Raw genomic sequence first — 84,243 nt, 5'->3', positions numbered from 1 at the left:
AAGTTCACCCTCCAGCGCCATTCGGCAGCGCCCGCATCTGACAGGGCGATGCATGATCGTATGATCGACCCGTTCGGACCGCTTCAAGTGTTTGCCTGCATGGCCGGGCTGGCCGCCGGGCTTCTTCAACCCTCGCTCACGCAGGCTCTGTGTCCGGCGAGAAGCCTGGCCCGGTCCATCGCTCGAAGGCGGCTTGCTGCTATTGGAGCTATCCAGACCAAGCCGACGCTCCAGATCGGCCACACGCACCGTCAGCAATGCGTTCTGCTGCTCCAACATCAGGTTGCGCTCCTGCAACTCCCCAATCAGGGCCAGCAGGGCATCCACAGACAATGAGGAATTTGGCGGCGTCACCCATACCTTGACTCACAAACACATGTGGTCAGTCAAGAGAATACAAACGGCCACCTGGGCAGTTACGATTTTCGTAGCTCCATCCGGCTACAAAACCCTCAATCGATCTTGCGCGCCTCTTCCGGCAGCATGATCGGGATGCCGTCGCGGATTGGATAAGCGAGCTTGGCGCTGCGCGAGATCAGCTCCTGCTTTGCAGAATCGAACTCCAGCGGGCCCTTGGTCAGCGGGCAGACCAGGATCTCCAGCAATTTGGGATCGACGCTGGGTTCGGGGCGTTCGGTGGGCGCGTTCATTTTTGTCTCCGACGATCGGTTGCCTCTAGCACAGAAAACCGCGGCCGCCCATTGCGGTCCGCTAGGCCGATACCATCCGCAGGATCTCGTCGAGCAGGCCCTGGAGTCGTGCCGCCGGCACCGGCGTGCCCGACAAGGCAAAACCGAGAAACGTCCAGTACAGAACCTGCGCCCGCGCCTGCGCTATCGCGGGCGCAAGCCCCCGCTTCGAGAGCAGCGTCTCGATATAGTCCAGTCTGCGCCGGTCGATTGCACGCACCGCCGATTGTGCCGCCGCATCGAAGGCCGCCCAGTTCCGCACCGCGCGCTCGAGGTCGAGCCGCGCGCCAAAAGTCCTGCGCAGCAGCGCTTTCAGCGGCTCGTCACTGGCGGCTTCGACATCGGCGATGATCTGCTCGGCCGCGATCTCGCGCCAGCGCTTCAGCACAGTGGCGTGGAACGCGCCGAGATCGGCGAAATGCCAGTAGAAGCTGCCGCGCGAGACGCCCATGGCCTTGGCAAGCGGATCTGCCTTCAGGGCCGTGAAGCCGCTTTTAGCCAGCGCCTTCAGTCCCTCCTTGATCCAGTCGTCGGCAGAGAGCTGTTCGGTCATGTCGAGTTCTCGGATTCCAACCATACACTAGTGTATTGACAGGCAGCAAGCCAGCACTTATCTATCCATACATAGATGTATGGATGAAGCCTTAGGGAGCCCTGACCATGCGTGACCTCTTGCTCCAGTGCGCCGGCGTCCTGACCATTGTCGTCGCGCTCATCCATGGCATCCTCGGCGAGGCCAGGGTCTTTGCCCGCGCCCGCATCGAGCCGGAACGGCTCCGCACCCTGATCCGCCTGGTCTGGCAGGCCTCGACCGTCGCCTGGATCGGCGGTGGTGTGCTCCTGATCGCGGCGCCCTGGATGGAATCGGAGCCGGCGCGCCATTGGATCGTCATCACCATGGCCGGTGTGTTCGGCTTCTCTGCCTTCGCCAACGCATGGGCCACGCGCGGCCGGCATTTCGGCTGGATGGCGCTTAGTGCCGTCGTCGTCATGGCGGTTGCCGGCTACTGAGTATCAAAACGAGAAGTCACGCGTTACAGCGGAGAGCGGCGCCATGGAAAATCGTGTTCGCCTGACCATTGACGACGGTGTGGCTCATGTCCGGCTGAATCGTCCGGACAAAATGAACGCGCTCGATCCGGCGATGTTCGAGGCGATCATCGAGGCAGGTAGCAAACTTGCAAAACGCAGCGACGTCCACGCTGTCGTCCTCTCCGGCGAAGGCCGCGCCTTCTGCGCGGGGCTCGATCTGGACCGGCTTCTGGTCACGACGACCGGCGAGTCGTTGATCCCCTCGGTCGATCTGACGCGCCGAACCCACGGTCTGGCGAACTATGCCCAGCACCTCGTGTGGCTCTGGCGCGAGCTGCCCGTGCCTGTGCTGGCCGCAGTCCACGGCGTTGCCTTCGGCGGCGGCTTCCAACTCGCGCTCGGCGCCGATCTCCGCTATCTCGCGCCCGACACGAAGCTCGCAATCATCGAGGCGAAATGGGGGTTGGTGCCGGATATGGGCGGCACGCAACTCATGCGCCGTCTCGCGCGCGAGGATGTCGTGCGCGAATTGACCTACACCGGCCGGGTGTTCTCGGCGCAGGATGCGCTTGCCTATGGCTTTGCCACGAAGCTCGCCGACGATCCCGTGAGGGCTGCGCTGGCAATCGCGCACGAGATTGCGGGCCGGAGCCCGGATGCGGTGCGCGCCGCCAAGCGGCTGCTCAATCTGGCCGCGACCTGCGACGTGGCCACGGGTCTCGCTGCCGAAACGGCCGAGCAGGCGGCACTGCTCGGTTCCGCCAATCACGTCGAGGCGGTCAGAAGCAATCTCGAAAACCGCACGCCGCGATGGTGTCACCCATGAGCGCAACACGAACGAACTTTGAAGCATGGCCCTGACACTCGTCACCGGCGGAACCGGCCATCTTGGCCGGGATATCGTCGATCGCCTCGTTCGGGACGGACATCGGATCCGGGTTTTCGCGCGATCGCCTGCCGTGCGATCGGACGTCGAATGGGCAACCGGCGATCTCGCCACCGGCGCCGGACTGCGGGAAGCACTGCATGGTGTCGATACGGTCATCAACGCGGCGACCTGCTCGCCGATCGCGCGGCGCGCCGGTGTGCGGCCCGTGGACTTCTTCAGATCGCCCTCCGCCGTGGATGTCGAGGGAACGGAGCGGTTGCTGTCGCTATGCCGGGAGGCGTCGGTGCGGCACTTCCTGCACGTCTCGATCGTCGGCCTCGAAGAGGCGACCCTGCCCTACGCGCGAGTCAAGCTGGCCGGCGAGCGGCTGGTGCGTGCGTCGGCCCTGTCCTGGTCCGTGGTTCGCGCAATGCCGTTCTACTATTTGCTCGACAAGTTCCTCTCGGGCCTCGCCTGGCTTCCGCTCTGGCCGGTGCCGACCACGACGTTCGATCCCGTCGACGCTTCCGATGTGGCCGCTCATGTCGTGACTTGCGCGTTCGACGGACTGCGCGGCGAGCGTACGGAGATCGGCGGCCCCGAAGCGCTCGATCTCGTTACCTTCGCCCGCCAATATCAGGATGCGAGGAAACTGCATCGAAGGATCCTGCCGATCGGCCTTTCGGATGCGAAGGCCCGGGGCATGGGTTTTGTCGTCAGCCGCGGCGTGCGTGGACGTCTCTCGTGGTCGGATTGGCTGCGCGCAAACCGTGAGACGTAAGGCCGCAGTAGTCCGGCAAATGCGTGCTGCATACGGAGAGAACTGATCTTTTTCGGATCGTTAGAATAACTCTAAAGCCTGCCGGCGCTGAACCGGATTGACTTCATCATGTGCTTTGCTTCCTTCGGTCCCGCTTCGCGGCTTCGCGCAGCGCCCACGACAGAAGAGGAGACGTTCGTGAAGGTCATTCGTGTTGTTGCCATTGCATTGACGATCGGGATTGGCGCGGGATCGGCGGCCATGGCTGACGGTTTCAAGGACTGCACCAAGCTCGACAAGGCGTCGTGGAAGCCGGCGAGCGAAGCCGAAGCCAAGGCCAAGGCGCTCGGCTACGAGGTGCGGCGCTCCAAGATCGAAGGCTCCTGCTACGAGGTCTACGGCGTCAAGGAAGGCAAGCTTTACGAACTGTTCTACAGCCCCGAAGATCTCAGCCTCAAGCACACGATTGCGAAGTAGACCGCGCGAGATAGTCTGCGCGAATGGTCTGCGCAAAGTTACGCCTGAGGGTGGCCGTCGCTTGATTGAAGAACCGGGACCGGAAGCGCGCGGGGGGTCCAACCGGACCCCCGCGGATCGAACCGCTTCGCGGACAGTCACGATCTGGGACCTCCCGCTGCGCCTCTGGCATTGGGCGCTCGCGGCTTGCGTTCTGGCCGCCTGGTTCACGCCCACCGTCTATGACGGACTTCACCGCATCGTCGGCTATGCGGTGCTCGGGCTTCTCGCCTTCCGTCTGGTCTGGGGTTTTTGGGGAAGCCGCTATTCGCGCTTCCGCATGGTCGGCGTCAGGCTTCGGGCCGCGCCGCGCTATCTCTGGAATCTGCGCCGCGGCATCACCGGCCGTTATATCGGGCTCAATCCCGCCGGCACGTTGATGCTGGTGGCGCTGCTGGCTTCACTCGCGGTCTCGACGATATCAGGCGCGATGTCGGTGACCGTGACCTTCTTCGGCGTCTGGTGGGTCGAGGACACCCATCATTATTCATCGGACGCGGTCATCGTCCTGGTCGTGCTGCACGTCTTGGGCGTGCTGCTGATGGGCCTTCTTCAGCGCGAGAACCTGATCCGCGCGATGATCACGGGACGCAAGCGCATCCGCGGTCACCTCTAAATGTCCGTTGCGGATCTCGGCACAGGTTGTTCGCGGTCTGATGGCGCTACATCCTCCGCGCAAATGCTCGGCAAATCGAATTGCATAGATAGCGTTAACCTGCCGCTAAGCATGCAATCCGGAGTTGCACCAAATTAACGCGAAGAACGTTTAGCCCATCCACCATCGGCGATATCGGACGACGGAGGCGATTTCGATGTTCCGCGTTTTTACCTGCCTCACGGCAGAGCATGATTGGCGCCTTGTCATGCTCGCCGGTCTGGTTTGCTTCGCCGCAAGTATTGTAGCCGTCAGCATTTTTCATCGGGCGATCGCGTCGCGAGCTTGGACCCGGCTGATGTGGATTGCGATCGCCGGCGCCGCCATCGGTTATGGAATCTGGGCAACGCATTTTGTTGCAATGCTCGCCTACGAGCCCGGAGTCTCAACCGGTTACGGCATCGCTCTGACAGCTCTGTCGCTCGCCGCGGCGATGATCCTGACGTCATGCGGTTTTGGCGTTGCCGTCAGCAATTCCGGCCCGTGGCGCGCGGCTGCCGGCGGCGGAATTATCGGCGCCGGTATTGCGAGCATGCACTATCTCGGCATGTGGGCCCTCGAAGTGCCTGGTCGCGTGAGCTGGTCGCCGGAGCTGGTGCTCGTCTCCATCGCTCTCGGCATGGTCCTGGGCTACGCCGCCCTTGCGGTTGCGCTGGGCAGCAAGAACAAGTGGGGGACCTTAGTCGCGGCGCTGCTGCTGACTCTCGCCATCGTGTCGCATCATTTCACGGCTATGGGGGCCGTGCAGATCATCCCAGACCCGACGCTGGCAAGCGATACCTTGTCGCTTTCTCCCGGCTTCCTCGCCGTGGCAATTGCGGGTGTGGCTCTGTCAGTACTCGGGATGAGCTTTATCGGCGTGCTGGCGGATCGCCGCCTTGCGACCAGAACCAGCAGATTCGAGGAAATCATCAGTGAGCTTTCGCTCGCCAGGCAACAGGTAGAAGATTCGCAAAAGCAAATCCAGGACCAGAAAATCAGGCTGGACACGGCCATCAACAACATGGTCGAGGGCCTTTGCATGTTCGATGCGGAGAAGCGGCTTGTCGTCTGCAACGAGCGTTATGCCCTGCTCTATCGGCTGCCGCCGGAGCTACTGAGGGCGGGGACATCGCACACCGACATCATCAGGCATCGCATCGTGAAGGGAGTCCTCAAGGGCGACCCCAGCGAGGACGCTGCCGAGCAATTCATCTCGAAGCTGGCCGCGTTGCCTTTCGATGCTGTCTCGAGCAGAATCGACGAGTTTGCGGATGGTCGGCTGATCTGCGTGACGCGACAGCCAATGGCCGGTGGCGGATGGGTGGCTACGCATCTCGACGTCACCGAGCAACGCCGGTCCGAGGCGAAGATCACTCATATGGCGCAACACGATGCGCTGACCGATCTGCCAAATCGCGTGCTGCTCAGAGAGCGGATGGAGCATGCCATTGCGGTTACGCGCAACGGCGGCGTCGATCTAGCCGTGCTCATACTTGACCTCGATCGCTTCAAGGAAGTCAACGACACCCTTGGACATCCGACGGGCGATTCCCTGCTGCGCGCCGTTGCTGCGCGTCTACGCGAATGCACCACGGAAACCGCGTTGATCGCTCGACTGGGCGGCGACGAGTTCGCGGTGATCGACTACGTGACCAGCCCAGCCGTGGAAGCCGCCGCCCTCGCCGAGAACATCAGAAAAGCGCTTTGCGAACCGTTCGATCTCGGCGATCACCGGGTCACGGTGGGCACCAGCATCGGCATTGCTATCGCGCCGCGTGATGGCAACGATTCCGACGTGATCATGAAGAGTGCGGATCTCGCTCTCTACTCCGCCAAGAGTGGCGGACGTGGTGCATTCCGCTTCTTCGAGCCGGAACTCGACGAGCTCATGCATGCGCGCCGCAACCTGGAGCGCGACATGCGGGCTGCGATTGCCGGCCATCAATTCGAGCTCCACTACCAGCCGTTCGTCAGCGCCGCGACCGGCAAAATCAGCGGCTTCGAGGCCTTGCTACGCTGGCATCACCCACAGCACGGTCTGGTCATGCCGAACGAATTCATCCCGCTTGCGGAGGAGACCGGCTTGATCGTGCCGCTGGGAGAATGGGTCCTGAGAACCGCCTGTGCGGAAGCGGCCAAATGGCCTGCGCATGTCAGGATCGGGATCAATCTGTCTCCCGCTCAATTCAGGAGCAAGGAGCTTGTTCCGGTCGTTATCGGCGCGCTGGCGAGTTCGGGAGTCGCGTCGCACCGACTCGAGCTCGAGGTCACCGAGACGGCGATCATGCATGACAGCGAAGCTGTTTTTGCAGTGCTCGGCCAATTGCGCGAACTCGGCGTGCGGATCGCCCTGGACGATTTCGGCACCGGCTATTCATCACTGAGCTTTCTGCAAAGATTCCCGTTCGACAAGATCAAGATCGACCGCAGTTTCGTCAACGAACTATCCAGCGCGAGGGCAGAGGCGCACCATCTCGCGCGAGCAGTGGTTCGTTTCGCAATCAGCCTCGGTAAGGTGACGACCGCCGAGGGCGTCGAAACGAAGGAGCAGCTGGATATCCTCCGTGAGGAGGGGTGCGTCGAGACGCAAGGCTACTATTTCAGTCGGCCGATGCCTGCATCCGACATCGCCAGAATGCTGCGAGGTGCCGGAGCGGCCGTCCGCGCTGCCTGAGCGTCCAGGCCCTCACTGCAGCGGCGGATCGCCGCTGGTGCGCTTCTTGGCGAGATCCATCTCGGTGACGGCGATCAGGATTTCGGCGCGGGTCTTCAAGTCAGGCGCTTCCAGCATCGCTTGCTTCTCGGCCACGCCATAGGGCGACATCATCGCCAGCGCGTTGACGAGCGCCTCATTGGGAGCGGTCTCGACGCCCTCCCAATCGACCTTGAGGTTGTTGGCCTTCAAAAAGTCCGCCAGCACCGTCAGCAGCGCCTCGCGATCGACCTCGTCCTCGCCCATGCGCGGCGTGAAATCGTCGACGAAGGCGAAGAAGTCGACCTTGCACTGCCGGTAGGCGGTAAGCACTTCGAGCTCCTCGAGCACCCTGAAGCGCGAGACGCCGGTCAGCTCGAGAATGTAGCGGCCGTCGCCGGATTCGGCGAGCTGGGTGATGCGGCCGACACAGCCGACGCTGAACAGCGCCGGCCTGTCGGAGTTCTTCCGCGAGTGCGCGATGTCGGGCTGGATCATCCCGATCAGGCGATGGCCGTCGCGGAAGGCATCGTCGATCATCGCGAGGTAGCGCGGCTCGAAGATGTTGAGCGGCATCTGCCCGCGCGGCAGCAGCAGCGCGCCCGGCAGCGGAAACACCGGAAGGATCTCCGGAAGGTCGGCGGGCCCGCGATATTCGATATTGATCGGCATCTGCCCGGTCCCCTGGCCTTGCCTGCTCGCCTTAGGAAAACAGGATGATCGACAAGCGCTTGCGTCCCTCGACGGTTGCATCATCCGTGCCGCCCCAGGCCTCGAAGAACTGCACCAGCTGCTTGCGGGCGCCGTCGTCGTTCCATTTGCGGTCGCGCTTGATGATCGCGAGTAGTTGCTCGGTGGCGGCGGCGCGGTTGCCTTGCGCGTTGAGCGCGGTCGCGAGGTCGAATCGCGCCTGATGATCGAGCGGGTTTGCGGCGACTTTCTGTTCCAGCTCGGCGACCGGCCCGAGCGATTGCGCCTGCTCGGCGAGATCGATCGCGGCCTGCACGGCTTTCACCGCGGGGTCGTTGCGCTTGGATTCCGGCACCATGGCCAGCGTCTGCTTGGCCTGCTCCATCGCGCCGGAGGTGGCGTAGCATTTCGCGAGTCCGGCAAGGGCCGCGATATTGGTCGATTCGTGCTCCAGCACTTCCGCGTAGATCTGGGCGGCCGCAGCGGCATCGCCCTCGGCGAGCACGGCCTCGGCCTCTTGGAGGATTTCCGCGACATTCGGCTCACCCGGGGCGGTCACGCCCTTGGTCAGCTTCTCGATGAAGGCGTTGAGCTGGCTCTCCGGCACCGCGCCCATGAAGCCGTCGGCCGGCTGGCCGTTGACGAAGGCGATCACCGCCGGAATCGACTGGATGCCCATCTGGCCCGGGATCGCCGGATGCTGGTCGATGTTCATCTTGACCAGCTTGACCTTGCCCTTGGCGGCCTTGACGGCCTTTTCCAGCAAGGGCGTGAGCTGCTTGCAGGGGCCGCACCATTCCGCCCAGAAGTCGATCAGCACCGGCTGGTGCTTCGATTCCTCGATGACGTCCTTCACGAAGGTCTGGGTGGTCGTGTCCTTGATCAGATCGGTCGCAGCCGGGCCCGCCGCTCCGTTACCCTGTTCGATGATCGTCACGGGATCCCCTCGTCTGTATCTGGAATGGCGGGTCTTTAGCACGCCGCCAATTCATATGCTTCGCTGTCCGCCCTAAAATTGGGCCGGGGCGGCCGAATTTCAATCCGTGCGCGACGATTCGGCGGTTGCGGGGCGTTTTTGGCCGATTTGGCCGGGTTTGGGTCCATATGGGCCGTCCAATGCGAATCTATGCCGCGCGTAGCTGTTGCATTCGGCGTCCGGTTTTGGCATACGACAGCCGTTGCCGGGCGCGTCACGCGGCCGACACAGGATGCGGGTGTAGCTCAGTGGTAGAGCACGACCTTGCCAAGGTCGGGGTCGAGGGTTCGAGCCCCTTCGCCCGCTCCAATTTTTCCCAGAGCATCCAGCCGAGCCGGACGGGTACGTGGTTTCCCACGCCGCTGGCGGCTGTATTGGGCCTCGAATGACAGTTCTGGTCACAGGCAGCGCCGGCCATCTCGGGGAGGCCCTTCTCCGCACGCTCCGCGGGCGCGGTTCAACTGTGCTTGGGATCGATTTGAAGGCATCGCCCTTCACCGACGCCGTCGGCTCGATCGTCGATTCTGATTTCGTGCGAGGCCAGATGGCCGGCGTTACCGCCGTGATCCACACCGCGACGCTGCACAAGCCGCATGTGGCAACCCACAGCAAGCAGGATTTCATCGACACCAACGTCACTGGCACGCTCAATCTGCTCGAAGCGGCGGTGTCCGCCGGCGTGCGCAGCTTCGTCTTCACCAGCACAACCAGCGCGTTCGGCTCGCAGCTTCGGCCCGACGCCGGCCAAGCCGCGGTGTGGGTCACCGAGGACCTGCCGGCGGCGCCCAAGAACATCTACGGCACGACCAAGCTGATGGCCGAAACTCTCTGCGAGCTGTTCTGTCGCGAGCGCGGCCTGCCGGTTGTGGTCTTGAGGACCTCGCGCTTCTTCCCCGAAGACGATGACGATCCTGCAATGCGATCAGCTTACGCGCCGGAGAACGCGCAGGCCAACGAGCTGCTCTATCGCCGGCTGGATATCGCGGACGCGGCGCACGCCCATCTGCTCGCCGCCGAGCGGGCGCCGAAGATCGGGTTTGCCCGCTACATCGTGTCGGCCACGAGCCCGTTCGAGCAGCGCCATCTGGCAGCACTTGCCCGCGATGCGGCCACTGTCGTGCGCGAGCTCTATCCGGATTGTGCGGAGCTCTATGCGGCGCGCGGCTGGCGGCTGTTCCCCGCGATCGACCGGGTCTATGTCAACGACCGTGCGCGGCGCGAGCTGGGCTGGCGGCCCGAATTCGACTTCGCCCATGTCCTGAACTGCCTTCGCGATGGCCGCGATTTTCGCAGCACGCTGGCGCGCGATGTGGGGTCGAAAGGCTATCACGAGACGATTTTCGGCGATGGTCCCTACCCCGCCGCCCCGTAGTCGCCGCTTTTGCCAATTTGCCCGATGCATCAAATGCCTGTCCGGAGTCACCGGGAGCAAAATGGCCTCCGCCGTTCTACTGTGCATGGGGTTGTTTTCGCGTTTTTTGTTCCCGACGGTCGTGCTGCCTGCAAATTGGCCATGCGCTGCCTCGATTCCGCGTTGCAGCGAGACCGTTGCCGCTGTCGTGCTCGGGCCGAGAACATCCGTCTCAATTTTTATCGAGGGCAATTGCGGCGCATGCGGCGCGCTTCTCACTGCTCGCAGATGTGCTAACCTTTTTGCGTCTGTCCTCTCGACAGACTCAAAACTTCGCCTCTCGACTAGCCATAATAAAATAACGTGCAGCCCTGACGGCTGCCTTAGGGAGTGACGCGATGACATCGATGTTCCATCGATCCGTGTTGGCGCTTGCGGCCGTGGCCCTTCTTGCGGGGACCAGCGCTGGCTACGCGCAGGACAAGAACAAGCCGCTGAAGAAATACGAATCCGGCACCAAGGAGTTCTGGACCCATCCGCCGGATGACTGGTTCCTCGGCGACGAGACCGAGGCGCAGAAGGGCCTGGCGCCGCCGTCGGGTCCGCCGACCGGCGCGTCGGAGGCCGAGCTCGCCAATATCGTCAAGAAGGTCAAGCTGCCGGCGGGCTTCAAGATGGAGGTCTACGCGTCCGGTGTGCTGGCCGCGCGGCAGATGGCCTGGGGTGACAAGGGCACGCTGTTCGTCGGCTCGTTCGGCCTCGGCAACGTCTATGCGATCAAGGACAACAACGGCAAGAAGGAGGTCAAGACCATCCTGAAGGGGCTGAACATGCCCACTGGTCTGGCCTTCAAGGACGGCGCGCTTTACGTCATCGCGGTCGACAAGCTGATCCGCTACGACGATGCCGAAGCCAAGATGGATAATCTCGGCGAGGGCAAGGTCGTCTATGACGATATGCCGTCCTATGCCGCGCACGGCTGGAAATACATCGCGGTCGACAAGGAAGGCTGGTTCTACATTCCGTTCGGACCGCCCTTCAACATCGGCGTGCCCCCAACCAGCGTCGCGCAAATCCGCCGCGTCGATCCCAAGACCGGCAATGCCGAAGTCTATGCGCTCGGCGTCCGCAACTCGGTCGGCGGCGACGTCGATCCGCGTACCGGCAAGTACTGGTTCACCGAGAACGCGCGTGACTGGGTCAGCGATGATCTACCCAGCGACAAGCTGAACATGATCTCGAAGATGGGCGAGCACTTTGGCTATCCCTATTGCCATCAGGGTGACCTGCCCGATCCGAAGTTCGCGATGGGCCACAAATGCTCCGAGTTCACGCCGCCGGTGCTGAACCTCGGCGCTCACGTCGCTCCGCTCGGCATGAAGTTCTATACCGGCGATCAATTTCCGCCTGAGTACAAGAACAACATCCTCATCGCCGAGCACGGCTCCTGGAATCGTCACAAGTACCAGGGCGGCCGCATCATGCGCGTGATCGTCGGACCCGACGGCAAGAATGCCAAGCAGGAGGTGTTTGCTTCCGGCTGGATCGAGGGCGACCAGGGCTATCTCGGCCGTCCCGACGACATCATCCTCGCCAAGGACGGCTCGATCCTCGTCGCCGACGATTGGGCCGGCGCGATCTACCGCATCAGCTACAGCAAGAAGTAGCGTACAAGGACGCGAGGCTGCGGGGCCGAGGGGCACCGCAGCCTTTCTCGTTTTCAATTTCGCACGCTGTGGTTCCGAATCTGCGCGCTGCCTGCGTACAAGTCTGGAACCCAAAACCACGAACGAGGGTTATCGAGTCCGGGTTCGTCCTCAGGCGCGCTCCGGGAATGACGAACTCGTCAAAGCGGAATCTTCAATCATGCGCCGGCAGGTCATCTCGCTCGCTATCAACGCGCTCGCGCTCACAGCGCTCGCATTCGTCCCGGCCCAGGCCGCCGACAACGCCGCGATCAAGGAGAAGGCCGCCGTCTGCTCCGGCTGTCACGGCGAGAACGGCATCTCGCAGACCGAGAATATCCCCTCGCTCGCCGGCCAGCCCGATCAATTTCTGCAATGGCAGCTCGTGTTCTTCCGCGCTGGTTCGCGCAAGAACGACCAGATGCAGCCCATCGCGGAGGAAATCACCAACGAGGACGTCCGCAATTTCGGTGCTTATTTCTCGCAATTGACGCCGCCAAAGGGCGAGGAAGACAAAGACCCGGACCTGTCGAAAAAGGGCGCGCAAGTTGCCGTCGGCCGCCGCTGCGCCTCATGCCATACCGATAGCTTTGCCGGCACCAAGGCCGTCGCGCGACTCGCGGGTCAGCGCGAGGAATATCTGGTCAAGGCGCTGCGCGACTACAAGACCAACCAGCGCGTCGGCGGCGGCGGTGCCGCGATGGCCGATGTCGCCTATCACATGAGCGACGAGGAGATCACGGCCGTCTCGCACTATCTCGCGTATTTCAAGTAGCGCGAGGCTGCTGCCTACCCCGCCCGCTGCTTCTCATACGCCTTCAAATGCGTGTACGCGATGCGCAGCTTCGGCACCGGCACCTTGGCGGCATCGGCGCGCGCGATGAGATCGCCGATGACGTGATCGGCCTCGACCGGAAGGCCGGCCTTGACGTCCCGGAACATCGACGCCGTCATCGGCGAACCCTCGGTGGTGAGGTTACCCTTCACGCGCTCGAAGAACGGACCGCCCGGCGCGTAGCCTGAGGCGGTGGCGATCGCGCTGGTCTCGTCCAGCATGCCGAGCAAAAAGTCCCTGCCGCCGGGGGCGGCGAGGATGTTGCCGACGGAGGTGCGCATCAGGCTGGTGGACGCCGCCAGCGAGGAGAGGAACACCCACTTCTCCCACATGTCCTGCATGATGTTCTGGCTGGCCGTGGCACCATTGATGCCGCCCTTGAAGGCCTCGTCGATCGCCTTGACGCGATCCGACAGCTTTCCGTCGCGCTCGCCGTAATTGATCGACTGCATCGGCTGGAGCTGCACCACCTCGCGCTTCTCGTTGAGCGTCGCGGCGATGGCGCAGAGGCCGCCGAGCACGCGCTCCTTGCCGAACTTGCCGTCGAGGATATCGAGATGCTTCATGCCGTTGAGCATCGGAATGATCGCCGTGTCGGGCCCGACCGCCGCCGCGAACGACTTGATGGCGTCGTCGAGATCGAACGCCTTGCAGCTCAACAGCACCACGTCGAACTTGTCCTTGAGCTTGTCGGCCTCGACCCGCGGCGGGTCCTTCAGCGTCACGTCGCCATTCGGGCTCTTGATGACGAGGCCGGCGCTCGCGAGCTCGCTGGCGCGCCGCGGCCGGACCAGGAAGGTGACGTCGCGGCCAGCCTGCAACAGCCTGCCACCAAAATAGCCGCCGATGGCGCCGGCACCGACCACGAGGATACGCATGGGATTGTCCTTGTTGTTGCTCTTGCTGTTGTGCTTGCAATAGTTCTTGCAGTTGTTCTTGGCGATCTATTTATAGTCGTGATTGCGAGCGAAGCGAAGCAATCCAGAATGCTGCCGCGATCACATTCTGTCGCTGGAGAATGAGCGGGCTACTTTCCCGACACCATCTCCTCGACCTCGCGCAGCTGCTCCTTGCCGAAGAACATCTCGTCGCCGACGAAGAAGGTCGGCGAGCCGAACGCGCCGCGTGCGACGGCCTCCTCGGTGTTCTTGATCAGCCTGCCCTTCACTTCGGGCTCTTGCGCGCGGGCGAACAGCTTTTGGGCGTCGAGGCCGGAAGACGCCAGCGCCTTCGCCGCGATTTCAGGATCGTCCATTTTCTTCGGCTCGCGCCACATGTGATGGAAGGCGGCCGCGACATAGGTCTCGAACACGCCTTCGAGCTGCGCCGCGATCGCTGCGCGCATCAGGTTCAACGTGTTGACGGGGAAGAAGGGATTCATGACATAGGGTTGAACCTGGAAGCGCTTGACGAAGCGCTCGGTCTCGACCGTGTGGAATTCGCGCTTGTTCTTGATGCCGGCGAGCGTCTCGGCCGGCGACTTGTTGTTGGTCGACTTGAAGATGCCGCCGAGCAGGATCGGCACGTACTCGAACTTGACACCGATGCGCTGCTCGATCGCCGGAATCGCGAGATGACTGAGATAGGCGTTCGGACTGCCGAAATCGAACAGGAATTGCGGGGCTGTGCGGGTCAAAATCGTTCTCCCTGACGTCGGTTTTTCACATTGTGGCGCAGCGCGCGCCACGGGTCCACCGTTTAATGACGGTCATAATCTCTTGATGATGTCGTCAGATCAGACGCCGGATCGTTCGCTTGCGCCACACCAGAAGGTAATAGCCCATCTGCAAAAGGAACATGGCGCAAAACACGATCGGATAGGCGGCCCACACACCCTGTAGGCCGATCGTGCGGCTCAGGATCACCGCAGATGGCAGCTCGATTGCGACGATGGCGACGATCGAGAGCAGCATCGGCGTCAGCGCCACGCCGGCAGCGCGCATCGCGCCTGAAAACACCGTCGCAAGGCCAAACGGCACCGAGCTCCACAACGCAATCTGGAGCAAGCTCTTCGCGAGATCGAGCACGATGTCGTCAGTGATGAAGACACCGAGCACGGCGCGCGGCGCGAGATAGATCAGCGCCACCAGCCCGCCCGTCAGGACGATGTTGAACATGAGGCCGGTGCGTACGATGCCATCGAGCCGCGTTCTGTCGCCGCGGCCAACCGCCTGCGCGCCGAGGATCGAGACCGCGATCGAAATCGATATCGCCGTGAACTGCGTATAGCCCATCACCTGGTTGACCGCGCCATAGGCGGCGGTGGCGTCGGACCCATAGGTGTTGACGAGGCCGAGCAGCACCAGCTCGGCGATCGCCATCACCACCATGCCGATCGCGCTCGGCAGTCCGATGCCGAGGATTTGTCCCAGCACCACACGATTGAGCCGGAGATGACGCAGCAGTGCAGCGTCCGGTGCCAACGCATGTTTCCTCCGCAGCAAATAGGCGGCCAGCGCGATCAGCGTCAGCGCGTTGGCGATCGCCGCCGCCCAGGCCGGGCTGGTGATTCCGACCGCCGGCAATCCGAGCGACCCGTGGATCAGCATCGGCGTCAGGATCAAGCCGATCGCGGTCGACAACGCCAGCGCCAGCAGCGGCGTCAGCGCATCGCCGACGCCGCGGATCATCGCTGTCATCAGCAGGGAGACGAAGCCGAGCGGCATGGTGAACAGCATGACACGGGCATACGCGCTGGCCTGGTCGAGAATGTCCGCGGGGGTCGCAAGCATCATCATCAATTGCCGGCTGAAGATCCCGCCGATCAGCGCAATCGAAATCGACAGCAACAGGCCGACCGCGAGCGTCGTGCCCACGACAATCTTGATCCGACCCTGCTCGCTCGCGCCATAGGCCTGGCCGATCAGGACCGTGGCGCCGGTGCTCAGCCCCATGATGAAACCGAACAGGAAGAATATCACGGGAAGAACACCGACACCGCCGCCAGCGCGTCAACGCCGATCATCTGGCCGAGATAGACGTTGCTGACGGTACCGAACAGCGATTGCATCGCATTGCTCAGCATCAACGGTGCGAGGAAGCGGAGGAACGTCGTCCAGAGCGGCTTGGAGGCGGACATGGATGTGTCTTTCATCAGGGCATGCGAAGCCGTTGCCGCGCAATGCGCGGCCCGACCGTCGATGGGTTGTGAGTTAAGGCGCGCTTAGGCGCGGTCGCTATAGGCGAGCTTGACGATGTGATCGCGGATGTCAGTGGGCCAGTCTGCGATCAGTCCGGTGAAGCGTCGCCGGTCGTCCGCGAACAGCGCGCGCGAGGCTTCCTCGAACTGCGGCAGATTGCCGGCCATGGTCGACATGAAGTGATAGGCCGCATCGCGCGCCTGACGCTCGCGGTCCTTGTCGCCGCTCGCGCGGCGCGCTTCGTCGACGAGCTTTCGCAGCGCGACCGAGGCGCCGCCGGCTTGCGCGTTGAGCCACTCCCAGTGCCGCGGCAGCAACGTGATCTCCCGCGCGACCACGCCGAGCTTCGGCCGGCCGCGGCCACGCGGTTCGCTCGACGGTATCGTCTCCTCAACTGGAGGCGGGACCAGCTTTGTCAGCCGCGCCAACACCTCGCGATCCCCGCCGCGCAGATCGAAGTCGATTGATCGGCCCGTGTCGTCCTCGAAGATGATGATAGGCTCGTCCGGCAATGGGGCGATCCGCTTGACGACCAGCGCGACCTCTCCTGCCGGTCCCGACGCCAGTCGGCGCGGGCCTTGGAATGCGGTGAAGGTCCTCTGCATCGAGATCACTGCCAAATTGACGACGTTGAACAGTTTAATACCCGGGTAAATTCTCGGCGTCAATATACCCGGGTGAAAATATCCGGCCGGATGGCTCGACATTGCGTTCCCGGGCTGGCACGAACGCGCGGCCGATCGACCACGCCTAGCCCGGGGACCACGCGATGCTGACCGTTCACCACCTCAACAATTCCCGTTCGCAGCGGGTGCTGTGGCTGCTCGAGGAGTTGGGCGTGCCTTACGAGATCGTGCGCTATCAGCGCCAGCCGGATATGCGCGCGCCGAAGGAGCTGCGCGCCATCCACCCGCTCGGCAAGTCACCCGTCATCACCGACAACGGCAACACCGTCGCCGAATCAGGCGCGATCATCGAATATCTCATCGCCACCTACGGTAACGGCCGGCTGGTCCCGCCGCCGAACACGCCCGAGCGGCTGCGCTTCACGTATTGGCTGCATTATGCGGAAGGCTCGGCGATGCAACCGCTGCTGCTCAAGCTGTTGTTCACGCTGATGCCGAAGCGCGCGCCGGCGTTGCTGCGCCCCCTGGTGCGCAAGGTCTCGAACCAGGCGCTCACGGCGCTCGTCAATCCGCAGCTCAAGCAGCACATGGATTACTGGGAAGGCGAGCTCGGCAAGGGCGAGTGGTTCGCCGGCAGCGAGTTCACCGCGGCCGACATCCAGATGAGCTTTCCGCTCGAGGCAGCCCAGGCGCGTGGCGGGCTCGAGCTCGGCCATCCCAAGGCGATGGCGTTTCTGGAGCGCATTCACGCGCGGCCGGCGTACAACCGTGCGCTTGAGAAGGGCGGGCCGTATCAGGTGGGGCGGTAAGTTTCCTCGCCGCCCCGGGACGACCGTGCCCGTTAGTCCGCGTGCAATATCCGCCCGCGGGTCTCCGGCAGCGCGAAGGCGGCGATGAAGAACAGCGCGTAGGCCACCACTGCAAACATCGCGATCGCGTTCGCGAGTGACGTGGTCGCCGAGAGCGAGCCGACAAGGAACGGAAACAGCGCGCCGATGCCGCGGCCGAAATTGTAGCAAAAACCCTGGCCCGAGCCGCGCAGCCGCGTTGGATAAAGTTCGGTCAGGAACGCGCCGATCCCCGAGAAATAGCCCGAGGCGAAGAAGCCGAGCGGGAAGCCGAGCACCCACAGGATTTCATTGGTCAGCGGCAGCTGCGTATAGAGCAGCACCACAGCCATCGCGCCGATCGAGAAGATCAGGAACAGATTGCGCCGTCCGATCCGGTCGGCGAGCCAGGCGCCAACGAGATAGCCGATGAAGGATCCGATGATCAGCGTCGATAGGTAGCCGGTCGAGCCGACGATCGAGAGGTGCCGCTCCTTGGTCAGGAATTGCGGCACCCAGAACGTAACGGCGTAATAGCCGCCCTGGCAGCCCGTCGCCATCAGCGACGCCAGGATCGTGGTTTTCAGGATCGGGCCGGAGAAGATTTCCCAGAGCGCCGGACGATTGCCACTCGCGGCCTGTTTGGCGCGGGCTTCGGCCGCGACCTCGGGCTCGGTGACGGAGCGGCGGATGTAGAACACCAGCAGCGCCGGCAGCGCGCCGATCACGAACATCCAGCGCCATGCCGTCTCCGGCGGCAAAGCCGAGAACAGGATCGCCTGCGACAGCACCGCGAGGCCCCAGCCGACCGCCCAGCCCGATTGCACCGAGCCGACCGCGCGCCCGCGATATTGCGGCCGGATCGCTTCACCCATCAGCACGGCGCCCGCCGCCCACTCGCCGCCGAAGCCGAGGCCCAGCACCGCGCGCGCGATCAGGAGCTGTTCGAAATTCTGCACGACCGCGCAGACCAGCGAGAACACCGAGAACCAGATGATAGTGATCTGGAGCGTCCTGACCCGGCCGATATGGTCGGAGAGATAACCGCCGAGCCAGCCGCCGATCGCGGACGCCAGCAGCGTCACGGTGCCGGCAAGGCCGGCCGATCCCGCATCGACCTTCCACAGCGCGATGATGGTGCCGATCACGAGCGGGTAGATCATGAAGTCCATGCCGTCCAGCGCCCAGCCTGCCGCGCAAGCCCAGAATGTCCGGCGCTCCGGTGCGTTCATGTCGCGATAGAAGGCAAGAAGGCTGGTGTCTTCGATCTCGGCGCGTTCGATGCGCCCGGTCGGATCGGTCATGGTCATGAGCGTTTCCCCGGCAGTTCCCTTATGCGGGCGGTGGTAGCACGCGCGGTGGCTTGCGCAAGCACGAGCAGGCCTTCGCGCTATGCCGGGACAGAGCTACTGCCCCGCGGCTTCCGCGCCTCGCGTGCGGGGATCGGGCGCGCCGAGCGGCCCGTTGGCGGTCACCGCAATGGAATTCGCCGACGTCTGTCCCATCGGCTCGACGATGAGGTGATCCATCGCCTTCAGCTCGAGCAGGACATTGTCGGGAAAGCCGCTCTCGATCCGAACCTCGTCTGGCAGCCATTGGTGATGCAGCCGCGGTGCGGCCACGGCAGCCGCAACGTCCATCTTGTAATCGAGGACGTTGACGATCACCTGGAGCACGGTCGAGATGATGCGGCTGCCACCGGGCGAGCCCGTCACCAGCACCGGCTTGCCGTCCTTCAGAACGATAGTCGGCGACATCGACGACAGCGGCCGCTTGCCGGGCCCGGGCAAATTGGCCTCGAAGCCGACGAGGCCGTAGGCATTGGAAGCGCCGACAGCTGCGGTGAAATCGTCGAGCTCGTTGTTGAGCAGCACGCCCGTGCCGTCGGCGACGAGGCCAAGGCCGTAGCTGAAGTTCAGCGTATAGGTGTTGCTGACGGCGTTGCCGCTGCCGTCGACGACGGAAAAATGCGTGGTGTTGCTGCCCTCGTGCGGCGAGGTGGCGGTGGAAACGAGCTGCTTCGACGGCGTGGCGCGATCGGCGGAGATGGTTGCCCGCAGCTTGGCGGCGTAGTCCTTGGCGATGAGCGTCCCGATCGGTGCGTTGACGAAGGCGGGATCGCCCAGGTAGCGCGCACGGTCCGCATAAGCGCGCTTCATGGCCTCGATCAGCAGATGCAGCGAGGCCGGAGATCCTTGCTTCAAATCGGCGAGCTGGAAGCCTTCGAGGATGTTGAGCGTCTCCACCAGCACCACGCCGCCGGACGACGGCAACGGCATCGACACGATGTCATAGCCGCGATAGGTGCCGCGCACCGGTGCGCGGATCACCGCCTGATAGGATTTCAAATCGGCCGGCGTCATGATGCCGCCCGCGTCGCTCACGGCCTTGGCGAGTTTTTCCGCGACCGGACCTTCATAGAAACCGCGCGGACCCTGTGCGGCGACGGCCGACAGGGTTTCGGCGAGATCGCTCTGCACCAGCCTGTCGCCTTCGCCGAGTGGCGTGCCATCAGGCCGCGAGAAGATTTTGGCTGACGTGGGCCAGCGCGCCAGGCGCCGGTGCCAGCCCGGCAGTGTGTCGGCAATGTCGTCGCTGACGACGAAGCCGTCGCGGGCGATCGCGATCGCGGGCTCGAGCAATTGCGCCAGCGTGAACTGGCCCGAGCCATATTTTTCCAGGGCCAGCGCAAGTCCCGCGACGGTGCCGGGCACGCCGACGCCGAGCGCGGAATCCCGCGACTTCGCCGCATCGGGCTTGCCGTCGGCGCCGAGGAAGATCTGCGGCGTGGTCGCAGCCGGTGCAGTCTCTCGATAGTCGATGGTGATGTCTTCGTTGCGCTCGGCGGAGTGAATCACCATGAAGCCGCCGCCGCCGATATTGCCGGCGCGCGGATAGGTCACCGCCATGGCAAACCCGGTCGCGACCGCGGCATCGACGGCATTGCCGCCGCGCCGCAGGATGTCCGCGCCGACCTGCGCCGAGATTTTCTCCTGCGCCACCACCATCCCATGCTCGGCGGGAACGGCGTGCACCGTGTCGAGCGCGGGCGGCACATAAGCTCGCCGCGCATCCTGCGCGGTCGCGGTTGGAAGGCTGAACGCCAGAGTGGCAATGAAGGCGAAAAATGCTCGCCGTGTCGAAAAAGACGACATCATCAAATTTCCGCCGCGGCCTTCGGCCAGTTCACACGCGCCGCCGCAATGCTATACGGTTTGACCCAAGAGAAGCAAAACTGTTCGTGATGAGGTCTGGACGATGACGACGATTACCTCGGATGCGCGCGTCAAGGCGGAGCGGACCTTTCCGCCGCGCGCCGCCGTCGTCAGCTGGATCTTCTTCGATTGGGCCGCGCAGCCTTATTTCACGCTGATCACGACTTTCGTGTTCGCACCCTATTTTGCCACCGCCATTGCGCCGAATCCCGCTACCGGCCAATCGCTGTGGGGCTTTGCGATGGCTGCCGCGGGCCTCGCGATCGCGCTGATGTCGCCGCTGCTAGGCGCCATTGCCGATGCTTCGGGCCGCAGGAAGCCATGGATCGCTGGCTTCGGCACAGTGCTGGTGCTGGCATCCTGCACGCTGTGGATCGGAAAGCCCGGCGATCCCTCCATCATTCCGCCGCTGCTCACCGCGGTCGCGCTCGCCAGCGTCGGCGCGGAATTCGCCACCCTCTTCAACAACGCGATGATGCCAACCCTGGTGCCGCCGGAGCGGATCGGCCGGCTCTCCGGCACCGGCTGGGCGACAGGTTATATCGGCGGCATCGTCAGCCTGATCATCGTGCTCGGTTTGCTCGCCGCCAATCCCGAGACCGGCCGCACGCTGCTCGGGCTCACGCCTTTGTTCGGGCTCGATCCCGCCAGCCATCAGGGCGACCGCGCCGCCGGACCGTTGACCGGACTTTGGTTCATCATTTTCGTGACGCCGATGTTCCTGTTCACGCCGGACTATCCGGCGAAGCGCCCGGTGCGCGAGGCGCTGCACGAAGGCCTGTCGGAGCTGAAGCAATCGATCAAGGGACTGCCGCAGCGGAAATCGCTCGCGGCGTTTCTGCTCGCCAACATGATCTACACCGACGGTCTGGTGTCGCTGTTTGCCTTCGGCGGCATTTATGCCGCGGGCACGTTCGGCTGGCACACGATCCAGATCGGCACCTTCGGCATCATGCTCGCGATCGCCGGCGCGTTTGGCGCATGGCTTGGCGGCAAGCTGGACGATCGCATCGGGCCGAAGCGTGTGATCGCCGGCAGCATGCTGGTCCTGCTGCTGGCGGTGGCGGCGATCCTGCTGGTCGACAAGGATTCGATCTTCTTCATCGAGGTCGCGCCGCCCGCGCCTGGCGGTGCAATGTTCGCCGCGGCGGCCGAACGCGCTTATCTGGTGCTGGGCTGCCTGATTGGCGCAGCCGGTGGTCCGCTGCAAGCCGCCTCACGCACGCTCCTGATCCGTCTCGCGCCGAAGGACCGCATCGCGCAGTATTTCGGTCTGTTCGCACTGACGGGGAAAGTGACGTCCTTCATCGGCCCGCTCCTGATCGGCGTGATCACCGCGGTGACGGCGAGCCAGAAGGCCGGCATGGCCGTGCTGGTGGTGTTCTTCGTCGCGGGGCTGGGACTGTTGATGCGGGTGCGGGAGTAGCCGCACTACCGCAATTCCATCCCGTCATTGCGAGGAGCGAAGCGACGAAGCAATCCAGACTTTCTCTGCGGAAAGATTCTGGATTGCTTCGCTGCGCTCGCAATGACGAAGTCGGTGGAGTCGTCGCAACTCTTGCAGCCCGCACGCCAGTCAATCAGTGCCTGAAGTGCCGTGTCCCCGTGAACACCATGGCGATGCCGTGCTCGTCGGCGGCCTTGATCACTTCGTCGTCGCGCATGGAGCCGCCGGGCTGCACCACGGCGGTGGCGCCGGCCTCGATGCAGGCGAGCATGCCGTCCGCGAACGGGAAGAACGCATCCGACGCCACCACCGAGCCCTTGGTGAGCGGCTCGGCGAGCTTCAGCTCGGCCGCCGCATCCTGGGCCTTGCGCGCCGCGATCCGCGCTGAATCCACGCGGCTCATCTGGCCGGCGCCGATGCCGACGGTGGCGAGATCCTTGGCGTAGATGATGGTGTTGGACTTGACGTGCTTTGCCACCCGAAACGCGAACTTCAGGTCGCGCATCTCCGCATCATCAGGCGCTCGCTTGGTCACGACCTTGAAAACCATGTCGTCGACCACCGCATTGTCGCGGCTCTGCACGAGAAGGCCGCCTGCCACCGTCTTGGCGGTGAGGCCGGGCGCGCGCGGATCGGGCAGGCTGCCGGCGAGCAGAAGGCGAAGGTTCTTGCGCGCGCCGATGATGGCGATCGCCTCCTCGCTGGCGTCAGGCGCGATGATCACCTCGGTGAAGATTTTGGTGATCTCGCGCGCGGTGTCGGCGTCGAGTGCGCGGTTCATCGCGATGATGCCGCCGAAGGCCGAGGTGGAGTCGCAAGCCAGCGCCTTGCGATAGGCGCTGACGAGATCGAAGCCCTCAGCAACGCCGCAGGGGTTGGCATGCTTGACGATGACGCAGGCCGCGGTGCGCCTGGCGTCGAACTCGCCGATGCATTCATAAGCCGCATCGGTGTCGTTGATGTTGTTGTAGGAGAGCTCCTTGCCCTGGAGCTGCCGCGCGGTCGAGACTCCCGGCCGCTTGTCGGGCGTCGCATAGAACGCCGCGGTCTGGTGCGGGTTCTCGCCATAGCGCAGCGACTGGATCAGCTTTCCGCCGAAGGCGCGGAAATCGGGTGCGTCGATTTCGAGCTGACGTGCGAACCAATTCGAGATAGCGGCATCATAGGCGGCAGTGCGCGCGTAAGCCTTTGCAGCAAGACGCCGGCGCAACTTCAGCGTGGTTGCGCCTTTGTTGGCGGCGAGCTCGTCGAGCACGGCGTTGTAGTCCTCCGCCTCGACCAAGACGGCGACGTCGTCATGGTTCTTCGCGGCGGCGCGGATCATCGCGGGGCCGCCGATATCAATGTTCTCGATGCAATCCTCGAAGCCCGCGCCTTTGTCGACGGTCGCCTCGAACGGATAGAGATTGACGACCAGGAGATCGATCGGCGCGATGCCGTGCGCCTTCATCGCTTCCGCGTGGTCCTTGTTGTCGCGGATCGCGAGCAGGCCGCCATGCACCTTCGGATGCAGCGTCTTGACGCGGCCATCCATCATTTCGGGGAAACCGGTCAGCTCGGAGACGTCTTTCACCTTGAGGCCGGCCGCGGCGATCGCCTTGGCGGTGCCGCCGGTCGAGACCAGCTCGACATCATGCGCGGCAAGCGCCTTTGCGAAGTCGATCAGGCCGGTCTTGTCGGAAACGGAAAGAAGTGCGCGGGTAACGCGGCGGGGCTGGTCAGTCATGAGCAAGATCCTCTGTCTGAAGGAGTAATGCCCAGGCGCGCGGCAGCTATGTCCCACGCTTCCCGATGGTGCTCCATCCAAGGTCGCCAGTCGCGCGAGCGAGGGCTCGATAGCAGTTTTCGGCCGCTTTCACAACGATCAGATGGGGCCGGATCGCGGGCGTTTACAGCGGAAGTTCCGGCTCCCGCCGCGCATTTCTGCGGGCATTGGTGATCGCCGGCGAGGCGGTGGAGCGGACAAAACTCCAGCGGATCGAGGGCGCCTGCCGCGCATCCTGGCGGATCACGATCTGCGAGGTGCGGCGCGGGCCGTCATTGCCGGCCAGGAACACGCTGTCCTCGAGATCGACCTTGTCGTCCAATGCCTCGAAGGTCCAGACGTCGCGGTTCGGCAGCACCAGCATGACGCCGCGGGCATCGGACAGCCGGCTCGCCTTCACCGCCGCGTGCAGATGGAAGCGCAGCGCGAAATCGGCATCCGCGCCCTTGAAGCGTCCGCCCTGCGGCGGCGATAGCGTGTCCTCGCCGTCGATGCGCGCGCCGTCATTGGCGATCATCAGCACGCGGCGGTGGATCGCGCCGAACTTGGCGAGATAGCCATCATGCGACGTCGTCAGCAGCGTGCCGTTCTGCACGATTTCGCGATAGCTCTCGACCTCGACGGGGCCGCTGGTGACGGGCGCGCCATGCAAGAGCCGCTTCATCGCCGACATCTCCACGAACTGGCATGACGAGGTGTCGTGATAGGTTAGCGTCGAATGCGCTGCCGTGCCGCGTGCGAACGGCCGCCAATTGTCGCGGCCCGTGGTCGGCATGCCGCAATTGGTGACGATGCGGCTGATGCCGGAGGACAGTTCGAACGACAGGCAGCCGGCATGGGCGTCATGGCTGACGCCGGCCTGCGGCGGCGGGCCGGTGTCGATGATCACGGTGGTCTGGCCGGCATCGAGGCGCTGGAAACCGGTATGCGGCATGTTCGCCATCGGCGCGCCGTGGGTGTCGTCATAGGCAAGCAGCGTCGCGAGCAGGTCCGAGGGTGTCGCGCTCATGCCGTTGAACAGTGCGAAATTGCCGTCGCCGTGGCGGAAGAAGCGCAGCATCGGCATCATTCGGTCGATCGCGTTGAGCAGCGCCGGCGGCGGCGCGATGTTGCGTGCGGCAAAGGTCTGCCGCAGCGGCAACAGGTCGATCAAGAGCTCGATCAGCGCGCCCGGGTTGCGCGAGATATGTCCGCCGTCGGGCAGGATCTGCCGCTGCAATTCATCCGAGAGCTTCTTCGAGACGCTGCGGATGTGACTTGCCTGGTTGGCGAGGCACAGCGCCGCATAGCACAGCGCGATCAGCACCTGGAGTTTTGGCACCCCGTCGGGGATGTTGACCATGGTGTAGCGCAGGAAGCGGATCTCGCGCGCCAGCGCGCGCAAATAGCGGCGGTAGAATTTGTTGTCGGTGTCGTTGAGCACCAGCGGCGCCTGCGACAGCAGCGAGATCACGCGTCGCGCCAGCACGTCCGCGCGTCGCGCGACGGCACGGCGCTTGCCGCCGGGGTTGGCGATCCAGTCCTCGATCAGCGCGCGCGCATTCGCGCGTGTCAACGCGGTGTCGGCGGCGCGCAAATGGCGCAACCAGCCGAAGCCGAGCAGCGCGACCTCCCAATCCTCCGACGGCGGCTCGAGATCGAAGATCGAGCGGCCGTGGCAATTGACGATCTTGCCGGCGAAGACGAAGCGGCCGGCATAGATCTCGGCGGCGCGGGTCGCATCCGCGGTGCGCAGATCATGCGGCGCGATGATCAGCCGGTCGGAGCGGCCGGGCCAGACCCGCGACAGGGCGACGGAACCACCGCTCGCGCGCGCGAGCACATTCCGCGCGAAGCGGTTCATCACCAGCGTCGAGATACGTCTGCGTTGAGCGACCGACACACCTTGCCTTGATGGGGAGAGGATTCCGACGAATCCTTCTTAATCCCAAAATCCGGCGGCCGACACCACCTTGAACGACGCGAATCAGCGCCGTGGTCGCAAAATCCACTGCAAAATCAGGATTTAACGAGCCGAGCCGCAAAAAATCCGTCGAGCCCGCCGAGCTTGGGATCGGCGTTCGGCAGATGGCTGGGCAGGGTGCGCAAGTCGCCCTCGGCGGTGATGATCTCGTCGAGCCCCGACACCTCGGACGCATCGACCGGGACGCGGCGAATCGCAGGCTCTGCGGCCAGTAGCGTGGCGATCGCATGCTCGCCCTCTTCGGGTTCCAGCGAGCAGGTGCAGTAGACCAGCGTTCCGCCGGGCTTGAGCAGTGAGACCGTTTTTTGCAGCAGCCGCTGCTGGAGCGTGGTCATCGCGGCGATGTCGGATTCCTGCCGGAGCCAGGATACGTCGGGGTGGCGGCGGATCGTGCCGGTCGAGGTGCAGGGCGCATCGATGAGGATGCCGTCGAAGCCATCGGCTGGGCCGGCCCATTCCACGGCGTCAGCGACGACGGTTTCGGCCTGGAGCGACAACCGCGTCAGATTCTCGCGCAGCCGCGCCACCCGGGCGGGCGAGCGGTCGATGGCCGTGACATGCGCGCCGGCCTGCGCCAGCTGCGCGGTCTTGCCGCCGGGAGCGGCGCAGAGATCGGCGATGGATTTGCCGGCAATGTCGCCGAACAGCCGGGCCGGCAGCGCGGCGGCGGCGTCCTGCACCCACCATTGTCCTTCGGCGAAGCCGGGAAGCATGGTCACCGCGCCGTGCAGCACCGTACGCACCGATCCGGTCGGCAGAACCTCACCATGTAGCCGGCTCGCCCATTGCGCGGCGTCCGACTTCACGGTCAGATCCAGCGAAGGGTCGTGGCTGAGCGCGAGCGCCATGTCCCTTGCGACCGTCTCGCCGTAATGCGCGCTCCAGCGCGCGAGCATCCAGGGCGGCAAATCCAGCGACTGCGCGGCAACCTCTTCCACCAGCGCCTTGCCCTCGCGGGCGCAACGGCGCAGCACGGCGTTGACGAGGCCGGCATAGCGGGCGGCCCGGCGGTCGGACTGCACGAGGCGAACGGAGAGATCGACGGCGGCGTGATCGGGCACGTCCATCCAGAGGATCTGGGCGGCGCCGATCAGCAGCGCGCTCTGCGCGCGCGGCGCATCGGAGGGGATGCCCTTGTCGAGCAGGCGGGACATCACGTGGCCGAGCGTGCCGAGCCGGCGCAGCACGGTGGCGACCAGGCGCCGCATCAGTGCACGGTCGCGGTCGGGAAGCGTCTTCAGTCCGGGATGGGCGCCGCTGCCGTCGAGCTGCTCGTCAAGTGTGCGGTGCTTCTGCAGCACGCCGTCGACGATGTCGGCAGCAATCCGCCGCGCGGCAAGACCAGGCACTTCGGATGGAGGGGCAAAACGTTGAGATGGCATGCGGAAGCAAGGTTCTCAGCAAGCGGCAGTTCCGCCGCAATGGGCGCATGCCTTGAGGACGCGATCTCTGGCACGCGAATATGCCAAATGTAAGAATCGCTTCCGGGTTTTTCAGCCCTTTCGGAGCAATTTCAGGAATGCGTTATTGGGCATCGCGCCGCGGGCCGTCCTGCGCTAGAAATTCGACGATGAGTGACCGGCCTCACGTTTCCGACCGCAAGCCGCTATCGCCGGCCGCCCAGCGTGCGCTGGCCGAAGCCGAAGCGCGCCGGCAGGCTGCGGCGATGGCGCATGCCGAAGCTGCGCCGAAAGAGGTGCAGGGGCCAAAGGGACCCGAGCCCACCCGGTACGGTGATTGGGAACGCAAAGGCATCGCCTCGGACTTTTGAGGCGCCGGGTTTACGCACACTTGCCGGTGCAGCCGACTCAGCCCTAGCGTGCGCGAATGCCGCGCTTCGATCCCAGCCATCAGTATCGACCCTCATTCCGCGGCTCGCCGTTCGGCCGTCGTTTCTCCGGATTGTTGCCGTGGATGTTCGTGGTCGGCGTCGCGCTGGCGGCTGTGCTCATCTTCAGGCACGGGACGAACTGGACGGTCCCGCACCCGGATGGCGGCGGCACGCGGGACGCCGAGATCGTGCTCCAGCAGGGCGGCCATCCCGATCGTCGCGAATCGGTCGACGTCGTTCGCACCATTGACGGTGACACCTTTCTCGCGCGCGTTCGTCAGCGCGACGGCCGCGATCTCGTTGTGCGCGTTCGCTTGCGCGGCATCGACGCACCCGAGATGAAAGCATCCTGCCAGGAGGAACTGGACAAGGCCGAAGCCGCGGCCCGCGCATTGCGCGATCTGCTCGGCCAGGGCGGCGTGACGATCACCAATCTTGGCCCTGACAAATATGGTCGGGTTCTCGCCGACGTCGCGACCAGGCGAACCGCCAACGTTTCGGCGGTGTTGCTCGCCGGCGGTTACGCACGGAGCTACAATGGCGGCCATCGCGACGGCTGGTGCGCGCACGGTTGGCGCTTCTGGTAACAAGAAAGCCGCGTCAACGGACGCGGCTCTTGTTGTCGGGATCTCGTCCCGGGGATCAGCGCGTCACGACCACCGTGGTGCCGACCGAGACGCGGCTGTAGAGATCGGTGATGTCGTCGTTGAGCATGCGGATGCAGCCATAGGAGACGAAGCCGCCGACCGAGCCCGGCACGTTGGTGCCGTGGATCGCGTATTCCCCGCCGGACAGCGTCATCGCCGCGACGCCCATCGGATTGCGCGGCGAGCCGCCCGGAATGACGTCAGGGATGCTCGGCTTGTCGCGCTGCACCTCGGCAGGCGGCGACCAGGCCGGATTGCGGTACTTGCCGTCGATGCGGGTGGTGCCGGCCCACTGCTTGCCGGACTTGCCGACGCCCACCGGATAGCGCACGGCGTGGCCGTTATCGAGGACGAGATAGAGCCGACGCTCGTTGGTTTTGACCACGATGGTGCCCGGCGAATAGTCGGCCAGGTGCGTCCCCACCATTTCCGGCCGGGCCTGCGCCGCGGTCGACATCACGAACACCGCTCCGATGGTGGCAGCCAGCGCCACTGCAATCCTGATCGACATCGATTTTCCCCTTGACCCGAACCAATCGTCCAAAATGACGCACAACCGGCAATCGCCGACCCGCCAAGTCCTCGGGGGGCATTCTTAACCGCGCCTGTTAACCGGATGGTTTCCACGCACGGCCGCCAAGGGCCAGCCAGCAGGGGGAACAAAGGAAATGTTCGAAACAAAGTAAATGACCTGGAAACAACACTCAGCGGGAAAGATGCGGGCGCGCGGGCACGCGCCCTGACGAATGCGTGAGCGTGTGAACGGCTGTCGTTTGGGTGGCGCTAACGCGGAGATGCGGTCTCGTGTCCCGGACGCGGCGCGAAGCGGTGCGACGCAGAGCCGGGACCCAGAAAGCCACAGAGTCTGCTGTTGCATGGGCCCCGGCTCTGCAGCGCACCTCTGACTGGACGATGCTTCGCATCGCCAGGGCAGCGCCGCGTCCGGGGCACGAGACTGCTTTACGCCGACTTCTTGTTCTGCCGGTTCTTGACGAGATCGTCGACCACCGCGGGATCGGCCAAGGTCGAGGTGTCGCCGAGGCTGCCGGGCTCGTCCTCGGCGATCTTGCGCAGGATGCGGCGCATGATCTTGCCGGAGCGGGTCTTGGGCAGGCCGGGCGCGAACTGGATCTGGTCGGGCGAGGCGATCGGGCCGATCTCCTTGCGCACCCAGGTGACAAGCTCCTTGCGCAAATCCTCGGTCGGCTCGACGCCGGCCATCAGGGTCACATAGGCGTAGATGCCCTGGCCCTTGATGTCGTGCGGGAAGCCGACGACGGCGGCCTCCGACACCATCTCATGCGCGACCAGCGCGCTCTCGACTTCGGCCGTGCCCATGCGATGGCCGGAGACGTTGATGACGTCATCGACGCGGCCGGTGATCCAGTAATAACCGTCAGCATCGCGTCGGCAGCCGTCGCCGGTGAAGTACTTGCCCTTGTAGGTCGAGAAATAGGTCTGCTCGAAGCGGGCGTGGTCGCCATAGACCGTGCGCATCTGGCCCGGCCATGATCGCGTCAGGCACAGATTGCCTGATGTCTCGCCGTCCAGCACTTTGCCGTCGGCGTCGACGATCTCAGGCACCACGCCGAAGAACGGCTGCGTCGCCGAGCCCGGCTTCAGCTTGGTCGCGCCCGGCAGCGGTGTGATCAAAATGCCGCCGGTCTCGGTCTGCCACCAGGTGTCGACGATCGGGCAGCGGTCGTCACCGACGACGCGGTGATACCACTCCCAGGCTTCCGGATTGATTGGCTCACCGACCGAGCCCAGCAGGCGCAAGCTGGCGCGCGAGGTCTTGGTCACCGGCTCGTCGCCGAACTGCATCAGCGCGCGGATCGCGGTCGGGGCGGTGTAGAAGATGTTGACCTTGTGCTTGTCGATGACGTTCCAGAATCGCGAATTATCCGGGTAATTCGGCACGCCTTCGAACATCAGCGTGGTCGCGCCGTTGGCGAGCGGTCCGTACAGAATGTAGCTGTGGCCGGTGACCCAGCCCACGTCGGCGGTGCACCAGTAGATGTCGCCGTCGTGATAGTCGAAGACGTATTGATGCGTCATCGCGGCGAACAGGAGATAGCCGGCGGAGGTGTGCAGCACGCCCTTCGGCTGGCCGGTCGAGCCTGAGGTGTAGAGGATGAACAGCGGATCTTCGGCGTGCATGTGCTCGACCCGGCATTCCGTCGTCACCATCGCGGCAGCCTCGTGATACCAGAGGTCGCGCGTCGGGTTCATGTCGACCTTGCCGCCGGTGCGCTTGACCACGACGACCCAGTCGACGCCGTCTGCCTTGGCGAGCGCCGCGTCCACATTGGCCTTCAGCGGCACCCTCTTGCCGCCGCGCAGGCCTTCGTCCGCGGTGATGATCACCTTGGACTGGCAGTCGTTGATGCGCTGGGCGAGGCTGTCGGGCGAGAAGCCGGCGAACACCACGGAGTGAACCGCGCCGATCCGCGCGCAGGCCAGCATCGCGTAGGCCGCTTCCGGAATCATCGGCAGGTAGATGGTGACGCGATCGCCCTTCATGACGTTGCGGGTGCGCAGGATGTTGGCCATCCGGCAGACCTCGTCGTGCAGCTCCTTGTAGGTGATGTGCTTGGACTGCGAGGGATCGTCGCCTTCCCAGATGATCGCGGTCTGGTTGGCGCGGGTGTGGAGATGCCGGTCGATGCAGTTATGGGCGACGTTGAGGACGCCGTCCTCGAACCATTTGATCGAGATGTTGCCGGGCGCGAAGGAGACGTTCTCGATCTTCGTCGGCGCGTGCATCCAGTCGACGCGCTTGGCCTGCTCGGCCCAGAAGGCGTTCGGGTCCGAGATCGAGCGGGCGTACATGTCCTTGTACTTGGCCTGGTCGATCCAGGCGCGCTTCGCCCATTCCGCGGGGACGTCGTAGATCTTCTCGGACATGTTTCGCTCCCTCCACATACGGCAAGCCGAGCACGGGCCACTGGCGAGCCGGCTTGATCGTTGAACTGATTATGCGTCGGGCTAACCGGACCCGACAAGGTGCACAAGCTGGACCTTCGGCGAGCGCCCGGCCCTGAGAAGGATCAAGGCCACCGGGCCGGACTGTCGCAGATCTGGAACAGGCCGGGGCCGCTTTCGGGCCTTTGCCCAAAACCCTCGGAACAGGCCGCCGCAGAGCCCCATGCATTCGCCAGAGGTATTTAGAAACCGCACCTCACTGATTCGGGACTCGCAATGCTGTTCGGAACACCCTAAGTGGCTAACCCGGGTCCAACGAAACCCTTGGAACAAAGATCAGAACAGCGGCATTGACCGATAACAGACAGGGCTAAGGCTTAAGACTATGATGGATCAGCAGAATTTCGGGACGATACGGCCCGCTTCAGCCGATCCTGCAGCCGTTGCGCTGGCCAAAGCACTCGGACAATGGCCGAAACCGGCAGGTTCCGCCCGTCTTAGCCCGAAAAAAGCGTTCGACACGGCGCCTGCTGCAACGGTCGAGGCGCTCGCCAAGGAACTGGGCCTGCGGCTCGGCGACCAGAACGAGCTGAAGATCCGGCGCATCAAGCGCGGCAAGGGCTATTCCTTCGTCCGTCCCAATGGCGCGCATATCCGCGATGCCCGCACCATCCGCCGGCTGCATTCCATGGCGGTGCCGCCGGCCTATCGCGAGGTGCGCTACTCGGCCGATCCGAGCTCGCATCTCCAGGCGGTGGGACGCGATGCCGCGGGCCGGCTGCAATATCGCTATCACGCCGATTGGGAGAAGGTCCGCGAGCAACGCAAGGCGCATCGGCTCGAGAAACTCGTCGGCGCGCTGCCAAAGATCCGGCGCAAGGTTTCGGCGTTCCTGTCGGGCGAGGAGCCGACGCGCGAGTTCGCGCTCTCGGCCGTGATCGAGCTGATTGCGCGCACCGCGATCCGCCCCGGCAACGAATCCTATGCCCGCCTCAACGGCACCCGCGGCGCCACCACACTGCTGAAGTCCAACGTCACGCTGGAAGACGATTGCTTCGTGCTGACGTTCAAGGCGAAGGGCGGCAAGGCGGTGCGGAAAGAGTGCGACGCGGCCAAGCTCGTGCGTGCCATCGGCATTTTGCAGGGCGTTCCCGGCAAGCGCATGTTCCAGTACCGCGATGCCTACGGCGTCGTGCGTGCGGTCAATACGACGCAGGTGAACGCGTTTTTGCGCGAGATCGCCGGCATCAAGATCTCGCTGAAGGATTTTCGCACGCTGATGGCCTCGGCCGTCGTCGTGGAATCGTTGTCGCGGATTACGCCGGCGACCAGCCAGCGCGGCCGCAAGAAGCAGGTGCTGGAAGCGATCCGCGCCGCCGCCGACCAGCTCTCCAATACGCCGGCGATCTGCCGCAAGAGCTATGTGCACGACACCATCGTCACCGCGTTCGAGGACGGCATCCTCGAACGCTTCGCCGCGACCATGAAGGGCCAGCGCTCGCAGGCCAGGCGCGAGCAACTTTTGCAGCAGGTGGTGGCGACCGCGGCGGTCTGACCTTCTCCCGTCGCTACGCCTTGTTGGAAACACCCCTGTCGGGACCGGGATCGCCGCCTGCGGCCGCGGTCGTGAGCCGTTCCAGATAATGCGTCCATCCCGTCGCGTGGGCGGCAGCCTGTTCCTCGGTCGGCAGTCCGCTATGGGTCATGCGCAGCAGCGTGCCGCCGTCGCGTTCGATCAGGTCGATCTCGATCAGGCTCGATCCGGGCGGTACTTCCTGGCCGCTCTCCCATCCAAAAGTGTAGGCGAGACGATGCACCGGCACGACTTCGCGGAACGCGCCGCGGGCGACGCCGCCGCGGGGGCCGATGCCTTTGAGCAGATACAGCCCGCCAGGATGCGGCTCAGTGGTCGCGTCGGAGCCCATCCAGCTCAAAATCTTCTCGGGGTCGGTCAGGTAAGCGAAAACGGTGGCGCGTGGGGCTGCGATCTGGGTCTCGCGTCGCACTATGAAGGGTTCGGTCATCGGCGATCATCCCTGGGCTGACACTGGGACATGGCGGCGCTCGCGCGGCCCGTCAAGGATTGCCCGTGACAAAGAGGGTCTGGCTTCGTCATGATCGGACCATGCACCTCTCGCCGACGCTCGCCTGGCTTGTCGATGCCGCCGCCGATAGCGCCGGGGCCGACCGCCTGCTCATGGAACTCGGCGCACATCTGGTCGCCGACGGCGTGCCGCTCGCGGCGGGCAGCCTGACGCTGGAGGTGCCACATCCGCTGATCGCGAAGCGGACCTGGTTGTGGCGCGCGGAGAGCGGCCGGGTGATCGAAGCGCTTGGCTTCGCACCTGGCGGCCTCGCGCCCGACACGCCCAACGATGCCGGCCGCCGCTGGCTGCGCGACATCGCGGACGGTGAGGTGCACGAAGACGCGGTCGGACCGCCCGATGGGCCTTTGCTCGGCTGGATCGGGCCGCGTCCGTTCACCGCGGACGAGATCGAGCAATTGCGCCAGGCTGCGCGCTTTGCTGCGACGCCCCTTGCGGTGCTTGCCGTGCGTGCAACGTTGCGCGCGACGTTGGATGCTTATCTTGGCAAGCGCAGTGCGGAGCGGGTACTGGCGGCACCCCTGCGCCGCGATCTCGGCGAGACCATACAGGCCGCGCTGCTCTATGCCGATCTGCGCAACTTCACGCTCCTGTCGGAAACCACGCCGCCTGCCGATGTCATCGCGGCGCTCGATGCCTGGTTCGATCGCATTGCCGGCGCGGTTCACGCCTTCGGCGGCGAGGTGCTGAAATTCATCGGCGACGGTGTGCTCGCGATCTTTCCGGTGGTCGAGGCGTCTCCGCGCCACGCGTGCGATGCGGCTCTGCGTGCCGCGAGCGCAGCCGAAGCCGGGATGGCGTATCTCAACGCGGAGCGCCGTGCCCAAGGTCTGCCGCCGCTCGCGTTCGGCGCGGCGCTGCATCTCGGCGGGATGCTGTGGGGCAATATCGGCGCCGCCAACCGGCTCGATTTCACGGCGATCGGTCCCTCCGTCAATCTCGCCAGCCGCCTCGAAGGATTGTGCAAGCCGCTCGGCAGGACGGTTCTGGTGTCCGGCGCGCTCGCCGCGGAGACGGACATGCCTCTGATCGCGCTCGGGCCGCATTCGCTACGCGGCATCGCTGCGCCATGCGAGGTGTTTGCGTTGCCGGAGACGCAAGCTCGGATATCGTAGCGCTGATGGAGCAAAGCGAATCCCGGATCGGACTACACACCTGCAATTGCAGCAACTACATCCCACCCATCTTGCAGACGAGCTTCCATTCCTCGGGCGTCACCGGCTGCACCGAGAGGCGCGAATACTTCACCAGGGCCATGTCGGCGAGTTTCTTCTCGGCCTTGATCGTGGCCATCGTTACCGGCGTCTTCAAGGGTTTGTCGGCCTTGATGTCGACGCAGACGAATTTTGCGGTCTTGTCGGTCGGATCGGGATAGGCTTCCTTGATGATCTCCGCGATGCCGACGATCTCCTTGCCCTCGTTGGAATGATAGAAGAACGCCTTGTCGCCCTTCTTCATGTTCACGAGGTTTATGCGCGCGGTGTAATTGCGCACGCCGGTCCAGGCTTCGCCCTTGGCGCCCTTCGCCACCTGCTGGTCCCAGGACCACACCGACGGTTCGGATTTCACCAGCCAGTAGTTCATCGCAAACTCACCTCATTGTTGTTGGACCGGGATCCCTGCGGTTCGCCCCAGCGCGCGCAGGCCGTTAAGTGCAACCTGCGACGCGGTAGAGGCCGCCGTCATTCCTCAGCCTTGAACGGCCTTGTCAGCAGCCCTTCGATCGCGGCGTCAATCGTCAACCGGCCATCCAGGATGGCAGCCACTGCCTGGGAGACCGGCATGTCGACGTGCCGCGCGGCCGCGAGCTCGACCAGCACGGGCGCAGTGAATGCACCTTCCGCAAGCTTGCCCGCCGGCGCCGCCTCTCCGCGACCGAGCGCTATCCCGAGCGCGAAATTGCGCGATTGCGCGGTCGAACAGCTCAGGAGCAGGTCGCCGAGACCGGAGAGGCCGGAGAGCGTTTCCGTGCGCGCGCCACAGGCGCGGCCGAGCCGCGCCAACTCGCTGAAGCCGCGCGTGGTCAGTGCGGCGAGTGCGGAGGCGCCGAGCTTGCGGCCGACCACGATGCCGGCGGCAATCGCCAGCACGTTCTTGGCCGCGCCGCCGATCTCGACGCCGCGGACATCCGTCGTGTGATAGGGCCGGAAGGTCGCCGAGCCCAGCGCCTGCACGAGGTGGCTGGCCAGCGCTTCTTCCACCGCCGCCAGCGTTACCGCAGTCGGCAGGCCGCGCGCGACGTCGTCGGCAAAGCTTGGGCCCGACAGGATCGCCGGCTGCGCGTGAGGCGCGGCCTCCGCGATCACGTCGGTCATGAATTTGTGCGTGCCGTGCTCGATGCCCTTGGCGCAGGCGACGATCGGCACCGGCTTTGCGAGGTGCGAAGCCAGCATGTTGACCGCGCCGCGCAGATGCTGCGCCGGCGTCGCGATCAGCAGCATGTCCGCGCGCGCCGCCATGGTGAGATCGCTCGTGACGATGATCTCCGGCGCGATCCGTACGCCGGGCAGCCGCGGATTGTCGCGGCTCGATGCGATTCGTATTGCGTGCTCGGCATTGCGAGCCCAGAGCGTCACGTTTCGTCCGGCTCGCGCAGCCACAGTCGCGAGCGCCGTGCCCCAGGCGCCTGCACCGATCACCGCGACGGATCGGAACGCTGTCATTGCTTAGTATCCCGCCCGCGTTTTGCCGTACCCGGCCGGTGCCGTCGCGTTCGCATCGAGCGACCAGCGCGCGCGGGGCTGCGCTTCCATAGTGTCGGTCATGCCGAGCGCGAGACGTTCGGCGCCGGCCCAGGCGATCATCGCGCCGTTGTCGGTGCAGAGTGCGGGCGGTGGCATGATCAGTTGCGTTCCGGCTTTCCTCGCAACGTCATGCAGGGCGCCGCGGATAGCCTGGTTGGCGGCGACACCGCCGGCCGCCACCAGCGCACGCGGCGCGCCGAACTGCTCGCGGAAAAGTTTGAGACCGACGCTCAACCGGTCCGCGGTGGAGTCGAGCACGGCAGCCTGAAAACTCGCGCAGAGATCGCTGACGTCCTGCGGCGTGATCTCAGTTAGCCGGCTCGCTTCGTTGCGCACCGCCGTCTTCAATCCCGACAACGAGAAATTGGCGTCGGGGCGTCCTTGCATCGGCCGCGGAAACGCAAATCGCCCCGGATCGCCGCTTGTTGCCGCGCGTTCGACCTGCGGGCCGCCCGGATAGGGCAGGCCCAGCATCTTCGCGACCTTGTCGAAGGCCTCGCCGATCGCGTCATCCACGGTGGTGCCGAGCCGCACATACTCGCCGACGCCGGTGACCGCAACGATCTGGGTATGGCCGCCCGAGGCGAGAAACAGGCAATAGGGAAATTCGAGTGCATCGGTGAGGCGCGGCGTCAGCGCATGCGCTTCGAGGTGGTTCACCGCCACCAGCGGCGTGGCGTGGACCATCGCGATCGCCTTCGCGGTGGTGAGACCGACGATGACGCCGCCGATCAATCCGGGGCCCGCGGCGGCCGCGACACCGTTGAGCTGGGCGAAGTCGATGCCGGCCTCGTGCATGGCGCGGTCGATGATGCCGTCGAGCAGGTCGACATGGGCGCGTGCGGCGATCTCCGGCACGACGCCGCCGAAACGGGCATGCTCCTCGACCTGCGACCGCACGATATTGGACAGGATCTTGCCGCTGCCGTCAGGCGTGCGCTCGATCACGGCCGCGGCGGTCTCGTCGCAGGTGGTTTCTATGCCCAGTACCAGCATTGGCGAATTGGTATCCAATCTGCGCCCTTCTCACCCCTTGCGCTCATCCGCAAAGCAGAGTTCTGGTACGTCCGGTAGCATTCCGGGGTCGGCTTGCGCAATCGCCACGCGCAGCTCTCCTCGTGAATACGTCACCGCCACGTGCCCGGAACCAAGCGATGTCCATTCTTGTCACACGGCCGCATCCCGACAATGTGGCGACAGCGGAAAATCTGCGCGCGCGGGGTCATGTGGTGCTGCTTGCCCCGGTGCTCAAGTTCGAGCCGGTCGTCTTCCATGACGAGAGTGAGACGGGCTACAGCGCCGTCATCGTCACGTCGGCCAATGCGATCCGTGCCGTCGCACCGCAATTGCCGGACCTTGGCCTCCTGCCGCTGCCGCTGTTTGCGGTCGGCGAGCACACCGCTGCCGCGGCGCGCGATGCAGGCTTTGCCGAGGTGGTGGTCGCCGGCGGCGATGCCGCGGCTTTGCGCGACAAGGTGATGGAGAGCGCGCGCAACAAGCGGCTGAAGAAAAAGAGCACGCTGCTTTATCTCGCGGGCGCGGATCTGTCGCGCGACCTCAGCGATGATCTGGGCGCCGAAGGATTTAGCATCGTCACGCAGACGACCTATCGCATGGTCCCGGTCAAGCTGTTGCCGCGCGATGTCTGTGAGGGCTTTGCCGCCCATGGGATCGAGGCGGTGCTGCATTACTCCCGGCGCAGCGCGCGGGCTTTCCTGGAGGCCGCGCGGGGTGAAGGTGTCGAAATCTCGGCTCTGGCGATCCCGCAATGCTGCCTGTCCGAGACGGTCGCAGGCATATTGCGCGAGGCCGGTGCCTCGCAGGTTCTGGTGGCCGCGACGCCGGACGAAAATGCCTTATTTGACTCCTTGGAGCGTGCTTTGCGCACCCGTTTGGCGTAAGAGGTCGGGCCGAATCCCACGCAATCGGGTTCGTTTAGGGCATGTAAGTGTGAGGAACCGTCACGATGGCCGACGACAAGCCTGAAGACGCAGGATTGGCTCCCGAGTCCAGCCGTGCCAAGCGCACCCCGCCCACCATCGACCTCGAGGCAACCGAAGTCTCCACCCAGCCGCAGGAGGTGGCGGGCCAGCCGCAGGCTGCGGCGACCGAACAGGCCGCGCAGGAGCAGGCCAAGTCTGAAGAGGTCAAGCCCGAAGAGGCCAAGTCCGAAGAGGCCAAGTCCGAAGCCGCCAAGTTCGACGAAGCTAATGCCGAGCCGCAGCCCGAACCTGCCGAGGAGCGGTCTTCCGTTGCGTCCGCGTCCGTATCGCCATCGATTTCACCTTGGATTATCGCTCCGTTCTCGGGCGCGGTCGCAGCCGCAATTGTGATCGCCGTCGGCTGGATGCTGGGCTGGCCTGCGGTGCAGGCACCGCCGGCCGCTCCGCAAGTGACGGGCGCAACGGTCGATGCGCTGAGCGGGCGCGTTGCCGCGGTCGAAGCCAAGGCGGGCAAGCCTGCCGCCGATCCGGCCATGCTGGCGCGGATCGATGCGCTGGAGAAATCCGCAACCGGCCTGCGCAGCGACATCGCCAATCTGCGCGCGCAGTCTGACAAGACCGCGGGCGCCCTGAACGACGCGAAATCGGCGCCGCCCGCTGTCGCGCCCGATCTTGCCGCTCTCAACGACCGCCTCGCGCAGCTCGAGCGTGCCACCAAGACCGAACGTGCCGAACTCGCGCAGCAGGGCGAGAAGATTGCCGATGCGAGGACGATGGACGACAAGCCGCTGCGCCATGTGGTGGCGGCGGCCCTGCTCGACGTCGCCGTTCGCCATGGCGACGCTTACGAATCGCAGCTCGCCGCGGCGCGGTCGCTTGCGGCAAAGCCCGATATGCTGAAGCCGCTCGACACCTTTGCATCGTCCGGTATTCCGACGCCGGTCGCGCTGAGCCGCGAGCTCCTCAACATCGTGCCAAAACTGTCGCCGCCGCCGGAAACCCCGGCCAGCAGCGCAGGCATCGTCGAGCGCCTTCAGGCGGGGGCGTCAAAACTCGTTCGCATCGAACGTACCGACGGGATCGGCAGCGATCGCGGCGCTATCGTCTCGAGGGTGACGGCCGCAGCGCTTCGCAACGATTTCGTGGAAGCTCGGCGCGAGGTGAAGACGCTGCCGGAGGCCGACCGCGCACCGGCGCAGGCCTGGCTCGACAAGGCCGATGCCCGCGACGCCGCGCTCGCGGCGTCCCGCAAACTCGCCGACGATGCCATGGCGGATCTCGTCAAGCCTGGTCAATAAAGGTTCGCGCAATAATCGGCGCGTATAGGGATCGTCATGCTTCGCATCGTCCTCTTCCTTGTCCTGATCGCGCTGGCGGCGGCCGGCGCGGCCTGGGTCGCCGACCAGCCCGGCGATCTCGTCCTGACCGCAGGCGCTTTCCGCGCCACAACGACGTTGCCCAGGTTCGTGTTCTTGCTCGGCCTCTTTGCCGCGGCAGCCGTGCTGGTCTGGAGTCTCCTGACGATGATCTGGCGCGCGCCGGGGCGTCTGCGCCGCCGTCGTCACGAGAAGCGTCACGCCCGCGGCCGTCACGCCATCACCCACGGCCTGCTCGCGATCGGCCATGGCGACACCGCGCTTGCTCGTCGCCACGCCGACACCGCGCGGCGGCTGGCCGCGAACGACCCGCTCGCACTTCTCTTGCATGCGCAATCCGCGCAGCTCGAAGGCAATCGCGACGAAGCCCAGCGCGTCTTCCGTGCCATGGCCGAGCGCGAGGACACGCGCCTGCTCGGCTTGCGCGGCCTGTTCATCGAGGCGCAGCGCGCCGACGATGCGGTCGGCGCGGTGATGATCGCCGAGGAAGCGATCAAGCTGTCGCCGTCCTCGACCTGGGCCTCGCATGCGGTGCTCGGCTTCCGCTGCGCGCGCGGTGACTGGAGCGGCGCGCTCGCGATCCTCGATTCGAATCTGTCCGCGGGCCTGATCGACAAGCAGGCCTATCGCCGCCAGCGCGGCGTGCTGCTCGCCGCACGCGCGCTGGAATTGGAGACGATGGACCGCGACGTCGCGCGCGAGAGCGTGATGGAGGCGATCAAGCTCGCGCCGACCCTGGTCCCGGCCGCAGTGCTTGCCGCAAAATTCGAGAGCGAGGCGCATCAGGTGCGTCGCGCCATGAAGCTGGTGGAAGCCGCCTGGCTCGCCAATCCGCATCCCGACCTCGCGGATGCCTATGCGCATGTGAAGCTCGGCGATTCCGCACGGCAGCGCCTGCAGCGGGTCGAGACGCTTGCCGCCAAGATTCCTGTCGACAAGGCTGGTTATGTCGAGGGCCAGCTCGCGATCGCGCGCGCCGCGATCGATGCGTCCGAGTTCGCCCGTGCGCGCGAGGTGCTGGCGCCTTACGTCAACGATCCGACCCAGCGCGTGGCGCTGCTGATGGCCGAGATCGAGCGCACCGAGCACGGTGACGGCGGCCGGGCCCGCGCCTGGACCTTGCGCGCGGTGCGCGCCCGCCACGATCCGGCCTGGACCGCGGACGGCTATGTCAGCGAGCGCTGGCGTCCGGTTTCCCCGGTCACCGGCCGCCTTGACGCGTTCCAGTGGCAGACGCCGGTCGCGAGTCTTCCTTCCGATAAGGGCGACATGATCGAATCCTCGGCCTTCGAGGAGGCCATGCTGGCGGCCGCGCCGCCGAAGCGGGTGACGTCGGCCCGGAGCGAAAGCCCGGCGGAACCGCCGGTAACGGCGCCGGATCCGGTGCCTGCCGCACAGGACAATTCGCCCCCCGAAGCCACAGAGGCCGCCAACGAGGAGCCGGTCGTCACGTCCGCCGAGCCGGTTAAGCCGTCCCCTGAGATCGCCGAATCATCGCCGGCGGCAGCAACGCCGGTGTTCCGAACCCGCGCTGACCTCGGCAAGCCGGCACCAGCGCCTATTCCCGCCGTCATCCCGATCATCCGCGCCCCGGATGATCCCGGGATCGACGACGAGGGTCCGAGCGATGAATTTACGGAACAAATCGGCACGGCCAAGGTCCAGGCCGGCGGCTGGCGCGGATTCTGGTCCCGCTGGGGCGGGTGAGAGGCATTTCGAAGCCGGCTCCACCTTGCCAATTCGGGCCATGCCCGATATCACGAGCGCGCGTATCGGGACCGGCCTTGCCGTGTTCCGGCAGGGTTCGCCGCAATAGCTCAGTTGGTAGAGCACGTCATTCGTAATGACGGGGTCGGGGGTTCGAATCCCTCTTGCGGCACCAGCGCCTCAGTTGTCCAGCCCGGAGACATCGGTAACAGGTTGTACCTAAGACATGGGTGACAACCTCGTGCCGAACGGGTTGTCGAGGGGTTGCAGGGTTTTCTGCTCCAGGTCGAAATATCCCAAATCATAGTGCATGAAGCTGGCGAGCCAAATGCCGTCATCGACCTCCTTGATGCCGAGTTTCTGGCCGGCCAGCATGAGTGATCGTGATCACATAACCTCGCGATCGGCTCCCCTAGTGTCCAGCTCACGCCAAACACGGGGAGAATTCATATGCGCAAGATCATTCTGGTCGCCGCCGCCATGGTGCTGGCCTCCGCATCTGCCCAGGCCCGCGGCCCGCGCGGCTTGTCACTGGCCTCGACCAACGAACAGGCTTCGGCTCCGCAAACGACGGCGACAACGAGCGCGCCGACGCAGGTGAGCGAAGCAGCGCCAGCCGCCGAAGCTCCGAAATATCTCGATCGCCCGCCCGCGATTTCGCTCACGGCCCCTGCTGCGACCGCGCCGACCACAACGATGGCGACGTCAGCACCCGCGGCGATCGAACCCGCCGCGAAGGCGGACAAGCCGAAGCACAAGCGCAGCTGGACCGAAGGCCGCATCATCGGCGAGCTGCATCGCCACGGCATCTATTGGTAAGGTGTCTTTGGTCCCAAAAGCATATGGCCGGGACTAGCCCGGCCATGACGCAAGAGTTTTTGATCTGATCGGGCGCGTTACTGCGAAACCGTCTGCACCACGTTTCCGATCGGACGCGCGCTCGAGGTCGGCACCTTCAGGTCCTTCAGCAGCGCCTCGTCATATTCCGGCAGCGTCTGGAAGGTCGTCTTCGCCTTGATCTGCACGATTTTGTAGCCGCCGGCCTTGAGCCGTGCGAGCAGCGTCGGCAGTGCCTCGCCGGTGTGCTTCTGAAAGTCGTGCATCAGGACGATGCCCTTGCCGAGCTTGTCGAGCTTGCTCATCACCGTCTCGACGATCTTCTCGGGGGTAGCGCCCTTCCTGAAGTCAAAAGAATCGAGATCTGTCGACCACATCGCGACGTTGCGGGTGCCGAGATAGCTCACCATTGCCGGATTATGCTGAAGCTGCGGGAAGCGGAAGAACGGCGCCGGGTTGGTGCCGAGCGCGAGCTTCACCGCGCTGAACCCCTTCTCGATCTCGTCCTTGGCCTGCTGCTCCGTCAACTTCTTGCTGTTGAGATTGAGGTGCGACCAGGTGTGTGTGCCAACCGTGTGGCCCTGGGCCAGCACCTGGCGCAGGATTTCCGGATGGTAGGTCGCGTGCTTGCCGACCGAGAAGAACAGGCCCTTGGTGCATTCATCCGCAAGCGCCTTTAGCACCGCGGGCGTGTTGACCGGCCAGGGACTGTCGTCGAAGGTCAGCACGACCTCCTTGTCGGTGAGGAAGTCGAACTGCTTGAAGGTTTCGAAGCCGAAGCCGGGACCGCCGGTGGTGTCGATCTCGACCACGCGGGACACGCCCAGTGCATTCGGATTTGCGCAGGTCGATTTCTGCTGCACCGGCATGGCCGGGGCTGGCGCCGGAGCGGGTACCGCCGGCTTGCCGGCGAGCGCTGCAGTGGTCTCGACGTCATCCCTGGCGGCGAGCTTTGCCGGTGCCGGCAGTTGATCGGCGGCACGGGCTGCAATTGTCTTGGGAGCGGCCTGGTCGGCGCGCGAGGAATAATAAAACCAACCGACGGCGGCAATCACGACCGCTGCAACTACACTGGCCAGCATCAGGCCCAACGCATTACGCATCGCTACTCTTTCCAATTACGCAACCAAACCTGCGGAATTTCCCGCTCGCCGATCCATTAATGCGAAGGATCGGTTAACGTGACACCAACACGACAGCGGATCCGAAGGAATTTCAGCGGGGTGCGCCAAAGTGACCGATGTCACAGAGCGGGGGCCGCCCGTGACCGTCATCACAGTCGAAACTGTTTTGCTGGAGCATCGTCGTTCCCATCAACAACGGGCCCGGTTCCGCGGTGCCAATGGGAGCTTCAAATGACCATCTCGCTGAACACCAAGTCCTTGAGTAGCAAGATCCGCGACACCAGCCTGGCTCTGGGCTTTGCCGCCATCGTCTCGATCGCCGCAACCGGCTCGAGCTTCGCCTTCTCGTCCGAAGCGCAGCAGCAGTGCACCAGCGACGCCTTCCGCCTGTGCTCGTCGGAAATCCCCAACATCCCGAAGATCACGGCGTGCATGATGAAGCATCGTTCGGATCTGAGCGTCGGTTGCCGCGCGGTGATGGACAAGGATCTCGCCAAGGGTGGCGCGTCACGCAAGGTCGCTGACGCCCAGGACGGTCAGTAAGAGACGGTCAGTAACAGCAACGGTAACGATCGTTGCGTCGGTTAGCTCCCCTCGCGATGTGCCCCGGCGTCAAGCCGGGGGCCACGCGGCGGCGCATACAGTCTGCGAATAAAGCCGTTGCGACCAGGAGATCGTCGCACTAGCTTCGCCCGCACGTTCTTCCGGGTAAGAGGCATTGCGCGATGACCAGATTTCTTTTCATTGTTTGTTTGATTGTGTGCGCATCGGGCGCGGCCGCGCAACAGCAGCCCGGACACGACGCCTGCGCACGCGACGTCACGCGCTTCTGCCGTCCGGTGATGAACAACGGCGATGGCGCCGTGCTCGCTTGCTTGAAGCAGAACCGTACCCGACTCAGCAAAGGCTGCGAGAAGGTGCTGACGGACCACGGACAGTAGGACGCGGAGTCCGATGGCGAAAAACCTACGTGCTGCTCCCCGCCGCGGGCGCGACCACCGGTAGCACCTCTGTGCCGGCGCGATCCGGCGTGTCTTCTTTCCAGCGCACCGAGCCGAACGGGCGCTCCAGCATGCGGCGGATCCGCACCGGATCGGGACCGATATGGAAGGCGATCGCCTCCTGATGCAGCGCGCGTTCGGACTGGGTCGAGCGGTTGCGCTGGCGCAGATAGTCGAGCCAGGTCGGACAGTGATAACGCTCGGTCCACAATTCGGGATCGGCGATGTCGCGCGCGATCGACCAGCCATAGGCGCCGTTGCGCTGCCTGGAGAGCTGCACGTCCTGCATCACGTTGTGAAAAGCGCGCGCGTTCTCCTGGCTGACCCGGTATTCGATCTCGACCACCAGCGGCCCGCTGCGCGCGGTGAGCGACAGTTTGACTTCCGGATCGGCCAGCACATCGGCGTCTTCGTTGCGGGCACCGACGCGCGGCATCGTGAGCCAGATCCCGAGCACCGGCGAGATCAGCATCAGGCCGGCGGCCGTCAGCAGCGCAACCTCGACACCGGCATAGTCGGTGAGATGGCCCCAGCCCCAGGCACCGATCGCGATGCCGCCGGAAATCGAGGCCTGGAACGCCGCGAGCGAGCGGCCGGCGACCCAGCGCGGCGCCGAGAGCTGCACGCCGATATTGAACAGCGCGACGGCGGCCATCCAGACTGCGCCTGCGAGCACCAGCGCCGCCGCGGTCAGCACCGGCTCGGTGCTGACCGCGAGCGCGGCCATCGCAAACGCCATCGAGATGGTGCAGGCGCGGATCGCGGCTTCGCCGCTCATGCGCTTGCGCAGTTCGTGGATGTTGAGCGCACCGACCACTGCGCCCATGCCGAAGGCGCCCAGCATGATGCCGTAGGTCTGCGCGCCGCCATGCAGCAGGTCGCGCGCGACCAGCGGCATCAGCGCCATGATGGCGCCGCCAATCAGGCCCATCACCAGCGTGCGCAGCAGCACGATCTTGATCGGCGGCGAATTGGTGATGTAGCGGAAGCCCGACACCATGGCACGGTTGAGCTTCTCCCGCGGAAGACGCGAGGGCTCGTTGTTGCGCCGCCAGAGCAGCAGCACCACCAGCAGCGGCAGATAGAGGATCGCGTTACACGCAAACGCCGCCACCGAGCCGAGCGCGGCGACGATGACACCGCCAACCGCAGGGCCGAAGCTGCGCGCGATGTTGTAGCTGATGCCGTTCAGCGCCACGGCCGAAGGTAGTGCATCGGGCGGCACCTGCTCGCTGACCGAGGACTGCCAGGCCGGACCGAACAGCGCGTTGCCGCTGCCGACCACGAAGCAGAAAGCGAGCAGCGTTTCCGGGGAGATGAGATTGAACCCGGCTAGGATCGTGAGCGCGGTCGCGCCAGTCAGCGCGATCACGAGCGCGATCAGGGTGACGATACGGCGGTCATACATGTCGGCGATGGCACCGGCCGGCATCGAGATCAGCATGATCGGCAGCATCAGCGCGGTCTGCACCAGCGCCACCTTGTCCGCCGAGGCCGCCATCTGCGTCATCGCCCAGGCGGCGCCCACGCCCTGGATCAGCAGGCCGAGATTGGAGAGCAGGCTGGCGAGCCAGATGCGCCGGAACACGGTGTAACGCAGCGGCGCGGTGATGCCGTCTGCGGCAATTCTCTGACGGTTCGTCTGCTCGGTCATATCCCCTTCCAGGAGGTCTGGCAGAAGTGGCTTCAGCGATTCCGGTATGTTCAGTGATGCCTGCGAAAGTCGTTCGCTGTCCAGTGGTTAGGCCGGTATAAGCGGTGCAAAGAGATGGTTTTGCCGGGGAGGAACACATGAAGCTGTCGCGACGGATGATCTTGCAAGGTGCGGGCAGCCTGTCTTTCGCAATTGCGAGCTTGCGGGCGGGCGCGTTGGCCCAACCCGCCCCCGCCGCGCCGAGCGAGGTGCCGCCGATCCTGTTCGTCCATGGCAATGGCGAATACGACGCGCTCTGGATGACCACGATGTGGCGGATGGAATCCAACGGCATCGCGCGGGACCGCATGCAGGCGATCAATTTCACCGATCCCAATGCACGAAGCGACGACAAGGTCGAGCAAGCCGGCCGCTCCTCGACCGAGGACCAGCGCCGCGAGCTCGCCGCCGCCACCGCCGAATTGAAGCGTCGGACCGGTGCATCCCGCGTGGCGCTGGTCGGCAGCTCGCGCGGCGGCTATGCGATCCGTAACGTGATCAAGAACGGCGGTGCCGGCGATGTCAGCCATGCCGTGCTGTGCGGCACGCCCAATCACGGCGTGTTCGCGACCGACGACCAGCTCAACAGCGAGTTCAACGGCCGCGGCGCATTCCTGCGCGGCCTGAACGATGGCGAGAGCGAGGTGACGCCGGGTGTTGCCTTTCTCACCTTGCGTAGCGACGGCATGGACAAATACGCGCAGGCCGATGGCCGCTTCATCGGCAAGCCGGGCACGCCAACTGGCGTCACCGTTGAAGGCCCAGAGTTGAAGGGGGCCACCAATCTCGTGCTCGGCGCGCTTGATCATCGCGAGGTGGCGTTTCACCCTCGAGCCTTCCGCGAGATCTACAAATTTATCGCGGGACGTGAGCCCGCGCGCATCGCGATCGTGCCGGAGCAGAGCGTGAAGCTGGGCGGGCTGGTGACGGGCACGCCGGGCGGCGCGCCGACCAATCGGCCGGTGGCGGGCGCAACCGTTGACGTCTTTCGCGTCGATCCTGAAACCGGTGAGCGCAAGGGCAATGCCGTGCACAGCGCGAAGACCGGCGCCGACGGCCGCTGGGGCCCGGCGCAGGTCGAGCCTTCCTGGTCGCTCGAGTTCGTCCTGACATCGCCGGATGCGCCGACAACGCACATCTACCGCTCACCCTTCCCCCGCTCGTCAGAAATTGTGCATCTGCGCGCCGCGCGTCCGCTCGGGCCCGCGGACAAGGACGCCGCGGCTGTCGTCATCCTGTCGCGTCCGCGCGGTTACTTCGGCTTGCCGCGCGACGTGGTGCTGCTCGACGGCAAGGGCCCGGCCGACGTCAAATCGGGTGTGCCCACGGATTCGACAGCAACACTGCGCCTTCCGGCCGGCGACATCGGGCGGAACATCGTGGCTCAATTCAACGAAGAACGAATTGTGGCACGCGCCTGGCCTGCCTCCGAGAACAGGATTGCGATTGCCGAGCTGACTTACTAGCTATTTGCCTGCGTCACCTCCGCGGGAGAGAGCCATGAATATCGCCAGCGTGCGTCGGCCCATCGTCCCTCCGACCCCGCCGCGTGCACCCGACGATATGTCGTTCCTCGGCCGGCTTGCGGTGATCAAGCGGAACATGATCGCGACCTGGGGACAGCGCGCCTATGAGGAAGATGTCATCCAGGGCCGCTTCTTCTTCCGCAACAGTTTCATCCTGAACCAGCCGGATGCGATCCGGCACGTTCTGCTCAGCAATTACGAGAATTATTCGCGCACCCCGGCGGGCATCCGCATGCTGCGTCCCGTGCTTGGCGAAGGTCTTCTGATTGCCGAAGGCCATGCCTGGACGCATCAGCGCCGCACCCTCGCGCCGGCGTTCACGCCGCGCGCGACGGCAAACCTGGTCCCGCCCATGACGGCGGTGCTCGACGAGACTATCGTGAAGCTGGATGCACGCATGAGCGAGCCGGTCGATCTGCGCGAGATCATGCAGCGCATGACGCTGGAGATCGCCGGACGTACCATGTTCTCGTTCGGCATGGACCGGCACGGCCCGACCTTGCGCAACTTCGTCATGGAATACGGAGCCCGGCTCGGGCGGCCGTACTTGCTTGACATGGTGCTGCCGCTGTCCTGGCCGAGCCCGATGGATTTTGCGCGCGCCCGTTTCCGCAAGCGCTGGACCGAGTTCGTCGCAATGCTGATCGCCGAGCGGCGTGAGATGGGCAAGAAGGACGGCGCGCCGCCGCGCGACCTGTTCGACCTCATGGACGAGGCGCGCGATCCTGAAACCGGCAAGGGCTTTTCCGACGAGCAACTTGTCGACGAAGTCGCGACCATGATCCTCGCGGGTCACGAGACCACGGCGACGGCACTGTTCTGGGCGCTCTATTTGCTCGCGCTCGATCCCGACACACAGGAGGAGGTCGCCTCCGAGACCCGTGGCGAGCACCTCGACAGCATGGCCGACATCGATCGCCAGAAGTTCACCCGCGCGGTGATCGAGGAGACCATGCGGCTTTATCCGCCGGCCTTCCTGATCGCCCGAGCTGCGCGCGAGAACGACAACGCGGCCGGCGTCGAGATCGGCAAGGGCGACATCATCATGATCGCGCCGTGGCTGCTGCACCGGCACGAGAAGTTGTGGGATCAGCCGAATGCGTTCATTCCAAAGCGCTTCATGGCGAAAGAAGCGCCCGACCGCTTCGCCTATTTGCCGTTCGGCGCGGGGCCGCGCGTCTGCATCGGCGCTCCGTTCGCGCAAGCCGAATCCGTGCTGGCGCTGGGCCGGCTGATCGGCGCGTTCCGTGTCGAGCTTGCCGATACCGCAAATCCCGTGATCCCGCTCGGCGTCGTCACGACCCAGCCGGATCGTTCACCCCTGTTCCGCATCACGCGTCGGTGAGAGGCGCTTGCCTCGCCGATGGGGTGATCCAACACAGATAGAGTTGCGCCATGAGCGATATCCAGGCCCAGTTTTCCGTTCTGAAGCAGACCGCCGATGCGAAGGTGGTCGACGCGATTACGCGCCTCATCGAGGACGGGGAGGATCACGAGCTCAACCGCGTCAATGTCCTCGACTTCTCCAGGGAGCACAGCCTCGACGAAGAGCGCGTGATCTCGGCGTTCCTGCATTCGGCACGGCTCGGCCTGTTCGATCTCGGCTGGAACGTGCTGTGCCCGGGCTGCGGCGGCGTGCTGGGGGCGCATTCGACCCTGAAGGCGCTCAAGCCGGATGAGTATCACTGTGCGCTTTGCGCCTGCGGCTACAAGACCTCCGTCGACGATCAGGTCGAGGTCTCCTTCACCGTGAACTCGCGTGTCCGGCGCATTGCGGCGCACGATCCTGACACGCTTCCGGTATGGGAGTATTTCAAGCAGGTGTTCTGGAGCTCGGGCGTCGACTTCAACAAGGAATCGTTCGCGACGCTCGCCAATGAGGTGACATTGGATACAATGGAGCTCTCGTCCGGCGAGAAGGCGACCATGTCGCTGCAACTGCCGAACGACTTCATCATCATCTTCGAGCCGGTGACGCACGCAGCCCATTTCATCGACGTGCAGGGCGAGCCGACCAAGGACCGTCAGCAGTTCGCCATCATGTACAACAAGGTGCAGGCGCCGACGGGAACCACGACCCTGCGGCCGGGCCCGCTGCGGCTGTCGCTGGAGAATCAGGCCGGCGTGCGCGTGCTGCCGTCGGTGTTCATCGCGGCCGAGGCGCTTCATCATCTCATCGGCAAGCGCAAGCCGTTCCTGACTGCCAAGCGGATGCTGTCGAACCAGACCTTTCGCGATGTGTTCAAGGCGGACAATCTCAGTCTCGACCAGCGGCTCCAGATCACCTCGCTCACCTTCCTGTTCACGGATTTGAAGGGCTCGACCGCGCTCTACGAGCGCGTCGGCGATCTGGCCGCCTTCGATCTCGTGCGCGCGCATTTCCATGCGCTGCTCGAGATCATCTCCTCGGAGAGAGGCGCGGTGGTGAAAACCATCGGCGACGCCGTGATGGCGACCTTCGTCCGACCCGAGCATGCGATCGTCGCCGGCCTGCGGATGCGCGCAGCCATGGACGAGCTCAACAAGAAGCGCGGCACTGGCGACCTCATCGTCAAGATCGGCATCCATGAAGGCCCGTGCCTTGCGGTGATGCTCAACGAGCGGCAGGATTATTTCGGCCAGACCGTCAACATCGCCTCCCGCGTGCAGAGCCTGTCGACCGCGCAAGAGATTCACATCACGGGGCCGGTGCTGGATGCGCCCGCGGTTGCCGAGCTGCTCCAGCAGCGTGCGATCAAGCCGATCCAGAAACAGGCGGCCCTGCGCGGCATCGCCGACAAGATGGTGGTGTACGAGATACCGTGAGGGGCGGATCACGCTCACCATAGTCTTGCAATGACCGAGGTGGAACAGATTGCCGAAACGTAATCAGCGTGCGTAACTGACGCACGTTGCGCCGGTTGAGTTTCCCACTCATATAAGGCTGATAGCGGCCGCGCTCCCGCGGCCTCATCGATTTTCGTAGGACCTTATGCTCGACGGCCTGCGCCAATTCATCGCCGACATTGTTGCTCCTCATGCCCAGGACCGCGCATTCGGTGACGGTGATTACCGGCTGGCGGCGACCGCGCTGCTGGTTCATGTGGTCTCTCTGGACGGCCAGCCGACGGCTGCCGAGCAGAGCAAGTTGCACAGCCTGATCGAAAGCCATTTCGGGCTCGATCGCGGCACTGCCGATCGTCTGATCGCGGATGCGACGGAGGTCGAGGGCGAGGCGGTCGACCTCTATCACTTCACCAGCGTCATGATGCGCTCGCTCGACGAAGAGGGCCGCAGGCGCATCGTCCAGATGATGTGGGAGCTGGTCTATGCCGATGGCCAGGTTACTGAATTTGAGGACAATGTCGTCTGGCGCGCCTCTGACCTGCTCGGGATTTCCCAGCGCGACCGGATCGACCTGAAGCACGCGGTCGCAGACCGCGCCGGCGGCCCGGTCAAGGACAACGCGGTCGGTGGGTGATCTGTGCCAACACCGCGAATTGGCGGTTGTACAGACCACATGACGAAACTTTAATGTAGCCTCTGGGCTGCCTGGGTTCCGGATTCCCCTGTAAATCCATGGTTTTCCTGCTTCCCCGTTTCCCGCTCAAGTGGCTATGCGGCGGGCGCCGCTTGCCTGTCGCGCACGGCCCATGCTCTCGTTCCAGCATTGCAGGCCAAAAAACTTCAATTCAAGAGACTTCGATCGTGACTGAGCGGGTAACGTTGATCACCGGTGCCTCGGCGGGCATCGGCATGGAGCTGGCGCGTGTGTTCGCCGCGAACGGACACCGTCTTGCGCTGACGGCGCGACGCGCGGACCGGCTCGTGGCGCTCGCGAACGAGCTCGCCGCCAAGGGCGGCAAGAAGCCGATCGTGATCGCCTGCGATCTCGAGGACGCGGATGCCGGCGAGAAGATCGCCGCCGCACTCGCTGCCGAAGGCGTCGAGCTCGATCATCTCGTCAACAATGCCGGCTTCGGCGTGTTCGGTGACGCAATCGAGCGCGACCGCGTCGAGCAGCTCGGCATCGTGGATGTTAATGTCCGCGCGCTGACGGATCTGTCGCTGCGCTTTGCCGATCAGCTCATCAGCAACAAGGGTGGTCTTCTCAATGTCGGATCGGTCGCCGGTTTTCTGCCCGGCCCCGGCATGGCCGTCTACTACGCGTCCAAGGCCTATGTGATTTCCTTCACCGAGGCCCTTCGGGCGGAGCTTGCACCGCACGGCGTCCGCGTCACCGTACTTTGCCCGGGGCCGGTGCCCACCGAATTCCAGGCGCGCGCCGGCGTTGGGTCCGGACACGACACGGCCCTTCTCAATGTTTCTGCCGCCGACGTTGCACAGCAGGCCTATCGCGGCCTGATGGCCAACAAACGGGCAGTGCTTCCCGGCCTGGGCATCAAGATTGTGCCGTTCGCGCTGCGTTTCTTCCCGCGCGGCTTCATCCTGTCCGCCACCAGCTGGTTCCAGAGGCAAAGGTAGTAATGGGAGCTCTGATTCCGTCGTGGCCCGGAGCTTGCTTCAATATCGGGCGTGTGTACGCAAACTCACACGAAATTAACGATCGCTTAGTTATGCTGGCGGTCTGAACCGATAGCACTCGCAGAGACCATGTCGTTCCGGACGAACAGGTTTGGTGACGCAGAAGTGGTGCCCTTCCCCAGAAGGACGCCAAACGTCGCCGCCTCCGAAACCCGGTTGCCGGTTCTGATGATCCTGCATCAAGAGTCCTCGACGCCGGGCCGCGTCGGCAATGCGCTGCGCGCGCTCGGCCATCGCCTCGACATCCGTCGTCCCCGCTTCGGCGATCCCCTGCCCGAGACACTCGACCAGCATGCCGGCGCCGTGGTCTTCGGCGGCCCGATGAGCGCCAATGATCCCGACGACTACATTCGCCGCGAGATCGACTGGATCGAAATTCCGCTCCGCGAACAGCGGCCATTCCTTGGCATCTGCCTCGGCGCGCAAATGCTCGCGAAGCAGTTAGGGGCCCGCGTCGCGCCGCATGCGGATGCCCTGACCCAGATCGGCTATTACCCGATCCGCCCGACAGAAGCGGGACACGGGCTCTGCCCGAATTGGCCGGCGCGGGTCTATCATTGGCATCGCGAAGGCTTCGAGTTGCCGGTTGGCGCTGAATTGCTTGCGGAAGGCGATGATTTTCCGGTGCAGGCGTTTCGCCTCGGCAACGCGTTCGGCGTGCAGTTTCATCCTGACGTGACCTACGCGATGATGCATTGCTGGACCACGCGCGGCTATGACGGCCTCAGCGCGCCCGGCGCGCGGCAGCGGCATCACCATTTCGCGGACCGTGCCGTCTACGATGCCGCCGAACGCGCCTGGCTCGATCACTTCATCGACGGCTGGCTGACGCGCCGGCCGATGCTGGCGCAAGCCGCCGAGTGATCGCGCCTTCTCGGGTCCTTGGCGCAAGCCCTTGTCTCATCCCTTTATATGCTAGGCTTGCCGCCAACGAGCGCGTGTGAAACTGCGCCGGCAAACAAAGGAAGAGCGCCATGGCCTATGAACACATTCTCTATGAGGTCAGCGACAAGGTCGCGACCATCACGCTCAATCGTCCCGACCGCATGAATGCGTGGACGCCCATCATGGAACGCGACGTGCGCCACGCGATGGAAGCATCGAGCGCCGATGATAATGTCCGCGTCATTGTGCTCACCGGCGCGGGCCGGGCCTTCTGCGCTGGTGCCGACATGGATGCGCTGAAGGGGCTTGACCCCAATGACGTCAGGCGAGCGTCGAACCTGCCGCCCTTCGACATGAACCGGCGGCCCGACTGGCAGACGCGCTATGGCTTCTATCCGTCGATCGGAAAGCCCGTGATCGCCATGCTCAACGGGGCGACCGCCGGCATCGGCCTCGTCCACGCGCTCTATTGCGACCTGCGCTTTGCCGCCGACAACACCGTGTTCACCACCGCCTTCGCGCGGCGCGGTCTGATTGCCGAGCATGGCATCAGCTGGATGCTGCCGCGCATCGTCGGTCATGCCAACGCGATGGATATGTTGCTCTCGGCGAGGCGCGTGGGGAGCGACGAGGCATTGCGGATCGGTTTGGTGAACCGGCTCTGCCCGCCGGAAAAACTCCGCGAGGAGACGTATGCCTATGCACGCGATCTTGCCGATTTCGTCTCGCCGAGCGCGATGGCCGTGATCAAGCGGCAGCTCTACGAGGTGCCGTTCCAGACGCTGGCGGAGGCGACGATCGAAGCCAACCGGGAAATGATGGTGGCGCTGAACGGCAGCGATTTCAGGGAGGGTGTCGCGAGCTTTATGGAGAAGCGACCGCCAAGGTTTACGGGGAAGTAGGGGGGCCGAGAGTTGAGGAGGTAGCCCGGCTTCGCCCTTCGGGCTACGCCGCGGCAGCCTTCGCTCGTTTCGCTGCGAGGGACTGTCCGGGCTTGCCGAGCCGTAGCTCGCGAAGCGAGCGAAGGCTGGTGGAGCCAGGCGGGATCGAACCGCCGACCTCGTCATTGCGAACGACGCGCTCTCCCAGCTGAGCTATGGCCCCTTTGCTGGCCGCGCTGGTCAATGCGGCCGACAACCGGGCGCCATTTAAGTCCCCGCCAAGGTCAAGTCAAGGACGGGTGTAACCTGGTTTTAGCCATCCCGGCACCGACTTCCCTTGTTTGGTTCGGGGGGAACCGATATCTAGCAGTCTTCCTCCCCTGCGAGCTCCCCATCAGATGCGTGCTATTCTCGAAATCATTCTGCTGATCTTGGACCTGTACGTCTGGCTCTTGATCGCCTCAGCCATCTTGTCGTGGCTCATCGCGTTCAACGTCGTGAATACGCGCAATCAATTGGTCGCAGCAATTGCCGAATTTCTGTACCGAATCACCGAGCCTCTGCTGGCGCCGATCCGATCGATCATGCCAAATCTGGGCGGCCTCGATATTTCGCCCATTATCCTGATCTTGCTGATCTATCTGATCGAGAAGTTGATCGTTTACAACGTTATGCCTCTCGTCATCGGATATTGATGGAACCTTGGCGTTACGGAGCCGCAGGAATCAGCATCGCGCTGCGGGTGACGCCGCGCGGTGGCCGCGACGAGATCGACGGCATCGAGCAGCTGGCCGATGGCCGCAGCGTGCTCAAGGTGCGGGTGCGCGCCATCGCAGATGGCGGCGAGGCTAACAAGGCCGTTCTGGTGCTGCTGGCGAAATCGCTTGCCGTGCCCAAGGCCAGCGTAAAGCTCCTGTCGGGAGCGACCTCCCGGCTGAAGCAGATCGCGGTCGACGGCGATCCGGCGCGGCTCGGCGAAGCTCTGCGCCAGCTCGCATCAGCCAAATCGACAGACTGAGGAAAGAGGCATGACCGCCAAGATCATCGACGGAAAAGTCATCGCCGCAGAACTGCGTGCGCGCGTCGCGGACGAGGTCGCCCGCGTCAAGCGCGAGCACAATCTGGTGCCGGGCCTTGCTGTGGTCCTGGTCGGAAGCGATCCGGCGAGCGAGGTCTATGTCCGCTCGAAACACACCCAGACCCAGGCTGCCGGCATGGCGTCGTTCGAGCACAAGCTGGCGGCCGACGTCTCGCAAGCAGATCTCCTGGCGCTGGTCGCAAAACTCAACCGCGATCCCGCCGTGCACGGCATTCTGGTGCAACTGCCGCTGCCCAAGGGCCTCAACACCGAGACCGTCGTCAATGCCATCGATCCCGCCAAGGATGTCGATGGGCTGCATCCGAACAATGCCGGCCGCCTCGCCGGCGGTTTCGAGGCGCTGTCGCCCTGCACGCCACTCGGCTGCATTATTTTGACCAAGAGCGTGCATGCTTCGCTCGAAGGCATGAACGCCATCGTGATCGGCCGCTCCAACCTCGTCGGCCGCCCACTGGTGCAGCTGTTGCTGAACGAGAACGCCACGGTGACCATCGCACATTCGCGCTCGCGCGACCTGCCCGGGCTCGTGAAGCGCGCCGACCTCGTCTACGCCGCGGTCGGAAAGGCCGAGATGGTGCGCGGCGACTGGCTGAAGCCGGGCGCGACCGTAATCGACGTCGGCATCAACCGGATCCCGAAGGACGACGGCAAGACGCGTCTCGTCGGCGATGTTGCCTACCAGGAAGCGCTCGCAGTGGCTGGCGCCGTTACGCCGGTGCCGGGCGGCGTCGGTCAGATGACGGTCGCGTGCCTGCTGGTGAATACGCTGCGCGCCGCCTGCGCGATCGCGGGTCTGCCGAAGCCGGCGGTGTAACTCAAATTCTCGCGTCCCGCCGCAGCGCCGCGTGCAACGATGCGGTGCTGCGCTGGGACAGGACAGCTCAGGCCTTCTTCTTCTCGCGATCAATGCCTTCGAGGATCAGCTTGTGCGCATCCTCGGGGCCGCCCCAGCGCAGGATCTTCACCCACTTGCCGGGTTCGAGATCCTTGTAGTGCTCGAAGAAGTGCTGGATCTGCTGGAGCGTAATGTCCGGCAGGTCGGAATACGACTTCACCTTGTCGTAGCGCTGCGTCAGCTTCGAGGACGGCACCGCCAAAATCTTCTCGTCGCCGCCGGCTTCGTCTTCCATGAACAGCACGCCGACCGGGCGCACGCTCATGACGGCGCCGGGGATGATGGCGCGGGTGTTGATGATCAGGACGTCGCAGGGGTCGCCGTCATCGGACAGCGTGTGCGGGATGAAGCCGTAGTTACCGGGGTAACGCATCGGCGTGTAGAGGAAGCGGTCGACCACCAGCGTGCCGGCTTCCTTGTCCATCTCGTATTTGATCGGCTCACCGCCCACAGGGACTTCGATGATGACGTTGACGTCCTGTGGTACGTTTTTCCCGATCGAGACCGCATCGATACGCATTCAAGGCTCCGTTGTTGCCGAGGTTAAATCGCACCCGGCAGCGATTTTGGCGCTGTCATACGCGGGCTTGCCCCGCTGATCCATCGCGTTTTTGTGAAATAATGAATCCAGCGATCACCGGCTCAAAAGGCAGCGGTATCGACGGAAGGGAAGCGCTGCCGGCTGGACTTCAGCAGCTCAATTGGTCCAAGCGAAGGCAACCTTGTCGAGCGACTTCGGCCCGAAACGCTCCGACGAGCGCGCCACCATGCGGCCGCCCAAGGCACGGTAGAACTCGGTGGCCGGATCGTTGTCCGAGAGTGCCCACACCACCATGCTCTTCAGGCCGCTCTGCATCAGGTCGCGGCGGGCCGCGGTGAACAGGCGGCGGCCGAAGCCCAGGCCTTGGAATTCGGGACGCAGATAGAGCTCATAGACCTCGCCGTCGAAATGCAGGCTGCGGGCGCGGTTGCGACCGTAATTGGCATAGCCCGCGATCTTGTCGCCGAACACCAGCACGCTGACGCGGCTGCCCTTGCGGATCGCGCTGTCCCACCATTGCGGACCGCGGCGGTTGATCAGCTTTTCCAGCTCGGCGCCGGGAATGATGCCCTGATAGGCGGAGCGCCAGGCTTCGTCATGGGTGGACGCCACCGCGGTTGCATCTGCGGCTTTGGCCGGCCGGACCTCGATCAGGGTTGTGCTCATGGACGCAATCAAACCAAGTCGCCGCGCCAACGGCAAGACCTATCGTTAATTATGGGTTAACCTGTGGACTTTCTGCATCAGTATTTTCACCATGTTGTACCGAAAAAAGACAAGGCGCCGATTCGAATGGCACCGGAGTGCCGTGCGTCGGTGCAAAACTGCTTTGCGGCAACGAATGAACGGCAATGGCAACGCAGAAAGTCTGCCGATATTGATTCGTTCCTATTAGTGTGACGGTCGCTGTTCTCGCCTCCGGCAATTCATGCGGCTCCTCAACACCCTCGTGCTTCTGCCTCTCCTGGCCCTGCTGACTGCGCCGCCTCTGTGCGCCCAGGTCACGTTTGGCTCGTCCGGAGCGGAGGGTGATCCATTTCGCCGGCAGCAATGGCGCGTGCCATCGCCGGGTACCGACATCGCCGCGCATGCTCTGCTGTTTCGCCCGCCAGGTGCCGGCCCGTTCCGGCTTGCGGTGATCGCGCATGCCTCGACGCAAAATGGCTTGCGGCGCGCGCAAATGCCACAGCCGGAATATCGCGCGCTCACCGCATTCCTCATCGCGCGCGGCTTCGCCGTGCTGGTGCCGGAACGGCTCGGCCATGGCGCGACCGGCGGCCGCTATGCCGAGGACCAGGGCGGCTGTGACGAGGCGGGCTATGCGCGCTCGGGCCGCGCAACGGCCGACGCAATCTCACTCGCGCTGGAGGATTTGCGAAAGCAGGATTTTATCCGCGAGGACGCCGCGATCGTGATCGGCCATTCCGCCGGCGGTTGGGGCGCGTTGGCGTTCGCGAATGCCGATCCGAAAGCGATCTCCGCCATCATCGCCTTTGCGCCGGGACGCGGCGGCCATGCCAATGACGAGCCGAACCGGATCTGCGCGCCGCAGACGCTTCTCGCGGCAGCGGCTGAATTCGGCAAGGCCGCGCGCATCCCCGTCACGTGGCTCGTTGCCACCAATGACAGCTATTTTGCACCGGCATTCTCGAAAATGTTGGTCGACGCATTTCGCGGCAGCGGCGGCAAGGTCGATTTCCGCACCCTGCCGGCCGCCAGCGGCGAGGGGCACTGGACGATCGAAACCGAGGCCGGCGTCAAAGCCGCGAGTGCCGAACTCGATCGCGCACTGAAGCCGGTGGCTGGCAAAAAGCCATGACGCTGTATTTCCTGGTCGCGCTCCTGACGCTGGATAAGCGCTGATGCCAAAATGGCCTGATGACGACGTGATCCTGTTCGACGGCGTCTGCATCTTCTGTTCGCGCTGGGTGCGGTTCGTCGCGCAGCGGGACACGGCGAAGCGGTTTCGCTTCACGCCGATCCAGTCGGACTATGGCGCCCGGCTCGCGCGCACGTTCGGCATCGATCCGGATGATCCGGATACAAATGCTGTTATCCATGGCGGCGACGTCTTCATGAAGTCGGACGCCGCGCTGACGGTGCTGTCGAACTTGCCGGGATGGAATTGGACGCGCGCGTTGTTCGCCGTGCCCAAACCGTTGCGAAACGCTGTGTACAGCCTCATCGCACGCAACCGCTATCGCATCTTCGGCAAGTATGACGCGTGCTTTGTGCCGGACGCGGATTTACGGGCACGGGTGATCGAATGACGGAGTTTGCTGTTACGGCTTGTTTGAAGCCGCCAGCACTTCCTGCGCCGCGCGCTCCCCTGAGTCCCTCGCTCCATGCGCCGTTGTGAAGAAGTTCGGCGACGTCGCTTCTCCCGCAAAGAACAACCGCCCATCTACCGGCGCGGCCAGCACGGCGCGGTCGCCGGAGTGGCCCGGCAGCGCGTGCGAATATGAGCCTCTCGCGAAGGGATCGTGGGCCCAGCGGGACTCGTAGAGCGGCTTCAGCTTTTGCCTGATGTCGTTGCCGAGAAAGCCTGCGATTTCGTCGATGCTTTGCGCGGCGATCGCGCCTTCGCCGGCGGCTTCCAACTCGCGGGCAAAGCTGCCGCCGAAAAAGCCTTCGATGCAGGGCTGGCCGAACGGGCGGATGTGGTAGGTGCCCATGGCGGTACGCATGGTGGCGCCGCGCAAATTACCTTCTTTCGGAAAGGCTTCGGCGTCCTCGAGCGCAAGCGTCACCTTGTCGTCGACGCCGAGCGGCAGGCCGGCTGCGGCATCGACCTTGGCGCGCAAGGCAGGTGAGAACCGGATTGCTTCGTCGGCGATCAGGTTGGTCGGCACGGTGACGATCACCTTGTCCGTGGCCAGCGCGCCCTGTGAAGTTTCGATGCGGATGCGCTGGCCGGAATGATCGATCAGCGTGACGTTGCAGTTCAGCGCCATCGGGCAAGGCGCGCCATAGGCCGCGATCAGGGTCCCATATCCGGCCCGCACGCGCCAATTGAAGTAGGTGTCCTCGTAGGCTTCCATGTCCAGGAGCGAGACCTGATCGAGCTCGCACCCGTTCACATAGGTCGAGACCGCGTCGATCATGGGATTCCAGCGGTTGCCGGGTTCGAGATAGCGGGAGGCGGGAGCATCCTCGCCTGCTTCCGCAGCCTCGGAGGCGCGATCGTAGAACTGATCGATCGCGCGCACGAAATCCTGGCGCAGAATTTCCGGAAACGCGTCGCCAAAGGCGCGATCGCTCCAGGGCGGCAGGTCGTTATTGAGTTCGAAATTGAGCTGCCGAGCGATCGGAACGAAGGAGTTCTTGTCGGCAGAGTGCAGCCAGCCGCAGCCGACGTCGAAGGTGACTTCGGGCGAGGCCTGTACGGTCCAGGCGCGGCCGCCGAGCCTGTTACGCGCCTCCAGCACGATCACGGAAAGGCCTAAGCCTGCCAGCGCATGCGCCGCGCCGAGGCCGGCGGCGCCCGCGCCGATGATCGCGACGTCGACTGAGGAGGGAAGGGACATAGCGGTCAATTTCATCGTCATGCCCGGGCTTGTCCCGGGCACCCACGTCATTGACACCAGTATCGAAGACGTCAATGGCCGGGACAAGCCCGGCCATGATGCATTCGTCGTGTGTCCGAGTGGCTCTTACGCCACCGCTTCCTTGGACTTTTCCGCGCGCTTGCGTTCGTTGGCGTCGAGGTGCCGCTTGCGCAGACGGATCGACTTCGGCGTGATCTCGACCAGCTCGTCGTCCTCGATATAGGCCAGCGCCTTTTCCAGGGTCATCCGGATCGGCGGCGTCAGGCGCACCGCTTCGTCCTTCGAGGTGGTTCGGATGTTGGTGAGCTGCTTGCCCTTGAGAATGTTGATCTCGAGGTCGTTCTCGCGGGTATGCTCGCCGACGATCATGCCCTTGTAGACCTTCCAGCCTGGCTCGATCATCATCGGACCACGATCTTCCAGCTTGAACATGGCGTAAGCCACCGCTTCGCCCTGATCGTTGGAGATCAGGACGCCGTTGCGGCGGCCCTGGATCTCGCCCTTGTAGGGCGCGTAGCCGTGGAACAGACGGTTCATGATCGCGGTGCCGCGCGTGTCGGTGAGCAGTTCGCCCTGATAGCCGATCAGGCCGCGGGTCGGCGCGTAGAACACCAGCCGGAGGCGGTTGCCGCCGGACGGCTTCATCTCGACCAGCTCGGACTTGCGCTCGCTCATCTTCTGCACGACGACGCCGGAATGCTCCTCGTCGACGTCGATGACGACTTCCTCGATCGGCTCCAGGGTGGCGCCGGTGGCCTCGTCCTTCTGCAGCACGACGCGCGGACGCGACACCGAAAGCTCGAAGCCTTCGCGGCGCATGGTCTCGATCAGGATCGCGAGCTGCAATTCGCCGCGGCCCGAGACTTCCATCGCGTCCTTGTCGGAGGCTTCGACGACCCGCAGCGCGACGTTGCCTTCGGACTCGCGCAGCAGGCGGTCGCGGATCATGCGGCTGGTCACCTTGTCGCCTTCGGTGCCGGCGAGCGGCGAGTTGTTGACGATGAAGGACATCGACACGGTCGGCGGGTCGATCGGCTGCGCCACGAGCGGGGTCTCGACCGACGGATCGCAGAAGGTGTCGGCGACAGTGCCCTTGGTCAGGCCGGCGATCGCGACGATGTCGCCTGCATCGGCTTCTTCGAGCGGGGTGCGCTCGATGCCGCGGAAGGCGAGAATCTTGGTGATGCGGCCCTGCTCGATCATCTTGCCGTCGGCGCCCAGCACCTTCACGGCCTGGTTCGGCTTGATCGAGCCTGAGGTGATGCGGCCGGTGATGATGCGGCCGAGATAGGGGTTGGCCTCGAGAATGGTGCCGATCATGCGGAACGGGCCTTCCTCGACGGTCGGCGGCGCGACATGGCGCACGATCAGGTCGAACAGCGGCTGCATGCCGGCTTCGTGCGACCCATCCGGACTCTCGGCCATCCAGCCTTGCTTGGCCGACCCGTAGAGGATTGGGAAGTCGAGCTGTTCCTCGCTGGCGTCGAGCGCCGCGAACAGGTCGAACACCTCGTTGATGACTTCGGTCGCCCGCGCGTCGGGACGGTCAACCTTGTTGATGACGACGATCGGCTTCAGACCGACCTTGAGCGCCTTGGAGACCACGAATTTGGTCTGCGGCAGCGGGCCTTCGGCGGCGTCCACCAGCACCAGCGCGCCGTCCACCATGTTGAGGATGCGCTCGACCTCACCGCCGAAATCGGCGTGGCCGGGAGTGTCGACGATGTTGATGCGCGTGTCCTTCCACTGCACCGAGGCCGCCTTCGCCAGAATGGTGATGCCGCGCTCGCGCTCCAGATCGTTGGAGTCCATGGCGCGCTCGGTCACCTTCTGGTTCTCGCGGTAGGTACCGGACTGCTGGAGGAGACGGTCGACGAGCGTTGTCTTGCCGTGGTCGACGTGGGCGATGATAGCGATGTTGCGAAGGTTCATGAGTGAGCTTCTTTGCGGTCGGACAATGGGTTAAGCGCGATCTCGCCGGTCAGACCGGGACCTGTTCTCGAAACAACGCTGAAAGTCTGGAAACGGGGCGCTTTCCGCCCAAAAAGGAAACCCGGTCTCTGCGACCGGGTACCCTATGCGTTGCGGCGCAATATATGCAGAAACAGCCAAAAAACAATGTGTTCTTTGGCTGTTGGTTGATTGAATTTTGTCCGGGAATCCCCGGGGGTTATGGGGCAGGCTGGGAGAGAACTCTTCGATCGCCAGCCGTGCCCGGACGTTACCGGCGGCTTGGTGAAAGGCGACTTTGACCAGTCCGTAGCTTCTCCGACATTGCGAACCTCGACTCGGACCCAACCGGAATGGCGGGTAGCGTCCAGGGTTCCGGGATGCCCGCCGCCGCGGTGCGACCGGGCTCATCGTGAACCACGATCCATAGGCATGCGCCGATGTATGCTTGACAAATCCATAGGTGGCACCCTATGGATAATGATGGGCCAAACACAGGCGACTGAACTCTTTCGAGTTTTGTCCGATCCTACCAGACGGGGCCTGTTCGAGCGGCTTTCGCGAGAGGGAGACCTGACCGTGAGCGCCCTAACTGCTGGCGCCCACGTCTCGCAGCCTTCGGTATCGGAACATCTCAAAGCCTTGCGCTCGGCCGGATTGGTCACGGACGAGCGTCATGGTCGGCAGGTGTTCTATCGCGCCCAGCCCGATGGTCTCGCGCCTCTTATGGATTGGCTTGGGCACTACGAAGGTTTCTGGCGCGAGCGCTTCAATCAAATGGAAAATTTACTGAGGGAGATGGATTAGTGACCGAAGCTGTCGCCCTGCGCTCATTGATTGTTGAGCGCACGCTGCCTTACCAACCCGACAAGGTGTGGCGTGTACTGACGCGGCCAGCTCTCATTGACCGATGGTTGATGAAGAACGACTTCGAGCTTCGCGTCGGCCACCATTTTAATTTTCGCGCTCAGCCCATCTACGGATGGAATGGCGTCACGGACTGCGAAGTTCTGGAAATCGTTCCGAACGAGCGGCTGGTCTACAGTTGGAACGCCTCCGGCGAACAGGCCAAAGGCGGCCTCAAAACCATCGTGACCTGGACATTGACAGCAGTCGGCGGCGGCACAGCCGTTCAGATGGAGCAATCTGGCTTCCGGCCGGAAGACGAAGGCGGCTATCGCGCGATGGGCGGCGGTTGGCCAGGCATGCTGGCCAAAATGGAAGAGGTCGGATCCGACTTTTAGCAAACTGCTCGCGGGCATTATCGGATCGTATTTCAATTCTTCCCGCTCAACAGTTCTGGCATGGGTTCGCGGTCTTATTGAGCCAGGCTTCGGCGCGCGTATCACCGTTTGGACGTCATGCCGAGTTGAGGTTCGCCCTCCTCGGTCGGATAGACCCCGCGCAGCACCTCCTCGAAGTGCATCTTCACGGCCTCGTTGCACATGCAGGCGCGCAGGCGGAGACCCTCGCGGTTGCGGACCAGGATCGATCCGCGCCGTGTGTCGAGCACGCCTTCCGCCTTGAACGACTGGAGCACGCGGCTGGCGTAGCTGCGGCCGACGCCGAGCAGCGTCGCGAGTTGTTCGTGCGTCAGCGGCACGCTGCTCGCGTCGCCGGTCCGCTCCATCGCCGCCAGCATCCATTTGGCGGTGCGCTGCTCGATCGAGTGAATGGCGTTGCAGGCGGTGGACTGGAAGATCTGCGCCAGCATGCAATCGGCGTAGCGAGCGAAGACATGGCGCAACGACGGCGAGCGCTGCTTGGCGGCCTCCAGCTTGCTGACATGAATTCGCGCAAACGGCCCGCCGAATTTCACGCAGATCCGGGTATAGGCCGGCAGATAGCCCTCGCTGACGATGCCGCCGACCGCGCCTTCGCGGCCGACCAGAATGGTCTCGACATCGCGGCCGTCCTCATTGGGAACCACAAAGGTCGCAAGCGCCGGCCCGCACGGAAAATGGACCACTTGGACGTCGTCGCCGGGGTTGTAGAGCAGTTCATTCGCCGTGGCGTTTTCGACCATGATGTGTGGTGCAAGCAGGGCGAAATCGGCCTGGCTCAAGCGCCGCAGCAGATTGTTGGTCGGCCGGCTGTCGATCTCGGTGGCGTTGCTGGTGCGCGCGTCCATCTTAAACTCCCATCCGCCTCCACATTAGCTAGTTCCGGCCAGGTCCTGTGTGCACAAGTGGACAGACCTAACAACTGAGATGTGGTGGGTTTCGTTCCGGGAACCCTCCGGCGCGGTTCCGGGAACCCTCCGGCGCGCTGGGCGCAGGCGTCGTGACGCGGCTGTCCTGATCAGAGAAACCTCATGCTCCAAGTTGTGGCGATGGCACCCGCTCTTTCCGATGGTTCAGACTGTCCTGCCGATGTCCTGATCGTCGAGGACGATCCGATCATCGCAATCGACTTCGAGGATCGCCTGCTCGGATTTGGCGTGAAGAGCGTGCGCACGGTGGGATCGGTGGCGCAGGCGCTGGCCGCGATCGCGGCGCGGGCTCCCGATTTTGCGCTGCTCGACGTCGAGCTGAGCCGCGAGAAGAGCTTTGCGGTCGCCGAGCGGCTGGCGGCCCTGCAAATTCCCTTCGTCTTCGTCACCGGTTACGACGCCGAAGCACGGATCGCTCCCGATTTCGTCAAGCGGCCGCGTCTGCAAAAGCCATGCTCGAGCGAGGCGCTGGAGATCGCGCTACGGTCGCGTGGCGCCTGAAGCCGGTCAAGCCGGCTTGGGATCAAGCGTGGTCGACCACAGCGCGACGTCGGCGCGGTCGCGCAAGGTCACCGTCATCTGGCCGGACCCGCCGTCGATCTTGACGTGACCGAAGAATTGCATGCCGGCGGACGGCGGCAGGTTCTGGTCGTCCTTGCCGGGCGCCTTGACGAAGCGCACCTCCGGCCCAAAGGTGTTATCGAGTTCGTTCGGACCGAACGTGCCCGCATGCAGCGGCCCCGAGACGAATTCCCAGAACGGCTCGAACTCCTGGAATTGCGCCTTGTTCGGATCGTAATAATGCGCGGCGGCGTAGTGCACGTCCGCGGTCAGCCACACGGTGTTCTTGATCGGCGCCATCTTGATGAAGCGCAGGATGTCGGCGATCTCGAATTCGCGGCCGCGCACCGGGCCGTCGCCCTGCGCAAACGCCTCGGAGCCGCCCTTCGGCGTGTCTGACACGACGAGGCTGAGCGGCATGTCAGAGGCGATCACCTTCCAGGTCGCGCGCGAATTTAGGAGGCCGCGCTTGAGCCAGGCCATCTGGTCCGGGCCGAGGAAGTAGCTGGCCGGGCCGTAAGCGGTCTCGAGATTGGGGCCGTTCGGGCCGCGATAGCTGCGTTCGTCGAGCACAAACAATTCGAGATGCGGGCCGTAGGAGATCTGGCGATAGACCCGGCCGGGCTCGACGATGCTCTCGCGCATCGGATACATCTCGTGGAAGGCGCGGCCTGCGCGCGCCGCGAGCAGCGTGACGTCGCGCTCCTTGTAGGTCGCCGGCAGCTCCTTCGACAGCGACCAATTGTTGGTCACCTCATGGTCGTCCCACTGCACGAAGATCGGCACTTCGGCGTTGAAGGCGCGAACGTTGTCGTCGGTGAAATTGTATTTGTGCGCGGCGCGGTACTCGTCCAGCGTCTCGGCGACCTTGGCCTTCTCGGGGATCGTAACGTTCTTCCAGATCTTGCCGTCGGCGAGCTTTACCTCGGACTGGATAGGACCGTCGGCATAGATGGTATCGCCGGAGTGCAGAAAGAAATCCGGACGGTGCTTGCGCATCGCCGAGAAGGTGAACATGCCGCCATCGTCGGGATTGATGCCCCAGCCTTGTCCTGCGACGTCGCCGCCCCAGACGAAGCTGACGTCGCGGCGGTCGGCGGGCGCGGTGCGAAAGCGGCCGGTCACCGGCTCACCCTCCACCGCGGTGTGCGAAAGGTCGCGGAAGCGGACGCGATAAAAGATGTCCTGCCCGCCCGGCAGGTTTTCGATCAGCATCTTTGCGGTGAAGTCGCTCTCGGGCAGCGCCGCGATCGGCGGCAGCGCGCGGGCATCCCTGAACGACTCCGTCGTCGCCACTTCGACCAGCATCTGCGAGGGACGGTCGGCGCGCGCCCAGACCACGCCACCGTCGACGGTGACGTCGCCAGACTGCACGCCATGGGTCACCGCCGGCCGGTCGGCCGCGCGGGAAAGATGCGGCATTGCAACCGCGCCAAGCGCGCCGGCACTGGTCGTCAGGAAACGGCGACGTGAAAATTTGATGTTCATGGGACGGTCTCGATATCGCGTGACGCGGACCGCCCAAGGCGGCCGCTACGGTGAAGTCCGACGCTATATCGAGACAATGTGACGCAGCGATTACGCGCTGCCGGCGGCCCTGAACTGCGCGCCCGCACGTTGCAGGTTCTGCGGCAGGCTAAACAGCACAGCCTTACGATCGGCGACGGCCGCGTGGAACTGGTCGAGCGCGATGTTGAAGGCGGTGAGCGCGGCTTCTTCGACCGCGCCGTGATCGAAGCAGCGCAGCGTATTGCGCAGGATGTCGTCGGCCTCGGTCTGCATCTGGTCAAGGTCTTCGGTCGTCTCGCTCTTGCGTGCCGCCGCGATCATGTCGAGCAGGCGTTCACGCTGATGGTTGTTGTTGTCGCGCTCGTCCTTCTTCAAATAGCCCGCAAACCAGGCGCCGATCGAGCCCATGGCCGAGAGCGCCATCAGGGTCCACCAGATGTAATCGCTGTATTTGTCGAGGAAGGTCTTTTCCTCGCCGTCGACGAAGGCGGCCGCGCCGGGATGCACCGGGATCACCGCATCCTTGTCGGTGTCGGGCGTTTCGATCTTCGCCGCCAGCGGGAATTCAGTCACCAGTTGCTGGCGCACGGCAAAAAGCTGGCGCGTGAACGCGGCGATGTTGGTTTCGGATACGCCTTTGCGCGCCACGATGTGGTGCGAAAAGCTGATCGTCTTGACCTCGTCGTCGGGGCGAACGGGTGAGCCGCCATAGGTGCCGGCCGGAATCTCCGAGGCTTCATAAACCGGATGGTTCTGCGCGATCGCATCCGCGGAATCGATCGCGAGGAAGACCGGCGTGCCGCCTTCCCTGGCAGTGGCGGCGATCGCGTCCGACGTAATCTTGCTGTTGACAGGGCCGGCCGCGAGATAGGCATCGGCCTTCTGGGCCTTGATCGCCTCGGCGGCTTCGTTGGCGGGGAACTGTATGACCTCGACCTTGGCAGGATCGACGCCGTATTGCTGGAGGATCACCTTGAGCAGATTGACGTTAGCCTGGGTGCGGCCGATCACCCCGACCCGACGGCCGGCGAGCTGCGCGATCTTGGTGATCTTCGCGCCCTTCTTCTTGCCCTTGCCGGGCACGGTCCACAGCACCACGACGTTCTTGCGCAGGGTCGCGACCGCTTGCGCGTTCTTCGGCACGTCGACGTCGCCGCGCACGATGGCGAGATCAACCTTGCTTTCCGCGAGCGCCTCGGCGCTGGCTGTGGCGCCGTCGGTCTGGATCGGCCGAAGCCGCACCTGACTCTTGTTCTGAGTGAAGGCCTGCGTCAGCGCCTGCACGACCTTGAGGTCATCGCTGTTGGCGGGACCGACCGCGATCTTCAGCGTCACCGGCCGCATCGCGAAATAATAGCCGCCGGCAAGCGCGCCCACGATCGCAAGCACGAGTGCCAGAGATACGAGCGCCGTCTTCCGCGCCGCTGATCGCGGCGAAGGCGGGGTGGGCGCTTCAGCCAGGTCCAATCCCCCGGTCATCGATCTCCCGAACAGTCGCTTGAGGTTCAGTTTCATCTTGGCCGGCGATTTACACCCGCAAGTGTAGCAAATTTCCTGTCCGGCGGGGTTACATCTCCGTCATGGTTAGCGGACGGCACAAATCCCGTATGAACCCGGGGCGCCAGCACGGTGTTAGGGTAAAGTTCCCCTGAAGGACGGAGGCGACGATGGCAGAACGGCTCGAGGCGGAGGCGCGCAGACAGGCGCTGGGCGGACTCCCTGGCTGGACCGTGGTTCAAGGACGCGACGCGATCGGGAAGACCTTTGTCTTCAAGGATTTCAACGAGGCGTTCGGCTTTATGGCACGCGTCGCGCTGGTCGCCGAAAAGATGGACCACCACCCCGAATGGCGCAACGTCTACAAGACGGTGGAGGTGGTGCTGGCGACCCATGATGCCGGCGGCGTCACCGCGCTCGACATCGAGCTCGCCAAGGCGATGAACGCCATCGCCAAGCTGACACCACGCTGACGTCTTGCGAGGCGCTGCCGCGTCCCCATCTTGTGATCAGTACGCGATGCGGCGATCTGCCGCTCTGACGCCACCCTTGGCTGAAGTGGAGTTTGTCGACCATGGCTGCCGAACACAGCGTTGGTTTCGAGCCGGCCGACCGGCTCGCGGAAGATCGCGAGAGCGTGCGCCGCCGCTTCTGGCGCAAGCTGAAGCGTGTCGCCGCGCAACTGCCATTCGCAGAGGATCTGCTCGCCGCCTATTACTGCGCCTTCGACCGGCAGACGCCGCGCCATATCCAGGCGTCGCTGCTCGGGGCGATCGCCTATTTCATCCTGCCGTTCGACTTCGTTCCCGACGTGATGCCGATCCTCGGCTTCACCGATGACGCCGCCGTGCTCGCCACCGCGATCCGCATGGTCGCCAGCCACATCACGAGCGAGCATCGCGAAGCCGCCCGCGCCGCACTGAAGCGCGGGGTGGATGAGGTGGAGGCGATCTAGGAGCCTTGTCGTAGCGTTCGCCACAAGCACGCTGTCATTCCCCGCGAAGGCGGGGAATCCAGTACGCCGCGACCGTGCGGTTCAATCATTGCCGCGTCCGGGTACTGGATCGCCCGGTCATCAAGCCGGGCGATGACGACTGAGTGTGTGGATACGAGCGCTCGCTACTTCTTCTCCGGCCCAGCTTGCGCCCGCGCCTTCTCCGCGTCCCACGCCTGGAATTGCTTGAATAGCGTCTCCCTGTCCGCGTCGGAGACTTTCGCAGCCGTGGAGCTCTGCTTCAAAAAGGCCTCGAAGCGCTTCTGCGTCACTGGCTCGACGCCGTGTTTGTCGAGCCATTGCTGCGCCACCGGCAATCGGCTCCAGCCGGACAGCGGTGCCGCGAGCGAAACCTCCCTCCATTTGGGATGGAAAGGCGGGTTCTGGAGCGCAGGGAATTTCGTGAAGAATGCGTCCACGAACAGCGCGAGCTTGCGGTAGCGCTCGGTGTTGGGCGCCCAATTATAGGCCGCGAGCACCGCCGGCACCGCGATCGTGTCGACGCTTTCGCCCTCCTTGATCAGGTTCGGATAGTCCTTTGCAGTCAGCGTCGCCGGCAGATAGTCGTTCTGGAGCGGCTTAGCATAGTCGACCTTCGCAAGATGGAAGCGGCCGTCATTGCCGAACGTCGAGACCGATTTGTACGGCTTGCCGCCGACCACGATGACGGCGTCGATCTCGCCGGCCTTCAGCTTTTCCATCGCGATGCGCTGCTCGACATAGACGAATTTTGCCTTGATCCCGAGCCGTTCGAACACGGTGAGCGCGGTGACGAAGGTGCCGCCGTTCGGCAGATCGACGCCGACAGTCTTGCCTTCGAGGTCTTTGAGCGTCGCAACCGATTTCGGTGCGATCACCTGCATCTCCTCGTTGTAGAGTTTTGTCACATAGGTGAACTGCCGCTTGATGTCCTTGGCAAAACCCTTGCGCTCGAGATAGTCGAGCGTGTCGGCCCGCACGACGCCGAGATCGACGCCTTGCAGGAACAGGATGTCGGCGACGCTCTGTACCGAGCCACGGCCGACGATCGGCAGCACGCGAATCTTGTTGCCGTCGTCGAGCACGGAGGCGAGATCGGCGCCGAACTGCACATAGGTGCCGCCGATCGTGCCTGTTATCAGCGTGACGGTGTTGGCGTTCAGCGCCTGCTTGGTCGAGCTCGAGCCGAACTGGAAGATGGCTTTCAAACTGTCCGATACTTTCGCCGGATCGTATTCGGTCTGCTCGGCGCGGGCGGTGAAGGCACAGATCGTCATGATGGCGGCAAGCGCCATTCGCAAAGTGTTACGCATGATGTCCCCTGAAGAGTTCTAGTTCTGAAACCGGGCGAGGCGCTGGCGTGCCTCCGCAGATCCGAGCGATGCAGCTCGCTGGTACCAGTCACGTGCGACCGATGCGTCGGCAATGACGCTCCGCGCGTCGCTGGCGCCAAGCACCGCGGGGTCATAGCTCTGTGCGAGCAGAAGCGCGGCCGTTGCATCCCCAGCATTGGCCGCGCGTTCGAGCAGCAAACGCGCCGATGTGATGTCGCCGATGCCGATCAGGCTCCTTGCGCGCGTCATCAGCCCTGCCAGCGTCTCGGCATCGAGTGCCCTGACGGGCTCGGGTGGTGGAAGCTGCGCCACGAGCGGCGCCGGTGCCGGCACGGGACCTTGGGTTTGCAGCGCGATCTGATAGGCGGTCGCGATCGCTTCGCGGCTTGGCGTCGACGGTGCAGGGAGGGCCTGCGGGTCGGCGCTCGCCAGCATCGGGTTGGTTACGCGGGCGGGATCCTTCAGCGGGGTCTGCCGGGCGGCCGGCGGACCGACCGGTGTCGCAATTTGCTGCGGGGCTGCGTCGGTCGAGCCTCCGGCATCGCCGGCCAGCAGCCGGCGAAGGTCGGACTGAAACAACGTGACCGGGATCGCGAGGGTGGACGCCACCAGAATGGCGGCCAGAACGCGCGAGACCATCCTCGTTCTGGGACGCAAACCCGGTGGCGCGTACTCCAATGGGTCCGGTGCCCCGAGCGGATCGGACAGGAACAGCGGCATTGGATCGTCTGAAATATCGGCCCGTGCGGCGCGCGCACGGATGTAGGACCTGGCAGGCGGATGTGACGCAGATTGATCGGAGTCGAACGCCCCCGACTCCTTGGACGGACGGTATGCCGTCGTCTCCATGGTGTGATGCTCCCCATTATTACGCAACGCAGGGGCCTTCCCGGCTCCAGTCTTCTTGTTGTTGTCCAGAAGCGCCCCGCAAACTGGAACCGGTAAATCGCCGTCCGATTCAGCCCAAAAAACGACGGCGGTTTGCGCGAATTGGGAAACATTTGGGTTTGATTACGGCGAGGCGGGGGAATGCACCGCAATTTTGGCGGTGATGGTTGACGGCATTTTCACCATGGAGCGCGCACGAAAAAACCGGCGCAGCTTCAGCAGCGCCGGCTTTCGCGCGATGACGGTTGCGCATGGGGGCGACTGCGTCGCCCTGACCTCACGGATGCAAGATCACCTTGCCCATGGCCTGGCGTCCCGCGAGCACCTTCAGCGCGTCGGCAGTCTGTGCCAGCGGGAAGACGCGGTCGACATGCGAGGAGATTTTTCCTTCCGCCGTCCACTTCACGAGCTTCTCGAGATTGGCGCGGTTCTTTTCCGGGTTGAGGCGCGTCCAGGCGCCCCAGAACACGCCGCGGATGTCGCAGCCCTTCAGCAGTGCGAGGTTCAGCGGCATCTTCGGAATGTCGCCGGCGGCAAAGCCGATCACCAGGAAGCGGCCCTCCCAGGCGATCGAGCGCAGCGCCTGCTCGGCATAGGTGCCACCAACCGGATCGAAGATGATGTCGACGCCCTTGCCGCCGGTGAGTTTTCGCAGGCTTTCCTTCAAATCTTCCTTGCCGTAGTTCAGCGTCAGCTCGGCGCCATGCGCTTTCGCGAATTCGAGCTTCTCGTCCGACGAGGCGCAGGCGATCACCTTCAGGCCCATCAGCTTGCCGAGCTCGCAGGCGGCAAGGCCCGTGCCCCCGGCGGCGCCCAGCACCGCGAGCGTCTCGCCCGGCTTCGGGCTCGCGCGATCTTCCAGCGCATGCAGCGCGGTGCCGTAGGTGATGATGATGCCAGCCGCGCGGTCATAGTCGAGATTGTCGGGAATCTTCACGATCGATGCCGCCGGCAGCGCGATCTTTTCGCGCGCGCCGTTGTGGCCGCAGGAGGCGACGACGCGTTCGCCGACCTTCACGTCGGTCACGCCGGGACCGACGCTCTCGATCACGCCCGCGACTTCGGCGGCCGGCGAGAACGGGAACGGCGGCTTGATCTGGTACTTGCCCTGGATCATCAGGATGTCGAAGAAGTTCAGCGCCGCCGCCTTGATCGCGATCACGGCTTCGCCGGGACCTGCCACCGGATCCGGCACGTCGGCCAGAACGAGATCGTCGGGCTGGCAATATTGCGAGCAGAGGATGGCTTTCATGGCGGCACCTTGGGCGTTTCGAGTGGAATTATAGTTTGCCCGTTTCTGCCGGATTTAGGCACGGGCGACAATCCGGTTTCTTTGTAGAAACTGCGCGCCGGCCTATCCTCCAGTCATTGCGAGCAATCCAGGCTATTTCCGCGGTACGGTTTCTGGATGGCTTGCCTTCGCTCGCAACGACGAAATAACAAGGATTCAAACGATGTTTGAAACGAGCCTGCTTAGGGACAAGCGCATCCTCGTCACCGGTGGTGGCTCGGGTCTCGGCGCGGCGATGGGGCGCCGCTTCCTTGCGCTCGGTGCGGAGCTCGTGATCTGCGGTCGCAAGCTCGATCGGCTGGAAGCGACGGCGAGCGAGATGCGCGAAGAGACCGGCGGCAAGATCACCATCGTGGCCTGCGATATCCGCGACGGCGCCGCCGTCGAGAGCATGATGGACGCCATCTGGCGCGAGGCGCCGCTCGATATTCTCGTCAACAATGCCGCTGCGACCTTCATCGCGCAGAGTGAGCATCTGTCGTTCCGTGCAGCGGATGCGATCCTCGCGCCGACGCTGCATGGCGCGATGTATTGCACGCTTGCCGCCGGCAAGCGCTGGATCGAGGGCAAGCATGGCGGCGTCGTGCTCTCGATCCTCTCGACCTCGACTATCACCGGCCGCGCCTTCACCGTGCCGTCGGCGATGGCGAAGTCGGCGGTGCTGGCGATGACCAAGAGTCTTGCGGTCGAGTGGGGCCCGAAGGGCATTCGCACCGTCGCGATCGCGCCGGGACCGTTCCCGACCGCTGGTGCCTCAGGGCAGCTTCGTCCCGAGGGCCGCGACGAAGGGTGGGCCGCGCGCAACCCGATGGGGCGCGCCGGCGAGCACAGCGAGCTTGCCGACCTCGCCAGCTTTCTGGTCTCCGATCGTGCCGGCTACATCAACGGCGAGATGGTGGTGATCGACGGTGGCGCGCATTTGCGCAGCTCCGGCGCCGAGGATTTGTTGCGCTGGACCGATGCGCAATGGACAGAGCAGCGTGCGGCGCGATCCAGGGCCTAGTCACCGCAACCTTCCCTAACTGCCTTCCCAAATTGGACTTTTCCGGCTATCCCTGCCGCGGGGACAACGCGCGGCCGGGCCATCTTCCAGTCACAATATTGAGGGAACCACTCCAGCATGTGGCGGGTGCTGATTTTAGCTCTAATGACTGGCGTGGCAGCCGGTGGAATCACCAATTCCGCGCGGGCGCAGACGGCGCAACCGGCGCCCAAAACTGCACCGAAGGAGGCCGCGCCGAAATCGGCTGCGCCGGCGGCCCATACGACCGGAAAGACGGCTGCAAAGCCCGAGAGCAAGCCGATGGCCGCTCCCGCGGCGGTTGCGGGCGGCGCCGAGCCAACCCTGATCGGCCAGTTCGGCACCTGGGGCGCCTATTCGGCCGCGCCCAACGGCAAAAAGGTCTGCTTCGCGCTGGCCAAGCCGTCGTCGTCGAAGACCAACCCGCCGAATCGGCCGCGCGATCCAGCCTATGCCTTCGTCTCCACCCGCCCGGCGGAGAAGGTCAACAACGAAGTCTCGGTCATGATCGGCTACGCGCTGAAGCCGGGCTCCGAATCCTCGGTCGAAGTCGGCGGCGGCGCTTTCGCCATGTACTCGCAGGGCGACGGTCTCTGGATCAAGAACGCGGCCGAGGAAGAGCGGATGGTCGAGGCCATGCGCAAATCCGCCGATCTCGTGGTCAAGGGCGTCTCAGCCAAAGGAACCGAGACAACCGACACCTTCTCGCTGAAGGGCCTCGCGCAGGCGCTTGACCGGATTTCGCAGGATTGCAGGCGTTAAGGCTGCGGGCGGTATCATGGTCGCAATCGGCGGTTCCGGTTGCTATATAGGGGCTATTCCCAAGGTACAGCCGTCATGGCCGGGCTTGTCCCGGCCATCCACGCGCTGGCTACGGGCGGATAAAGAACGTGGATGCCCGGGACAAGCCCGGCCATGACGAGACAGCAGCAATCTCAGGCAACCGATGACCGAGCCGCACAACGCAACACTGGTGGAGAAGACTCCGCTCGAAACCTATGTGCCGCCGGCGAAGCCTTCGCTCGTCGGTCTGTCGCGCGCCGAGCTCGCCGATTGCCTCGGCGAGATCGGCGTCGCGCCCGCGCAGCGCAAGATGCGCGTGCAGCAGCTGTGGCATTGGCTCTATTTCCGCGGCGCCCGGAGCTTCGACGATATGACGTCGATCTCGAAGGGCATTCGGACCGATCTCGCTGAGCGCTTCACCGTCGACCGGCCCGAAGTCGTGGCGGAGCAGGTCTCCAACGACGGCACCCGCAAATGGCTGCTTCGGCTGCCGAGCGGCGACAATGTCGAGCGGGCGCATGAAGTCGAGTGCGTCTACATCCCCGAAACCGATCGCGGCACGCTGTGTGTGTCCTCCCAGGTCGGCTGCACGCTGAATTGCTCCTTCTGCCACACCGGCACGCAGCGGCTGGTGCGCAATCTCACCGCCGGCGAGATCGTGGGACAGGTGATGGTCGCGCGGGATCGTCTGAATGACTGGGCCGATCGCGAGGACGGCACGCGTCGTGTCACCAACATCGTGATGATGGGCATGGGCGAGCCGCTCTACAATTTCGAGGCGGTGCGCGATGCACTGCTCATCGTCGGCGACAATGAAGGCATCGGCATCTCCCGCCGACGCATCACGCTGTCGACCTCGGGCGTGGTGCCGAACATCGTGCGTGCCGGTGACGAGATCGGCGTGATGCTCGCGATCTCGCTGCATGCGGTGCGTGACGAGCTGCGCAACGAGCTCGTGCCGCTCAATCGCAAATATCCGATCGCCGAGCTGCTGCAAGCCTGCCGCGATTATCCCGGCGCGTCCAACGCGCGCCGCATCACCTTCGAATATGTGATGCTCAAGGGCGTCAACGATTCGCTCGACGATGCGAAGCTGCTGGTGAAATTGCTCAAAGGCGTTCACGCCAAGATCAATCTGATCCCGTTCAATCCCTGGCCCGGCACGGCCTATGAATGTTCGGATTGGGACCAGATCGAAAAGTTCTCCGAATACATCTTCAACGCCGGCTATTCCTCGCCGGTGCGCACTCCGCGCGGCCGCGATATTCTCGCCGCTTGCGGCCAGCTCAAGTCGGAAACTGAAAAGCTCTCGGTGCGCGAACGCCAGACGCTGCGCGCCATGGCGATGACGGATTGACCTGATCATGCTCGCGCTCTCGCCTCCTCGTCATTGCGAGCGAAGCGAAGCAATCCAGAATGTCACCGCGGAAGCAGTCTGGATTGCTTCGTCGCACCAGCGCAAAATTGCTTCGCAATTTTGTCGCGGGCTCCTCGCAATGACGGTGGTTTTGGCGTCATGTCCCTGATCGGCCGCCTCATCGTCATTTTCATCGGCTTTCTCGCCGCCTGTTTCGTCGGCGGGATGATCGTCGTCGTCGCGCTGCTGTTTCCGGAATTTGCCGATCTTGGCGCCGGCCCCGTCGATCAGGGCGCGATCGACATCCTGCTCGGCTTCGGCTTCATCTTCGTCTCGGGCTTTGCGCTGGTGCCGGCGGCGGTGATCGTCGCGATCACCGAAGCGCTCTACATCCGAAGCGCGCTTGCCTACGCCGGCGGCGGTGGCATCGTCGGGCTCGCCTGCTATCTCGGCCTGATCCCCTTTCACCCCGATACGTTGCAGTTCGAGGGCGTGGTGCGGCGGCATCTGGAGATCATGACCGGTGCCGGTATTGTCGCCGGAATCGTCTATTGGCTGATCGCCGGCCGCAACGCCGGTGCCTGGCGTAATCCGCCGCCCCCGCGCACGCCGCCTCCGCCGCTGCCGGCGAATTCAAGGCCGGATTCGCGGTGACTTTCCTGGCTTCCCCCCGGGGTTTCCATCCCCGCCCCACTCCGCTAAACCGCGCGCCATGAACCGGACCGGACTCTTCATCGCCCTGGCGCTGTGGCTCGTGATCGGCGTCGTTTTCGGCCTCTATCCCGAGCTCGATCTCAAGCTCGCCGCGCTGTTTTTCGACCCTGACACCAAGACGTTTCCGCTCAAGCTGAACGGCTGGGCCGGCTTCGCGCGCGATGCCGCGATGTGGGTCTCCTGGGCGTTCGTGCTGCCTCCGTTGATCGCGCTTGTGGTCAAGATGGTCCGTCCCGACCGCCCGCTGATGGTATCGGGGCGCGCGATCGTCTTCCTGCTGGTCACGATCATCCTGTCGGCCGGCATCCTGACCAATCTCACCTTCAAGACCTATTGGGGTCGGCCGCGCCCGGTGGTGGTGACGCAGTTTGCCGGCGACCAGCAATTCGTGCCGTGGTGGGATCCGCGCGGCGGCTGCGCGCGCAACTGCTCGTTCTTCTCGGGCGAGGGCGCGACCGCGTTCTGGACGCTGGCGCCGGCAGCACTGGCGCCGCCGGCGTGGCGGCCGCTCGCTTATGCCGGAGCGGTGGTGTTCGGCCTCGTGACCAGCGGGCTGCGGATGGCCTTCGGCGGCCACTTCTTCACCGATGTCTCGATCGCCGGCCTCGTGACCTTCGTCGTGATCTGGTTTGCCTTCGCGCTGATCTACCGCTGGCCGCGGACCCGGTTCTCGGACGCGGCGGTCGATGCCGCCTTGACCCGGCTGAACTGGCCCGCCTACAGGCTTCGTCAGCGCCTGTTCGGCCGCAAGACGGGCGCCGAGCCCTCAGTTTGAGCCATTAAATGGGTGCCGAGACCCGCGAAATTTGATAATCGCGCGGTCAACCCGTGAAACGACATCAGCCCTTCGAGACCGATTGGAAGCCCCATGACCACGATCCTGAAAAGCCTGCCCAAGGGTGAGAAAGTCGGTATCGCTTTTTCGGGCGGCCTCGACACCAGCGCGGCGCTGCTCTGGATGAAGCAGAAGGGCGCGCGCTGCTACGCCTATACCGCCAATCTCGGCCAGCCGGATGAAGCCGACTACAACGAGATTCCGCGCAAGGCGATGGAGTTCGGCGCCGAGAAAGCGGTGCTGGTCGATTGCCGCACGCAGCTCGTCCACGAAGGCATCGCCGCGATCCAGTCCGGGGCCTTCCACATCTCGACCGGCGGCATCACCTATTTCAACACCACGCCGCTCGGCCGCGCCGTCACCGGCACGATGCTGGTCGCGGCGATGAAGGAAGACGGCGTCAACATCTGGGGCGACGGCTCGACCTTCAAGGGCAACGACATCGAGCGCTTCTACCGCTACGGCCTTCTGACCAATCCGGGCCTGCGCATCTACAAGCCCTGGCTCGACCAGCAGTTCATCGACGAGCTCGGCGGCCGCGCCGAGATGTCGGCCTTCATGGCGGCGCAGGGCTTTGCCTACAAGATGAGCGCCGAGAAGGCGTACTCGACCGACAGCAATCTGCTCGGCGCCACGCATGAGGCCAAGGATCTCGAAAGCCTCGACAGCGGCATCAAGATCGTCAACCCGATCATGGGCGTGCCGTTCTGGCGCGACGACTGCAGCGTCAAGGCCGAGAAGGTCGTGGTGCGTTTCGAGGAAGGTCAGCCGGTTGCGCTGAACGGCCAGACCTTTAGCGATCCCGTCGCGCTGTTCCTCGAAGCCAACGCGATCGGCGGCCGCCACGGCCTCGGCATGAGCGACCAGATCGAGAACCGCATCATCGAAGCCAAGAGCCGGGGCATCTATGAAGCGCCGGGCATGGCGCTGCTGCACATCGCCTATGAGCGCCTCGTCACCGGTATCCACAACGAGGACACCATCGAACAATATCGCATCAGCGGCATGCGTCTCGGCCGCCTGCTCTATCAGGGTCGCTGGTTCGATTCGCAGGCCCTGATGCTGCGCGAGACCGCGCAGCGCTGGGTCGCGCGCGCCGTCACCGGCGAGGTGGCGCTCGAGCTGCGCCGCGGCAACGACTATTCGATCCTCAACACCGAGAGCCCCAACCTCACCTATGCGCCGGAGCGGCTCAGCATGGAGAAGGTGGAGGACGCGGCGTTTACACCGGCCGACCGCATCGGTCAGCTCACCATGCGTAACCTCGACATCAACGATACCCGCGCCAAGCTGAAGCTTTACAGCGACACTGGTCTGCTCTCGGGCAGCGAAGGCTCGCAGATCTTCCGGCTGGAGAACGACAAGGGTTAGCCGGAACAGGGGACTGTTGCCTCATTCGTCATTGCGAGCGAAGCGAAGCAATCCAGGATCTTTCCGCAGTGATAGTCTGGATTGCTTCGTCGCTTCGCTCCTCGCAATGACGAAAACAAAAATGGCCGGGATCGCTCCCGGCCATTTTGCATTTGTGTGTCGCCTCAGCGCGGCGGCGCAGTGCCGGGCGGGGGCGGCGGCAGTGAGGCCTGGCCGCCGTTGAGCAATGGCGTGATGTTGCGGACGGTGACGCGCCGGTTGATCGCGCTCGGCTCTTGCGTCTGCTCCTTCAGGTACTGCTCGCCGTAGCCCTGCGACGTCAGGTTCTCAGCCGGCACACTGAATTGCTGGGTCAGCAATTCGGCCGCGGATTGCGCACGGCGGTCCGACAATGACAGATTGTCGACGTCGTTGCCGACCGCGTCGGTGTGACCTTCGATCAGGAAGACCACGCGCGGGTTGGCCTGGATAGCGCGGTTGAGACCGTCGGCGATCGCTTGCAGCTTCTCCGCCTGGTCCGGTGGGATGGTCCACGATCCTGTCGCGAAGTTGATCGTGTTGACGTCGATGCTCGGCATTTGCATGCGAACATTGGGGCTGTAGCGGATCTCGTCGAGCGTGTAGCGGCGATCGATCCGCTGCACCGGCGGTGCCACCATGGTCTGGTAGATCACGTCCGGCGACGCCTCCTCGGCGTCGACGATGTAGCGATCGTAGGGAATGTTGACCACCGGAGGCGGCGCGTCGACGTAGAAGCCGCCGACCGACCGCGGATCGCGGTAGCTGTTGTCGATGATGATGATCTCGCGCCCGGCTGGGTCCCTGCGGATTCGACGCAGCAATCGACCGTCCTGACCCACCACAGTGATGATCTCGCTGCCGTCGGGACGGATCACCACGGTGCGGTTATCGCCGCCAACAGTGTCGGTGCGGATGTCGCGGGCGCCATAGCGGAAGCGATAGAGATCGTTGCCGCGGACGTATGTCTGCCCACCCGGATCTCGAACGATGATGCGGTCCGGCTCGGTGTAAACGGTGCGGCCGCCTTCGACGGATTCGCGTCGCTGGTTGCGGTAGTCGGCGATGGTGGCGCCGATCACAGCACCGGCGACGACACCTGCACCGATCGCGATCGGCGTCAGATCACGCTGTGGCGGACGCGGCGGTGGAGGCAGGGGTGTGGTCGTCGTGGGCGCGGCGCGGAAGGCCGGCGCAACCGTCGGCGGAGCGTATTGCGCCCTGTTGGGCGGTGGGGTTGCGGCCGCCGAGCCGGGGACGGTGCTCGGCGCTGCGGCCCCGGGGGGAGGCGTCGGCCGGGGTGGGACACCTGCCTGCGGCTGGGTCGGCGGAGCTCCCGCAGCGGGCGCGCCAGCAGGAGGGGTTCCACCCTGACGACCGGGTGGGGGCGTTACGGCGCCGCCTGGGGCGGGCGTCGCTGTCGGGGCCGGGGTAGCGCCGGGTGCGGGAGCCGAACCCGGACGTCCGGACGGCGGCGGCGTCGGAGCGCCAGCGGGTGCCGGCGTGGCGGTCGGTGCGGGTGTAGCGCCTGGAGCAGGTGACCCTGCGGCCGGAGGCGCGCCAGGACGTCCGCCAGGGGGCGGTGCACCGGGGCGGCCGGTCGGCGGCGTGCCCGGCGTGCTGCGCGGAGCCGGGGTTGCAGTCGGCGCAGGGGTTGCTGTCGGAGCGGGCGTTGCGGTTGGGGCATTAGGCGTCGCCGGGCGCGCTGTGGGAGCAGCAGGTGCCGGAGCAGGCGTCGCCGTGGGAGCAGGCGCGGGCCGTCCCGAATGACCCGCTGCGGGAGGCGGCGGCGTCGGGCGAGCCGAAGGCGGCGGTGGCGTGGGCGCGTGCTGCTGCGGAGCTGCGGCGGGCGGCGGTGTGGGAGCCGGGCGCGCCGCGGGCGGTGCCGGAGGCGGCGCATGCTGTTGCGGAGGCGCAGCCGGCGGCGGCGAAGGCGGCTTCGGCGCGGCAGGCGGCGGTGGGGGCGTCGGACGGGCCGCAGGTGGCGGTGGCGGCGCTGCTGGGCGCGGCGGTGCGGCGGCCGGCGGAGGCGCCGCGGGCGGATGGGGCGGTGCAGCTGCGGGCGGCGGTGCGGCCGGGCGCGCGGGCGCCGCCGGAGGCGCGGCCGCTGGTGGTCCCTTCGGCGGCTGCTTCGGTTTTCCGTCAGGGCCGGTTTCCTGTGGCTGCGCCTGCGCAACCACGAGCGGCGCTGCGCTTTGCGCATGCGATGCCGAGTTTGCCAATTGCATCGCGGTCAGAGCCGTGGTGGCAAGCAGCACGAAACGAAGATTAGTCATGATGGTGAACTTCCCCGGAAGGTTCTTTGACGACACGTTGGGATGAACAGCTACGCGTTAGGCCGGATTGTGGCGGACAAAGCGGTCGTGGCCCGATTTATTTCTGCACGCAAATCACCTCACTATAGTGACGTTCATTGCGCATTCAGGCGCAGGTTGCAATTGCCTCAGACCTGATGCTCGGTCTCAACGCGATCCCGCGACGGACTTGCGTCCTTCGCGGGATTCGGTGTGAGCGGGCCGTTCGGTCCGCGCGATGGAATCTCTTCAGGCATGCGGCCCGGCAATTCGTCGGGCGGCGCTGGCGAGCCGGGCTCGCGCACCGGCGGCGCGATTTCGGGCTGCGGATTACCGGGCGGAATCCCCGGCGGCGGCTCGGCGGGCGTGCCGGGTGTCGACGGCGGAATCTCGGGCGGCTCGATCGGCATTACATCGAGACCTTGCGGTTATCGCCGATATCGGGCCGCGTGTTTGTCACCGCCGCAGCCGCCATCTTCACATAAGAGATCACGGTGCCGGGCGAGTCCCAGAACTCGGCATCATCAGGCGTGACCTTGAGCACGCGGATGTTCGGATCTTCGGCAGAGTCCCACCACGCCTTGGCCGGCGTCGAGAACAGCTCCTTGATCTTCGCACGGTCGTTGGAGACGATTGCGGTGCCTGTCAGTGAAACGTACTTCTGGCTGCCGGCATCCGCGAACGACAGGTTGATGGACGGGTGACGCGCGATCTCCTCGTCCTTGTGACGCCGCGCGTCGGTGAGGAAATAAATCGTGTTCGCGTTGCGATCGAGATAGGCGCTCATCGGCCGCGCCCGGAGCTTGTCGCCGTCGCGCGTCACCAGCATCGCGAATCCGATCGTCTTCATCAGATCCCAGGCGCGGTTCAAATCGCGGTCGACGTCGCGGGCATTGTCGTTGGCCATATCGTGCTCCTGTTGCAAGAGACGACAACGGCGGGCGCGGAACGAGGTTCCGGCCGAAAGACGGAACTTATCTATTCCGGCGCGTGGCAAACCGCCTCGATGTTGTGTCCGTCGGGGTCGAGCACGAACGCGCCGTAATAGTCCGGATGATAATGCGCCCGAATGCCGGGCGGTCCATTGTCGCGGCCGCCGGCGGCCAAGGCCGCCTTGTAGAACGCGTCCACCGCGGAGCGGTCCTTGGCCGTGATCGCGACATGCACCGGCTTGTTCAGCGCGCCCTCGCCGCCGATCCAGAAATCCGGCTTGCCGTCGGCGCCGAAGCCGGCGGCCGGATCGTGGCCGGTCTGCTCCTGCGTGACCTCCATGATCAGGCTGTAGCCGAGCGGCGCCAGCGCTTTGGCGTAGAACGCCTTGGCGCGCTCATAGTCGGAGACCGGAAAGCCCATATGGTCGATCATCGCAACCTCCGTCGTTTGTCGTCAGCGCGACAGGAACGTATTGCTCCGCGTCTTGCGCGCAACGGCAAAGCCGCGCGCGGTCATGTCGGCAATACAGTCCTGCTGCCATTCCTTTTGTGACAGATGTTCGATCACCACCGCGCGCGGCCATAGCGATTGCGGTGCGTCGCGGAAGAAACCGATCAGCACGCGGTCCTCGAAGCCCTCGACGTCGATCTTCAACGCGTCCACCTTCGTGACGCCGGCCTCGTCGAGAATGCGCGTCAGCCGCAGCGACGGGACCTTGATCGCCTCCGCGCTGGCGGTGCCAGTGACGACGTGCGTGGCGCCGAGATTGCCGCCGCCGCTCTCGATCATGAGCTCGCCGTCGCTGTCGCCTGCGGCAGCCTGCACCAGGCGCACCTGCGTCGCTTTCGATGCGGCCTGGTTGAATGAGAGCCGCCCAAACGTCATCGGATGCGGTTCGATTGCGACCACTTTCCCTGATGGCCCGACCTGCTGCGCCATCACCAGCGCAAAAGTGCCGACATTGGCGCCGACGTCGACGAACACGCCGCCCGCTGGGGTGTGCTGGCGCAGGAAGTCGAGCTCGTCGAGATTGTAGTCGGGATTGAACAGCGCACCGCGCTCGGTCGCGCTGCCCTGGTGATAGAACCGGAACGAGGCGCCCTGATACGTCACGTCGACGGGACCACCGCGCAGCAAATTGACCAGCCGCGACATCCAGGGCCGGAATGCGCCGCGCTTCAGCCCCGAGCGTTGTGCGAGGCCGATGATCGCGGCCTGCGCCGCATTCGGCGCAAACGCGCCGAATGGCGCGGACGAAGGAGCCTTGTCGGTCGTCAAGTCGGAGTCCTCGTTGTAAGCGGCGCATGCATAGCCGGTTTTGCTGGGGACTCCAACGGCGGAAGACGTCTGTACGGGCTTTCCCGGATTGCGCTGCGCACCGTCCGAGCTACGCCTCACGCCGCCTTCTTGACCATCTTCATCATCTTGTCCTGGTTCCATGTGCCGGATCATTCGGCAGCGCCACCACGCACCCGGCGGAGCCGGGCGACCCGATGCAGGATGCGCGACAGCTGATCGATTGCGTAGGGCTTTTGCACGAGCTCGAAATTGCCGTCCTGGGACAGTGCCTCGCTGTAGCCGGTCGTCAGCACGACCGGCACGCCGATGCCGCGGTCGCGGATCGCCTGCGCGAGATCGAGCCCGGTCATGCCCGACATCACGATGTCCGAGAAAACGACATCGAAGCGATCGGCGTCCATGACCAGCTCGGCGAGTGCATCGGTTGCATTGTCGACCAGCGTGATGCTGTAGCCGAGTTCGGTGAGGCCGTCGGCGGCGAAATTGGCGAGCTCGATATTGTCCTCGACCAGCAGCACCGACATGCCGCTGCCTGCCACTGCCGGGGCCGTGTTCGGTGCCTGCCGCTGCGGCAGCAGGTGCGGCGCCACGCGCGGCAGATAGAGCGAGAAGGTGCTGCCTTGGCCCACCTCGCTGGTGACCGTCACCTCGCCGCCGGACTGCCGGGCGAAGCCGAACACCTGCGACAGGCCGAGACCGGTGCCGTGGCCGACCTGCTTGGTGGTGAAGAACGGCTCGAAGATGCGCTCGAGCCGCGCAGCCGGAATGCCGATGCCGGTGTCGCTGACGGCAATGCTGACGAAGCCCAGATGACCTGGAAGATCATGGGTGCCTGTACGGTGATGGCTGCCCGAGACGGGAGCCCGCGTCTCCGCAATCGTCGTCAAGGTCTCGACGTTGAAAACGATCCTGCCCTTGCCGTGCATGGCATCGCGCGCATTGGTCGCCATGTTGATCAACGCGGTCTCGAACTGGCTTGCATCGGCATTGACGAGGCAGGGCTCGGCCGGCAGCCGCATCGCGATTTCGATCGCGGGTCCGAGCAGCGTCGCGAGCATGTCGTGCAGCGACTGCATCCGCGCGCCGACGTCGAACACCTCAGGCTTCAAGGTCTGGCGCCGCGCAAACGCGAGCAGCTGCGATGTCAGTTTGGCCGCGCGCGCGACCGCGTCCGCGATGGCGGTGATGTAGCGTTGGCGCCGCTCCTCGCTCAGTTGCGGCCGGTTCAACAGGTCGACGGAGGCGCGGATCACGGTCAGGAGGTTGTTGAAATCGTGCGCGACGCCCCCGGTGAGCTGCCCGAGCGCCTCCAGGCGCTGGCTGTGCTTGAGCGCCTCCTCGGCTTCACGCCGCGCTGCGGCCTCGGCCTGGAGATGCTGGGTGCGCCGGATCGCCAGCGCCAGCAGCAGGAACAGCAGCGCGGTGGCGGGAACGCCGAACACCAGATGCTGGCCCATGGTGGCGAACCAGCGCGCGCGGATGGCCGAGGTCTCGAGCCCCGCGCTGACATAGATCGGATATTCGGCGATGCGCCGGTAACCGATGCGACGCTCGATCCCGTCTGAAGGCCACGCGACGGTGATGAGGCCATGCTCGGGGTGAGCTGCGATGTTCCGGCCGACCGGTCCGTTGGGATCGAGCCGAAGGTCGCGGTTGAGCCGCGGAAGATGCGCCAGCACCACCCCGTCGGTGCGTCCCATCGCGAAGAAGCTGCCGGGATCGGAGCCGATCCTGGCATAGAAGCTCTCGAAATATTCGGGCAGGACGGAGGCCTGGATCACGCCGATGAAACTGCCGTCGTCGGAGTCACGGCGGCGGCTGACCCCGAAGAAGCGAGCACCCTGATAGGGCGCGCGC

82 protein-coding genes, 3 tRNA genes, 1 pseudogene and 1 riboswitch (1 of these 87 running past the window's edge) are annotated in these 84,243 nt (G+C 64.6%); of the genes and pseudogenes, 46 read left to right on the top strand and 40 right to left on the bottom strand.

Going from position 1 to position 84,243, the window contains the following annotated elements; all coding sequences use genetic code 11:
• The 3 genes from IVB27_RS14380 to IVB27_RS14370 all read right to left on the bottom strand — a co-directional run.
• A partial coding sequence (locus IVB27_RS14380; RefSeq protein ID WP_247444193.1) for a DUF6444 domain-containing protein occupies positions 1 to 354 on the bottom strand: 354 nt, incomplete at its 3' end.
• A 98-nt stretch (positions 355 to 452) separates the two neighbouring features.
• Positions 453 to 650 carry a Trm112 family protein gene (locus IVB27_RS14375; RefSeq protein WP_027535355.1) on the bottom strand — a complete coding sequence of 66 codons (198 nt, stop codon included), beginning with the start codon at positions 648 to 650 and terminating at the stop codon, positions 453 to 455.
• Between the two features lie 61 nt (positions 651 to 711).
• Entirely contained in the window at positions 712 to 1,242 is a 531-nt protein-coding gene (locus IVB27_RS14370; protein WP_247444192.1) for a TetR/AcrR family transcriptional regulator, read from the bottom strand.
• Positions 1,243 to 1,349: 107 nt separating this feature from the next.
• Here IVB27_RS14370 and IVB27_RS14365 point away from each other — a divergent pair, with 107 nt between their 5' ends.
• From IVB27_RS14365 to IVB27_RS14340, 6 genes are all read left to right on the top strand, one after another.
• Positions 1,350 to 1,700: a hypothetical protein gene (locus IVB27_RS14365; RefSeq protein ID WP_247444191.1), complete on the top strand. Its 351-nt coding sequence runs from the start codon at positions 1,350 to 1,352 to the stop codon at positions 1,698 to 1,700.
• Between the two features lie 43 nt (positions 1,701 to 1,743).
• Positions 1,744 to 2,547, top strand: coding sequence for a crotonase/enoyl-CoA hydratase family protein (locus tag IVB27_RS14360; protein ID WP_247444190.1), 804 nt, complete (start codon positions 1,744 to 1,746; stop codon positions 2,545 to 2,547).
• A gap of 25 nt (positions 2,548 to 2,572) precedes the next feature.
• The gene (locus IVB27_RS14355; protein ID WP_247444189.1) at positions 2,573 to 3,370 is read left to right on the top strand and encodes an SDR family oxidoreductase; all 798 of its coding nucleotides are present in this window, start codon (positions 2,573 to 2,575) and stop codon (positions 3,368 to 3,370) included.
• A 177-nt stretch (positions 3,371 to 3,547) separates the two neighbouring features.
• Complete coding sequence (locus IVB27_RS14350) at positions 3,548 to 3,826, top strand: PepSY domain-containing protein (protein ID WP_247352511.1); 279 nt, start codon at positions 3,548 to 3,550, stop codon at positions 3,824 to 3,826.
• 61 nt (positions 3,827 to 3,887) lie between these two features.
• On the top strand, positions 3,888 to 4,481 hold the full coding sequence (locus tag IVB27_RS14345) for a cytochrome b/b6 domain-containing protein (protein ID WP_247444188.1): 594 nt from the start codon (positions 3,888 to 3,890) through the stop codon (positions 4,479 to 4,481).
• A 196-nt stretch (positions 4,482 to 4,677) separates the two neighbouring features.
• The gene (locus tag IVB27_RS14340; protein WP_247444187.1) at positions 4,678 to 7,176 is read left to right on the top strand and encodes an EAL domain-containing protein; all 2,499 of its coding nucleotides are present in this window, start codon (positions 4,678 to 4,680) and stop codon (positions 7,174 to 7,176) included.
• A 12-nt stretch (positions 7,177 to 7,188) separates the two neighbouring features.
• Here IVB27_RS14340 and IVB27_RS14335 read toward each other — a convergent pair whose 3' ends face one another.
• A complete protein-coding gene (locus IVB27_RS14335; protein ID WP_247352505.1) occupies positions 7,189 to 7,866 on the bottom strand; it encodes an LON peptidase substrate-binding domain-containing protein in 678 nt (225 codons plus the stop codon).
• 31 nt (positions 7,867 to 7,897) lie between these two features.
• Positions 7,898 to 8,821 carry a thioredoxin gene (gene trxA, locus IVB27_RS14330; RefSeq protein ID WP_247444186.1) on the bottom strand — a complete coding sequence of 308 codons (924 nt, stop codon included), beginning with the start codon at positions 8,819 to 8,821 and terminating at the stop codon, positions 7,898 to 7,900.
• 273 nt (positions 8,822 to 9,094) lie between these two features.
• On the opposite strand from trxA, the gene IVB27_RS14325 reads away from it, so the two are divergent.
• The 4 genes from IVB27_RS14325 (at position 9,095) to IVB27_RS14310 (ending at position 12,671) form a co-directional block, all read left to right on the top strand.
• A tRNA-Gly gene (locus tag IVB27_RS14325) sits at positions 9,095 to 9,169 on the top strand.
• 76 nt (positions 9,170 to 9,245) lie between these two features.
• Entirely contained in the window at positions 9,246 to 10,232 is a 987-nt protein-coding gene (locus IVB27_RS14320; protein WP_247444185.1) for an NAD-dependent epimerase/dehydratase family protein, read from the top strand.
• Between the two features lie 377 nt (positions 10,233 to 10,609).
• Complete coding sequence (locus IVB27_RS14315) at positions 10,610 to 11,878, top strand: PQQ-dependent sugar dehydrogenase (protein ID WP_247352500.1); 1,269 nt, start codon at positions 10,610 to 10,612, stop codon at positions 11,876 to 11,878.
• Positions 11,879 to 12,077: 199 nt separating this feature from the next.
• The gene (locus IVB27_RS14310; RefSeq protein ID WP_247444184.1) at positions 12,078 to 12,671 is read left to right on the top strand and encodes a c-type cytochrome; all 594 of its coding nucleotides are present in this window, start codon (positions 12,078 to 12,080) and stop codon (positions 12,669 to 12,671) included.
• A 14-nt stretch (positions 12,672 to 12,685) separates the two neighbouring features.
• Here IVB27_RS14310 and panE read toward each other — a convergent pair whose 3' ends face one another.
• From panE to IVB27_RS14290, 4 genes and pseudogenes are all read right to left on the bottom strand, one after another.
• Positions 12,686 to 13,609: a 2-dehydropantoate 2-reductase gene (panE, locus tag IVB27_RS14305; RefSeq protein WP_247444183.1), complete on the bottom strand. Its 924-nt coding sequence runs from the start codon at positions 13,607 to 13,609 to the stop codon at positions 12,686 to 12,688.
• 149 nt (positions 13,610 to 13,758) lie between these two features.
• Positions 13,759 to 14,367: a 2-hydroxychromene-2-carboxylate isomerase gene (locus IVB27_RS14300; protein ID WP_247352494.1), complete on the bottom strand. Its 609-nt coding sequence runs from the start codon at positions 14,365 to 14,367 to the stop codon at positions 13,759 to 13,761.
• A gap of 94 nt (positions 14,368 to 14,461) precedes the next feature.
• Positions 14,462 to 15,810: pseudogene (locus tag IVB27_RS14295) on the bottom strand (MATE family efflux transporter).
• 84 nt (positions 15,811 to 15,894) lie between these two features.
• Positions 15,895 to 16,476, bottom strand: a complete 582-nt coding sequence (locus IVB27_RS14290; protein ID WP_247444182.1) for a DUF2239 family protein — start codon at positions 16,474 to 16,476, stop codon at positions 15,895 to 15,897.
• A 164-nt stretch (positions 16,477 to 16,640) separates the two neighbouring features.
• Here IVB27_RS14290 and IVB27_RS14285 point away from each other — a divergent pair, with 164 nt between their 5' ends.
• Complete coding sequence (locus tag IVB27_RS14285; RefSeq protein WP_247444181.1) at positions 16,641 to 17,306, top strand: glutathione S-transferase family protein; 666 nt, start codon at positions 16,641 to 16,643, stop codon at positions 17,304 to 17,306.
• A 32-nt stretch (positions 17,307 to 17,338) separates the two neighbouring features.
• Here the strand turns inward: IVB27_RS14285 and IVB27_RS14280 are convergent, their stop codons facing one another.
• Both IVB27_RS14280 and ggt read right to left on the bottom strand, forming a co-directional pair.
• Complete coding sequence (locus tag IVB27_RS14280) at positions 17,339 to 18,634, bottom strand: MFS transporter (protein WP_247444180.1); 1,296 nt, start codon at positions 18,632 to 18,634, stop codon at positions 17,339 to 17,341.
• Positions 18,635 to 18,730: 96 nt separating this feature from the next.
• Positions 18,731 to 20,482 carry a gamma-glutamyltransferase gene (gene ggt, locus IVB27_RS14275; RefSeq protein WP_247444179.1) on the bottom strand — a complete coding sequence of 584 codons (1,752 nt, stop codon included), beginning with the start codon at positions 20,480 to 20,482 and terminating at the stop codon, positions 18,731 to 18,733.
• Positions 20,483 to 20,582: 100 nt separating this feature from the next.
• Here ggt and IVB27_RS14270 point away from each other — a divergent pair, with 100 nt between their 5' ends.
• The gene (locus tag IVB27_RS14270) at positions 20,583 to 21,965 is read left to right on the top strand and encodes an MFS transporter (RefSeq protein ID WP_247444178.1); all 1,383 of its coding nucleotides are present in this window, start codon (positions 20,583 to 20,585) and stop codon (positions 21,963 to 21,965) included.
• Positions 21,966 to 22,119: 154 nt separating this feature from the next.
• Here IVB27_RS14270 and purH read toward each other — a convergent pair whose 3' ends face one another.
• From purH to IVB27_RS14255, 3 genes are all read right to left on the bottom strand, one after another.
• Positions 22,120 to 23,712 carry a bifunctional phosphoribosylaminoimidazolecarboxamide formyltransferase/IMP cyclohydrolase gene (gene purH / locus IVB27_RS14265; protein WP_247444177.1) on the bottom strand — a complete coding sequence of 531 codons (1,593 nt, stop codon included), beginning with the start codon at positions 23,710 to 23,712 and terminating at the stop codon, positions 22,120 to 22,122.
• 22 nt (positions 23,713 to 23,734) lie between these two features.
• A riboswitch (ZMP/ZTP riboswitch) is annotated at positions 23,735 to 23,816 on the bottom strand.
• Between the two features lie 59 nt (positions 23,817 to 23,875).
• Entirely contained in the window at positions 23,876 to 25,594 is a 1,719-nt protein-coding gene (locus IVB27_RS14260; RefSeq protein WP_247444176.1) for a heparinase II/III family protein, read from the bottom strand.
• Positions 25,595 to 25,749: 155 nt separating this feature from the next.
• Positions 25,750 to 27,096, bottom strand: coding sequence for an RsmB/NOP family class I SAM-dependent RNA methyltransferase (locus IVB27_RS14255; RefSeq protein ID WP_247444175.1), 1,347 nt, complete (start codon positions 27,094 to 27,096; stop codon positions 25,750 to 25,752).
• Between the two features lie 188 nt (positions 27,097 to 27,284).
• On the opposite strand from IVB27_RS14255, the gene IVB27_RS14250 reads away from it, so the two are divergent.
• Complete coding sequence (locus tag IVB27_RS14250) at positions 27,285 to 27,485, top strand: DUF1674 domain-containing protein (protein WP_247444174.1); 201 nt, start codon at positions 27,285 to 27,287, stop codon at positions 27,483 to 27,485.
• A 56-nt stretch (positions 27,486 to 27,541) separates the two neighbouring features.
• Complete coding sequence (locus IVB27_RS14245) at positions 27,542 to 28,132, top strand: thermonuclease family protein (RefSeq protein ID WP_247444173.1); 591 nt, start codon at positions 27,542 to 27,544, stop codon at positions 28,130 to 28,132.
• 55 nt (positions 28,133 to 28,187) lie between these two features.
• Here the strand turns inward: IVB27_RS14245 and IVB27_RS14240 are convergent, their stop codons facing one another.
• Positions 28,188 to 28,703 (bottom strand): L,D-transpeptidase, encoded by a 516-nt coding sequence (locus IVB27_RS14240; protein WP_247444172.1) that lies wholly within the window; start codon positions 28,701 to 28,703, stop codon positions 28,188 to 28,190.
• A 449-nt stretch (positions 28,704 to 29,152) separates the two neighbouring features.
• Complete coding sequence (gene acs, locus IVB27_RS14235) at positions 29,153 to 31,099, bottom strand: acetate--CoA ligase (protein ID WP_247444171.1); 1,947 nt, start codon at positions 31,097 to 31,099, stop codon at positions 29,153 to 29,155.
• A 403-nt stretch (positions 31,100 to 31,502) separates the two neighbouring features.
• Here acs and IVB27_RS14230 point away from each other — a divergent pair, with 403 nt between their 5' ends.
• Positions 31,503 to 32,672, top strand: coding sequence for a DNA topoisomerase IB (locus IVB27_RS14230; RefSeq protein ID WP_247444170.1), 1,170 nt, complete (start codon positions 31,503 to 31,505; stop codon positions 32,670 to 32,672).
• 13 nt (positions 32,673 to 32,685) lie between these two features.
• Here the strand turns inward: IVB27_RS14230 and IVB27_RS14225 are convergent, their stop codons facing one another.
• Complete coding sequence (locus IVB27_RS14225) at positions 32,686 to 33,141, bottom strand: SRPBCC family protein (RefSeq protein WP_247444169.1); 456 nt, start codon at positions 33,139 to 33,141, stop codon at positions 32,686 to 32,688.
• A gap of 101 nt (positions 33,142 to 33,242) precedes the next feature.
• Between IVB27_RS14225 and IVB27_RS14220 the strand changes: the two genes are divergently transcribed.
• The gene (locus IVB27_RS14220) at positions 33,243 to 34,337 is read left to right on the top strand and encodes an adenylate/guanylate cyclase domain-containing protein (RefSeq protein ID WP_247444198.1); all 1,095 of its coding nucleotides are present in this window, start codon (positions 33,243 to 33,245) and stop codon (positions 34,335 to 34,337) included.
• A 55-nt stretch (positions 34,338 to 34,392) separates the two neighbouring features.
• Here the strand turns inward: IVB27_RS14220 and IVB27_RS14215 are convergent, their stop codons facing one another.
• The 3 genes from IVB27_RS14215 to tsaD form a co-directional block, all read right to left on the bottom strand.
• Positions 34,393 to 34,806, bottom strand: a complete 414-nt coding sequence (locus IVB27_RS14215) for an EVE domain-containing protein (protein ID WP_247444168.1) — start codon at positions 34,804 to 34,806, stop codon at positions 34,393 to 34,395.
• 98 nt (positions 34,807 to 34,904) lie between these two features.
• Positions 34,905 to 35,885 (bottom strand): NAD(P)H-dependent glycerol-3-phosphate dehydrogenase, encoded by a 981-nt coding sequence (locus IVB27_RS14210; protein WP_247444167.1) that lies wholly within the window; start codon positions 35,883 to 35,885, stop codon positions 34,905 to 34,907.
• A gap of 3 nt (positions 35,886 to 35,888) precedes the next feature.
• Positions 35,889 to 36,962 (bottom strand): tRNA (adenosine(37)-N6)-threonylcarbamoyltransferase complex transferase subunit TsaD, encoded by a 1,074-nt coding sequence (tsaD, locus tag IVB27_RS14205; protein ID WP_247444166.1) that lies wholly within the window; start codon positions 36,960 to 36,962, stop codon positions 35,889 to 35,891.
• A 158-nt stretch (positions 36,963 to 37,120) separates the two neighbouring features.
• Between tsaD and IVB27_RS14200 the strand changes: the two genes are divergently transcribed.
• The 4 genes from IVB27_RS14200 to IVB27_RS14185 all read left to right on the top strand — a co-directional run bounded on the left by IVB27_RS14200 (position 37,121) and on the right by IVB27_RS14185 (position 41,167).
• Entirely contained in the window at positions 37,121 to 37,867 is a 747-nt protein-coding gene (locus IVB27_RS14200; RefSeq protein WP_247444165.1) for a uroporphyrinogen-III synthase, read from the top strand.
• Between the two features lie 65 nt (positions 37,868 to 37,932).
• On the top strand, positions 37,933 to 39,207 hold the full coding sequence (locus tag IVB27_RS14195) for a COG4223 family protein (protein ID WP_247444164.1): 1,275 nt from the start codon (positions 37,933 to 37,935) through the stop codon (positions 39,205 to 39,207).
• Positions 39,208 to 39,243: 36 nt separating this feature from the next.
• Positions 39,244 to 40,992, top strand: coding sequence for a heme biosynthesis protein HemY (locus IVB27_RS14190; RefSeq protein ID WP_247444163.1), 1,749 nt, complete (start codon positions 39,244 to 39,246; stop codon positions 40,990 to 40,992).
• Positions 40,993 to 41,091: 99 nt separating this feature from the next.
• Positions 41,092 to 41,167, top strand: a tRNA-Thr gene (locus IVB27_RS14185).
• Between the two features lie 44 nt (positions 41,168 to 41,211).
• Here the strand turns inward: IVB27_RS14185 and IVB27_RS14180 are convergent.
• Entirely contained in the window at positions 41,212 to 41,367 is a 156-nt protein-coding gene (locus tag IVB27_RS14180; RefSeq protein WP_247352456.1) for a hypothetical protein, read from the bottom strand.
• A gap of 75 nt (positions 41,368 to 41,442) precedes the next feature.
• On the opposite strand from IVB27_RS14180, the gene IVB27_RS14175 reads away from it, so the two are divergent.
• Positions 41,443 to 41,811, top strand: coding sequence for a hypothetical protein (locus tag IVB27_RS14175; protein ID WP_247444162.1), 369 nt, complete (start codon positions 41,443 to 41,445; stop codon positions 41,809 to 41,811).
• Positions 41,812 to 41,888: 77 nt separating this feature from the next.
• Here IVB27_RS14175 and IVB27_RS14170 read toward each other — a convergent pair whose 3' ends face one another.
• Entirely contained in the window at positions 41,889 to 42,932 is a 1,044-nt protein-coding gene (locus IVB27_RS14170) for a polysaccharide deacetylase family protein (protein ID WP_247444161.1), read from the bottom strand.
• A 252-nt stretch (positions 42,933 to 43,184) separates the two neighbouring features.
• Between IVB27_RS14170 and IVB27_RS14165 the strand changes: the two genes are divergently transcribed.
• Together IVB27_RS14165 and IVB27_RS14160 are read left to right on the top strand one after the other, a co-directional pair.
• Positions 43,185 to 43,496: a hypothetical protein gene (locus tag IVB27_RS14165; RefSeq protein WP_247444160.1), complete on the top strand. Its 312-nt coding sequence runs from the start codon at positions 43,185 to 43,187 to the stop codon at positions 43,494 to 43,496.
• 182 nt (positions 43,497 to 43,678) lie between these two features.
• Entirely contained in the window at positions 43,679 to 43,894 is a 216-nt protein-coding gene (locus tag IVB27_RS14160) for a hypothetical protein (protein WP_247444159.1), read from the top strand.
• Positions 43,895 to 43,919: 25 nt separating this feature from the next.
• Here IVB27_RS14160 and IVB27_RS14155 read toward each other — a convergent pair whose 3' ends face one another.
• Positions 43,920 to 45,608 (bottom strand): MFS transporter, encoded by a 1,689-nt coding sequence (locus IVB27_RS14155; protein WP_247444158.1) that lies wholly within the window; start codon positions 45,606 to 45,608, stop codon positions 43,920 to 43,922.
• Between the two features lie 137 nt (positions 45,609 to 45,745).
• On the opposite strand from IVB27_RS14155, the gene IVB27_RS14150 reads away from it, so the two are divergent.
• The 7 genes from IVB27_RS14150 (at position 45,746) to IVB27_RS14120 (ending at position 53,484) form a co-directional block, all read left to right on the top strand.
• A complete protein-coding gene (locus tag IVB27_RS14150; RefSeq protein ID WP_247444157.1) occupies positions 45,746 to 47,113 on the top strand; it encodes a hydrolase in 1,368 nt (455 codons plus the stop codon).
• A 34-nt stretch (positions 47,114 to 47,147) separates the two neighbouring features.
• Positions 47,148 to 48,518 (top strand): cytochrome P450, encoded by a 1,371-nt coding sequence (locus IVB27_RS14145; RefSeq protein WP_247444156.1) that lies wholly within the window; start codon positions 47,148 to 47,150, stop codon positions 48,516 to 48,518.
• 50 nt (positions 48,519 to 48,568) lie between these two features.
• Positions 48,569 to 49,978, top strand: a complete 1,410-nt coding sequence (locus IVB27_RS14140) for an adenylate/guanylate cyclase domain-containing protein (RefSeq protein ID WP_247444155.1) — start codon at positions 48,569 to 48,571, stop codon at positions 49,976 to 49,978.
• Between the two features lie 166 nt (positions 49,979 to 50,144).
• Positions 50,145 to 50,633: a tellurite resistance TerB family protein gene (locus IVB27_RS14135; protein ID WP_247352439.1), complete on the top strand. Its 489-nt coding sequence runs from the start codon at positions 50,145 to 50,147 to the stop codon at positions 50,631 to 50,633.
• Positions 50,634 to 50,860: 227 nt separating this feature from the next.
• Positions 50,861 to 51,637, top strand: coding sequence for an SDR family NAD(P)-dependent oxidoreductase (locus IVB27_RS14130; RefSeq protein WP_247444154.1), 777 nt, complete (start codon positions 50,861 to 50,863; stop codon positions 51,635 to 51,637).
• A gap of 129 nt (positions 51,638 to 51,766) precedes the next feature.
• Complete coding sequence (locus tag IVB27_RS14125) at positions 51,767 to 52,561, top strand: glutamine amidotransferase (RefSeq protein ID WP_247444153.1); 795 nt, start codon at positions 51,767 to 51,769, stop codon at positions 52,559 to 52,561.
• Between the two features lie 110 nt (positions 52,562 to 52,671).
• Entirely contained in the window at positions 52,672 to 53,484 is an 813-nt protein-coding gene (locus IVB27_RS14120) for an enoyl-CoA hydratase (protein ID WP_247444152.1), read from the top strand.
• Positions 53,485 to 53,610: 126 nt separating this feature from the next.
• Here IVB27_RS14120 and IVB27_RS14115 read toward each other — a convergent pair.
• Positions 53,611 to 53,686, bottom strand: a tRNA-Ala gene (locus tag IVB27_RS14115).
• A 175-nt stretch (positions 53,687 to 53,861) separates the two neighbouring features.
• Between IVB27_RS14115 and IVB27_RS14110 the strand changes: the two genes are divergently transcribed.
• Genes IVB27_RS14110 through IVB27_RS14100 form a run of 3 tightly spaced genes read left to right on the top strand, consistent with a single transcriptional unit; the run spans position 53,862 to position 55,376 of the window.
• Complete coding sequence (locus IVB27_RS14110; protein ID WP_247352886.1) at positions 53,862 to 54,158, top strand: YggT family protein; 297 nt, start codon at positions 53,862 to 53,864, stop codon at positions 54,156 to 54,158.
• Positions 54,158 to 54,481: a DUF167 domain-containing protein gene (locus IVB27_RS14105; protein ID WP_247352432.1), complete on the top strand. Its 324-nt coding sequence runs from the start codon at positions 54,158 to 54,160 to the stop codon at positions 54,479 to 54,481. The genes IVB27_RS14110 and IVB27_RS14105 overlap by 1 nt, the downstream gene beginning before the upstream one ends.
• 10 nt (positions 54,482 to 54,491) lie before the next feature.
• Positions 54,492 to 55,376: a bifunctional methylenetetrahydrofolate dehydrogenase/methenyltetrahydrofolate cyclohydrolase gene (locus IVB27_RS14100; RefSeq protein WP_247444151.1), complete on the top strand. Its 885-nt coding sequence runs from the start codon at positions 54,492 to 54,494 to the stop codon at positions 55,374 to 55,376.
• Between the two features lie 67 nt (positions 55,377 to 55,443).
• On the opposite strand, the gene ppa is transcribed toward IVB27_RS14100, so the two are convergent.
• Both ppa and IVB27_RS14090 read right to left on the bottom strand, forming a co-directional pair.
• Positions 55,444 to 55,977, bottom strand: coding sequence for an inorganic diphosphatase (ppa, locus tag IVB27_RS14095; protein WP_247352428.1), 534 nt, complete (start codon positions 55,975 to 55,977; stop codon positions 55,444 to 55,446).
• 177 nt (positions 55,978 to 56,154) lie between these two features.
• Positions 56,155 to 56,664 (bottom strand): GNAT family N-acetyltransferase, encoded by a 510-nt coding sequence (locus tag IVB27_RS14090; RefSeq protein WP_007598725.1) that lies wholly within the window; start codon positions 56,662 to 56,664, stop codon positions 56,155 to 56,157.
• A 262-nt stretch (positions 56,665 to 56,926) separates the two neighbouring features.
• On the opposite strand from IVB27_RS14090, the gene IVB27_RS14085 reads away from it, so the two are divergent.
• The gene (locus IVB27_RS14085) at positions 56,927 to 57,817 is read left to right on the top strand and encodes an alpha/beta hydrolase family protein (RefSeq protein WP_247444149.1); all 891 of its coding nucleotides are present in this window, start codon (positions 56,927 to 56,929) and stop codon (positions 57,815 to 57,817) included.
• Positions 57,818 to 57,860: 43 nt separating this feature from the next.
• The gene (locus IVB27_RS14080) at positions 57,861 to 58,268 is read left to right on the top strand and encodes a thiol-disulfide oxidoreductase DCC family protein (RefSeq protein WP_247444148.1); all 408 of its coding nucleotides are present in this window, start codon (positions 57,861 to 57,863) and stop codon (positions 58,266 to 58,268) included.
• Between the two features lie 12 nt (positions 58,269 to 58,280).
• Here the strand turns inward: IVB27_RS14080 and IVB27_RS14075 are convergent, their stop codons facing one another.
• Complete coding sequence (locus IVB27_RS14075) at positions 58,281 to 59,525, bottom strand: flavin monoamine oxidase family protein (RefSeq protein ID WP_247444197.1); 1,245 nt, start codon at positions 59,523 to 59,525, stop codon at positions 58,281 to 58,283.
• 126 nt (positions 59,526 to 59,651) lie between these two features.
• Positions 59,652 to 61,478: a translational GTPase TypA gene (typA, locus tag IVB27_RS14070; protein WP_247444147.1), complete on the bottom strand. Its 1,827-nt coding sequence runs from the start codon at positions 61,476 to 61,478 to the stop codon at positions 59,652 to 59,654.
• A gap of 498 nt (positions 61,479 to 61,976) precedes the next feature.
• Here typA and IVB27_RS14065 point away from each other — a divergent pair, with 498 nt between their 5' ends.
• Together IVB27_RS14065 and IVB27_RS14060 are read left to right on the top strand one after the other, a co-directional pair.
• Positions 61,977 to 62,303: an ArsR/SmtB family transcription factor gene (locus IVB27_RS14065; RefSeq protein WP_524536481.1), complete on the top strand. Its 327-nt coding sequence runs from the start codon at positions 61,977 to 61,979 to the stop codon at positions 62,301 to 62,303.
• A complete protein-coding gene (locus tag IVB27_RS14060) occupies positions 62,303 to 62,740 on the top strand; it encodes an SRPBCC family protein (protein ID WP_247444146.1) in 438 nt (145 codons plus the stop codon). The genes IVB27_RS14065 and IVB27_RS14060 overlap by 1 nt, the downstream gene beginning before the upstream one ends.
• A gap of 101 nt (positions 62,741 to 62,841) precedes the next feature.
• On the opposite strand, the gene IVB27_RS14055 is transcribed toward IVB27_RS14060, so the two are convergent.
• Entirely contained in the window at positions 62,842 to 63,627 is a 786-nt protein-coding gene (locus IVB27_RS14055; RefSeq protein WP_247444145.1) for a Crp/Fnr family transcriptional regulator, read from the bottom strand.
• 183 nt (positions 63,628 to 63,810) lie between these two features.
• Here IVB27_RS14055 and IVB27_RS14050 point away from each other — a divergent pair, with 183 nt between their 5' ends.
• Complete coding sequence (locus IVB27_RS14050; protein WP_247444144.1) at positions 63,811 to 64,209, top strand: response regulator; 399 nt, start codon at positions 63,811 to 63,813, stop codon at positions 64,207 to 64,209.
• A gap of 6 nt (positions 64,210 to 64,215) precedes the next feature.
• On the opposite strand, the gene IVB27_RS14045 is transcribed toward IVB27_RS14050, so the two are convergent.
• Entirely contained in the window at positions 64,216 to 65,757 is a 1,542-nt protein-coding gene (locus tag IVB27_RS14045; protein WP_247444143.1) for an alkaline phosphatase D family protein, read from the bottom strand.
• A 90-nt stretch (positions 65,758 to 65,847) separates the two neighbouring features.
• Positions 65,848 to 67,293 carry a TAXI family TRAP transporter solute-binding subunit gene (locus IVB27_RS14040; protein WP_247444142.1) on the bottom strand — a complete coding sequence of 482 codons (1,446 nt, stop codon included), beginning with the start codon at positions 67,291 to 67,293 and terminating at the stop codon, positions 65,848 to 65,850.
• A gap of 152 nt (positions 67,294 to 67,445) precedes the next feature.
• On the opposite strand from IVB27_RS14040, the gene IVB27_RS14035 reads away from it, so the two are divergent.
• Entirely contained in the window at positions 67,446 to 67,748 is a 303-nt protein-coding gene (locus IVB27_RS14035; RefSeq protein WP_247444140.1) for a 4a-hydroxytetrahydrobiopterin dehydratase, read from the top strand.
• Positions 67,749 to 67,849: 101 nt separating this feature from the next.
• A complete protein-coding gene (locus tag IVB27_RS14030; protein WP_247352406.1) occupies positions 67,850 to 68,230 on the top strand; it encodes a YkvA family protein in 381 nt (126 codons plus the stop codon).
• A gap of 164 nt (positions 68,231 to 68,394) precedes the next feature.
• Here the strand turns inward: IVB27_RS14030 and IVB27_RS14025 are convergent, their stop codons facing one another.
• The 3 genes from IVB27_RS14025 to IVB27_RS14015 form a co-directional block, all read right to left on the bottom strand.
• A complete protein-coding gene (locus tag IVB27_RS14025) occupies positions 68,395 to 69,561 on the bottom strand; it encodes a TAXI family TRAP transporter solute-binding subunit (RefSeq protein ID WP_247352404.1) in 1,167 nt (388 codons plus the stop codon).
• Between the two features lie 18 nt (positions 69,562 to 69,579).
• The gene (locus IVB27_RS14020) at positions 69,580 to 70,431 is read right to left on the bottom strand and encodes a hypothetical protein (protein WP_247444139.1); all 852 of its coding nucleotides are present in this window, start codon (positions 70,429 to 70,431) and stop codon (positions 69,580 to 69,582) included.
• A 316-nt stretch (positions 70,432 to 70,747) separates the two neighbouring features.
• The gene (locus IVB27_RS14015) at positions 70,748 to 71,722 is read right to left on the bottom strand and encodes an NADPH:quinone oxidoreductase family protein (protein WP_247444138.1); all 975 of its coding nucleotides are present in this window, start codon (positions 71,720 to 71,722) and stop codon (positions 70,748 to 70,750) included.
• Positions 71,723 to 71,924: 202 nt separating this feature from the next.
• On the opposite strand from IVB27_RS14015, the gene IVB27_RS14010 reads away from it, so the two are divergent.
• The 6 genes from IVB27_RS14010 to argG all read left to right on the top strand — a co-directional run bounded on the left by IVB27_RS14010 (position 71,925) and on the right by argG (position 77,842).
• Positions 71,925 to 72,764 (top strand): SDR family oxidoreductase, encoded by an 840-nt coding sequence (locus IVB27_RS14010; protein WP_247444137.1) that lies wholly within the window; start codon positions 71,925 to 71,927, stop codon positions 72,762 to 72,764.
• 117 nt (positions 72,765 to 72,881) lie between these two features.
• A complete protein-coding gene (locus tag IVB27_RS14005) occupies positions 72,882 to 73,544 on the top strand; it encodes an invasion associated locus B family protein (protein ID WP_247444135.1) in 663 nt (220 codons plus the stop codon).
• A gap of 184 nt (positions 73,545 to 73,728) precedes the next feature.
• The gene (gene rlmN / locus IVB27_RS14000) at positions 73,729 to 74,922 is read left to right on the top strand and encodes a dual-specificity RNA methyltransferase RlmN (RefSeq protein ID WP_247444134.1); all 1,194 of its coding nucleotides are present in this window, start codon (positions 73,729 to 73,731) and stop codon (positions 74,920 to 74,922) included.
• A 159-nt stretch (positions 74,923 to 75,081) separates the two neighbouring features.
• The gene (locus IVB27_RS13995) at positions 75,082 to 75,576 is read left to right on the top strand and encodes a hypothetical protein (protein WP_247352392.1); all 495 of its coding nucleotides are present in this window, start codon (positions 75,082 to 75,084) and stop codon (positions 75,574 to 75,576) included.
• A gap of 58 nt (positions 75,577 to 75,634) precedes the next feature.
• Positions 75,635 to 76,411 (top strand): phosphatase PAP2 family protein, encoded by a 777-nt coding sequence (locus IVB27_RS13990; RefSeq protein WP_247444133.1) that lies wholly within the window; start codon positions 75,635 to 75,637, stop codon positions 76,409 to 76,411.
• 93 nt (positions 76,412 to 76,504) lie between these two features.
• Positions 76,505 to 77,842 (top strand): argininosuccinate synthase, encoded by a 1,338-nt coding sequence (gene argG, locus IVB27_RS13985; RefSeq protein WP_247444132.1) that lies wholly within the window; start codon positions 76,505 to 76,507, stop codon positions 77,840 to 77,842.
• 164 nt (positions 77,843 to 78,006) lie between these two features.
• Here the strand turns inward: argG and IVB27_RS13980 are convergent, their stop codons facing one another.
• From IVB27_RS13980 to IVB27_RS13955, 6 genes are all read right to left on the bottom strand, one after another.
• Positions 78,007 to 80,136: an OmpA family protein gene (locus tag IVB27_RS13980; protein WP_247444131.1), complete on the bottom strand. Its 2,130-nt coding sequence runs from the start codon at positions 80,134 to 80,136 to the stop codon at positions 78,007 to 78,009.
• Positions 80,137 to 80,303: 167 nt separating this feature from the next.
• The gene (locus IVB27_RS13975; RefSeq protein WP_247444130.1) at positions 80,304 to 80,564 is read right to left on the bottom strand and encodes a hypothetical protein; all 261 of its coding nucleotides are present in this window, start codon (positions 80,562 to 80,564) and stop codon (positions 80,304 to 80,306) included.
• Positions 80,564 to 81,061, bottom strand: a complete 498-nt coding sequence (locus tag IVB27_RS13970; RefSeq protein ID WP_247344583.1) for a pyridoxamine 5'-phosphate oxidase family protein — start codon at positions 81,059 to 81,061, stop codon at positions 80,564 to 80,566. The genes IVB27_RS13975 and IVB27_RS13970 overlap by 1 nt, the downstream gene beginning before the upstream one ends.
• Positions 81,062 to 81,132: 71 nt before the next feature.
• Entirely contained in the window at positions 81,133 to 81,519 is a 387-nt protein-coding gene (locus IVB27_RS13965; protein ID WP_247344580.1) for a VOC family protein, read from the bottom strand.
• 21 nt (positions 81,520 to 81,540) lie between these two features.
• Positions 81,541 to 82,365: an FkbM family methyltransferase gene (locus IVB27_RS13960; RefSeq protein ID WP_247444129.1), complete on the bottom strand. Its 825-nt coding sequence runs from the start codon at positions 82,363 to 82,365 to the stop codon at positions 81,541 to 81,543.
• Positions 82,366 to 82,535: 170 nt separating this feature from the next.
• Positions 82,536 to 84,243, bottom strand: the 3' portion of a protein-coding gene (locus IVB27_RS13955; protein ID WP_247444128.1) for a hybrid sensor histidine kinase/response regulator family protein. The gene runs 461 nt beyond the window's last position; the window shows 1,708 of its 2,169 coding nt (coding positions 462-2,169); the start codon falls outside the window, past its right edge; it ends in the stop codon at positions 82,536 to 82,538.

The sequence above is a fragment of the Bradyrhizobium sp. 197 genome (assembly GCF_023073375.1).
Lineage (GTDB): Bacteria > Pseudomonadota > Alphaproteobacteria > Rhizobiales > Xanthobacteraceae > Bradyrhizobium.
This window is presented reverse-complemented; position numbering and strand designations above follow the sequence as displayed.

What these genes read in the sequence shown, in the direction of transcription:
- IVB27_RS14375 (WP_027535355.1), bottom strand. Translation starts at nt 650, where the DNA reads ATGAACGCGCCCACCGAACGCCCCGAACCCAGCGTCGATCCCAAATTG.
- IVB27_RS14370 (WP_247444192.1), bottom strand. Translation starts at nt 1,242, where the DNA reads ATGACCGAACAGCTCTCTGCCGACGACTGGATCAAGGAGGGACTGAAG.
- IVB27_RS14365 (WP_247444191.1), top strand. Translation starts at nt 1,350, where the DNA reads ATGCGTGACCTCTTGCTCCAGTGCGCCGGCGTCCTGACCATTGTCGTC.
- IVB27_RS14360 (WP_247444190.1), top strand. Translation starts at nt 1,744, where the DNA reads ATGGAAAATCGTGTTCGCCTGACCATTGACGACGGTGTGGCTCATGTC.
- IVB27_RS14355 (WP_247444189.1), top strand. Translation starts at nt 2,573, where the DNA reads ATGGCCCTGACACTCGTCACCGGCGGAACCGGCCATCTTGGCCGGGAT.
- IVB27_RS14340 (WP_247444187.1), top strand. Translation starts at nt 4,678, where the DNA reads ATGTTCCGCGTTTTTACCTGCCTCACGGCAGAGCATGATTGGCGCCTT.
- IVB27_RS14335 (WP_247352505.1), bottom strand. Translation starts at nt 7,866, where the DNA reads ATGCCGATCAATATCGAATATCGCGGGCCCGCCGACCTTCCGGAGATC.
- IVB27_RS14320 (WP_247444185.1), top strand. Translation starts at nt 9,246, where the DNA reads ATGACAGTTCTGGTCACAGGCAGCGCCGGCCATCTCGGGGAGGCCCTT.
- IVB27_RS14315 (WP_247352500.1), top strand. Translation starts at nt 10,610, where the DNA reads ATGACATCGATGTTCCATCGATCCGTGTTGGCGCTTGCGGCCGTGGCC.
- IVB27_RS14310 (WP_247444184.1), top strand. Translation starts at nt 12,078, where the DNA reads ATGCGCCGGCAGGTCATCTCGCTCGCTATCAACGCGCTCGCGCTCACA.
- panE (WP_247444183.1), bottom strand. Translation starts at nt 13,609, where the DNA reads ATGCGTATCCTCGTGGTCGGTGCCGGCGCCATCGGCGGCTATTTTGGT.
- IVB27_RS14290 (WP_247444182.1), bottom strand. Translation starts at nt 16,476, where the DNA reads ATGCAGAGGACCTTCACCGCATTCCAAGGCCCGCGCCGACTGGCGTCG.
- IVB27_RS14285 (WP_247444181.1), top strand. Translation starts at nt 16,641, where the DNA reads ATGCTGACCGTTCACCACCTCAACAATTCCCGTTCGCAGCGGGTGCTG.
- IVB27_RS14280 (WP_247444180.1), bottom strand. Translation starts at nt 18,634, where the DNA reads ATGACCATGACCGATCCGACCGGGCGCATCGAACGCGCCGAGATCGAA.
- ggt (WP_247444179.1), bottom strand. Translation starts at nt 20,482, where the DNA reads ATGATGTCGTCTTTTTCGACACGGCGAGCATTTTTCGCCTTCATTGCC.
- IVB27_RS14270 (WP_247444178.1), top strand. Translation starts at nt 20,583, where the DNA reads ATGACGACGATTACCTCGGATGCGCGCGTCAAGGCGGAGCGGACCTTT.
- purH (WP_247444177.1), bottom strand. Translation starts at nt 23,712, where the DNA reads ATGACTGACCAGCCCCGCCGCGTTACCCGCGCACTTCTTTCCGTTTCC.
- IVB27_RS14260 (WP_247444176.1), bottom strand. Translation starts at nt 25,594, where the DNA reads ATGAACCGCTTCGCGCGGAATGTGCTCGCGCGCGCGAGCGGTGGTTCC.
- IVB27_RS14255 (WP_247444175.1), bottom strand. Translation starts at nt 27,096, where the DNA reads ATGCCATCTCAACGTTTTGCCCCTCCATCCGAAGTGCCTGGTCTTGCC.
- IVB27_RS14250 (WP_247444174.1), top strand. Translation starts at nt 27,285, where the DNA reads ATGAGTGACCGGCCTCACGTTTCCGACCGCAAGCCGCTATCGCCGGCC.
- IVB27_RS14245 (WP_247444173.1), top strand. Translation starts at nt 27,542, where the DNA reads ATGCCGCGCTTCGATCCCAGCCATCAGTATCGACCCTCATTCCGCGGC.
- IVB27_RS14240 (WP_247444172.1), bottom strand. Translation starts at nt 28,703, where the DNA reads ATGTCGATCAGGATTGCAGTGGCGCTGGCTGCCACCATCGGAGCGGTG.
- acs (WP_247444171.1), bottom strand. Translation starts at nt 31,099, where the DNA reads ATGTCCGAGAAGATCTACGACGTCCCCGCGGAATGGGCGAAGCGCGCC.
- IVB27_RS14230 (WP_247444170.1), top strand. Translation starts at nt 31,503, where the DNA reads ATGATGGATCAGCAGAATTTCGGGACGATACGGCCCGCTTCAGCCGAT.
- IVB27_RS14225 (WP_247444169.1), bottom strand. Translation starts at nt 33,141, where the DNA reads ATGACCGAACCCTTCATAGTGCGACGCGAGACCCAGATCGCAGCCCCA.
- IVB27_RS14220 (WP_247444198.1), top strand. Translation starts at nt 33,243, where the DNA reads ATGCACCTCTCGCCGACGCTCGCCTGGCTTGTCGATGCCGCCGCCGAT.
- IVB27_RS14215 (WP_247444168.1), bottom strand. Translation starts at nt 34,806, where the DNA reads ATGAACTACTGGCTGGTGAAATCCGAACCGTCGGTGTGGTCCTGGGAC.
- IVB27_RS14210 (WP_247444167.1), bottom strand. Translation starts at nt 35,885, where the DNA reads ATGACAGCGTTCCGATCCGTCGCGGTGATCGGTGCAGGCGCCTGGGGC.
- tsaD (WP_247444166.1), bottom strand. Translation starts at nt 36,962, where the DNA reads ATGCTGGTACTGGGCATAGAAACCACCTGCGACGAGACCGCCGCGGCC.
- IVB27_RS14200 (WP_247444165.1), top strand. Translation starts at nt 37,121, where the DNA reads ATGTCCATTCTTGTCACACGGCCGCATCCCGACAATGTGGCGACAGCG.
- IVB27_RS14195 (WP_247444164.1), top strand. Translation starts at nt 37,933, where the DNA reads ATGGCCGACGACAAGCCTGAAGACGCAGGATTGGCTCCCGAGTCCAGC.
- IVB27_RS14190 (WP_247444163.1), top strand. Translation starts at nt 39,244, where the DNA reads ATGCTTCGCATCGTCCTCTTCCTTGTCCTGATCGCGCTGGCGGCGGCC.
- IVB27_RS14180 (WP_247352456.1), bottom strand. Translation starts at nt 41,367, where the DNA reads ATGCTGGCCGGCCAGAAACTCGGCATCAAGGAGGTCGATGACGGCATT.
- IVB27_RS14175 (WP_247444162.1), top strand. Translation starts at nt 41,443, where the DNA reads ATGCGCAAGATCATTCTGGTCGCCGCCGCCATGGTGCTGGCCTCCGCA.
- IVB27_RS14170 (WP_247444161.1), bottom strand. Translation starts at nt 42,932, where the DNA reads ATGCGTAATGCGTTGGGCCTGATGCTGGCCAGTGTAGTTGCAGCGGTC.
- IVB27_RS14165 (WP_247444160.1), top strand. Translation starts at nt 43,185, where the DNA reads ATGACCATCTCGCTGAACACCAAGTCCTTGAGTAGCAAGATCCGCGAC.
- IVB27_RS14160 (WP_247444159.1), top strand. Translation starts at nt 43,679, where the DNA reads ATGACCAGATTTCTTTTCATTGTTTGTTTGATTGTGTGCGCATCGGGC.
- IVB27_RS14155 (WP_247444158.1), bottom strand. Translation starts at nt 45,608, where the DNA reads ATGACCGAGCAGACGAACCGTCAGAGAATTGCCGCAGACGGCATCACC.
- IVB27_RS14150 (WP_247444157.1), top strand. Translation starts at nt 45,746, where the DNA reads ATGAAGCTGTCGCGACGGATGATCTTGCAAGGTGCGGGCAGCCTGTCT.
- IVB27_RS14145 (WP_247444156.1), top strand. Translation starts at nt 47,148, where the DNA reads ATGAATATCGCCAGCGTGCGTCGGCCCATCGTCCCTCCGACCCCGCCG.
- IVB27_RS14140 (WP_247444155.1), top strand. Translation starts at nt 48,569, where the DNA reads ATGAGCGATATCCAGGCCCAGTTTTCCGTTCTGAAGCAGACCGCCGAT.
- IVB27_RS14135 (WP_247352439.1), top strand. Translation starts at nt 50,145, where the DNA reads ATGCTCGACGGCCTGCGCCAATTCATCGCCGACATTGTTGCTCCTCAT.
- IVB27_RS14125 (WP_247444153.1), top strand. Translation starts at nt 51,767, where the DNA reads ATGTCGTTCCGGACGAACAGGTTTGGTGACGCAGAAGTGGTGCCCTTC.
- IVB27_RS14120 (WP_247444152.1), top strand. Translation starts at nt 52,672, where the DNA reads ATGGCCTATGAACACATTCTCTATGAGGTCAGCGACAAGGTCGCGACC.
- IVB27_RS14110 (WP_247352886.1), top strand. Translation starts at nt 53,862, where the DNA reads ATGCGTGCTATTCTCGAAATCATTCTGCTGATCTTGGACCTGTACGTC.
- IVB27_RS14105 (WP_247352432.1), top strand. Translation starts at nt 54,158, where the DNA reads ATGGAACCTTGGCGTTACGGAGCCGCAGGAATCAGCATCGCGCTGCGG.
- IVB27_RS14100 (WP_247444151.1), top strand. Translation starts at nt 54,492, where the DNA reads ATGACCGCCAAGATCATCGACGGAAAAGTCATCGCCGCAGAACTGCGT.
- ppa (WP_247352428.1), bottom strand. Translation starts at nt 55,977, where the DNA reads ATGCGTATCGATGCGGTCTCGATCGGGAAAAACGTACCACAGGACGTC.
- IVB27_RS14090 (WP_007598725.1), bottom strand. Translation starts at nt 56,664, where the DNA reads ATGAGCACAACCCTGATCGAGGTCCGGCCGGCCAAAGCCGCAGATGCA.
- IVB27_RS14085 (WP_247444149.1), top strand. Translation starts at nt 56,927, where the DNA reads ATGCGGCTCCTCAACACCCTCGTGCTTCTGCCTCTCCTGGCCCTGCTG.
- IVB27_RS14080 (WP_247444148.1), top strand. Translation starts at nt 57,861, where the DNA reads ATGCCAAAATGGCCTGATGACGACGTGATCCTGTTCGACGGCGTCTGC.
- IVB27_RS14075 (WP_247444197.1), bottom strand. Translation starts at nt 59,525, where the DNA reads ATGTCCCTTCCCTCCTCAGTCGACGTCGCGATCATCGGCGCGGGCGCC.
- typA (WP_247444147.1), bottom strand. Translation starts at nt 61,478, where the DNA reads ATGAACCTTCGCAACATCGCTATCATCGCCCACGTCGACCACGGCAAG.
- IVB27_RS14065 (WP_524536481.1), top strand. Translation starts at nt 61,977, where the DNA reads ATGATGGGCCAAACACAGGCGACTGAACTCTTTCGAGTTTTGTCCGAT.
- IVB27_RS14055 (WP_247444145.1), bottom strand. Translation starts at nt 63,627, where the DNA reads ATGGACGCGCGCACCAGCAACGCCACCGAGATCGACAGCCGGCCGACC.
- IVB27_RS14050 (WP_247444144.1), top strand. Translation starts at nt 63,811, where the DNA reads ATGCTCCAAGTTGTGGCGATGGCACCCGCTCTTTCCGATGGTTCAGAC.
- IVB27_RS14045 (WP_247444143.1), bottom strand. Translation starts at nt 65,757, where the DNA reads ATGAACATCAAATTTTCACGTCGCCGTTTCCTGACGACCAGTGCCGGC.
- IVB27_RS14040 (WP_247444142.1), bottom strand. Translation starts at nt 67,293, where the DNA reads ATGAAACTGAACCTCAAGCGACTGTTCGGGAGATCGATGACCGGGGGA.
- IVB27_RS14035 (WP_247444140.1), top strand. Translation starts at nt 67,446, where the DNA reads ATGGCAGAACGGCTCGAGGCGGAGGCGCGCAGACAGGCGCTGGGCGGA.
- IVB27_RS14030 (WP_247352406.1), top strand. Translation starts at nt 67,850, where the DNA reads ATGGCTGCCGAACACAGCGTTGGTTTCGAGCCGGCCGACCGGCTCGCG.
- IVB27_RS14025 (WP_247352404.1), bottom strand. Translation starts at nt 69,561, where the DNA reads ATGCGTAACACTTTGCGAATGGCGCTTGCCGCCATCATGACGATCTGT.
- IVB27_RS14020 (WP_247444139.1), bottom strand. Translation starts at nt 70,431, where the DNA reads ATGGAGACGACGGCATACCGTCCGTCCAAGGAGTCGGGGGCGTTCGAC.
- IVB27_RS14015 (WP_247444138.1), bottom strand. Translation starts at nt 71,722, where the DNA reads ATGAAAGCCATCCTCTGCTCGCAATATTGCCAGCCCGACGATCTCGTT.
- IVB27_RS14010 (WP_247444137.1), top strand. Translation starts at nt 71,925, where the DNA reads ATGTTTGAAACGAGCCTGCTTAGGGACAAGCGCATCCTCGTCACCGGT.
- IVB27_RS14005 (WP_247444135.1), top strand. Translation starts at nt 72,882, where the DNA reads ATGTGGCGGGTGCTGATTTTAGCTCTAATGACTGGCGTGGCAGCCGGT.
- rlmN (WP_247444134.1), top strand. Translation starts at nt 73,729, where the DNA reads ATGACCGAGCCGCACAACGCAACACTGGTGGAGAAGACTCCGCTCGAA.
- IVB27_RS13995 (WP_247352392.1), top strand. Translation starts at nt 75,082, where the DNA reads ATGTCCCTGATCGGCCGCCTCATCGTCATTTTCATCGGCTTTCTCGCC.
- IVB27_RS13990 (WP_247444133.1), top strand. Translation starts at nt 75,635, where the DNA reads ATGAACCGGACCGGACTCTTCATCGCCCTGGCGCTGTGGCTCGTGATC.
- argG (WP_247444132.1), top strand. Translation starts at nt 76,505, where the DNA reads ATGACCACGATCCTGAAAAGCCTGCCCAAGGGTGAGAAAGTCGGTATC.
- IVB27_RS13980 (WP_247444131.1), bottom strand. Translation starts at nt 80,136, where the DNA reads ATGACTAATCTTCGTTTCGTGCTGCTTGCCACCACGGCTCTGACCGCG.
- IVB27_RS13975 (WP_247444130.1), bottom strand. Translation starts at nt 80,564, where the DNA reads ATGCCGATCGAGCCGCCCGAGATTCCGCCGTCGACACCCGGCACGCCC.
- IVB27_RS13970 (WP_247344583.1), bottom strand. Translation starts at nt 81,061, where the DNA reads ATGGCCAACGACAATGCCCGCGACGTCGACCGCGATTTGAACCGCGCC.
- IVB27_RS13965 (WP_247344580.1), bottom strand. Translation starts at nt 81,519, where the DNA reads ATGATCGACCATATGGGCTTTCCGGTCTCCGACTATGAGCGCGCCAAG.